This window comes from Chryseobacterium lactis (assembly GCF_003815875.1).
GTDB lineage: Bacteria > Bacteroidota > Bacteroidia > Flavobacteriales > Weeksellaceae > Chryseobacterium > Chryseobacterium lactis.
Genome location: NZ_CP033924.1, coordinates 1902927 through 2018269, shown reverse-complemented (window position 1 = coordinate 2018269; position 115343 = coordinate 1902927). Strand labels below are relative to the sequence as shown.

The window sequence follows — 115343 nt, the reverse complement described above, 5'->3', positions numbered from 1 at the left end:
TACTCCACCTGCAATATAAATTTCACCTTCACCTGCAGCAATCGAACGAAAAGCATTAGCTACAGCAGACATTCCCGATGCACAAAGTCTGTTTACGGTCTCACCTCCTATTTTATAAGGAAGCCCAGCTAATAAAAGACCCATTCTCGCTACATTTCTGTTATCTTCACCTGCCTGGTTCGCACATCCAAAAATAACGTCCTCAATTTCTTCAACAGGAACATTTGGATTTCTTGCCACCACTTCTTTGATAACAATAGCAGCCAGGTCATCTGCTCTTACTTCTGATAATCCTCCCTGTAGTTTTGAGATGGGAGTTCTGACATAGTCTATGATGTATACGTTGTTCATAATTTTAATTTGAAAATTGGAGAATGAGATAATTTGCAAGCTATCTCACTCGCTTTTCTATTTATTTTTATTCTTTAATTCTAAGACTTGTTTTAAAGTATAGGGTTTATATATGAAGTCTTTTCCAAACATTCTTTTGGCAATTTCTTCAATGGTAGAGTCAAATCCTGCTTCTTTTCTTCTTTTGTTAACATTTTCAGGATCTTTTATAGGCCATACGAAATTAACGAAGACCTGTTTCCCATCTTTATCCTTTGTCATTTCGCCCTTTCCCTGTGTTCCATAGATCTGCTCTCTGTTGTCATTCATCAGATATCGGTCTTCCATCATGGCAACCCACGTAAAAGGAATTTCCTTCTTTTCTCCGGCTTCTTTGATGAGCGGAAAATATTTTGCAATTTTGGTTGAATGCTGAATTACGTACCAGGCGGCATGATTGGTAGGCTCACCCACCAGTGTTTTTCCTGGATAACCGTATTGAGAAATAATACTTTCTATTCTCTTTATATTCAGAGTATCATGCTCAGCTACCAAGTCCCATCCTTTCCTTTCAAACTCATCACTGTCAATATTCAGATCTTTCAGAATCTGGCTTTTTTTCTCCGGGGTTATTTCGGAGTCAAAAAGCATTCTGTACCCTTGATCCACCTTCATGATCTCGTCCAGTTCCTTCTTCAGGTTTTCATTGAATTTCTGCTGTTGGGCATTGATAAGCCCTAATGATAATCCTGAAAGCAGTAACAATATTTTTTGCATAATTGGTTATTAGTATAATGTATATTTGAGCCCTACTCTATTTTTAAAACAATTTATTATCAGTGATTCGGATGCTTCCCTTCCTTTATTTCTATCTTGTTATTTTTCACATCATCTAATGTATACACCTTATATACAAAATCTTTCCCATAAATTTCTTTTCCGTATTCTTCTATTGTATTGGTAAAACCAGCTTCTTTTCTTTTTTTATTTACATTTTCCGGATCTTTGATGGGCCAGATATATTCTGTTCTATAATCTTTCCCCTCTTCACTCCAAAAACTTCCATATCCCTGGCTTCCATAAATCTGTTCTTTTCCCTGATCCATTAAATATCGGTCTTCCATCGTTGCCACTTGCCTGAATGGGATTTCTTTCTTTTTTCCGGCTTCTTTAATTAAAGGAAGGTATTTCCCTATTTTCTTGGAATGTTGTATTACCAACCATACCGCTTTATTTTCCGGTTTTCCGACCATGCTTTTCCCAGGATACCCATATTCAGCAATGATTTTTTCTACTTTAATAATATTTGCACTGTCTTTTTCTACAACTAATTTCCAGTTTATTTTGGCAGTATCAACACCTTTTTTAAAAAGTTCATTTTTAATCTCTGATTTTCTTTTAGCAGAAGTGGAATCATCAAAATATTCGCGATAGATCTGATCCCAATAATAAATATCTTTCAATTCATTCTTCAAATTTCTATTTGAAATACATGCATTCAGTATTGTTAACACCAAAACAAGAAAGGATATTTTTTTAATCATCTTTTAAAATTTTATTAAAGATCAGTCACTTTTTTTCCAATTTTATAGACAGTTCCAACAAATTTTGCAACCAGTTCATTATTCTGATTGGTAATTTTTATATCATAAACTGCTGTTTTTCTGGTATCGTTAACCAGTATACTTTCAGCTCTGAAAACATCGCCTTCTTTTCCAGCTTTGGTAAAATTGATAACACAGTTCAAAGCTACGGCGGCATCTCCTGTATTATTAGAAGAAAATGCCAGTGCAGAATCTGCAAAAGCAAAGGTAACCCCACCATGAACAGTTTTTAAACCATTCAGCATATCTTTCTTGATAGGCATTTCCAGTAAACAATAATTTTCCTTTACCTCAATCATTCTGATATTCATCCATTGGGAAAAATAATCCTGATTGAACATATAATCTGCAACTTGTCTTGGATTCATTTCTTCTATCATACGTTTGTTATTTCTTCATATAATTCATCGGATAATTTGTCGTAAACACTCATGGTTTTACCAAGAATCACCTGTTCATATGAAAGATGAGTATTGGAATTACCAGAGCTATTTTCTCCTTCATAGATTGCGTTTAAATCAATTCCACTTTCATTGGCCAGTCTTTGAATTAACGTTCTGTATTTTTCATTAAACTTCCCCAGCAATTCAAGTCTTTCTTGACTATCTTCTATGGAAGAAGCTTCCTGAGCCAAATACTGTTTCTCAATTAAAAGCCGTGTTTCCAGTTCTGCTCTGAATTCTTCTATATTCATCTTTTAATTATCAATCTATCAGTTTACTAATAAAATACTTTGATAAGTTCAGTATTGGTAAACTGATAGATTGGTATATTTTATTATAGTTTACGAAGTAAAGGGCTTTGTTTGTACCTTTCTTCCTGATATTCGTTGTAAAGGTTCTGCAAGGTTTCAGAGATTTTTGAATACCCGATTTCCTGTCCCCAGCCTAATAATCCTTTTGGATAATTTACTCCCTTCTGCATTGCCAATTCAATATCGTCATCATTGGCAATACCTAGTCTTTTGGCTTCCACCGCTTCGTTGATCAGCATGGAAATAATTCTTAAAAAGATCTGTTGATACAAGGCATCATCTTTCTGTGCTTCAGGTTTCACAGCTCCTTCATTATAATCATAGAACCCTTTTCCTGTTTTTCTTCCGTGAAGTTTGGCTTCGGACATTCTTTGCTGAAGTAAAGACGGCTTATATTTAGGATCGTAGAAATAATCTTTGTAAACAGTTGTTGTTACGGCAAAATTTACATCTATTCCAATTAAATCCATCAATTCAAAAGGTCCCATTTTAAAGTTCCCAATTGTTCTCATCGCCTCATCCACCTGTTCCGGTGTGGCAATGTTTTCTTCAACAATCCGAAGGGCTTCACCATAATATGGACGGGCAATTCTATTAACAATAAACCCCGGAATATCTTTTGCGATAACCGGTGTTTTCCCCCACTCTTTCATGAGGTTATATATTTTCTCTGCTAAAGTTTTTTCTGTTAATAAAGATGGAATTACTTCCACTAAAGGCATTAACGGAGCCGGATTGAAAAAGTGAATTCCGATGAAACGCTCCGGCTTCTTGAGTTCTGCACCAAGAGAGGTGATAGAAATGGATGATGTATTGGAACCGATAACGCAGCTTTCTGAAACATAAGTCTCCAGTTCTGTAAACACTTTGGTTTTGATTTCTTTATTTTCAATGATCGCTTCGATCACTAAATCAGAATCTTTTAAATCCTTTAATGCTTCACCTTTACTGATATTATTTCTGATTTCTGAGGCTTTTTCCTGAGAAATTTTGCCTTTTTCAGCTAATTTCTGAAGGGTTTTCTCTAACCCTGAAATCGCTTTATCAATTTGTGGAGCATTTGCATCAAATACAACAACTTTGCATCCTGCGGTGGCAGCGACCTGGGCAATTCCAATTCCCATCGTTCCTGCACCAATAATTCCAATATTCATAGTCTAAAAAGTAATGTAACAATGTATCAGCTTACCAATGTAACAATTTTGTCAAAAAATTAAATTTTGCAAAAGCATCTGTTTTTATTGGTAAACTGCTACATTGATAAATTGTTATATTAATCTTATTTTCCTTTATAATCAGGTTTTCTTTTCTGTAAAAATGCATTTACCCCTTCGATGAAATCTTCTGTTTCGGCAGCCTCCTGTTGTAAGTCACCTTCCAGTTCAAGCTGTTCTTTCAAGGTGTTGGTATAAGAATGTGCGAAAGCTTTTTTCGTAAGCTTAAGCGCTGCGGTTGGCATATTCGACATTTTCTCAAGAATTTCCATTGACTTTGGTCCGAATTCTTCTTCACTGAAAACTTCAGCAACAAGACCATAAGATTTAGATTCTTCAGCCGATAATTTCTTACCGGTGAAAGCTAAATAATTGGCCAATTGTCTACCTAAAAGTTTCGGTAAGAAATATGTCCCACCTGTATCAGGGATCAAACCGATATTTGAAAACGCCTGCGCAAAATACGCTTTGTTATTTGCCAATACGAAATCACAGATTAAAGCCAACATAGCCCCGGCACCAACTGCAGGTCCGTTCACCAAAGCAATGACAGGTTTTTTGCAACGGGTAACTTCTGTAACCAACGGATTATAATAATCCACAACAATCTTTCTGATAATATCATGATCGTGGTGTTCCTTTCCTGTCACGAATGCTTCATCCAGATTCTGACCGGAGCAAAACGCTCTTCCTCTTCCGGAAATAGCCACACATCTTACTGTTTCGTCTTCGCTACATTCTTTAATAAAGTCTTTTAAGTCTGATAAAGCAGGCTTAGTAAGGGCATTCATCGTTTCAGGCTGATTAAGGTATGCGATTTTAAGCTTCCCGTCAAAATGCGTTTCAATATCGAGTTGTGTATACATAGTTTTTTATTTTATTTAACAATGCACTAATTTAATAATATAAATCAATGTAGCAGTCTACGAATTTAACAATGTGGCAATGCCATCGTTATGTGTTACATAATCCTAAGTTTCATTAGTAGACTGTTACATGATTTCATTACTGTATGTATTATTTATATGGTAAATGATTTATAGTAAAAACCTTACTTCGATCAGTATTATATAGGATTGTTATTATAATAATTATTAAGCTTTATATTGGCTCCCGGATCTTCCACAATAGGCAATACACTACATTTAAACAAAATATTATCTTTTGCAATCGTATTTTTACATCTCAAATAAAGTCCGCTTTTAACATTACTTACTTCATTGCCAGATACGGTCACTTTTCCATCTAATGAAGTTCCATAAGGAATAGTAGCAGTTGTAATATCGACGACGACACCGAAATTACTCCCATTTCCGTAAATTAAATTATTGGAAATAACAAATCTTTTGGTAAGCTCATTTACTCTTTCAACTTCTCCTTCCGTTGGGGTATAACTTTTTATTGATATTCCCACAAAAGAATCCCCGTGAATTGCAGATTGGAAATTATTGTTACTAATCAATGCATTTCCCAATGCAGAAGTAAGCCTTTTGGTTGTCGTTGTACTCCCATCTGGATTAGTTGTAATTGTGTTTGAATAAGCTGCATACTCTATTGCTGCAGCATGTACATTGGAAGCACAGTTATTGGAAATATTTATATTATTTATATTCCCTCCAATGGTGACCGCTGTTCTCACATTGTTAAAATTATTGTTTTGTATATTGATATTATCAACTTTGATCTCATCTTCATGTGACTGAACTAAAATTCCATAAGTCCTTTCATCAGATGTTTCTATGATATTATTATTAATCGAGATATTTTTAAATTCTTTAGGAAGGTCTAATGTTACCCTGGATGAAGAATTAATAACTCCACTGTCATCTGCAATTAACTGATGAATATAATTGTCTGAAATAATACCATTTTTCTTAGTTCCATCAAACCTGATAGCTCCCCATGTTGTATTTCTAAAAATATTACTATTTATAATAAAATTGTTTACATTATCATAAAAGTCTATAGCATATAATCTATGATGTCCAGTATTATCCCTTCCACAATATTCAAAATAGTTTCCCTTAACCAGAACTGATCCATAATATCCACAATCAAATGCAAATATTCCGCAAGGAGCTTTTGATGAATCTAAATTTGGTGCATTTTTAAAAACATTATTTTCAACCATAAAGTTTGCATTATGGGATTGTGTAAGTCCTAAATGTTCCATTCTGAACATTTGTGACTGTACACCGCTTTCAAAAAAATTATTAGAAATTTTTATATTTCCCTCACAGTTATAAAACTGTACCGCTCTAGTATATAGATCAATAAAGCAACATTCATTAATTTCTATATCTGTAGAATCGATCGAGTTTAATATATATATCCCTCCATTAAAATCTCTTAATATTTCACTTTGTGCATTGTAGTCCCCAGCGGTATAAACCTGCAAATTTCTTTTATTAAGGTCAAAGGTTATTCCTTCAATAATAAAATTCTTACAATTTGTGAAATGAAAAAAATAGGAACTAAAACGTTGCTTACTATCTGACTTAATAGTTGTATGCTGCTTATCTCCCAAAAGTTTGAAGCAGGAAAGACCTGTAAAACTTAATTGCTCATTAATAATATACTCTTTTGCATCAAATCTTAAAGTCGCTCCTAAATATGCTGCAGTATTAATTGCTTTAGTTAGCATCACTTTATCTCCGGTTCCATTTGTTAAATCAGTGGGATAAGTACATCTGTACCATTCTATATTAATAGTATTCTCTGTATAAATGGCTTTATAATATTTCCCATTTTCTTGTTTCAGAACAACACCATCTAGTAAGCTGGCATTAATAGAATCTATTTCCTGATAACGGATAACTTCTCCGGTATTGTGAAATGTTTTAACAAGAGTAGATTCCTGACATGTTGAAGGAAACTTCTGACTGTTACAATTTGTCATAATTAATTTTTTGTGTTGATTATTTTAAATAAGATCATTAAGAAATGATACTGAAGCAAAACTAAGTGCTACTAACGACAAAACTCGTCGTATCTTTTTTAATGACATTTAAAATAATCAAACGGCTCCAGACAGTCTAAACATTGATAAGAAGCCTTACACAGGGTAGACCCGAATCTGCTGATCTGTTTGGTATGCTCGGAACCACATCTCGGACATTTTTTTGGTTTTCCGATATGATTCTCGTCTGCTCCTTTTTCAGGAGGTGTAATTCCGTAGACGCGAAGTTTTTCTCTTGCCTCATCTGTTAACCAATCTGTTGTCCATATAGGAAACATTTTGGTGACAACCTTGGCATCCCAACCGTTTTCCTTCATTATTTTAATAATGTCTTCTTCAATAGTAAACATTGCAGGACAAGCAGAATATGTAGGAGTAATGGTCACTTCACAAGAATTCTCACTGGTAACTTTTGCTTCTCTTACAATTCCCAGTTCCACAATATTGATTACCGGAATTTCCGGATCAGGAACCATTTCTAATATTTCTAAAGGATTTTTCATTTAAAAAATGTACCAATTAAACAATCTAACAGTCTAGCAATCATTATTACATTGGTAAACTGTCATATTGGTATATTTGAGTTTACCACGTACACCCCGGATATGCTCTCTGCATATACTGAAGTTCACAAAGAATGAATCCGAAATATTCTGTATGATATCCGGTTCTGGATTTTGGCTGCATAAATGGATTGGAGGGATATTCTAATCCAAATTCCTTAAAATCTTTCTCTGTAATGGCAACGAACTCTTTGTAAAGCTCATCAACATTCGGAACGATATTCAGAACAACAAGATCCTCTTCTCCTTCTGATTTGGCAAAAAGCCCTTTTGTATATTCCCAGATATCTTCGATCGCCTTTTCCAAACGTTGACGGCTTTCTTCTGTTCCCTGAGCGAAAATCTTCATCCAGGAAGCCGTATGAGTATAGTGATATCTTACTTCTTTTAATGATTTCTGAGCAATGGCAGAAAGCTCTTCATCTGCAGAATTTGATAGTGCTTCGTACATCAGTTTCTGATATATCGAGAAAACATATACTTTAAGGATCGTCTGTGCATAATCTTCATTAGGAAGCTCTGTCCAGTGTGCATTTAAATATTCGTGTTCGTATCTTAAAAATGCAATATCATCCTCATTTTTACCGTTATCAGCAACTCTTGAAGCATACACATAAAAATTATTGGCTTGTCCAAGTTCATCCAACGCAATGTTCGTTAATGCAATATCTTCCTCCAAATAAGGGCCTTCACCACACCACGCAGACAAACGTTGTCCCATAATGAAACTGTCGTCTGCTAGTTTTAATAAATAATTATATAATGGGTTCATTGTTTAGTAGATTTAAAGACCAATAGATAATAGATGGATAGATAATAGATAGGTAAACTTTAACGTCTTTTATCTATTCGTCTATTATCTCCTAAGTCATATTCTTAATTACATATTTTTTACATCGTTTGGAATATCGTAGAAAGTCGGGTGACGGTATAATTTATCATCAGCCGGATCGAAGAAAGCTTCTTTGTCTATTCCTTCTGAAGTCACAATATACTTACTTGGAACGACCCAAACAGAAGTTCCTTCTTTTCTTCTTGTATAAACGTCTCTTGCGTTTTGTAAAGCCATTTCTGCTGTTGGCGCCTGTACAATTCCAACGTGTTTGTGAGATAATCCCGGTTTAGTCTGAATAAACACTTCCCACACATCTAATTGACTCATTATCTTATTTTATTTTTTAATCTAATTTGATGTTGAAATTATCTTCAACATATTTTAATATTTTAATGAAACTTTCATATTCATCAATTCCTGGAGTATCTTTTAAATAACTTTCAGGATTAGAATAATGAAATTCATTCTCTCTATTATCTGATTTGTATTTTACTAAAAAATCTACTCCGTCCGTAACACTGTATTCCCTTGTAAACAGTACATATCCTTTTTCATCATTGTCATATACTGCCTTTGATCGGGACATCTTATATCTGAAAAGATCTTCGTTAGGAAGATAACCGATATTCATTGCTTCTAACGTAACAAAAGCTTTTTCAAGAATATCTTTAGATTTCAGTTGAATAACTTTGGCTGGTATAATTTCAGATTCATCTTTACTTATATGATAAGGTAAACGCCACTGTATCACTTCAGCTTTCCAATTCTCGCCCTTTTCTTGATAAATTCTGAAAACTTTTCCCCCGTTTGTAATTCCGGAACCTTGATAAATTCTTATTTCCTTCTTATTTTCTATACTAACAGGGATACTTGCAAGCTTGTCTATGTCCTGTCCTTTCAAGATTGTGATAATAAAGAAAAATAATACCTGAAATAAGATTTTCATTAATTTCTTAGTTTACTTTTTCGTTTTGTTTTTCTGCAAAAGCAATCGCTGCTTCTTTTACCCAGGAATTCTCTCTCTGAGCCTTTCTCTTCGTTTCGATACGCTTTTTATTACAAGGTCCGTTTCCTTTTAAAATTTCCATAAACTCACCCCAAGGAAGTTCTCCGAAATCGTAATGTTGTCTTTCCTCATTCCATTTCAGGTCTTTATCCGGAATTGTTAATCCTAAGAATTCAGCCTGAGAAACGGTAACATCGATAAATCTCTGACGAAGGCTGTCATTACTTTCTCTTTTCACTCTGTAATTCATAGAGATTTTCGAGTTTGGTGAACTGTCATCGTTGGGTCCGAACATCATTAAAGCTGGCCACCAAAAACGGTTTAATGAAGCCTGAGCCATTTCTTTCTGTTGTTTGGTACCACGGCAAAGCGCCATCAGAATCTCATATCCTTGTCTTTGGTGAAATGATTCTTCTTTACAGATTTTCACCATCGCTCTTGAATAAGGACCGTAAGAGTTCCCCATCAGCATTACCTGGTTCATAATGGCTGCACCATCTACCAACCAGCCGATAGCACCAATATCAGCCCAGCTTAATGTCGGATAATTGAAAATACTTGAATATTTTGCTTTCCCTTCCAACATATCATCGTAAGTTGCATCTCTGTCTGCTCTGATGCTTCCGTCGCCTAAAGTTTCTGTTGCAGAATAAAGGTATAAACCATGTCCTGCCTCATCCTGAACTTTAGCCAGAAGTGCCATTTTTCTTCTTAATGAAGGCGCTCTGGAAATCCAGTTCGCTTCCGGCAACATTCCTACAATTTCAGAATGCGCGTGCTGTGAAATCTGACGAACCAATAATTTTCTGTAATCATCGGGCATTACATCTTTTGGTTCTACTTTATTTTCTTCGTGAACGTATTGAACAAATTTTTCTAAATCCATAATTTTTGAATTTGAAAATTTGAAAATCTGAGAATGCATCAATTAATTTTCAAATTAACACATTAGCACATTTTCAAATTCTATTAAACATCATAATTAAGCATCACCACATTCGTTGTCGGGTGACATTGACAGGTAAGAACATAACCTCTGGCTACTTCGTCTTCGGTAAGTGCGTAGTTTTTCTCCATAAAAACTTCTCCTTCTAAAACTTCCGCTTTACACGTACAACAAACACCTCCTTTACATGCGAAAGGTACAGGAAGATTGTCTTTCAATGCTTTATCTAAGATACTCTCTTTTTTAGAATTAAGGTGGAACGAATATTCATCATCATCAATAATGACCGTTACCATACTTTCGATATTGGCAATCGCTTTGAATTCATCACTCATCTCCTTCGTATTCTCTTCGTCAGGAGCGGTGAAATATTCAAATAAAACCTGAATTGCCGGTACTTTTTTATCTTTCTTTAAATAATCTGCAATCCCTTTAATCATCTCTGAAGGACCACAAATGAAATATGTTGCTTCTTTTACATCGATCTCTGTATACCTTTCAAACAGCTGGTCTAATTTTTCTGCAGAAATTCTTCCTTCAAAAACCGGATCTTCATGCTTTTCACGACTTACCAGATAAATCACTTTAAGCCTTCCATTGAACTGCTCTACCAGCTTATCAATTTCTGATTTTCTTAAAACATGATTCATGCTTCTGTTACTGTAAAACAGATAAGCATTACTGTTAGGTTCCTGGTAAAGACTTTCTTTGATATTAGATAAAACCGGTGTAATTCCACTTCCGGCAGCCAAACCAACATATGTTTTTACGTTAGTCGGGTGATAAGAAGTGTTGAAACCACCCATTGGAGGCATTACTTCCAGCATTTCATCCATATGAAGATGCTCATTGAAATATCCTGATACCTTTCCGTTTTCCAGTAATTTTACCAAAACTTCCAGGGTATTGCTTTTTTCACTTGGAGCATTACAGATAGAGTAAGAACGTCTTTCTTCATTTCCGTTGATCATCATTCGGAAATTGAGGTACTGTCCTTGTTTGAACCTGAACTTGTCTTTCAGTTCTTCAGGAATCTCCACCGCTACATTCACAGCGTCTGAAGTATCCTTCTGAACCTTTACAGTTTTAAGTTTATAAAATGAATTCATTATTTTTTTAGTATTCTATTAATTTTTCCACCTTCGCACTTCGGCAAACTGTCCTGAGCATGAACTTTCACTTTTGTGGTGATTCCTACCCTCTTTTTTATTTCGTTTTCTATATTTTTCCCGAAGCTTCCGACAAAATTAAAATAATCATCGGTATTTGCTTCTATTTTTTGTGCATTGACCAGTTCATCGTCTATTTCAACATCAATATCTAAGGCGACACACATATGTTCTTTTTCAATTGGTGTTAAGTAATAATTAGGAACCACCCCTTTTACGTGAGAGAATGCCTCTTCAATCTGACTTGGATACACATTTACTCCTCTTACAATCAGCATATCATCAGCTCTTCCGACAATAGGTTTCATTTTCACCATTGTCTTTTTAGCATTTTCATCATAATAAAGACTGGTAATGTCATTGGTCCAGTAACGCAGAAGCGGCATTGCTTTTTTCGTTAATGTGGTAATCACCAATACGCCTTCTTCACCGAAAGGAACCGGTTGTTTGGTTATAGGATCTAAAATTTCGGGATAAAAATGATCTTCCCAGATGTAAGATCCCCCTTTCTCCTCAAAATCCTCCATCGAAACTCCGGGACCGATAATTTCACTTAATCCATAAATATTGGTGGCATGAACACCTAATCTTTCTTCAATATGACTTCTTATAATTTCCGTCCAGGGCTCTGAACCCAATACGGCATATTTAAGACTGATTTCATCGGCAGAAATTCCTCTGTTAGCGAATTCATCAGCAATAGTTAAAGCATATGATGGCGAACAGCAGATTACCTCCGGTTTAAAATCTATAATCAGATCCACCTGTCTGGCAGTCATTCCTCCTGAAATAGGAAGAACACTCATTCCAAGTTTTTCGGCTCCGTAGTGAAGCCCCAAGCCTCCTGTGAAAATCCCATATCCATAAGCATTATGCAACTGCATTCCCGGTCTTGCTCCTGCGGCATGTAAAGATCGTGCTACCACTTCACTGAAAAGATCTACATCTTCTTTGGTATATCCTACCACAGTCGGTTTACCGGTTGTACCGCTTGAACAGTGAATTCTCTGCAATTCGCTTTTCGGAACGGTAAATAATCCAAAAGGATAATTATCTCTTAAATCCTGTTTGTAAGTAATCGGAAGTTTCGTAATATCTTCAATTGACCTTATATCCTGTGGAGAGATCTGTAATTCATCAAACTTTCTTCTATAAAATTCCGAATTCTCGTTCAGATAACCCATCAGGCTTACTAACCGGTCGGATTGAAGCTGTCTCAATTGACCCAGCTCCAGATATTCAACTGAAAAATCCATAAAACTAACTAACATTTGTTAGGTGTAAATTTAAAAAGATTTTGCAAGCTGACAAAATTTTTATGATTTTCGTCATATTTTGAATGATTCTAAATAATTGAAAGAATTATAAAAGGCAATGAATTGTTTAAAATATGCAAGAATAAAGAATAAAAAAATCCATAATTCAATCTAACAAAACTTAATATAAGTCCAGAAATAAAATGTGGAATGATTATAAATAGTGATGTTAGCAAATAATTTGAACTTACTTCATAATTAGCAATATGCATAAAAGCAAAAAATAAAGAATAACTATAAACTATAATTCCTAACCTTTTATGATAAAAATCCTCAAAAAATTTACCATAATTTTTGACAATTAACCACATTAAAAATCCTAATAAATACGCTATCAAAACTCTAAAAAAAAAGTCATTCTTTAAATCATACTGATCTTCTAAATGAAAAAATCTGTTTACTATAAAGAATGATATAATTGTAGTTGATATCGATAAATTTATTTTAGAAAAATATAATGGTAATCTAAATGCTAATTCTTCTAGTAATGGCACCAATAAACATGTTAAAAAAACTTCAAATATACTTATTTCATAGCTTGTTAAATTATCTTTCATGGGTGCATCTATAAAATAAGGTCGAAGAAATGCAATTAAAAACCTTATTATTAAACCCAAAAAGAACAATAATAAAAGTTGCAACAAATTTTTGACAATTGGATTTGAACTTTTATTTATACTGGGGTGATGTACAAATTTTAAAAAGTGAGTAAAAATCGATAAACTCTTATCTGTTTTCATTTCCTAATAACCCGAAAAGAACTTTATCCCTAATTTCATCAGTAATATCGGAACCCGATTTAATATTTTTTTTGAACCAGAAATAGGAATTATTTAAAGTATGAAGAATAAATCTTGTGGTAAAAGCAGATGATCTTAATTCCCAATTTTCAGCCTGATAAATTTCAGAAATCAATGCTTCAACCTCTTGTTGATAATTTTTTCTTAATTCAACAAATTCGGGAAGTCTTTCCTCTAAATGTCGCCATTCATTAGAATAAATATGGGTAACATCTCGGTTTTTAAGAACAACCGATAAATGTTTATCAATAAAAAGATTCAGTTTTTCTTTCGGAGCCATATCTGTATTTTTTACTTCCTGAAGCTCATCGAAAAACTCCTGTGCAATGCCAAAACAAATCCATTCCAGAATTTCTTCCTTTGAACGGATGTGTGCATATAATGAAGCGGCTTTAATATTAAGTTTTGTAGCAAGGTCTCTCACAGAGCTTCCCATATAGCCTTTCTCTTTAAAAAGCTCTACTGCTACATCTAATATTTTTCTTTGTTTTTCTTTAAGTTCCATCTGTAAAAATGCAAAAATAGGTATTCTGAAAATAATACGTTGAAATTTAACAAGAGAATAGACAAAATTCTAAGTTGAAAAATTAGAATTCATCCCACTATGACTTTTTGTTCATGGATTTTAAAGAAAAATTTAAAGAATCGGAAATTTTGTCAAGTTAAATTTCCGTTAAAAATACTAAATTCGGAAATTTTGTCCATATTTTTTGTAAATTTAATAATTGAACAGTTTTTGCGGTACAGTCATCGAATAAATGATTAAATAATTGATGGCATTAAGAAACTGAGCCTGAAAATTTAGTTTCTTGATGTTTTTTAGAACTAAACGTTGAACAAATCTTGACCAAAAATATATAAAATATGAACTTAAACCAATATACTGTAAAATCACAGGAAGCCATCCAGGCCGCTCAGCAGGTAGCCATGGAATTGGGTAACCAAAGTATCGAACCGCAACATATCCTGGAAGGAATCTTTCAGGTAGATGAAAATATATCGCCTTTCTTACTAAAAAAATCTGAAGCAGATGCTAATCTTGTAAGAGAGCGAAACCGTGAAAATTTAGAAAAACTTCCCAAAGTACAGGGAGGCAATATTTACCTTTCACAATCGGCCAACAAAGTGTTACTGGACGCGCCCAATATTGCTAAAAAAATGGGCGACGAATATGTAACGATTGAGCATTTGTGGCTATCTCTTTTAGAAACAAGCTCTGAAGTTTCCAAAATGTTAAAAGACATGGGTGTTACCAAAAGCCTATTGGAAGGAGGGATTAAAGAATTAAGAAAAGGAAGTAAGGCAACCTCTGCAAGTTCAGAAGAAACCTACCAGTCTTTAAATAAATATGCTAAAAACTTTAATGAATTAGCAGCTGAGGGAAAACTGGATCCGGTAATAGGACGTGATGAAGAAATCAGGAGGGTTTTACAGATCCTTTCCAGAAGAACAAAAAACAACCCGATCCTTATCGGGGAACCGGGTGTAGGTAAAACAGCTATCGCAGAAGGAATTGCCCACAGAATTATCAGTGGTGATATTCCTGAAAACCTGATGGATAAAACCCTGTATTCATTGGATATGGGAGCATTGATCGCCGGAGCAAAATATAAAGGTGAATTTGAAGAGCGTTTGAAATCTGTAGTGAATGAAGTCATCAAATCCGACGGTCAGATTATTCTCTTCATTGATGAGATTCATACCCTTGTAGGTGCCGGTGGTGGTGAAGGCGCGATGGATGCGGCCAACATTTTGAAACCAGCCCTTGCAAGAGGTGAATTAAGAGCGATTGGAGCCACTACTTTGAATGAATATCAAAAATATTTCGAAAAAGACAAAGCATTAGAAAGACGTTTCCAGAAGGTAATGGTGGAAGAACCGGATACTGAATCTGCAATTTCCATTCTTCGTGGTATTAAAGATAAATATGAGGCACACCACAAAGTAAGAATCAAAGATGAAGCGATCATTGCTGCCGTGGAAATGTCACAACGATATATTTCAGACCGATTTTTACCGGATAAAGCGATTGACCTTATTGATGAAGCTTCTGCTAAATTAAGAATGGAAATCAATTCAAAACCGGAAGAACTTGATGTTCTGGACAGAAGATTAATGCAGCTGGAAATTGAGTTGGCTGCCATTTCAAGAGAAGGTAACCAAACCAAAATTGATCATTTGAAAGAAGATATTGCTAAAATTTCTGAGCAAAGAAATGATATCAATGCCAAATGGTTGAAAGAGAAACAAAAAAGTGAAGATTTAACTCAGATCAAAAAAGAGATTGAATCGTTGAAACATGAGGCAGAAAGAGCCTCCAGGTCCGGTGACTATGCAAAAGTAGCGGAGATCCAATATGGAAAACTCCGTGAAAAAGAAGAAGAGCTCTCTAAAGTAGAACTGGAAATGCAGAATCATCAGAATGAGCTTATCAAAGAGGAGGTTACTGCTGAAAATATTTCTGAAGTTATCGGTAAATGGACTGGAATTCCTGTAACGAAATTATTACAATCAGAAAGAGATAAATTATTAAGCCTGGAAACTGAACTTCACCACAGAGTTGTAGGACAGGATGAGGCAATAGAAGCTGTTGCAGATGCCATAAGAAGAAACAGAGCCGGTTTAAGTGATGATAAAAAACCAATCGGATCATTCTTATTCCTTGGTACAACGGGTGTTGGTAAAACGGAGCTGGCAAAGGCACTGGCAGAATTTTTATTCGATGATGAAAACAATATGACCAGAATTGATATGAGTGAATATCAGGAACGTCACAGTGTTTCCAGATTAGTTGGAGCGCCTCCGGGATACGTCGGCTATGACGAAGGTGGACAATTGACTGAAGCCGTAAGAAGAAGACCTTATTCGGTTGTGCTTTTGGATGAGATTGAAAAAGCTCACCCTGATGTTTTCAACACCTTACTTCAGGTTTTGGATGATGGGCGTCTTACTGATAACAAAGGACGTGTGGTCAACTTTAAAAACTCAATCATCATCATGACTTCGAACTTAGGCTCGCACCTTATTCAGGAGAATTTTGAAAATCTGACTGAGGAAAACCAGGATGAAATTGTGGACAAAACAAAAGAAGAGGTTTTCGATCTTTTGAAACAGACTTTACGTCCGGAGTTCCTGAACAGAATTGATGAGATTGTATTGTTCCAGCCTTTAAGAAAAAAAGAAATTGGAAAAATCGTTCAGTACCAACTGAGAGGATTCAACGATATGCTGGCTAAGAGAAATATCATCATGACATTTACTCAGGATGCGGTAGATTATCTGATGGATAAGGGATATGATCCTGCATTCGGAGCCAGACCTTTAAAAAGAGTGATCCAACAGGAGGTATTAAACAAGCTGTCAAAAGAAATCCTTGCAGGAAATGTCAATGATGGCGACAGAATTACGCTGGATTATTTTGTAGAAACAGGACTGGTATTCAGACCCACTGAAAAATAAAAGAATAAAGTAGTTTTTTTCATATACATTAATTTTTGTAGATAAGTGCTGTAGATAAAATCTGCGGCACTTATTTTTTAATATTTGTCCAAACTAAGTGAAATATTATTATCTTTATCATACCAACAAATTAATAACTAAAACAAAATCAGTATGAAAAAGTTAAAAAGAAACGATTTGAAGAAAATCGAAGGCGGAACTGCCGAACTTATGAGTTGTGATGTCAACATGATGTGTCCTCCGGGACTATGTTGTGCAGACGGTTATATCTGCAGAGACCCTAGAAGATATATCTGCATCTAAATGTAAAACGGAGAAAAGTCTCCGTTTTTTTATTGCCATTTTAATGATATTATTCATTTTTCGACCTTCCTGTTAATATATTAATAAACAATCCGTAAAATCACGGAAAATAAATAGTATAATTCCCTATCTATGAATTGATTTTCTACCATATTTTTTACGAAATTTGCAGATCACATATACTTATCGTAAACAACTAAGCTATGAAAACAGAATCTACGAATGATCCGTTACAACCTGGCAGAATGTCAACCAAACTGATCCAAAATCTAATAGACAATTACCGTCAGAATCACTTGAGTGCCATCAACGGAGCTTTAGGAATAGAAGATGCTCATTCCATCTGGTTTGATCTTCCTAAACTAAAGAAATTCATTGCGATGATAGAAAGTGAGGCAGCAAAAACAAATCCGGATATTACAGAAGAAGATTTAGGAATCAGGTTCTATTACGCTGCCTATCCCAATGGCAAAAACTGGGATATTATGGAAACACATCCGGTTCCTGAGGAATATGCGGAAAGGCATACGCTGGTTTTAATCCCTACTGTAAAAAAATCTAACGAAGCGGGTGAATCTGATCATTATGATTTCAACTTTTCAGGAGATCGTGATTCGGTAGCTTTGGCATTAAATGCGCGTGGTATAAAGATGGATGAAGATACAATTGGAGAAAATAACGGCCAGATTATTCCGCCATATAATTCCAGAGGCGAATTATTTTAATAAAACATTACTTATATTACATGAATGATTTCCAAGAATTTGTAAGCAAAAGCATGCTTTGGTTTGAAGGGCTTGCTGCAGTGGTAGCTCTTTTTCATTATAACACTGTAAAAAAGCAATATTGGAAATTTTTCGTGTTCTATCTTGTCTTCATTTTTCTTTGTGAAGCATTTGGAAGATGGGGAAATTTCATCTACTTTTCAAAAGCAAAATATTACAATTATTTTGTAATGCCTGCTCAGTTCATTTTTTTCTATTGGTTATATGCAGCAAAATCTTTAGGCAAGCCAAAACTTTTTCTGATTCTATCATTGCTATACCTTTTTTCATTCATCCCTAATGAGCTATTTTTTTCAGAAAGTAAAATTATATTCGCTTTTAACTATACATTTGGTTGCCTTATTTTAATGCTTCTGATCGTCATGGAATATTATAAACAAATTACCTCACAAAATATTCTTAATTTCGGAAGAAACAGAATGTTTTATATTAATTTGGGAGTAACCTTATCATATATTGGAACACTTCCTTTTTTTGCGTTCTACTCTCCCTTGAGAAAGTATCTCGAAATCTGGAATGTCTATTTTGATTATTTTCTTATATCAGGAGTGATTATGTATATCCTATTCTCAATTTCATTCATATGGGGAAAACAGAGCTCTTAATAGTTATTATTCTATTCAATATATTTTTTGTAATGTTTGTCGTTGCAGTAGTGATCTATATCAGAAACTACCGGCAACGAAAAAAAGAATATCTGAACGAATTGGAAATAAAAAATGAAATTCATCAAAAGGAACTTTTAGCAACTCAGTTGGAAATTCAACAGGGAACAATGCAGCAAATCGGGCGGGAACTTCATGATAATATCGGCCAGAAGTTGACTTTGGTAAGTTTGTATGTTCAGCAAATGCTTTACGAGAATAAAGTGCCTGAAGCCAGTGAACGAATTGATCAGGTTTCGCAGATTATTAATCAATCTTTACAGGACCTCAGGAGTCTTTCAAAAACATTAACAGACGACAATATTAACCAGAAGGAAATTGTAACTTTGATTCAGGAGGAAGTTCACAATACCAATTCTTTTAAAAAATGCAATGTCAGTTTTGAACATAATGTAGAACAGCTGGATTTAGGTTTTGTTCATAAAAATGTACTCCTCAGAATTACACAGGAATTTATCCAGAACAGTTTAAAACATGCTCATTGTAAAAATATTTTTATCAGTCTGAATGCTTCCGAAAATATCCTTTGGGAGCTTAAAATTCATGACGACGGAACCGGATTTGATACTTCACAAACCAAATCAAATGGAATAGGCCTCACAAATATGAAAAACAGAGCCGAAATAATCGGTGCCGATTACCAATTGCAAAGCGAAAGAAATACCGGAACCTCACTCAAAATTACCTTAAAAAAACAATCATGAAAAAATCTATTGTAATTGTTGACGATCACATACTTATTGCAAAAGCCCTTGAAGGAATTATTGGTAACTTTAATGAGTTTGAAGTCATCTACGTTTGTGAAAACGGAAAGGATCTGATCCAGAAATTGGAAGAAGGCAATACAATCCCGGACATCATCCTTCTGGACATCAGCATGCCTATTATGGATGGATTTGAAACAGCAGCCTGGCTTACAAAAAACCATCCCAATATTAAGATCATGGCTCTCAGCATGCAAGGTGATGATAACAGCGTCATTAAAATGATCAAAAGCGGAGCAAAAGGATATCTTCTAAAAAATACACATCCAAAAGATCTGGAAACTGCATTAACCCGATTAAATTCCGACGGGTTTTTCTACCCGGAATGGGCCTCAAAAATCATCTTCTCCAATCTCAATAAAGACATGGAAACCGAAATTACGGTGAAAATTTCCGAGCGGGAAAAAGAATTCCTGAAATACACCGTAACTGAGCTCAGCTATAAAGAAATTGCAGACAGAATGTGTTGCAGCCCAAGAACCGTAGAAAGCTACCGTGATCAGCTTTGCGAAAAACTAGATTTAAAAACCCGTGTAGGACTTGCCGTTTTTGCCATTAAAAATGGGTTTGGCGGCTAAAATAATTGTTGAAATATTTCATTAAAGCTAAATGAATGTTGATAATTTTTAAATTAAAACACACGCTAAAGTGAAATAAAATATAAATAATTATAAATTTGATTAAAATACAATACATTCACGTTTTACTTAAAACAAAATCAATAAAAACTAAAATTCGTTAAATAATTTTTAATTAATTGATAAAATTATTTGCATATTAATTTCAAATAATATAATTTCACATCCTTAATAAAAAATTACGATATGAAAAAACTATTATTTGGAGCTCTTGCTCTTGGCTTAATGTCATGTAACAATGATAATATGCCTAATCAAAACGAATCACCGGCAGATGCTGCTTCTGTCACTACAACTGCTTTAAAAAGATCTTGCCCATCAGACGAAATAAGACAGGAAATTCTTAAAAGTAATCCAGAATTAAAAAGTAAATTTAATGAGAATGAATTACAAATTGAAAATTTTTCAAGAAACATTGCAATGGGCAAAGTACTCGCGGATGGAACAGTTGAAATACCAGTTGTTTTTAATGTAATTTATAACAAAACTACTGAAAACATTTCCGACTCAAGAATTGCAGAACAAATCGAGGTACTGAATGCAGATTTTGGTGCTACTAATTCGGATGTTTCTCAAATTCCAGCAGCATTCAAACCTTCAGCGTCCGGCGATATAAAAGTTCGTTTTAAACTGGTTGCAACAAACCGCAAAAAAAGTACAAAAACAAACTGGCGTTCTGATCTAAATGAAATGAAAAAAGCCAGCACAGGAGGAATTGATCCGACAGATGCTAACAAAAATATGAATATCTGGGTTGTCAATTCGATCCTTGATCAATATGGGAGATCAGGAGTATTAGGCTACGCATACTATCCTGAAAATGCTGGGCTATGGTATGACGGTATTGTAATAGCTAACCAATACATTGGAAAAACAGGTACTCCATCTCCATTTAATTTGGGAAGAACAACTACACATGAAGTGGGACATTATTTAAATTTACCTCACCTTTGGGGATCAAGCGATGCAGGCTGTTTAACAGACTATTCTGATGACACTCCTGTTTCTCCTGGACCGAATTACGGTGCTCCAAGCTACCCACTTAGCAGAGCTTGTGGAGGAGTAAGTAGCTCTCAAATGTTTATGAACTACATGGACTATGTAGATGACAGGGCTATGTTTATGTTCTCTTTGAATCAAAAAACAAGAATGCAGGCTGTAGTTTCAGCATCCGGTCCAAGAGCAGGATTAAGATAGTAAAGAAGACAACTAATCTAATACTAAAAATCATTAAGTCCCTTCCAATTTAGGAAGGGATTTTTTTATCTATGCTCTAAAACAATATTATAAGCCGATAGAATTATAATTGCAAAAATGAACAAAGTAAATGAATAGAAATATTTTATTTAAAACTTAATCTGGAAAATTTATATAAAGAATAAATACAAAATAAATTAATAAGATAAATCTTAAGACAAAGGCACTTAACTTAACATAATCACAACAATTAAATAAAAATAATAACATAAAACCAACAAAAACATAAAATATTTGCACATCACAATTATTTGAATTAATTTCACACTCCCAACCAAAAAAAATTTGATATGAAAAAATTCCTATTAGGAGCTGGAATTATTTTTCTGGCATCATGTAACAACGACATGAATTCTGTTAATGAACAAGCAGCACCGGAATCAGAATCATCACAATTAGCAGGTAAAAGAGTTTGTCCTTCAGATATGATGAGGGAGGAAATTTTACAAAAAGATCCTGCTGCCAGAGCGAGAGTCCAAGCTATTGAAGAATTCACCTCAAAACGCCTTAATGATATCAAGGTAGGTAAAGTCCTGGCAGATGGTACTGTAGAAATTCCTGTCGTATTCAATGTGGTATACAATACAAGCAGTGAAAATGTGTCTGATGCCCGTTTACAATCCCAGATTGATGTATTAAACAAAGATTTCGGAGCTACCAATTCCGATATCAACAATACACCTGCTGAATTTGTACCTGTGAAAGCAGGAGATACAAAAATCAGATTCAAATTAGCAAAAACCGTTAGAAAACAAAGTAGCACAACAACCTGGAATCCGGATGATAACAAAATGAAATCTTCGAGCACAGGTATCGCTGCCACTTCTCCTGATAACTACTTAAACATCTGGATTGTTAATAAAATGAGCGGTGGCACCCTTGGATATGCATATTATCCGGGAACGATTACCGCATCTCTTGATGGTGTAGTAATAGCAGCACCCTATATCGGAACCGGTTCTGGAACGGCAGCACCCTATAATTTAGGAAGAACAACTACCCACGAAGTTGGACATTACTTAAATCTTCCACATCTTTGGGGATCTAGTGATGCAGGTTGTCAAACTGATTATTCTAATGACACTCCTGTTTCTCCGGGACCAAATTTCGGTGTTCCAAGCTACCCACTTAACAGAGTTTGTGGTGGTGTTAGCCGTTCACAGATCTTCATGAATTATATGGATTATGTGGATGACAAGGTAATGCATATGTTTACAGCCAACCAAAAACAAAGAATGCAGGCTGTAGTGGCATCATCAGGTCCAAGATCTGGTCTGAGACTATACTAAAGGTGTATTTCAAAATACCCATTTATTAATATTTTTCTCAAAAAATCACTTATTTCATTAAAAAGAATCTATCTCAACCTGTGAGATAGATTTTTTTTATATTTTTACGCCGTTTAAAATTAGGGAACCATAACGATGAAAAAAATAGTAATAGCAACCGGTATATTATTAAACTTATGTTGCTATCATGCGCAAGACACCATACAATCTCGAAACCTTCAAAAAGATCTGGCTTTAATAAGCTCCGACAGCATTACCCAAGTTAAAACACCTTTTTTTAAAAAGGAATGGGTAAAAAAATCTGTAGCTCCGGCTATCCTTTTTACTGCTGCGGCGGCTACATGGGGAGAAAAGGAGAATCTTCGTGAAGTTCGTAACCGCTACTTACCTACTTTTAAAGCAAAATATGATGATTATCTTCAGTATGCTCCCGCAGCGGCCGTTTATGGTCTCAAACTGGCAGGGGTAAAAGGAAGGAATAACCTGGGAAGAGCAACATTATCTTATGTAACCAGTTTAGCCATCATGGGAATTTTAGTTAACTCTATCAAATATACGGCTAAAGTTGAGCGTCCTGACGGTTCCAAAAATAATTCTTTTCCATCAGGCCATGCGGCAATGGCTTTCACCAATGCCAGCTTTCTGCATAAAGAATACGGAATGGTAAACCCCGCCTACAGTATTGCAGGCTATGGTTCAGCAGCCCTTACCGGACTGGGAAGGAATTTAAATAACAGACACTGGATTCCCGATGTTCTGGCTGGTGCAGGTATTGGGATTATATCAACAGAATTGGGTTACTTTTTTATTGATAAAATTTATAAGAACAAAGGTGATAATTTAAGTATGCTGTCAAGAATTCAAGGGAATGATTATCCTTCTTTCCTTGCTATAAAACTGGGCTCTGCCTTTGGAACAACCAATTTCCTGAAAGAATCTGATCTTGATAATAACAAACAGATAGGTTTTGAAGGAGGATTGGAAGGAGCCTATTTCTTTTCAAAAAAATGGGGTATCGGAGGAGATATTAGCTTCAGTAGTTTCCCTATTAAACCATTGAGAGAAACATTAGATGATGGTAAAGATTTTGGGGACTACAGTATCATCACGCAGTCTTTAGGATTTCTTGGTGCAGGAATTGGCCCTTATTATTCTCATGAATTTTCAGATAAATGGCAGCTTACGCTAAAAGCGACCGGAGGCTACTCTGCGACATCAAGTGGAAAAGTATTTATAAAAAGTAATGACATCGACACTCCTACTCATGAACTTCAAATTGCGAGATATAAACCAAAACCAGCCTTCCGTTGGAGTACCGGAGCATCTTTAACCTATAAATTCAACCCTGGATTAGGGATTACTTTATATTCGGATTATAATCAGATTAAATCTACCATCCGTTACTATTTCAGTGATACGTTGGAAGACAGTGAGCAGCTTAATCAAGAACTCAACAACTTACTGACAAAAGAAAGAATCAATTATTTTACTCTTGGACTAAGACTTACCGCTTACTTTTAAATAAAAAAGCCTTCATCATCTGAAGGCTTTTACTTTTATAGAGTTTTGCTGTTATCTCCCGGTGTATAATCCATGAAAATATCTCCGTCTACTTGTACTGATTTTACTTTTTTCTTGATAGGAATCACAAGATCCGTCATTTTCTGATCTTTTTCCCAGACAGAAGGAGAGAAATGAAGTTTCTCCGTAGTTCCATCCTCATAAGATAATATGGTATCAAACGGAATCGCGAATCCTCCAACATTGGTAACATTAACGGTCAACAGATCGTTCATCTGGGAAGCTCCTGCTACTTTTAAATCAATATAGTTGTTGGTATAAAACCAATTCTGGAAAAACCAGTTCAGATTTTTTCCTGAACCAGCATTCATAGAATTAAAATAATCCCACGGAACCGGATGCTTTCCGTTCCAGTTATCCATGTAATGATGCAAAGCTTTTTTAAATAACTCGTCACCCAAATAGTCCTTCAAGGCCAGGTAAGATAAGGAAGCTTTCACATAAGAATTATTTCCGTAGCCGGAACCGCTTACCTGTGTACTCATGGTAATTACCGGCTGATCTTGTTCTGTGGATGGATCATTAATCCATCTTTTAACACGGAAATTTTTATAAAAATCTTTGGCTGCTACTTCGCCGTTTTCATCAATTCCGATCAGGTATTCAAGTGTTGTTGCCCATCCTTCATCCATGAAGGCATATCTTGTTTCGTTGATGCCCATGTAGAAAGGGAAATAGGTGTGGGCAATTTCATGGTCTGCAGTAAGCCTGGCATCTTTAAGATCATCCGGAATACTACTATCATTGATCATCATTGGATATTCCATATCTGCATATCCCTGGATCGCTGTCATTACGTTATAAGGATATTCTACTCCCGGCCAGTTTTTGGAAAACCAATCAAGATTGTAGCGCATCCAGCCTACATATTGTTCAAAATCTTTTGCCCCTGCTTTATATCCGGACTGAACGCTGGCTCTTTTTGTTTTCAATTGAACGCTTGCTGCATCCCAGACATAATGATCACTCATTGCAAAGCAAAAATCTGTAATATGACTGGCTTTAAACTTCCATACATTCCATTTGTTTTGTTTTGTTACTTTCCCGGACTTCATTTCCTGTTCTGTGGCAATGTGCATTACCTGATCGCTTTTTAATGAAGCTTTATATCTTTTCAGATATTCCGGCTGAAGTACTGCTTCAGGGTTAAGAAAATCTCCGGTTGCCCAAACTACATAGTTTTTTGGGGCCGAGATTTCAAAACTATAGTCATTAAAATCATTATAAAATTCCTGTCTGTCTGAATGTGGGAGCATATCCCATCCATTATAGTCATCATAGACAGAAATTCTTGGGAATGAGTAGGCTACATAAAACGTTTCAGGATCTATCTGCCCTTCTCTTCCACTCTGTACGGAAAGCGGATACTCCCACTCTATTTTAACCTCAGCTTTTGATTTGGATTGTAAAGCTGATTTTAATTTTACTTTTTCTACCGTTCCCCAGTCATCACTGTTGATGTCATATTTTTCATTGTTTACGGTAAATGATTTAATTTTAAGTCCGGAGGATAAAAAGTCATTGGAGACAAATCCGGATCTTGGAGACTGTGGTTTATGAAGATTATTCACAAATCGTATAGCCAGTTCATTGAGATTATCCGGACTGTTATTGGTATAAACAATTGTTTCTTTTCCTGAAACAATCTTAGTTGCGGCATCTACTTTTACTTCTACATTATACACTCCTTTATTCTGCCAGTAATTCTTACCTGGTGCTCCTGTCATATCACGGGTTCCTTTTTCATAGGCTTTTTTGATATTTCTGGGCATATACAGTTCCTGAGCAGACAACTGCAGTAATGAAACCGCCACCAACATTCCGGAAAAAATTCTCTTCATAACGCTCTTTTTTAGAGATAAGTATCAAAAATAGCGAAAATGTAACACGGAGCGGGCATTTCTTTTACAATAACATTTTACGATAATCATTTTTTCATTAAAATTATTCTACAATCGATCCTGCTCTGTTGTCTTTTTTATGGTTTTGGCATTTTTTACGGACTGATTTCCAAAGTTAAATTTTAAAGAAAAAGTAAACCCTTGTGCATCACCATAATCCAGGAAATAATTATCCTGATTGGCATATTTGGTACTCACTTTCTGTCCTGTCGTTCTGAATATGTCATTCACAACCAAACTGGCTTCCAGCTTTTTATTAAAAAACTTTCTGTTCATGACGAAATAGGCAGACCAGTTACTGGAAATCCTGAAGGTGCCCTGTATTCCCGGAGAGTAATAACGATGTCCTATTTCCATTTTCCAATCATTGCTTTTATCGAGAGTAAAGCTTGTTGAGATATTAGAAACCCAGTTCCATACTTTATTTTTGTAGAGCATTCCATCAATTCCTTTGAAGTAATTTTCATTGTGTTCAAGGTTTTCAGAGAGAATTAAATTCCACCACGGCTTTATCTGGAAGCTTTTATATAAACTCAATCCGAAAGCTTCACCCTTTTCAATATTGGTAAAATAGTAGATAAGGCTATTGGTGCTGGGCTCCTGATATGAAATTTCCATCGATGGATAAATTTCTTTGCGATAATAAAGATCCAGGTTCCATTCTTTCCATGAGTAGGTAAGATTAAGATTATGAGTAATGGTAGCCTTCAGCTTTGGATCTCCCTGGTAATATGAAAAGAGATTGTAGTAAGATTTTGCCGGATTCAGCCACGAATAGGAAGGTCTGCTGATTCTTTTTCCATAAGAAAAACCGAATTCATGTTTACTTTCCGTGGTATACTGTGCATAGAAAGTGGGGAAAAACTTCCAGTAATTATTCTTATTAAGTTCATAAGGTTCAGAAACAATTCCTTCAAGATCGGTCATTTCTGCACGAAGCCCTCCTTTAAAATTCCATTTTCCAAGAGTATATGAAAGGGACGAATACAAAGCAAAATTATGCTCTTTATAATCAAAAATGCTGCTTTTATCGGGTCTGTATTGCAGCACTCCATTTTCATTGTCAGAGAAATCCAGTGTACTGTTTGTTTTCGCTAAACTATACTTCACTCCGGATTCCAGTTCCAGCTTATCATTCTTCCATTGATAGTCGAGCTGGGTAGAATACAGTTGAACATCCGCTTTATTATTGGTAAGGAAATTATCTTCTCTTGGAGACTCACCGGCAAAATTAAGGTAGGTTATCACATTCTGATATTTCTTAGCATTATTTCCTGTAAAATAATTAACCCATGACAAACTGCTTCTTTTATTCAGTTTCCTGTCTATCTGAAAGCTAACAGAATTATTAATGCTACGGCTCCGGTGATCATTAATCGTGGTATAATCAGACACGGCAACATCCTGGCTATTATAAATTATTGTAGGCACATTATATGTTCCGAACGATTTTGGAGCAAAAAATCCTGAATAATTGAGACTGAGGTTCGTGAGACTGTCCAGCTCATATTCCACATTAAAATTCAAGGTATTCTGGCTCATATTCTTATCTTTCCTGTTCATTGTGCTGATCCATTTTGTCCGGCTTTCCTCATAATTTACGTAATCTGTTCCTTCACGATAATAGGTTCCTAATCCTTTGTAATAGCTTGCCATTATAGAAAGCTTATCTTTTTTATAATATTGGGAAAGTCCGAAAACACCCTTTGCATATTGAGTCTGTATGTATTTGGATGAAAGAATACCTCTGTAGCCTTCAATTTTATTTTTTTTCATCACAATATTCAGCACGGCACTTCCTGATGCTTCATATTTCGCAGGCGGATTGGTGATAACTTCTACAGATTTCACCTCGTCTCCCTGAGTATTTTCCAGAAGATTTTTGAGCTCGTCACCCGTCAGCATCACTTTTTTATCGTTGATGGTCACCAGAATACCAGTACTTCCTTTCACACTCAAAATATTATTATTCACCGTCACATTAGGCGTGTTTTTCAGAATCTCCCAGGCATTGAGTGATGAAATATTACTGTTTTCCACATTGAATTCCAGTCGGTCTATTTTTCTTTTTACAAGCGGCTTACGCTTGGTCATCACGACACCTTCTATTTCCTGAGATTCTTTTTTAAGAATAATGTGTAGAGGTGCAGATTTTTCAAGATCCACGTTTTTTTCAAACAAAGAATAGCCTTCATTCTTTACCACCAGTTTTATATTTTGTTCAGTGATTCCTTCCAGAATAAAATTTCCATCATTATCAGTTTTTAATTCTTTAATCAACAGGTTTGAGGAATTATATACTGATATACTGACAAGTGGCAGATGTTCATTTTCAGAGTTCACAATCGTTCCCTCCAGTTTTTGCTTTTGGGCTAGCATAAATATCGGAAAGAAAAGAAAAAGAAGAATTTTATACATGTTTACATTTTTTAATAAAAACAGAACATTTTATGTCTTGTTCTGCGGTACAAAATTCAAGATTGAAAAGGAGAATTTCGGTTAACAGTTGGTTAATGATGGGTTAATGCTTTTATCCTTTAAAATCAAAAAAAACCTGAATCAGGAAATTCAGGTTTTAAGTAATATATGATATTTTACGGGTAAGGAATAGCCCGATCCAGTTCTATAGGATTGTAGTACTTTTTTATACTTCTCTGGGTCTGCTTCGTTAATCCGGCAAAATCTTCTTTATTGCGGATCTGCTTTCCTTCAATTCTCACATTCCAATCCGGTTGAAATTCTGTTCTCATTCTTGCATAAGGATCATTATAAAATTCGAGATTCAGCTTTACCCATTTTTTAAAATCAATAGTAATAGGATCCAATGAGTAATGTTTTTCAAGAAAACCCTTTGTGTCATAGGTTGTAGGAAGGTTAATATTTCTGGAAAAAGAATAGATGAAATCTTTCTTATCATCTTCTATATAAAGGATCAATCCGGGCAATCCTCTGAATTTATACGGTCCTTCCTGAATACTAATATCCGGTGTAAACCATGCTGTCCAGTTTCTTCCACCAAATGTTGTGGTTGCTTTTTGTAAATTATAATTGTTCAGTTTTTTAGTATCGGGCTCTATTTTCCATTGAATAGCATCCTGGGTTTCAAAAACATAATAATAAGGCATCATTCTGATCTGAAAATAGTTTTTATTTTTATTGGAATTTCTTTTACGAATGATGGTTTGTTCGCACAAGCTCGTGTACTGGGATGAAATATCTCCATGAACAAGATTAAGAGAATCATTCACTAAAAACTCAATTTCGTAGAACTTTACTTCTTCGGGATTAATATCCAATACCAGCTCTCCTTTATCATAACCGGTATCATTTGGATCCGGCCTGTATTGAAGTTCATAGATGAAACGATGGGTCTGGGCATTCATTATAGCTCCTATCATCAGGATAAAAAAAACAATCTGCTTTTTCATGGTAAGTCGCTTTTTTAGTATTTAAAATTAATAAAAATGTATATTTCACGAGGTTAATGAAAAGTTAACATCAAAATAATCACTTTCTGAAAATAGTTAAAGGTTTATCTTTGTTTTAATGGTTCCCAAAAGCAAATATCTCATTCCTACGTTCGCTGCTTTATTCCTACTCTTGCTGGGAATACAGGTTTATTTTATGTATAAAACCTATCAGGTTAAAGAGAGGGATATTTACCGGTCTGTTACCGATGGGCTTACTAACTATATCGATAAGGCAGACCGTGGTCATCGAACACTGGAAAAGAAGGACGATTCTCTTCAGAAAATCATCGTCAGATATTATAATAAAGAAATCAGTAAAAAAGATTTCATCCAAAGTTTTATAGAAAACAGAGCGGCAGTAAGGAACAGACTAAGCAATTATGTAGACAGCCGCCTACAGAAAGATGGGTACAAGATTTCGACAAGAATCCAGTATACTTCCATTATCCACCTCCCGGACAGCATCAAACTGATTGACCGGCCGTTTACTATTTTTGAAACAAAAGATAAGGTCAAAAATCCTAAAATAGCAAACACTAGCAGCTGGGAAACCTCATCATCCAGAAAAAGGGATACAGATCAAAAAGTAATTGAGAGGATGGATACATTTTTTGTTAAAAGTCAAATTGAATTTGAAATCACCAATATTAAAAGTATTGTTTTTAAAGAGCTTGCCCTATTAATTATCTGCTGTATTTTCCTTCTTTCATGTGTTCTCATGTTGTATATTTCCACCATTAACAATCTGATCAAACAACAAAGGCAGGTAGAAGTTCTTCATACAGTGGTAGATAATATTTCCCATGAGTTCAAAACTCCGGTTGCCACCTTAAAAATAGCTTCCAAAACATTAAAAAAGGAATGGAACCCGGATACACTACCCCTTATCGACCGGCAAATCTCAAGGCTCGAAAGCCTGATACTTCAACTTCATCAAGATCAGGTTTCTGATGAAATTACTGCAATAACACCGGAAGACTGGAGTTTCTTCGTGCAGGATCTAGCATTTACCTATCCTCAAACTGATTTCAGATTTGAAAATAAAGTCTCAAATCAACTTCCATTTGACAAAAATTCAATGGAAACTATCATTAAAAATCTGTCTGAAAACAGTGTAAAATATGGTGCCTCCAGGGTCAGCATAACTATTGCTCATTCTTTACAAAATCTGGAAATTGAAGTATCCGATAACGGTCAGGGCATGGAAAATAAAGAATTAAAGAATATTTTTGAAAAATTCTACAGGATACAGGGGAACAATATTCATAACACAAAAGGTGTTGGCCTCGGATTATATATAGTCAATAAAATCATTACAAAGTATCATGGTAAAATAAATGTTTCCAGCCAACCGGGTAAAGGAAGTACCTTTTCTTTGTCAATTCCTTATGAAATGCCTCTTTAAAAATCGCAACCAATGAAAACTAAAATCCTATTAGCAGAAGACGACCCGGATTTCGGAATGATCCTGAAACAGTACCTTGAACTGGAAGACTTTGAGGTCAGCTGGTTTCAAAATCCTGAGGATATTTCACAACTACTTCTTACTGACTTCCCTTTTCAAATGGGGATTCTGGATGTGATGATGCCGAATATTGACGGATTTTCACTGGCTAAAATGATATTAAAAGAGAAAAGTAATTTTCCATTACTATTTTTAACGGCCAAAAACCAGAAAATTGATAGGTTAACCGGTTTGAAAATTGGAGCGGATGATTATATTGCCAAACCCTGCGACCCCGAAGAACTGGTTTTAAGAATCAAAAACATCTTAAAAAGAACAGTACCGGCTGCTACAGAATCCATCATAAAAATCGGACAATATTCTTTAGATAAAAAAAAGCTTCTGCTTACGCATCCGTTGGGCAATGTACGTCTGACTATAAAAGAACAGGAACTTATCATATACTTTCTTCAACATAATCATTCCGCTATCACAAGAGACAACATTCTGGATAATCTCTGGGAAACCAATGATTATTTTACCGGCAGAAGCCTGGATGTCTTTATCAGCAGGCTTCGTAAGTATTTCAGCAATGACCCGGAAATCAAAATCCAATCCCTCAGAGGAATTGGATTTGAAATAGATTTTCCAACGCAGTAATCTTTTAAAAAGACAAATTGGTAATGACCGGAAAGTGATCCGACGGATACAAAAGACTTTCTCTTCTGTCATTGATATGCCTGTGTGATTTTATTTTGAAACCGTTTGTAAAGATATAATCAATCCTTTCTTTGGGTATTTCATTAACGTTAAATCCTGTAAATGTTCCTACCGGTCCGTAATGTTTCGTTTCCGAATGATAGAAAGTATCCTTCATATTTTGGGATAGAATTTTGATGGGCTCTGTATCATCTGTCAGATTAAAATCTCCACTTAATGTTACAGGTAAATTCTTAGGATTAAGTTCTTTTATTTTTTTCAAAATCAACTCCGAAGATTTAACTCTTGCGACATTTCCCACATGATCAAAATGAAGGTTCATGGCCAGAAATTCTTTTTTTGATTTTTTATCTTTAAATATGGCATAGGTACAAATTCTGTTTAAGGCTGCATCCCATCCTTTTGAGGGTTTTTCCGGAGTTTCAGATAACCAGAACGTTCCTGACTTTACAACATCCAGCCTGTTGGTATCATAAAAAATAGCTGAAAATTCTCCTTTTTCTTTACCATCATCTCTTCCAACACCAACATAATTATAATTCTTCAATCCGCTTTTGATATCCTTCATCTGCTCGGGAAGAGCTTCCTGAACCCCAAAATAATCAGGATGATAATAGGTTAATAAATCTGCAACATCCTGTTTTCTCTGTGGCCAGGCATTCTCTTTATCCGATTCAACATTAAGACGGATATTAAAACTCATTACGGTAAGATCCTGTGAAAATCCCAATGCATAAAGCATGAGGAATATAATTGAAAATCTGAAACTCATAGTTTATTTTATCTGTAAAAGACAAAAATAAGACTTCTCTGTGACAGAGAAGTCTTAAGAATATGATAATAATGTTAATTTATCTATAGTAAATGATTACTCCTTATTGAACTTGAATTCTCTTTCGCCTTCGGTAAGGGTAATGGTCTTCTTATCTTTACTAAAGACGATTGTCAGGTTGGCATTTTCAAAAACAAACGTATTATTTCCCGTATATTCTAAAGGAAAATCCTGCTGTCCTCCTGCTTTTCCATATAGCACACCGCTTTTCTCAGCAAAGATTACTTTAAGCTTAGACTCCTTATTTCCGTAGGTTCCTGCAAAATCTTTCACATTGATTTTATCCAGCGGTTTTGCATCAGAAGAAGCCCATCTGTTATTTTTCATATTAATGTCCGGAACCATAGAATCCGGATCAAGCTTCACTTCATCGATTTCCTTGTTTGAATCTACTTTAAATGTCCATTCAGTATTTCTCTTCCAAACCTCAATAGGTATTTTCACCGTATTGGTTGTTCCATCCTTAAATTTCAGCTGAACAGTAGTAGGCATAGGCAATTGCCCCAAATTTTCAACCGTAATCTGAGCACCGTTTTTAAAGTCTCCGTTCACATATTTTACATTCTTAACAGACTGGTCGATTTTCCATTTATTGATAAACCATCCTCTCCAGAACCAATTCAGCTCCTCACCGGCAACATTCTCCATTGTATGAAAGAAATCCCATGGTGTAGGATGCTTAAAAGCCCAACGGTCAATATAAATCCTGAATGCCTTATCAAATTTTTCAGGACCAAGAATTGTTTCTCTTAAAATAGATAATCCTGCACCGGGTTTATAATAGGCCAAAGCTCCGATACTTCTTTCTTTCATATTATCTGGACCTACCATTATCGGCTCCAGATTATCCGTCATCAGATAACTTCCTGTCTGGGCCATGTTTTGTTTTTTATAATATTCTCCTTTATTAAAAGCTTCGGTTGAAAGCCCATTGATAAATGTATTAAAACCTTCATCCATCCAAGCAAATAATCGCTCGTTGGATCCAACAATCATAGGAAACCAGTTATGCCCGAATTCATGATCAGTTACTCCCCAAAGCTCTTCCCCTTTTGAGTCCATATGACAAAAAACGATTCCCGGATATTCCATCCCGCCTTCATTTCCTGCAACATTTGTAGCTGCCGGATACGTATATCCATACCATTTATTTGAATAATGTTCGATAGCGGCTTTTGTATATTCCGTAGACCTTCCCCACGCTTTACCACCGGAGCTTTCCACAGGATATGCAGAAATAGCCAATGACTTTTTACCATTCGGAAGATTGATTCTCGCAGCATCTAAAATAAATCCTGAAGAAGATGCCCATGCAAAATCTCTGGCTTGAGTTATTTTAAACTTCCAGGTTTTTGTTCCTGAAGATTTGTTTTTACCGATTTCAGATTCAGGACGGATCATGACTGTTTTATCACTGTTTCGCGCCTGATTCCATCGGTTGATTTCATCTTTATTGTAGACTTCTTTTTCATTCAGCAGCTCTCCGGATCCCACCACGTAATGATTGGCAGGTACAGTAATATTAGCAGTAATATCACCATATTCCAAATAGAATTCAGAAGCACCCACATAAGGAAGTGTGTTCCATCCCATTACATCATCATACACACACATTCTTGGATACCACTGAGCCATCGTAAAGATTTTACCATTCTTTGTATCCTGCACCCCCATTCGGTCTGATCCGTATTCAGGAGAAACAAAGGAATAATCGATGGTTATTTTTGCTACCCCACCTCTTCCTTTAAGCTCTTTTGGCAAATCGATCTGCATTCTTGTATCTGTGATGGTATACTTCACCTCTTTACCATCCAATTTTACAGACTTTATGGTATAGCCACCTTCAAAAGTTTCACCATGGGCGCCATTTCTGCTCCCTGATAAAGGAACGACGGCATTACCACGGGAATTTTTTGCAAACAAATTCTGATCAAGCTGTAACCAAAGAAAGCTGAGTCGATCCGGGCTGTTGTTGGTATATTTAATTTCAGCGGTACCTGCGATCTCTTTTTTATCTTCATTCAGGCTGACATTCAACTGATAGTCTGCTGAATTCTGCCAATAAGCATGCCCCGGTTGTCCGCTTGCAGAACGGGTTTCCGTACCTGTCTGTGGATAAAAGAACGGCTTGAAAGCTTCTACATAATCATACTTTGGAGTTTCCTGTGCATGTACAGATCCTGATAAAAGGAAAAATGCAACGGCCGAAACAAGAGCTGGAAGTTTACAATTCATTTGAAAAAGTTTATACATAGGTAAAAAAAACTCCCGGAATTGTTACAAATCCCGGGAGCTTTTTTTATATAAATTTTATTAATTTGATTTTTTTGCTTTAATCATTGCTTCCAAAGCATCCCACATTTCCTGCGGAATTGCCTCCAGCATGTTAAATTCGCCGGCACCCTGAAGCCATTCACCTCCATCGATGGTTACCACTTCCCCATTCATATATGCTGAATAGTCTGAAACCAGATATGCTGCAAGGTTTGCCAGCTCCTGATGTTCTCCTACTCTTCTCAACGGAACTTTCTTTTTCATATCAAATTTCTCCTGAAGATCTCCTGGAAGAAGTCTGTCCCACGCTCCTTTTGTAGGGAACGGTCCCGGAGCAATTGCATTAAAACGGATTCCGTATTTTGCCCACTCTACAGCCAGTGATCTTGTCATAGCAAGCACTCCTGCTTTTGCACAAGCAGATGGTACCACATATGCTGATCCCGTCCAGGCATAGGTGGTAACAATATTCAGCACTGTTCCCGGAGTTTTGGAATCTATCCAGTGTTTTCCAATAGAAAGGGTGCAGTTCTTGGTTCCCTTTAAAACAATATCCAAAATGGAATCAAATGCAGAGTGCGTCAATTTTTCGGTTGGAGAAATAAAATTTCCCGCAGCATTATTTAAAAGGATATCTATTTTTCCAAATTCTTTTAAGGTTGCTTCTTTCATCGCTTCCACCTCATCCCAGTTTCGGACATCACATGCTACACAAAGCACTTTGCCACCTGTTTCTTCTTCCAATTCTTTGGCAGTAGTCTGTAATTTCTCCAGATTTCTTGACGTAATCACTACATGAGCTCCCAATTCAAGAAAATATTTTGTCATCGCTTTTCCAAGGCCGCTTCCGCCTCCGGTTACAATCGCTACTTTATCTTTCAGTGCGCCTTCACGCAGCATGGGTTGTGTATATAGATTCATAAAATATTTTTTCTTAAAAATAATAAATATTGAACGGATCTGGGTTAAAATAACAGTATAAATAATGCCATAAATAATATTCTCTATTTTTTAATTAATTTTATCCTTTAATAATCTAATCTGCTCATGAAAAATCCGGGAAATTCTATTTTTCTGTTACTGTTATTTTTAAGCTTATCGCTGAAAGCTCAAAAGTTTGAAAAATTATACCAATATGTAAATCCGTTGATCGGAACTGAAAAAATGGGGCATACGTATCCCGGTGCCACTGTTCCTTTCGGAGCAGTACAACTAAGTCCTGAAACAGATACTATTTCCTATGAACTGAATGGAAAATACAATGGTGAGGTGTACAAATACTGTGCGGGATACCGCTATGAAGATAAAACAATCGTAGGTTTCAGCTCTACTCACTTTAGCGGAACCGGACATTCGGATCTTGGAGATTTCCTGATCATGCCAACGGTTGGAAAGCTTCAACTGAATCCGGGAACGGCATCTCATCCTGAAAACGGCTACAGAAGTACATTTTCTCATCAGAACGAAAAAGCAGAAGTAGGATATTACCAGGTAAAGTTGAATGACCACAATATTCTGGCAGAGTTGACGGCAACCCCAAGAGTTGGAGTTCACCGTTATACATTTCCTAAATCTGACCAATCACATGTCATTCTGGATCTGATGGCCGGAATTTATAATTATGACGGGAAAAATGTCTGGACTTATGTACGCGTTGAAAATGGCAATACCATTACAGGCTATCGCCAGACTAACGGCTGGGCTAGAACAAGAACGGTTTACTTTGCCATGAAGTTCTCAAAGCCATTTAAATCTTATGGTCAGAAGAATTATGATGGGACACAAGTGTATAAAGGATTCTGGAGAAAATTCGATCAGACGCAAAATTTCCCGGAAATTGCCGGTAAGAACCTGAAGATGTATTTTGATTTTGATACTCAGGAAAATGAAGCTATCGAAATTAAACTTGCTATATCACCGGTGAGCCAGTCTAATGCATTGGAGAATCTTGAAAAGGAAACAGGAAATTTATCCTTTAACCAAATTAAAGCAAAAGCTCAGGAAGACTGGAATAAAGAATTAAACAAAATTGTCATCAAAGGTTCTGATACTGAAAAAACTAACTTTTACACTGCCATGTATCACACTTTTATTAATCCTACGGTTTACATGGATGTCAATGGAGAATATAAAGGGCTGGATCAGAATGTTCATAAAGCAGAAAATTTCACCAATTATACAACGTTCTCGTTGTGGGATACCTACCGCGCACTTCATCCGTTTTTTAATATTATTCAACCCAAACGGAATGGCGATATGGTAAAGTCGATGATGGCACATTATCATCAGTTTTCTATGAAAATGTTACCGATCTGGTCTCATTATGCCAACGATAACTGGTGCATGAGTGGTTACCATAGTGTAAGTGTGGTGGCAGATGCTATTATCAAAGGAAATTATGATGGTGACCCTAAAGAAGCCCTGAAAGCCTGTGTAGAAACAGCCAGTAAAAGAAATTATGAAGGCATCGGACAATATATTGACCTGGGTTATATTCCTGCTGAAAAAAGTGGAACTTCAGTTTCAAATACGCTTGAATACGCTTATGACGACTGGGCAATAGCTCAATTGGCAAAACATCTGGGAGAAACGGAAATCTATAATCAATTCATTAAGCGTTCTGAAAACTGGAAAAACAATTTTGACAAGACGATCGGGTTTATGCGTCCACGCTTAGCGGATGGAAGTTTCAAAAAAGATTTTGATGTATTAAGTACCCACGGACAAGGCTTTATTGAAGGGAATTCCTGGAACTACAGTTTTTTTGTGCCACAGAATCCGGATGAATTAATAAAAATGATGGGTGGAAAGAAAAAATTTGCTTCAAAACTGGACGAGTTGTTCAGTATGCATTTACCTGACGAGTTCTTTGCCGATACCGAAGATATTACGAGAGAAGGAATTATCGGTGGATATGTTCACGGAAATGAACCGGCTCATCACGTAGCTTATTTTTACAATTGGGCGGGACAACCCTGGAAAACACAATCACAAGTTCGTCACATCTTGGAAATGCAGTATAAGGCTACCCCTGATGGATTAGGAGGAAATGATGATACCGGACAAATGAGTGCGTGGTATATTTTGAGTTCTCTTGGCTTTTACCCTGTTGCTCCAGGTTCGGAGGATTATTCAATTGGAAGCCCGGCTATTGACCATGCCGTTTTGAATCTGGAAAATGGAAAGACTTTTGAAATTGAGGCGATCAACCAAAGTCCAACAAATGTATATGTTCAAAAGGTTCTTCTGAATGGGAAGGAAATTAAAAACTTCATTCTGAAACATTCTGAGATTATGAATGGTGGGAAGCTGACATTTTATATGGGAAGTAAGGCGAAAAAGTAAATAATATATTCTTGCAGATTGAGCGGATCTGGCAGATGATCGAATATAAAAATCTGCTTAATCTCGTAAATCTGCGAGAAAAAAAATAAATTTCGGCTAAAGCCAATGGAATGTTTATAATAAGAAAGCGGGCTAAAGCCTAGTGGTGGTCGGAAGATTTTTTCTTCCGATTTTCATTTTTGGTTACTTAAGTTTTATCTTTGATAAGTATACTTATTAATATGTCCATTTTCAACGAACACAAAATTTCAGTTTCCCAGTTGTTAAGCTTTATTCCTGAAGCCCTTTTATCCCATCTTTCAGCCAATACTAAAGTAGATCATTATTCTAAAGTTCTTCAAGGCAGAAAGATGTTTTATCTTCTATTATTTGCCATTACCAGCAGTGAAAAATTAAGCCAGCGAACACTGGAAGACACATTTAAAGATCCTGTATTTAAGGCTTTATTCAATATTGATGAAACTGAAACTGTCAGACGCAGTTCTATTTCTGAGAGGCTTTCGAAAATCGATTCAGGATACTTTAAAGAAATCTACGATTGTATTTATAATATGTTCTGTGATTCCTATAACCCGGCAGAAAGAGAAAAATATGATTTAATAAGAACAGATAGCACTGTTATTGGTGAAGCCGCTGGAAAATTAAAAGAAGGCATTGCTCAAAACGGAGGTAAGAAATTTATTAAGTACAGTGTCTTATTTGATGGACTACTTCCTTGCGGAGTTGAAATTTACAATACTCCCAAATACTGTGCAGAAGATAATGCTCTTTCTGAAGCTGTATTGCAACATGTGAAAAGAGAAAAAGAACATGCCAATATTTATATTATAGATAAAGGATTGGGTTCTGCCCAAAGAATGAAAGAATTTGATGATAAAGGGGTGTTTTTTGTTATAAGATCTAAAGAAAATAGAAAACATGAAGAAATAAAGTCTTTTATTGAAAAAGATCAGAATATCGACTTAGGAGAAATTGTACTGATAAAAGACAGTTTAGTAAAGCTATATTCGTCAAAACCTGTCCCAACTCAAAAAGGGAAAACTTATAATAAAGAGGAACAAATTGAAACACATTTCAGATTGGTTGTAGTAAGCAGCAAACAGCAACCTGAAAAAGAATTTTGGTTTCTGACCAATGACTTTCAAATCTCTGCAAAAGATATTGCGAATTATTATCGAAAAAGATGGGATATTGAAGTTTTTTTTAGATTTCTAAAACAGGAACTTCATGCAAGTCATCTTCTTTCACTCAATAAAAATGGTATAGAAGTAATGATTTACATGACTCTTATTACAGCTATGCTTATACTGATCTATAAAAAAGCAAATAATATAGGATATAAAACAGCCAAAAGAAGATTTGCTATGGAGATAAGAAACCTTGCCATATCCATATTAATAATAGGGGCAGGTGGAAATCCTGATAAAGTCTTTAAAACTTAAAATAAAATGGTCGGACATTCTTCCGACCACCACTAGGCTTTAGCCCGCTCCTATTGAATTATATCACATTCTGTAATGTTGTTTTATTACTCTCTTGCCTCAAAAAGCAATCTCTCCCCAAATTTCTCTTCAGTAATTTTTCCATTATCATAGACCAAATGTCCATTGACAAAGGTATGGGTCACTTTAGAATGGAAGTTCATTCCTTCCAATGGGCTCCATCCGCATTTGTATAATAAATTGTCTTTGGCAACTGTCCAGTCTGCATTCAAATCAACCAACACAAGATCTGCTTTATATCCTTCTTTAACAAAACCTCTCTTCTCTACTCTGAAAAGAATCGCAGGGTTGTGACACATTTTCTCAACGATTTTTTCCAGGGAAATTTTACCGTTTTTATAGTTTTCCAACATGACAACTAAAGAATGCTGTACCAAAGGTGCTCCGGATGGACACTTTGTGTATACATTATTTTTCTCTTCCGCCGTATGAGGTGCATGATCCGTAGCAATTACGTCAATTCTATCATCCAGCAATGCTTCCCAAAGACCGTCTTTATCCTTTTGAGTCTTTACTGCAGGGTTCCACTTGATTAAGCCACCTCTTGTTTCATAATCTTCATTTGTAAATGTTAAGTGATGAACACATACTTCAGCAGTGATCTTTTTATCTTTTAAAGGGATATCATTTCTGAAAAGTGCTGTTTCCTTAGCCGTTGAAAGGTGGAAAACATGCAGTCTTGCCCCTGTTTTTTGTGCCAGTTCAATAGCCTTGGATGACGATTTATAACATGCCTCTTCACTTCTGATCAGGTGATGAAATTTCACAGGAATATCTTCACCATATTGATCAATATATTTTTGAGTATTAGCTCTGATGGTCGCTTCATCCTCACAATGAACAGCGATAAGCATTTTGGTATTGCTGAAAATATTCTCTAACGTTTCAGGATTATCTACCAGCATATTTCCTGTAGAGGAGCCTAAAAACAATTTAATTCCAGGAACATTTCTCGGATTTGTTTTCAATACTTCTTCAAGATTATCATTGGTACCACCCATCATGAAACCGTAATTGGCGTAAGCTTTTTTTGTGGCAATTTCATATTTATCAGCCAGCAATTCCTGTGTTACCGCATTAGGTACTGTATTGGGTTGATCAATAAAACTTGTAATTCCTCCGGCTATGGCAGCTCTTGATTCGGTTTCAATATCACCTTTATGAGTCAATCCGGGTTCACGAAAATGCACCTGATCATCAATCACTCCCGGAAGAAGGTATTTTCCTGTACCATCAATAACCTGATCTGCATCTTCAGAAATACCGGCAGCTATAGTAGAGATTACATCATTTTCTATTAAAATATCACTTTCAAAGACTTTTCCTTCATTGACGATATTTACATTCTTGATTAAGGTCTTCATTTTTACTTTTTAGAAATTAGATTTGATAGATAAGAAGTTATATTTTAAAATTCTTACTTCTTGCATTTTAAGTACAACAGCAAAATTAAGATTTTATGTTTTAATTCACTCCAAAATCTCAAAACGAATACTTAAAGTTTTACATTTGTAAAAAATTTCGACTTTGTATAAGAAACTATTAGGCCAGACAATCATCTACGGAGTGGGAGCTATCGCGCCAAGAATTATTTTATTTATCCTTAATCCACTTTTGATCTATAAAATTCCTAATGAGGGGTTTGCGATCTTCACACAGCTTTATGCATGGATTTCTTTTGTAAATATTATGCTTTCTTTTGGCTTTGAAACAGCCTTTTTTCGATTTTCTGCAGAAGAAGGTAATGAAAAAAGGACCTTCAATACTTCGTTCTGGTTTTTATTTTCAACCTCTACTATTTTCCTGGCATTATGCTATTTATTCAATCAGTCTATTGCTGATTATGCGGGATACCATGATAACCCCGAGTATATCCGATGGTTTGCCCTGATTGCCTTTTTCGATAATTTATTAGTCATTCCTTTTGCATGGTTGCGTTTTCACAATAAGCCTATAAAATATTCAGCAGTAAGAGTTTTTCAGGCAATATTTCAGGCAGTTTTTACAGCAGCATTATTCTTTTGGATTCCTGAAAATGTATCCAGAAGTTTTGGATTAGATCAAAATGTAGACTTCCCCTTCTTCAGTAACCTTGCAGGAAGTGCCCTCGGTGTTTTATTATTATTTCCTATTATCCTAAAGGTAAGATTTCAGTTTGTGACGCCCTTGTTTAAGCGTATGATCAAGTATTCATTCCCGCTTATGCTGGCTGGCCTGGCTTTTATGGTGAATGAAAATTTTGATAAATCAATCCAAAGAAATCTTATTTCAGATGAAGAAGCCGGTGCTTACGGAGGCTGTTATAAATTGGCTGTATTGATGACATTATTTGTCACAGCATACCGAATGGGTATTGAGCCCTTCTTTTTTAAACAAATGGATAAGAGTGATGCTAAGAAAACCTATGCGAACGTAGCAGAATACTTTGCTTTCTTCGCATGTGCCGTGGCATTAGGAATTATCGCCAATATTTCGTGGTTGAAAAGCGTTTTCATTCCCAACAAATCCTATTGGATTGCCATAGATATCATCCCGATTATTGTTGTGGCCAATCTTTGCTTCGGAATTTATTATAACTTTTCCACCTGGTATAAAGTTACAGACAGAACCGGTGTGGGAACTGCAATATCATGGATCGGAGCAGGTATCAATATTGCCCTGAATTATCTTGCGTTGAGTTATTATCACAGTATGATCGGTTCTGCATGGGCTACTTTCGGAGCGTATCTTGTTATGATGATTGTTTCTTACGTATTAGGTCAAAAATACTACCCTATTCCTTACAGAATGAAGAAAATGTCTTTCTTTTTGATATTACTGGGAGTCTTTAGTTTTATTATTGTGAGGTATCTCAACTATAACATTATAACAAGCAACATATTATTTCTACTCTTTCTTGGAGTTTTAATTTACTCTGAAAAAAACTTAATCTTATCGAGAATCAAAAAGAATTAATTTTTGGTCTCTCTTTTGATAATTATACATCTTTGCATAATAAACAAAGACATTAAACATGATAATGCTTATGTCTCAAAAACGTTTTAATTGCTATATTTAGCAAAAAATAAACTACAGTTAAACAAAAAACATCTTTATATCATTTATGAAAATTATTGTTCCGATGGCTGGACGTGGTTCCAGATTACGCCCGCACACTCTGACAGTTCCAAAACCTCTTATTCCTATCGCCGGTAAACCTATTGTACAGCGACTGGTTGAAGATATTGCTAAAGTCGCAGGAGAAAATATTGAAGAAGTAGCATTTATCATTGGGGATTTTGGTCCGGAGATCGAAAAATCACTGATTCAGATTGCTGAAAAGCTTGGAGCAAAAGGAAGTATATATTATCAAACTGATCCTCTTGGAACGGCACATGCCATCAAATGCGCAGAACAGTCTATGCAGGGAGATATCGTAATTGCTTTTGCAGATACTCTTTTCCGTGCAGATTTCCAGCTGGATAAAAATTCGGATGGGGTAATTTGGGTAAAAAGTGTAGAAGATCCTTCCGCTTTTGGAGTTGTAAAACTAGACAACTATGGTTTTATCACTGACTTTGTTGAAAAACCAAAATCCTTCGTTTCAGATCTTGCAATCATTGGAATCTACTATTTCAACAGTGCTGAAAAACTGATGGAAGAAATCAACTATATCATGGACAATGATATTAAAAACGGTGGAGAATATCAGCTGACAACCGCTTTAGAAAACCTTAGAGCAAAAGGGGCAAAATTTACTTTAGGAAAGGTAAATGACTGGATGGACTGCGGAAACAAAAATGCCACTGTAGAAACCAACAGTAAAATCCTTGAATATGAAAGAGAAGAAATGGCACAATATCCAGCTTCCGCTGTCATTGAAAACTCATTGATTATTCAACCTTGCTTTATTGGTGAAAACGTAACAATTTCCAACTCAAAAGTAGGCCCTGGAGTTTCATTAGGTAATAATACAAAAATTGTAAATTCGAATATTGAAAACTCTCTGATTCAGGAAAATACAAGAATCAATCACGGAAATCTTTCTAATTCAATGATTGGTAACTCTGCACAGTATTTTGGAGTAGCAAGAGAAATTTCTCTGGGAGACTATTCTGTTTTAGATTTTTTGTCTAAATAGATAGAAGCAGAATTTATTTAACTTAAACAAGATATCATCAAACCACACAAAACTTTTTGTGTGGTTTGGCGTTAATATTGCAACGTACTTTTAAATTGAAAAGATAAATACATGAAAAATTGGATACCACTCCTTTTATTACTTCTTGTCTTATCATCCTGTAAGACCCGTAATGCTATACAAAACAATACAGCAACACGAGACAGTATCAAAACATCCGAAGAAAACAAAAACCCGAAGGATGCCAATGAACCGGTGAGAGACAAACTTACTTTCTTCGAACATGTATTGATTCCGCCAAAATTCGAACAAATTAAGATCGACAGCAAAGTACGGGTAGAAACAGGCAACTACATTCCACCTCTTGATGCTACCATCTATATTGAAAATGATAAAAAAGTATGGATGAATCTCAGAGCCTTATTTATTAATGTAGCCCGAGGACTAGCTACTCCGGAAGGAATAAAAGGACAGGATAAAGTAAATAAAGTTTATATAGATTCAGATTTCGATTATCTTAATAATCTACTGAATGTTAATTTCATTGACTATAAATCATTGGAAAAAATTCTGTTGGGCAGAACTTTTGTGAAAATTAGTGATTCACAATTTACGCTGACACAGAATGCCCAAGGGTATAAAATGGTTTCTAATGACAATCAGAAAATCACAACGGATGACAAATCCAGAGCGTACAAAATTGCCTTACAATATGATACCAATTACGATTTATTAAGTGTCAATTTAAAAGACGTTTTATCATCAGATGAGCTGGAAATCTCTTACAGCGACTGGGATGAATTCAATGGAATCCGTCTTCCTAAAAATGTTAAAATAATTATAAAAGGCTCAAAATCTAGTCAAATTTTACTGGAAAACACGAAATTTGACTTTTCGAGGATGGAAACAGCTTATTCTGTACCATCCAGTTATAAGAAAATTGAGATTAAATGATTAAAAAATTTAGCTTTTTAATAGGTATTCTTCTGTTCGGGTTGCACCAGGGTCAGCAGAAAAAAGAACAGTTGCAAAAACAGAATGCCGAACTTAAAAAACAAATTGCAGAAATAAATACAGATTTAGCTAAAACAAGAAGCGAATCTAAACTTTCCATAGCCTACCTTACCAGCGTAAATCAAAAGTTAGTATTAAGAGAAAAGGTGTACAATAATACTCAAAAAGAAAAGAGATTTATTGAAGATGACATCTATCTGCGCCAGCTTGAGATCAATCGCCAGAATAAGGAATTGGCTGTCCTCAGGAAAAACTATGCTGAAGTTCTGGTAAATGCTTACAAAAACAAAGGGGTACAGAACAAAGTAACCTTCATCCTTTCTTCCAAAAATATGGGTGAAGCGATACGAAGAGTTCAGTATCTAAAGCAATATTCAGATTACCAGGATAAAAAAGCTGCTGAAATTACCGATGCGGCAAACCAAATCAAAAAAACCATTTCGCAAAGACAAAACTCTATAAAAGAGAAAGATAACCTGTTGGTAACCCAGCAAAAGGATCTTGCGACAATCAATACCGAGAGAGCCCAAAAAGAACAGCTTGTGGCTGATTTCAAAAAGAACGAATCAAAACTTACGGCTGAACTGAAACAAAAGCAGACTCAATCTAAAGTGCTTGAGGGCCAGATCAGAGCCATTATTGCTGAAGAAATCAGAATTGCAAAAGCTGAAGAAGAGGCAAGAAGAAAAGCTGAAGCAGAAAAAATACGTTTAGCTAAAATTGCTGCTGAAAGAGAAAAAGCAAGAATCGAAGCAGAAGCCAAAGCAAGGGCAGAAGCCCTGGAAAGAGAAAGAAAACTCGCTGAAGCTGAAGCAAAAAGAGCCGCAGACTTAGCAGCAAAAAGAGCTGAAGAGGAAAAAAGACGTAATGAAGAAGCCGCAAGAGCTGAATCCAATGCAAAAGATGAGGCCAGAAAAATTGCCGCTAAAAAAGCATCAGACGAAGCAGCGGTAAAAGCTAGAGAAGCTGCAGATAAATTAACCGCAGCAAGAGCCGCAGAGGCAGCACTTACAAAAAGAAAAGAAGAAGATAAGAAAGCAGCAGAATCCAAAGCTATGACCAGCTATGGAGTTTCTACAGCTTCAGGAAATAACTTTGCAGATAACAGAGGAAGACTGGGGTATCCGGCAGACAGAGCGGGACAGATAACCCACCGCTTCGGAAGACAGCCTCACCCTGTGTTTAAGAATATTACTGAAGAAAATAACGGAATTAAAATTTCAGTTCCTTCAGGTACCCGTGCAAAATGTGTCTTCCCCGGTTCTGTATCTTCCGTCCTTGCAAACAATGACGGAACAAAGACTGTTATCATCAAACATGGAGGCTATTTCACTATTTATTCCAACCTGGGAAGTGTAAGTGTTTCCAAAGGACAGCAGGTTTCTTCCGGAACTCCGGTGGGTACTGTTGCTCAGGATTTCGATGGTGCTTATACGCTTGATTTCCAAGTATGGAACGGAAGTACACCAGTTGATCCATTAGGTTGGATTTCATATTAAAAAAAGTGTAACTTTGTAAAAATTTTAAGAGATGAATACACTAACTATACTTGCCTTATCTTGGCAGCACATTCTGATCGTAGCCATACTTTTGGTTTTACTTTTCGGAGGAAAGAAAATCCCGGAATTAATGAGAGGAGTTGGTTCAGGGATCAAAGAATTTAAAGATGCGGTAAAAGAAGAAGATAAACCCAATTCTGAAAACAAATCTTCTTCAACAAATAATAATTCTACCAGTAACTAAAATTCCTTAGAATTAATGAATTTCACTGAGACTGCATGGAAAGTCTTCAATCAATGTATTGAAGACTATCACGTGTCTGATGACGTTAACGCTCTAATTAATAACCCGTTCGAAAAAGATAGTTTGGAACGGATTTTGTATGCAAAGAACTGGATTGATACCGTTCAATGGCATCTGGAAGATATAATTAGAGATGAAAATATTGATCCGGCTGAAGCTCTTCAACTGAAGAGAACAATAGACGCCTCCAATCAGAAAAGAACTGATCTGGTAGAATATATTGACAGCTGGTTCCTTACTAAGTTTGAAAATATAACTCCTAAACCTGACGCAAAAATAAATACAGAAACTCCCGCTTGGGCAGTAGACAGACTATCGATTCTTGCGTTAAAGGTTTATCACATGTCGTTAGAAGCTTATAGAGAATCCGCTTCTGAGGAACACAGAAAAAACTGCCAGGCTAAACTGGATGTTCTGCTTACTCAAAAGGAAGACCTATCAACTTCTATAGATCAGTTGCTTGCTGATATTGAATACGGGAATATTAAGATGAAGGTATACAAACAAATGAAAATGTATAACGATGAAAGTCTTAACCCAATCCTTTATCAAAAAGGGCAACAAAAATGAAAAGACTAGTTTTTTTTGGAGTACTAATTATATTAACATCTTCCTGCGCAACGGAAAAGCTTAACCTTTCTCCGCTGTCAAACAACTTTTACAGTGAAACCAAAGGCTCTGATTCTGATAGAGGCTCAAAAAAGAGTTTTAATATCAATATCAAAGAAAATGTAAACGCTTCTGAAATTTCAAATCTGATCTCTACCTTTCCTAAGTTTAAGGACCCCGGAATGAATGATGAGGTAACCAGTATGAAATACAGCCTTCAGAATTATTTATATGCTATTGATGCTAATAATTCTTCAGGAAAAAGTAGAGCACTGAAAAGCTTCGAAAAATCATACAAAAAGATTCAAAAATCTAGGCAAAAGCTTAATAAAGATGACGACGAAGTGCTCAACAGATATCTGGTTCGTTTAAAAACGAATATTTCTGTAATTGAAGATGCACTACCAGGAAGTTAAAAACTAATTGAACTATATCAATGATTAAAATTCAGGCGGAAGCCAATGTTCCTACAGAACACGGCACTTTCCGAATGATCGCTTTCTCCGAAAACGAAAACGATTGGATGCCTCACATGGCCATTATCGCAGAAAATACAGATTTTTCAAAACCTGTAAATGTTCGTTTCCATTCCGAGTGTATAACCGGAGAAGTTTTCCATTCAAAAAAATGTGAGTGTGGCCAGCAATTGGACGCGGCAATGAAATACACCCATGAAAATGGCGGTATCATCATATATCTTCGTCAGGAAGGCAGGAATATCGGCATTATCAATAAATTGAAAGCATATTCTTTACAGGAAAAAGGACTGGACACCGTACAAGCTAATCTTGAACTTGGACTTCCTGCTGATGACAGAAATTTTGGAGTAGCGATTGAAATCCTAAATCTATTGGATATAAAAGACATCAACCTTCTTACCAACAATCCTGAAAAGGTAAAATATGTGGTAGAGAGTAATGTTCATCTTAATTCCAGAATTCCACTTCAGATTCCTGCTAATGAAAATAGTAAAGGATATCTGCAAACCAAAAAAGATTTCTTTGGCCATCTTCTCGATGACAATGATAATTAATAAAAACAAGAGCTTCAGAACTTTCTGAAGCTTTTTTTTGGTCTGTACTTGAATAAAAATCATTTAAGCGAAGATATCATCTTATTTGAGGATTGAAATAATATCCAAATCAAAAGCCCCGGAAGAAGATTTCTCCCGGAGCTTTTTTTAATTATAAAAAACTGAAAAGATATTTTAATTTACTCTTACTGATGGTACATTAGAATCATTAAGATTGTAATATTTCACAACAGCATTATAGTCGCTATAATCAACAGGTGCTTTAGCTGACTTATTACTTGTACCTGTTGTATTGGCAGGAACAATGACAAGTCTGAAAGTTTGATTATTCAAATAAGTATTTGCTTCAGCTGCAGTCATTGTAGTCTGGTCAAAATTTGCTTTGGTTGAAATGTCAACATTCTGACTGTTGAATAGAAAGTTATAATCTAATTCTCTATTATTTGTCAAGAAATAAGTCTTTGGTATTTGCTGCCAGATTGTAGATCCACCTGAGTTTGAATTAATGTTTCTATATACTAAAAGAACATCTGTAGACTTTAATCCAAGCCCTTGAGAGATCGTAAAATTTGCATTATTTGCTCCGGTAAATGTTCCCGTAATATCTTTCATCTGGAAATTCGCATTCTGTTGTACCACAACATCATCTTTATTGTCGCAGCTATATGATAAGAAACCAATTCCGGCTAATAGTATAAATGGAAGAATTTTTTTCATTTCTATAAAAGTTTAGTTATTATTTATATTGCGTATTCAAATCATATACCAAAAATTTCAAAAACGTTGTTTTCGTCAATTTTTTTAATTGTATTTTTGTTCTTATTCAAAAAGTCATGAAGAAATTATTATATACTTCTCTCTTTATTGTTGCATTCATAAGCCCGAAAGCTAAAGCTCAGTACCAGCCTAAAAATGCTTCTCCTGAAGATTTGAAAAAGGCTCAGCAGTGGGTTGATAAAACTTATATGAGTCTTTCGCAGGATGAAAAACTGGGGCAACTCTTTATTGTTGCACTATATACCAATAAAGGGGAAGATTTCATCAGTCAGATCAGAAACATTGTTGCTAATGATAAAATAGGTGGTCTTATTTTAATGCAGGACGATGCTGCAAGGGAAATCAATCTTGTGAATGAGTTTCAGCAGAAGTCTAAAATCCCCTTGATGATCGGAATGGATGCTGAATGGGGATTATTTCAGCGAATTGCAACCGCTCACAAATTTCCGTGGGCGATGACGCTTGGAGCGATTCAGGATAAAAATTTAATTTATCAGATGTCTGCCAAAATTGCAGAAGACTGCCACAGAATGGGCATTAATTGGGACTTTGCGCCGGTAGTGGATGTCAATACCAATCCTAATAATCCTATTATTGGCAATAGAAGTTTTGGTTCAGAAGTTCCTAATGTAATCAGTTCTGCGTTATCTTATTCTAACGGCCTTCAGGACAATAATATATTAGCTGCTATCAAGCATTTCCCGGGCCACGGTGATACCAGTACAGATTCTCACCTTGATCTTCCGGTAGTTTCTCATAATCAGGAAAGACTCAACACTGTAGAACTGGCTCCTTTCAAAGCATTGATGGATAAAGGTATCGGCGGAGTAATGGTTGCTCATTTATATGTTCCGAGCCTGGAGTCAGGAAAAGGAATCCCTGCTTCTGTTTCTAAAAATATTATTACAGGACTCTTGAAAGATAAACTGGGATATAAAGGATTAATCATCACGGATGCCTTAAACATGGGAGCTGTAGCCAATAAATACAAACCGGGAGAGCTGGATGCTTTGGCATTCAAAGCCGGAAATGATATTATGCTTTTTTCCCAAGGTGTTTCTGAAGGAAAAAAACTGATTCAAAAGGCGATAGATAATGGTGAAATTCCTCAATCCAGAGTGGAGGAAAGTGTAAAGAAAATCTTATTGACAAAATATTTCCTGGGACTTACCCAATACACTCCTAAAAATCCTGAGAATATTAATTCTGATTTAAATAATGATTCTCATAAAGCATTGGTTCAGAATCTTTATGCCAATGCATTGACTTTAATTAAGAATGATCAAGGATTGCTTCCAGTTTCCGGGAAACAGGTATTTTATATTCCTTTGGAAGAAGCACCCTATCAAACTTTTGCCAATCGACTAGGTTCAAACGTTATCATTAAAAAAGCCAGTGAAATCAGAACAATTCCAACAGGATCTACTGTAATTGTTGGTTTCCATAAGGATAATTCAACAGCTTACAAACCGTACAAAATATCAGCAGAATCTAAGAAAGTTCTTGCAGATCTTAGTAAAAACCAAAATGTCATTCTTACCGTATTCGGAAGTGCATATGCTTTAAAAGAGGTTGATATTTCAAAAGTATCTACAGTTCTTGTTGCTTATGAAAACAATGACGATTCAATGAATGCGGCAGCGGATGCTTTAAACGGAAAAACAAAAATATGGGGTAAACTTCCTGTATTGATCAACGATCAACTGAAAGCAGGGATGGGTATCGATATACCCCTTCTTCCTTCAATACATACTACAACATCAAAACAACAATAATCTAATGAAAATAGGCATACTTTGCTATCCAACATATGGGGGAAGCGGAATTGTAGCAACAGAACTAGGAATGTCTCTTGCTAATAAAGGATATGAAGTTCATTTCATAAGTTCCGCACTTCCTGCAAGATTAGACATCACGAATCCCAACATTTTCTTTCATAGGGTAAATGTTCAGACGTACCCGCTTTTCCAATATCAGCCTTATGATATTGCCTTAAGTTCTATGATCTACAGGGTCGTGAATCTCTATAAGCTTGATCTGCTTCACGCACATTATGCTATTCCTTATGCATATGCTGCATTTACAGCGAAACAGATGCTTCAGGAAGATAATAATGATATTCCTCTGGTAACGACGTTACACGGAACTGATATTACTTTGGTGGGACAACATCCAAGTTATAAGCATGCTGTAGAGTTTTCTATCAATAAATCGGATGCGATCACTTCGGTTTCTGAAAGTCTTAAAAAAGATACCCTTCAGTTTTTCAATATTAAAAAGGAAATTCAGGTGATTACCAATTTTATTGATAATTCTGAGTTTGATGACTGTTCGGAATGCCAAAGAACACAGTTTGCGAATCCTGACGAGAAAATTCTGATTCACGTATCCAACTTACGTCCTGTAAAACGCGTGGATGAAGTTTTGCAGATCTTCAAAAATGTGGAGAAAAAGGTAAAATCCAAACTTATCATTATTGGTGAAGGGCCGGATATGGAAAAAGTAAATCAGTTCCTTGAAGAAAATCCTGATCTAATTTCTAAAATTCGTTTGTTAGGAAAGGTTAATGATCTGTATAAAATTTTGCAGCTTTCGGATGTGTTCTTACTCCCTTCGGAGCAGGAAAGTTTTGGTTTGGCAGCTTTGGAAGCCATGGCAGCGTATACTCCTGTTATCAGCTCGAATGCCGGCGGAATTCCTGAAGTAAACATCCAGGGCGAAACAGGATTTTTAGCAGAGATTGGAAACGTAGAAGCGATGAGTAACTACACCATCAAGTTGTTAAGCAATGAAGAACTTTTAACCAAAATGAAGCAAAATGCGAAAGATCAGGCGATAAAGTTCGATTTGAAAAACATTCTTCCTATCTATGAGAAAATGTATAGAACAACCATAGAAAATTTTAATAAGGAGCTGACGAAAGTATAATATTTCTATTATATTTATCGTCACACTTATGACGGAAAAGCTACTTCAATATCTTTGGAACTATAAGGTTTTCAAACATTTTGACTTCAAGGATATTGAAGGAAATTCCGTTGAAATCATCCACTTTGGAAAGTGGAATAAAGATGCCGGGCCGGATTTCCTGGATGCTAAAATTAAAACCAACGGGCTTATTCTAGCCGGAAATATCGAGCTTCACATCCGTTCTTCAGACTGGATTTTCCATAATCACTCCCAGGATCCCAATTATCAAAACATTATTCTTCATGTTGTCTTTCAACATGATATGGAAGTTTGTGATCATACAGGAAAGGGAATTCCTTCATTGGAATTGAAGGATTATATCGATGAAAATATAGTCTGGAAATATGAAAAGCTCGTCAACGGCACTCAATTTATTCCCTGTGAGAATATTTTTGATCAGGAAAAAGTTCCCGTCAATTTCCACGAAGGAAATATTCTGAAAAAACTGGAAGAAAAATCGGAAGAGTTTGAAAATGACTTAACGAAATACAAAAATGATTTCGAAGCGGTTCTATTTCATAGTCTTGCCTATTCTTTCGGATTAAAGGTAAATGCCCATATTTTCAAACAGATTGCTGAAAGTATTGATTACAGTGTGATCAATAAAATACGCCAAAATCCTATTCAACTTGAAGCCTTATTTTTCGGAATTTCCGGATGGCTGGATACTCCGGCAGATGTACAAATGGGTATTTGGAAAAGAGAATTTGACTTTATTAAAAGGAAGTTTAAGATTTCTGATTTAAAGCTACATCCTAAATTTTTAAGATTGCGGCCGCCCAATTTCCCAACCATTCGTTTGTCACAATTGGCGGCTCTTTACTATGAGCACCAGAATTTATTTTCAAAAATAATAGGAGCAAGAAATGCAGGTCAGCTGTATGACCTTTTTAAACCTATAAAAGCTTCCGAATATTGGGACTGTCATTTTAATTTCGGGACCGTATCCAAAATACATCCTAAAACTTTAAGTAAAGATTTTGTAGATCTTATTATTCTCAACACTGTTCTTCCTTTAAAATATGTTTATCATCGGTACCATCATGAGGAAGCTGCGGATGAAATTATAGAATTTTACAGAAATATTGCTGCAGAGAAAAACTCAGTCATAGAAGGATGGAAAAATCTTGGAATGAATATCCATAATGCTCTGGAAAGTCAGAGTCTGATTTATCATTATAAAAATAACTGTGACCGAAAAAACTGTCTGTCATGTGGTATTGGATTTAAACTTTTAAAAGGGTAATCTTATCCTCAAAAAACCTTTATCAAAAAAATTCCTTACCTTGCAGTATTAGATTTTAACCTTTAAAAAAATCTTGAAAATGCTAGGTAATATCCGTCATAAAATGGAAAGAGAATGGTTTGGTGTTCTGACCAGAATGGGAGCTAAGCTTGGAATTCCTGTCTCTAAATTAAGGATTTTCTTCATCTACTCTACTTTTGCCACGGCAGGTTTTTTCTTTCTGATTTATTTGGGACTGGCATTTACACTCTGGATTAAAGATATTTTTATTACCAGAAGACCAAGTGTTTTTGATTTATAATTATGGAATTTTTACCGATTACGCATGCTGAGGATGATAGAGTTCAGGAAATCTATAATTCTTATATCAGCACTTTTCCTGTAGACGAGCAAAGAGACAAGGAACAATTTCTGGGATTATTTTCAAATCCGCAGGTTAGTTTTATGTCTGTGGTACATGAATCAGAACCTGTTGGATACCTCATCTTATGGAAGCTGAGCTCTTTTGTTTTTGTAGAACATTTTGAGGTCTTTGAAGCATTCCGAAGTAAAAGATTGGGATCACACATTATGAGCCATCTGTTGGAAAATTATCCAAGTATCATTTTAGAAATTGAGCCAGCCGATCTGAATGAAGATGCTCAAAGGCGCTATTCTTTTTACCAAAGAAATAATTTCAGTCTGGTTGATACCACTTATATCCAGCCAAGCTATGGTGAAGGAAAGCAATCTTTAAATTTATGGCTTCTTGCCAATTATTCTCCCGAAAATATTGAGGAGATTAAAAAAGAACTTTGTGATATTGTTTATCCTTAAAATATAAAACGCCGGAACTATTCCGGCGTTTATTTTTTGATATGGCAGCTGATCCAGGATTAACCTATAAGTTTCGGCTAAAGCCAATGGATTTTATTTTTTTATTAAAACGGGCTAAAGCCCATTCCCATTGATAAGCACCTCATCATTTATTATTTCTCAATTATCATTAATATCTTAGTTTACCTGATATTCCAGTTTGATGGTGATGCTCGCTTCTTTTTCTTTGGAAGAAGTGTTGAAAGTTCCGCCGTAGGAATAATCCTCATTTGAATTAGGGGCTGTGATCTGAATAACACCCATCGTGGCCTTTTTAAGATTACCCAGACTGCTTCCTGAATTTTCTGCAATTTTTTCAGCGCGTTCTTTAGCATCTTTTGTAGCACCGGCAATCATTTCCTGTTTTACGGTAGCCAGTTTTGTGTAAAAATATGAAGGGGAAGAAGAAGTAAACTCTATTCCACGATTGATAATTTCGGTAATATTTCTGGAAAGGTTTTCAATTTTACCAACTTCTTTGCTTTCAATAGATACTTTTTGGCTCAGATTATAGCCGGAGAATTCTCCCTGTACATTGTTTCCGTTTGAATCAGTATAGTTTCTGAATTGTTTCTGAATATCTACCGATGAAAATACGATTTCATTTTGCCTGATTCCTTTTGAAACCAGATAGTCATTAATCACTTTTCTATCCAGTGCAAGTTCATCATAAGCAGATTTAAGATCCATATTATTTTTAGAAAAACTTCCCGACCAAGTAATCAGGTCGGAGGTAAACTGTTTCGTTCCAAGGCCTGTTACAGAAATTGTATTTTCAGACTTATTTCTATTTTTAATTGCATTTCCAAGGAAGCCAAGACCGATAACAAAGCCTAAAGCACCTACCGCCACTGCAATAATATTTTTATTCATAAAATTTGTTGATTTGATTAATTTTATAACATTCATGCATCAATTTCCATTCCAATATTTTAAGATTTTTTTAACATATAAAAAAAATAAATAGAGAACGGAATTTTAAGTTCTAGCGGTTGATTAGGCAGTATTATTTTGATTTTTCTAAAAAAAGAGGAATGGTTTCTTCCAATCTCAATAGAACACCTGACAGGTTTTTTGCTTTAACATAGGTCCTTACCTGGGGTTTGACAGCAAATGAAAACTGTATAAACTCTGAAATTCTGTCAGCCGGAATTCCCGCTTTTATAAAGTACTCGTCCTCTACCCTGCTTCTGACCCAAGCAATATGTTCCTGCAAGTCGTCATATCTGTATTGTCTCTTCTGTCTTTTGGCTTTCCCACTTATCAGATCATACATTCCCTGTACATTGAGGTTTCCTAAGAGTATAGGCAAAAGAACACTTTTTACTTCTGCAGGCTTTTCCCGCATTTTTCCCACCGGCTGTGGCAGCCCTACAGCATTTCTCACCTGTTCTCCTTTATCTGTTTTTGCTACAATCCGGGAATCCTGATCTAGATCGCCGGTCAGTCTCTTAACAATTTTCACTTCTTCAATTTCTTTCGGAATCTGGAAAAGGGTAATCAACAATTGCGAATTAACACCGTCCATAAGCACTCTTCTGGATACTCTTCTGAAATCTTCTTTTACAAACCTCAGCTCATCATTGGGAGATGCTTCAATGGAAAACATTCCCTGGGAATTGGAGTATGTTTTTTTATCTGTGGCCATATTAATGATAATTACAGCGCTCAGACTTTCGCCACTGTCATCAACAATTCTTCCGGTTACCGTTTGCTGAGAAAACAAGTTGCTACAGAGGAAAATGAAGAAAATAAAAAATATTCTCCCTTTTATCATCGTTATACTTTCACTTATACCAGCCGGTCTCATTCTTTGTTTTTACCAGGGTTTACATTCATCAAAAAACACACCATACAAATATATTTTCTTCTACCAATCATCAAGTTTACTGATCTTTTTATATTCTGCAAATGCAATTTTTAATTCATATTCTACAGCATCATTTTGAAAATCTTTTCTAAATCTTTTGGCAAGGGTACGCGTTCTATTGGCGTAAAGAAGAAACCTGTCAATTTGCTCGTCATTCATTCCATATTTTCTGAGGAAATCCAGATTGAGATCTTGCTTCACCCGGTTAAGAAAATCCTGAGTCTCAAAGTAATCAGCTTTGGTAATTTTAGGTTTTGTTGCTTTTTTAAAAAGGTCCGATACTGCATTAAAGACCCCAAATACGCTGACCTGACCAGCATTAAAATCATGTCCGGTAAATGTTTTAGAGATTGTATTATTAGGAAGTGGTTCAATAAGCGGACCTCTCATATAATTTGTCATTTCTGATTTCAGAGCTTTTAATTTGCCGGACTCACTTAGGTATTTGCTGTCTTTCGCAAGATTTCCGGTAGGTTTATATTTGACCTCCACTTCAGGGATCTGAATTTCCATTCTTTGAAGAACAATATTCAAGGGTGAATTCAAATCTTCCCGCGAAATCTTTTTATCAAAACGATAATAGCCTTCTTTAACAAATCTCACCTCATCATTTTCACTGGCATCAATGGTAAAGTTCCCGGAAATATCACTCACCGTGCTTTTTTGGGTAGAAATATTGATGATGAAAACAGGGTTTATGTTCACACGTCCATTGTCTGTAATTTGTCCTTTTAATTTTTGTTGTGAGAAAAGGTTCGCTCCTAAAAACAACAATGTTCCCAGATATAATTTTATAAAAATTCTCATTACTTTCTATTTCTGGGTTTGTGGAGCACGATATGACGAAATTCTTGTCAAAACAAAACGTTGAAATCTGTACAGATCAGCATCACTGCAATATCCGTATTTCAAAATTTTCTTTCTTTCAAAGCCGCCGGCAAAGACATAATAAATGAAATGCTCGATTTGTGGTTTTTCTATCTTGAGATTGGTAAAATAGTCGTCTCCAAGACTTGATTTGATGTAGCTCATCAAATCAATATCATCCCACTTGTCTTTGACTTTTCCAATATAGAATCCCTCGCCTTTTGGCTGGACAAATTCTCCGGGTTTCGCGGCTAATATTCTAGGATCGGATTTTTGTGCGATATAGCGATCAATCTCCTTGGTAAGCTTTTCAACTTTTTTAGGCTTGTTATAACTTCTTGAATCTATTTTTAAATTTCCTGTGAGCCCTTGCTTTACTTCCACTTCAGGAATCTGAATCGTAGAACGTACTAAAGTTATGTTCATAGGAGATTCTATATTTTCCCGTGAGACTTTTTTTGCCAGACGTTCATAGCCCACTTTTATGAAGCGCAACTCATCTCCCGCTTTCCCGGAAATCATAAAATGGCCATCGCTGTTTGACAGAACTATTTCATCTGTCCTGGTATTGAGTATGTTTACATCCTGCATCTCTGTTCCACTTTCAGAAGTTATCTTCCCGAAGATGTAACTTTGAGCATGGATATGAATGCATAAAATGAAAGAAAGAAGAAAGAATAGTTTAAGTTTCACGGGCTATTTTTAATAAACAAAGCTAAAATTATTTTTAATTTGTACCATAAGTTTAACCACAGTTAACGTGTTTTAATATTTCCGACTCATTTTTTAGCCTTGAAACTGTTAAATAGCGCAATTAAATTGTTAAAATTTCTTTTAAATTTTAGCTAACTTGCAGTCTCAATTCGACCTTTAACAATGCAAAATTCTTACACAGTCATCAATGCATCCGCAGGATCAGGGAAAACATATGCCCTTGTTCAGAGACTTCTGATGATCTGTCTCCGCTATCCTAATCAACAGCAGTCGATCAGGAATATTCTCGCTCTTACTTTTACCAACAAGGCAGCGAACGAGATGAAGGAAAGGATTTTGTCTTGGCTAGGGAATTTCTCTGCTGCCAACTTTGCCGAAAATACTGATCTTAAAAATATTCAAAAAGCCTTTGAAGAGCAAGGATTGAAAATTACGATTGATGAACTTCATATCCGTTCAAAAAAGCTGCTGGATTATGTTCTTCACAATTATTCTACCCTGAATATCGGAACCATCGACCGTTTTAATTCAAGATTGGTAAGAAGTTTTTCCTATGAATTGGGATTGGCTAAAAATTTTAATCTGGAAATTGAAGCAGAACCTTTTCTGATTGAAGCAGTGGATAAAATGCTAGATCAGATTGGGGAGAACGAAAACATCTCCAATTCTTTCATGGATTATGTAGACTACAGTCTTGAAAATAATGAAAGGATCAACCTCAACAAGAACCTTTATGATTCGGCAAAAGAGTTCGTCAAGGATATTCACTATGAACATCTGAAAAACAACAGCAGTTTTGACGATGCCAATTATGAGAATATTAAAAATGCACTCCGTAAAGAGATTGTGCTGAATAAAAAGCAGGCTGCCGAACTTGCCGCAAAATCTGTTGAATTATTCAAATCCAGGAATATTGAGATTGAAGATTTCGCTCAGGGCAAAAACGGAATCGGAGGTTTCTTTACTAAAGTTATTGATTTTTATCAACAAAAAAGACCGGGTTTTCCCTTTCCTACCACTCAGGAAGAGTCTGTTATCAACAATTACAGAAAGGGAGCTTCTTCAAAATCAAAGCATAAAGAATCTGAAATTTTTGAAATTCTGGATCAGCTTCTTGAAAACAGGATGCAGCTGATTCTTTTATATATTGAAACACAAAAGAAAGAAAAGGTCTTATCAGCGCTTCTTCCTTTAAAAGTTAATAAAGATATTCAGGATGAGCTTAAAAAAATCGAGGAAGAGAATGATCTTGTTCTGCTTTCAAAATTTAATATCCTGATCAATGAAAACCTTAAAAACGAACCATCGGCTTTTATTTATGAAAAAGTAGGTTCTCAATTTCAGCATTATTTCTTTGATGAATTTCAGGATACCTCGGAACTGCAGTGGCAGAACTTCGTTCCTTTGAGAGATCACAGTGTTTCCACAGAATATACTTCATTTACTCTGGTAGGTGATCCGAAGCAAAGTATTTACAGGTTCCGTGGTGGGGAAAGTAAACTGATGCTGGATATTATCAATAAAAAAGAATTCTCACCTAAGGAGGCTGATCTTCTTGTTTTAAAAGACAACTGGAGAAGTGCCAGAAATATTGTTCAATTCAATAATGAGCTGTATCGTTTCCATTCTGAAGGATTGGAGGAAGAACATAAAAATATCTTCGGAACAGACGCTGAACAAAGTCCCAAATCAAAGATCGATGGCCGTGTAAAAGTAAATCTCATCGATAATCTTACCAACGAGGAGTTTTATGATGATACTTCTGAAAGGATGCGTAAAGATATCCAGGAGTGTCTTGACAATGGTTTTAAGTTTTCGGATATTACGATTCTATGCCGTGGAAATTTTGATATTTTCAGTTATTCTCAAAAACTGGGGAACCTGAAAGTACATTATCGTGGTGAAGAAATGAATATTAAAACGATTTCTGACAAAGGGCTTACTTTAGAACTTTCCAATACATTAAAAGCCGTCATAGAGTTTTTAAGATGGGAAATCAACCCAAAGAACAAATCATGTCTGATCATGATGATGTACTATCTGAATACCTTGGGGAAAATTGATATGCCTGATTTCACTTTAGAAATGAAAGAAATTCTAGAGATTGAAAGCCATGAGGGGATTCTTCAGTTTCTTCAGCAGAAATATTTGCTACAGCTTAAGCAGGATAACTTCCCAAGGTTTAATCTGTATAATTTTATAGAGTATTACATCAACGAATTTTCTGTAGAGAATAAAGAAACCGACTTTCTTTTAAACTTTCTGGAAATGCTTTTTAATTTTACTCAAAATGCCGGCGCCAGTACAAAAGAGTTCCTGAAGTATTGGGATGAAGAAGCATCCTCGTATACAATCCAGGCTTCTGAAAATATTGATGCTATCCAGATCATGACGATTCATAAGTCTAAAGGACTGGAATTTCCTATCGTTTTTATTCCGATGATCAATAAAAACCGGGATAGTGAATTTACGAACTGGTTTGATACGAGTGAAAGTTCTGCTTTAAAATCCGTGAATATCAATCAGTTTAGCAAAAATCTGGAGGTTTATGATGAGGAAATTCAGGTATTTAATAAGAAAAATTCTTACAAAAACTTCATCGATCGCCTATGCCTGCAATATGTTGCGACTACAAGGCCTGTTGAACAGTTGTTTTTCTATCTTCAAAAAGCGAATAAAACATCCAACAATCTTGAGATTTTAGAATTTCTTCAAGCTAAAAATACTGAAGGCGCAGATGAGTTTGACCTCTATGATATACATCCTGAAATGTTGAAAAAGCATTCCAGGGACAAAAGCTCTTCTTTTAAAACAAAGAATATTGAGAGCCTGAAGAATATTAATGAAAAAAGCACTTCCATCAGGATTGCCACTCCATCCAAAAATTATCAGGTACGAAAGGAAGAAGTAAGAATAGGACTTTTTGTTCACGAACTTCTATCTAAAATCAATACTGAAAAAGACATCTCAAAAGTTTTGGAAGGGTATGCACTGGAAGGTCAGATTACCCTGGAGGAGAAAAATGACATTCAGAATAAGCTTCAGGAAATCATCAGAAAGTACGCTGAGTTTTTTGATGAGAAATGGGAAGTTATTAACGAAAAGGATATTATGATCTCAATAAACGGGAAAAGTCGCATTTCCAGACCTGACCGTATTTTAAAAAGCGATGAAGGATATATTATTGTTGATTTTAAAACCGGAATGGAAAAGGCAAAGGATGAGGCACAGGTTGAAAGATATAAAAACATTCTTGAAAGCCTGGGAAGAAAAGTATTGAAAACCCAGATTATCTACTTATAATCCCCAAATTACACCACTCGTGGTTATGTGTCGTAAAACTACGACACAAAATCGTAGAACTACTACAAAAAGTGAAAGTTACGTCTAAAAATTTTTAAGATTAATTAAAGAAATATACATTTGTAAGACCGACAAAGCATATATTAATTAACCATAAAAATTTATAACCATGGCAGCAAACTCAAGAGGAATCTTAAAATTCAACGGAGGTGAGGGACAAAAATTATTAAAACTGAACTACGAAGTATCCAGATCTACTGATGTATCGGGACGTGTAGCTTCGGATCCTTCCAACGCACTTATAAAACTGACTGTAGAAGCTACAGAAAAATCTGACATCCTTGAAACTTTACTGAACGGGAAATACAAGCCCACTAAAGGAGAAGTTGTATTCAACAAATCTCATGAAGAAGGAACTTTAATCACGTTAAACTGGGAAAACGGATATGTAATCCAGCATGAAGTAGATTTCGACGCCGTTGACAGCAACAGTATGCTGATCAGCTTCGTGGTAAGTGCAGAAACAATTGACTACGGGACTTCCCAGTACGCGGGACTATGGCCTACTTCTTAATTTTTATCTACTAAAAAATTATACAGGTCATCCTTAATCAATAAGGATGGTCTTTTGGGCTCTATGTAAAAAATATCCCTTTATAAGGAAATATATGATTTATTTTCTATTAAAAAGAGTATAACTATTCCCATTTTATTAATTTATAGAAAACTTCACAGCCAAATGTCGTACTTCTACTACAATTTTTAAAATTTAACAGTTTATATATCCGAGTAATTCAAAACATTTCTAATTTTAGTGACATAACCACAAAAAGAAAACCGATGAAAAAAAATACGACCAATGCAGACAAGATTGCCGAGAATCATATTGCAGGCCTTCAGCGCGTGGTAAAGCTGGATGTTGTGATTGAAGGTAAAATTATCAGACATTTCAAGCATTTCCGCCTGCAGCAAAGCATCCGGAAACATCATAATTTCGAACTCACCCTTGCCCATGATACTTTAGGAGACGGGCAGGATCATAACCTGGAAGAGGCTCAACAATTTTTAGGAAAACGCTTAACCGTAGTTTTTAAATATAAAGATGCTGAAAACGAAAGCCCGGAAAGAACTTTTGTGGGTTTTATCACTCAGGTAGCCTTCAGCCAGGAGAAAGCAAGTCTCGGAAGCATCGTTCTGAAAGGAAAAAGTCCTACTATTTTAATGGATTCTGCTCCGCATACCCAAAGTTTTGGTGGTGATCAACCTGTGAATACCTCTATCATTGCGGATAGAGTAATCAAGGAAACACTGGGTTCCGGCAAGTATGACTTTAAAGTAGATACAAAAAATAAGAGCTATATCAACTATAGTGCACAGTATAAGGAAACGCATTACAATTACCTGGCACGACTGGCTGAAACATATGGTGAACAGTTTTATTATGACGGTGAAGTACTTCATTTCGGAAAACTTCCTCCTGGTGAACAACCGATAAAACTAACCTATGGAAGTAACGTGAGCGATATTTGTATAGAGCTAAAAGCGGTTCATACCAAACCTGAATTCTTCGGGTACAACAGCAGTAAAAATGAGAAATTATTAAGTTCCACGGCCAATATCAAACATCTTGGACAACTCGCTTCAAAAGCATATGATCTGAATGACGGTATTTATAAAACCAGAGCTTTAAACCCATCACCCGTCAATGCCAATATGTCGTTGAATGTAGATGATGCTCAAAAAAGTGCTGCTGGAAGCGCAGCTGTAGAAGTTTTTACAGTTTCTGCAGATACTTCGGTTCCGTTTCTATATCCGGGATGTATCGCAGATATTGAGATGAGAAAGCCCAACAGCAATCAGACATCTTATTTTACCAAACTGATGATTACTGAAATTTCTCATGAAGTGAATACAAGAGGGGTTTACACAGGATCATTTGAAGCCATCGCTGAAGGAACAGGGTACATCCCTACTCCCGATTTTGAACAGGTTCCGGCAGAACCACAGATTGCAACTGTCGTTTCAAACACTGATCCGCTGAACCAGGGACGTATACAGGTACAATTCGACTGGCAACTGCACGACACCACTCATTTTATCAGAATGATGAGCCCCGACGCAGGAGGTACTGATGCGATCACTCAAAACAGAGGTTTTGTGGCGGTGCCGGAAGTCGGTGACCAGGTCATGGTAGGTTTTGAATACCATCATCCGGATTTCCCATTTGCGATGGGAGGAATGTTCCATGGAGCTGTCGCTTTAGGAGGCGGTGTCAACAATCACATCAAATCGATACAAACCAGAAGTGGTAATAAAGTCATTTTCAACGATGCAGAAGGCAGTATTTTTATTGAAGATCCGAGTGGAAATACTTATTTCATGGACGGAAAAGGAAATATATCCGTTAATGCTCCAAAAGATATGACGTTCACCGCAGGTAATAATATCAAAATGACTGCCGGCCGTGATATTACGTCTATCGCCGGAAACAGCATGTATGATACAGCCAATGTGAATATTGTCTCTAATGCCGGAGTTAATATGATTGATACCGCAGGAAAAGATCTGATGCAGACGGCAACCGGAAATATCCATGAATCTTCCGATATGAGAACTGAGATTGCCGAAAACGAAAGAAATGTTCAGTCTAAAAAAAGTGATTCTTATGCGGAAAAGGTTACCGTGGTAAGCACCAAAGAAAATATGATTCTACAAAGTGAAAAAACGGTAAAATCTCAAAGCGGAGAACAAGGAAATTCTCATTAAAAAAAACAGATCATGAAACTCTATGTATTACCATTTTTGATAAGCATTATTGTAATGGCCATCACTACTGTAATCAGCTATAATGTTGCAGATTATGTTAATCCTCCAGTTACGGAAAATGACAACAAATATATGCCGGTTGGTAATGTAATTGAATCTATATTCTGTGGTTTTTTAGCTTTGATTATCTCTTTTTATATCTCCTTAAGAATATTAAGAGAAAGAAAAAAGAATAAATATCCGTTTAATCAGAAATTACAGAAACAGGACTTATAAAAATCAGTGTCATGGCTATTATAAAGAATGCAAAAAATATAAATATACAGGTTGCTAATAATTTCACCTCGTTAAGTAAGGTTTCCAGTGAAGAAGCCCAGCAAGTAACGATTGAGGCAACCAAACAGAATCTGGAATTATCCAGTCAGAAAAAGGCAATAATGCAAGGGTTTTCCAGAGGAGAAGCTATAACAGAAGATGAGGAATCTTCTACTGGAAAAATAACAGAAATGTATTGGGCGTATGGGGATGAAGAAACTCCTTTAATGGATTCTTCCAAGTTTTATGTGGATATGAATCTTATAGTTGAGACTGAAGGCTATAATGACGGGGAAAGTATAGAAGTGATCATTAAGGCTGAAGATGGAGAACCCATTGCAGAAGGTCTTGATGAACTTACCCTTACCGGAACGGTAAAAAAAGGACAAATCATATTCAAAGAACCTTTAAAGGCTTACACTTTAACGATAATGGATGATAAAGAAGAATCTTAAAAAATACAGACAATGAATATAGAAAAATTGATTCCCATTTTATTGGAACAGCAAAGAAAGTTTGTTGCACAGTCTGGTAGCCAGAAAACAAAAGCCGTACAAGTAAAGAGGCCGAGTTGGGCAGATATGATTAAGAATTACCCTAACACTTCTAAAAAAACGGTTCCCTTATATAATGAGATTGGAAATGGCCTCATAGATTTATTTAATAAAGCACCTGATGATTGGGAAAATACCTGTTCGTTTAGAATGAGCAAGGGCTTAAATTATAGCGGCTTTAAATTACCTTATAATAATACTAAGTATAAAGCTAAAGGGGCTAAAGGAGGTGTTCATATTGGAAAAGATAAACTTAATTACTGGTATAGAGTAAAAGAACTAGGAAAATATCTTGAAGAACACTTAGGCACTCCTGAATTTGACGAAAAATTAGAGAAAGTAGGAGTAGGCAAAACAAAAACTGGTTTACCAAAAGATAAATGGGATCGCTTACATAAAATCAAAGGCATTATTATGTTTAAAGTATCAGGATGGGGAAATGCTTCGGGCCATTTTACTTTATGGGATGGGAAAAATTTAATATATCCTGGAGAGAGTGTGCACGATGATCCTAATAGTGAATATTATTATTTTCATATGAAATATGAACAAAACGGAAAAGTTATACAAACAGATGAAATAAAATTATGGGAACTAAAATAGATATAATAAGATTATCATTGATAATGATGTTATTGTTTTCAATAAACCTATCAGCACAATATAAAGTAAGCGAAATAAAAAAGTATGCATTTAACAGGTGTTTACAATACAATTATTCAAAAATTGACTCAACATTTTATGATGTTTATAAAGATGGTTCAGGAGTAAAGTCTTCAGTCATTGGAAAATTTATAGAAGACCAAGATTTGAAAAATAAAGTCAATGACTATACTATTGCAAAAACAAATGAATATTATTCAAAAAAAAATAACCTTCACTTTGAGTCGGGTGATAAAAATACCATTACATATGATTGTTTTGATTTTTATGAATCAAAAGAGTTAGATGGTTTTATAAAAAAAATGATTGGAATAAAAAAAAGTAAAAAATAAGTCCATATAACAGGAAAGGAACGTAGTGATATTATTATAATGAAAAAAAGCAACTACATATTATTTTTAATGATATCTGTATTCTACACTAATTTTTATGGTCAGGAAAATCATTTAAAGCTAGATTCATTTATCTGGAAGAAGATATGAAAGATTACCTGATAGATGGGAACCGATTTAAATAAAAAAATGATGAATAACTATGTTTTATATTACAAACAAGTAGTTGTTCCGGACAAGATAATGTAATGATTATGCGAAGCAGAGTAACCAAATTTTTACGTTTTTCAAGTATTTTATTTTTATGTTCAAATCTTAGTAACGCACAAATAATAAAAGATACTAAGCTTGGGTATATGAAGAAGTATGCATATTGCAATTGTGTGTTTATCAACAATAGTAAATTAGATAAAAACTATTTGAACGACTCATTTCAAATAGGTGATAAATCTACCAATTTATTAATAGATTTAGGAAAGATCTCCAACTTTCAGAGTGAAAAGATCAGGCAATATATAGAAAAAACAACCGAAAAATTCACTGCATTTGAATCAGAATACTATTCAGAAAAAGGAAAAAGTAATACAATAACAGCCATGTGTCTTGATTTTTATGAATCGAAAGAGCTCGATAGTTTTATAAAGAAAATAATGAGTAAAAAGAAGTAAGGTAACCATTAGCCGATAATGAATAATTTACTACAGTTATAATAAAGCCAACCATAACATAAACTAATATTAATATGCCGGGAGTAGAATTTGACAAAAAGAAAGAGACCAAACGTAAGGGTATTGAGCCTACGAAGGTCAAAAGTATTAAGTTACTGACTTCTTTAGATAATGGCTCCGCCAATGAAGAAGCGTATCCAATAAAGACTCAGCCAGGGTTTCTGTTCGGAAAAACGTATAGATTTCAGGTTGTTACTTATACGAATCTTCCCCCTCAGGATAAGAAAAAGATTAAGTGGAAATACAAATATTATAGCCCATCAAAAAATAAATGGATAGAACATCTGTCCAGTATCACCGGGGAAAACTATAGCCTTCATCTGAATGAAAAAGATATGTGCGGCAGCTACATTTATGTAATGGCTTATATTAATGATGAAGCATCAGAAGGACGTTTAAAAGTATGGCATCACAACAGGTTCAGATGGTTCAACGAAGCCATGTTTGAAGCAGAATTAAAAGTAAGAACTGATGATAAACATCCGGAAAGAATAAACCAATCGGGAACTTCTCTCTGCGGAATGGCTTGTGTATTCTATTTGTTCGCAAAAGAGCAGCCTGCTGCCTATAAAAAATTTGCAAAGGAGCTGTTCAGAACCGGAGAAGCTACTTATAACAACTATACTGCAAAACCAAGTATTGATGTTCTGGAAAAGAAAGTTAATCCCAATGGGTTTCCTCAGAATACTTCGGATATGCCTCTAGCAGATTATGTCACAATGGCATCCACAAGAAATACTGATAATCCAAAATATAAAGGCGGAGATGAAGAATTTCAGGCAATCAATTGGACTAATGTAGTTGTTAACCTCTGTGAAAAGCTATTAGGATATAGTGACGTACATTCAAAAGGAGCCTACAATCCGATAAAACCACTGGCGACAAGCACAATGGAAATGCAGACTAAAATTGATGATATCAATAAACAGTTCAATAATGGCTACAGGTTAATGCTCATGATAGATTCGGATCTTATACAGGATATATGGGATAGAAAATCGTTTGATCTGCATTGGGTAGTATTGGAAACCCCGATAACATGGGACTATGAACCCGGCTTCTTTAAAAGTAAAAAGGATGAAGTCATGTTTAAGGTATATTCATGGGGAACCAAAGATACCTATCTTGAGGCTCCCATATCATGGCAACATTTTATGATGAATTATAATGGCTATATAAAAATGAAATAATACAATGAAAAATATCATATTAACCCTCATTGGCATATTCTCTTTGTTTACCTCATGCGTAGACGAAAAAAAACAAAAAATCCAGGACCAGGAACAATGTGCCCAAAACAAAAATATTGAATTCAAATATGATTCATTAACTCTTAAATTTATCGATAAATATAAAAATATTAACCTTGATAAGGCTCAGGTTTTCCATATTAAAAAAGGTCAGCACATCCTGCTGTCCCATAAACTTAATCAACAGGATTCACAATTAAAAATTAAAAACATTACGGGATTACAAACCACGGATACGCTGGAGATAAAGCTACCGGACAATCTGAACTTCAAATTATATAATTTTAAAAACACACCCTATTACGGAGGTAAAAATTTGCTTGGCTGCAGCCTGGGCGAATATATGATTAAGGATAAAAAAATAGCCGTTCCTTATTACGACATATTAAACATATACTGATTGTAAGTCCTCGACAAGAAATAACAAAAAAACACAATTAAGCATGACTTCCCCAGTTTCAGACATATTTCCCACTTCTACCTATGCTGTACAGGATAAATGTACCGTAAAGATTGGCAAGGAGCAGCATGAAGCACAGCTCTCGTACACGCTGTATGTAGAACCTGGCAAAAAAGGTAGTGATGAAATACTCATCAACAGAACTAACTTGAAGGTCAATAACCAGAAAATAGATACCAGGTTTCTTGAAATATCAAACGCTTATATGGAGGCTCTTTTTCCTCTGACCTGCAAGATCAATACATACAGCCTCTCCATTGAAAATATGGAGGAGATCAGAAAACGTATTCAACAAGTGGATGTTGAGATTCATGATATTTATAACGGCGATGGAATAGATCATATTCAGAATCAATTCTTTACCGCAACTCAAACCGATGAAAAGCTTTCTCAGTTCATCCAACAACTTCATTTTATGAGAATGTTAGATTATAGCTTGCAGAAATTCAACCCGAAAAGAAAATACGGCACCATGTGGAAAGTTCTTCCTTTCGGAATGAGTGAATGGAAGGGAGAAACCCAATACCAGAAAGATAAAAACACATTGTCCTTTGAACCGAAAATTGACAATGCCCAGGATATAATGAATGATATTATCAGATACATTCATAAGCATGATTATTACGTCAAATTTGACGAGGAGACTCTCCCACTCTATGCCGATTTTCAAAATAAAATCACGTATACCGGAAAAACCGGCCGGATAGAAAACGCTGAAACCAACGTTTGCATAGAAGCAGAAGATAAATTTTATTACCAACAGACTATCACCATCGAAACAAAATAAAATATGTCAGCACCCATCCCATATACAGTTCAAAGCGGAGAAACGCTGCAGGATATCGCACAAAAGCTGGGTATCAAAGACTGGACAAAATTGAAAGACTACCATAATGCCAACTCTGAAACGAAAGTCGGCAATACTCCCTATACAGGTTTTTCACTGATGACTCCACCTCCTGATGAGGTGTACGGAATCAATGGTGAAACTCCACCTCCGGATCCTGCTCAGGAGCAAAAGACCGCAGAACAAAAACAGGAAGAGGAAAAAAAAAAAGAAGAAGAAAAGAAGAAAAACGAACAAGCTTCCAAAAGTGATCACGACGGTAAATACTTTATAGTACATGGTGCTAAATGTATCTGTGACCAATCTTTTCCGCAAAACAAGGAAGCTGTTTTACAGGTCACCTCTCACTCTATTATTATCTTGAATGACCAACAGGGTAAACTGGCTGCTACAGAAGATGACAAAACATTCATTCCCCCGGCTGAAACTTTTGTAAAATGTAAATTGAAGCCTTCAGCAGGAGGTTATCTTCCCTGTGTTTTAACTCCCGCTCCAAAATGGGATAACACTTATGATAGTACTCAGGTCATGGGAAAAAATACGCTCACAGAAATTTCTCAATTAAAATGTACTGTAGGCGGAATAATCACTATCTCTCAACACGGCCAAACCGATTCTGTGAGCAATGCCCATGCAGACAATACCAACCCGGCAGAACTGGCCATGGTAAATCCTGCAATAGACCAGCCCAAGAAAAAGGAAGAATATCCTTCAGTGACTTCCATCGTACTGACTCAGGTTGAAAACAGACAGACCTTTAAAGAAATAGATTCAAAAACTAAAAGTAGTGTGATTTATCTGCGTAAAGATGAAGAAGCTTCTTTTAAAGCCAATCTGAAAAGCGGTAACAAACAATTGACCTCATGGATGGTATACAGCGATCATCAGGGCAAAAAGGAAAACAGAATCTTTTTAAGAGAACAGATCGGAACAGAATTCTCACAAAGTTTTGAAGGACTGGGTAAGTTCAGGGTTGAAGGCTATGGTAAACCCAAAAACCAGGAATTTGAAAAAGGAAAATACGACAAATGTGATCCTTCATGTTCGATTGATGTAGAGGTGGTAGAAAATACACTGCTCGACATTGAGCCAACCTCAGCTGACTTTACGGCCCGTATTGATCCATCCAAAAACAGAAAATTCAGAAAAGGGGTTCCTTCTGTTTTTAAGGCAAAATTTTTCATTCCTGATCTTACGGAAGAAGAAAAATCAAGACTTACCATGTCTGTGCTGGATGCCAGCGAAAATACCATTTCCGAAGGGGTTCAAACCAATGGTGACACAATTACTTTTACGCCCAAAAATACAAAAGCAAAATACTCCATTGTAGCACGATATGCCAATGAACAGGGTGAAGTGATAGAAAAAAAGATCTCCGGAGAAACCGAAGGCAATGCGGTTTTAGGCATCAGCCATGGTGCAGAAGTCGTAAGACCAGGAACTTCAATGTCTTTCAGTGTTTCGAAAATGAAATATAAATTCGGAGATGATAATTCGCCTTATGCTCTTACTCCAGGTGAATCTTCAGAAATCAAATGGAATCTGGACGGCGTTCTTATCGGAAACGGGAAAAGTATCTCTGTACCCGGTTCGCGATTGATGACACCCGGAAAACATGTGGTAGAAGCTTACAGCATGGTGGCCAATGCTACCGGAAAAAATGCAAAAAAAGAAGATGATGACTGGCATTTTGAGGTGAAAGAAAATGATGTGATTAGTTTTACGGTGAGTGGTACACCCAAAGTCGGCAAACCTCTTACTGCCACCGTTGATAAAATGATATTTCAGGATCTCCTTCCCAATGAAATAGTGTCTTGGCAAGGGTTTTCAAATGCCGTTACCGGAAAGGCGATCACGTTCACCCCTAAAAAACAGGGAACTTTAACGATTACCAGCAAAATAAAAGGTAAAGGCTCTACACAAACCATAACGGTAGTACAGCCTGCAATTAATGACCTTCAGTTTACGGACAGCAGCGGAAATAAATTGGAAAAAGCAGGCTGGGGACAAAAAGTCAATATCAGGCTTGACCAGAAAGGACTCGAAAATGAAAAAATAACCATCGTACTCTGGGATAGTGATACGGTACAGGACGACCCTGTAAAAACAATTACCATCAATGCTTATGACGGAGGATTAATTCCGGTAACATTGGATGCTGCCATGAAAGGTAAAGCCGGAGACAAGGGATTAATCTATGCAAAAATCTCCGCTCCGGAATTAGTAGCAACAGGTGAAGGACAGGTATTTCCCAAAACATACAAGCTCGATGTTCAGAACAAAAAAGAAATTTTTAATGCCAAATTAGGAAGTGAAGACGGCAGTGAAAAACATACGGTAGTAGATTATGATGAGGTAAGCTTTTTCTATTCTCAGTCACGGGGAATTTCTCCCACTGAAAACTTATATCTCGAAATCAGGGATTCAGTAGTAGGCAGAGATCCGTTACTATTACACCAAACCAACATCAAAGCAGACCAAAACGGAGTCATCAAACAAAGAATCGTATGGAATAATATAAAAAATAAAGTAAATTTATTGACCGTATACGGCATCGTAAAAGAAAAGAATACAGACGGAAAAGTTTTATATGATGCCGATGGAGATTTCTCTATGGCAACCGCTAAACTAAAGAAAGGGAGTACGTTGGTTAAGATTGTGGAAAATAAAGGTGCGGTGAAAGTGGGGGATCAACCACTAAATGGAAAAAATGAAAATAATTGTCCTAGATGTGAAGCCCAAATAACAGTTGCACAACTACAACAAATATATACTAATGCTAAAGACTCAAAAATTTTGGAACAACTTGCTGCAACACTAAATAAATATAAGAAAGTTTTCAAACTTGATACCTGTGCACGGAAAGCTCATTTCTTTGCACAATCTATCCAAGAAGCAGGACATTCATTAGTGCCAGGATTACAAGGTGAAACATTCAACTATTTTAAAGATGTATTACTAGATCCAAATACAGATTTGAAAGCATTTAGAACAGATGAAGGGCAAAGAATTGCAGCAAGATATGCCCGTCAAACAAAAAATGGAGCTCCTATTCCAGAGTCAAATCAAATTATATTAGCAAATTTTGCATATGGCCCACAATATAAAACGGGAAAATCGTTTAAGAATACAGGAAATGATGGTTGGAATTTTAGGGGAAGAGGCTTATTACAAATAACCGGAAGAAGTAACTATGGAGAAATCCAAGAGCAAATAAAAACTTATGCATCTGATTCAGGAGTAGATATCTTAAAGAGATATGATAGTTCTTCTAAGGCTATCAGTAGAGATGCTGGACATATGACTCCTTTAGAAGCGGCTCTAACTGGACTGGCAGACTGGCTTAAAGATAATATGTATTCAGCTGCTGATTCTACCGGTAAAATGTCTGACAATGATGTTGTCGATTTAATTGTGAATATAATTAATAGATATACAAATTCTAGAAAAGAAAGAAAAGAGCACTATCAAAAAACTAAAATAGTCTTTGAAGTTGATAAATGTCCTAAGGTAAAACCTGTACAAGAATCACCTGACGATAAAAATACTATCTGGAGAAATCCGTTGGATAATCCTCAAATTACCATTTATACGCAAGGTGGAAAAAAAAGGCCTTGGAGATCTGCATTTGGTAGAGTAAGAACTGACTTGCCTGGGAAAGATAATGGTAAAAGACCACATCATGGCCTAGATCTATTTGCAGTAATAGGGACGCCAGTATATGCATGCCTACCGGGAAAAGTAGTTAGTTTATCTCCAGGTACAGGATATGGTAATGGGTTAATTTTAAAAGTTGATCCAAAATATCTGGATACCGTTAGAAAGCAAAGGAGAAACTATACACCTTATTATATAAAATCTAAAAGAACTTACAATAAAGATGAGTATGATATTCTAGGGTTTGGTGAATTTGATGAATATGAAGGAATTAATGATAGTGAAGAAGTATATTTAATGTATGCACATTTAAGCGAGTTAGATTCAAAATTAAAATTACATGAAGAAATTACAGTTGATAATTATAAAACAAAAGTACTAGGTAAAACTGGTGATACGGGTGCTACTGGAACCAAAGGACCACATTTGCATTTTGAAATCAGAAGCAAACAAAATCCATCAGGCTACTCAGAAAGATATAACCCAGCCTATTATATTAATTATAAAAATGAGACACAGTTATCAACTGAAGAGAGAAAAATTCAAGACAAAACAGCAGGAAAATAGATTACCAAAAATGAAGAACATATTAAATTTAATTGTATTACTTTTTTTCTTTATTACAATTTCGTGTAAAGAGAATCATTCTGTTAATAGGGACCCAATTGCTTCTAAAGATAATGCTTTAGATAGTTTAGAAAAGAATATTGAGTTTAAACAAATAATATTAAAGTGCAGTGGAGATGATTATAGTGCAAAAAAATGCATTAGTGAAAAAGATAAAGTTGCAATTTCTTTTCTTGAAAAAACGATAAGTATTACTATTAAGGACATAGTTTTTAAAGCGAATATTGAAAATTCGGGAGAGTTAGGTTATCAGATGTACTTATATGGAAGCCCCCAAAATAATAAAGTAATAATATTTGATACTTTTTTAGAAAATGGGCATTTATTTTATACTTATTTTTATGACAATACTAGTATAAAATACTTAGGAAAAAAAGAAGTTATAATTAATGAAGAGTCGAGTATATTAGAGAATATAAGAATAAATAAAAATAAGAATGAACTTATAATTTCTTTTGGAAATAGTATTACGGACCTAAAATTTAATATTGATAAGAGTATTAACTCAGATAACACTTCTAATATCTCTATAAGTGAGATAATGGAGAAAAACAAGTCTAATCCGGAAGAAGTTACCAATCATTTAATTTTCACAAAAGATAGAAACAATAAACTCCAAATTAACACAGAGATCCTAAGCTATATCCAAAAAAACACAACAGCTCAACAAAATCAATATACTTTAGCATTGGAAAAATATGTAACTCACGAAATTATTAAATTCTATGATGATAAAAATAGCCCTTGGACAGAAGAAGAACTTATCAAAATAATAGCTTTTGCTTCCAATACTACAGATCCGCTACATAAGAAGTTTTGGAAAGAATCTCCAGATAATTGGCACAATGGAATGTGGGGAAATATTTTAAGTTTTTGCTATCTCGTTTACCCGGAAACATTATGGATAAAGCTCCAAAACCAATTAAAAAAAGAAAGCTATTACAATTTACCATACTTAAAGGAAATGATTTCCTATGCTTCTGAATTTGATAAGTTTGGTCCACCTTAAAAAACTAATCTTGAAAAGGCGTATATACATATTATCCTTATTGCTATCCCTATTTCTTTCATGTAAGGATACCAAAACAACCATTCCTCCTAACAATGGTGAATTCTTTGATAAAAATAGTATTACAGATTCTTCTGCTTTAACAGAAAGAACTCCGAGTATACTACAAAAAGGAATTGATAAAAAATGGTATGGTATTTATAAAGTTCGATTTGATTATGGAGAAATTGGAGGGATGAATGCAGGGTGGGATTTAGAGATCAATATCAATGGTGAAAATATTACTGCTTCAGGTAGTGGTTATCAAATTGGATTTAAAGATGAGTTAACGGCAACAGAAAAAGGAAATAGATTAATATTAAAACATAAAAAGAATCTTGATGGCTATACTCTTGGAAAAAATATGGACCCTGAGTTTGTTTTAATAGAAGACAACGGAAGTTTTTATGTTCAGTCTGAATGGATAGATTCTGACATAATCACTAAACCTGAAACTAATGGATTTAAAATTGTAAAAAAAAGTAATGAGAATTAAAATGGATGACTAAAACTTAGAAATTCCTTTTTACTAAAAACACAGATTATGCTTCAACTAAAAATTACCCTGGTTTTATTTTCATTATTTGCTATATGCTCTTCTTGCCAGAAGGATCAATCAAAAGAGCAACTAAAAATAGGTTTCGAAAAAATACAAAGCAAAAATAGCACTTTACTTTTTGAAAAGGATCCTGCTAAAATAAGTCTTCCATTCAGTTTTTACCAATATTTTAAAGATGACTATTCCGAATCAAAATACCCTTCCTATGAAGTAAGTTCAAGTTTGATAGACTTCTTAAAAAGCAAGCACTATGATGGAGAAACATATAAAAGTTTTGTCATCCTTTCTAACGATCATTTTCAATATTTAGTTGTTGATATGTCCAGAGGGGATTCAGATTATTTTATTTTAATTACAACTCAAAATAATAAAATTATTGATTATAAAGAAATAGGTTCCATTGGTGACGAAAGCCCTATTACTTTTAAAATATTTCCTGACTTCACCGTTGAAAAGTATAAAGGAAATACAGAAGATGCTACTGCATTTGAAAAGTTTAAAATTGATCAGAAGGGGAAAATTATAAAGCTTTAATTTTGAAATGAAAAAGCTAAAAAAGATAATCCTAGCCGTCCTTGCAAGTCAGATTCTTCTTATTTCATGTGGAAAACCCAAGGAAGTAAAAGATCAAACTACAACTGAAAAACAAGATAAAGTTGTTGATTCCCTAATTGTTGACATCAATAAAGATGGTAAACCAGATAAAGTAATTGTTTTTGAAAAGAAACCATTAGGTAACAGAACAATTGCTGTGGAACTTAATGATCGAAACACCTATAAAATAATAGGTTCCAATGACAAAATTATTGCCTGTTCTCAATGTGGTAATCAATCCGGGGATCCTTATATCGATTTAAAAGCTAATGATAATGGATTTAATCTTATGCTTGAAGATAAGGTCTATACATTCCTATTCAAATCGAATGAAGTTTTCTTAGAAAAAATAGATATCCTTAAAACTAAGCAAACTTCAGAAGGAATAGAAGAGCAACATCAGATTTATACTCCTAAAGATTTTGGAACTATTAGTTTAAATAATTTTGATGATGCTATTATTCTCAAACTTAACAATCATACCAAACAGGTATCTCTTCCTATCCAGCAAGAAGGTCTGGATAAATTTGAATGGGAAAACACCAATTCTCTTGCCAATTACAACAGTAGATTATCCTTGGAAAAATATGGTAGTTTCAATATCATCTTAGCTAAAAATGATAATACTGATGATGTATTTTATACATTATTTACTATGGATAGTAAGGGAAAAACAATTGACTCGTTAAAGGTAAGCTATGCAGACAATGGATATCCTGAATCTAACAAAAGAGAGATAACAACATTTTCAATCGGTAAAAATTACTCTATTGTTTTGAAAAAATTTGATAGAGTTGATAATAATAATGTATTAAAAAATACACAAGAATATAGTATTTCTAACAATGGCCTTTTCTTAAAGAAAAAATAGTTTTATCGGATCAAAAAAAAAATTCAGTGTCAAAGGTGATTGAATTATGAAAAATAAATTATCTGTAATAATTGTAACATTTTTAGTTTTAGTTTCATGCCAAAGACGGGAAACTAAAGCTTCAAGTAAGGAAAATTTAAATCAAGTTGATTCAAAAAAGACATCTCCTATTGAAAATACGCAGAGTTCCCAAAAGATCAATGAAAGTGAATGGCAAGGAACTTACCATTTTGAGACCTCAAACAGAGATGAGGCAAAAACAGCTTTTAATGTTGTAATAAAATCATTGGATAATATTTCAATCCATATTGATGATGATGGAGATCAAGAAAACTATTCTAATATTAAAGCTGAAATAATTAATAAAGATAAAATAAAGATTATTTATAATGCTTCATTTAAAGATGACATGGGTACAATTTATATTGAAAAATCTGATGATGACTTTTATATTTCTGGAAATCCCATCTACTTTATCAATCCCGGAAACAATGAAATGCCTTTGAATAAAATTAAATAATGAAACTAAACATTGTAATCGCCCTATTGTCTTTATTCTTACTCAGCTGTAAAACGCATGATGAAAATAAGAAATACACGACCAATGACTCTCCTACTGAAAGTGTCAGACCATCTGATTCTAAATTTCAGGGTGAGTTTTCAGAATGGCAAGGAAGATATAATGCAAACTTTGAGATATCAAGAATAGAAGATGATTTTACGTTCAACTATTCAATTAACATAGTGGATGAAAAAACTATTTTAATTACCGAGCAAATTAACAAAACGAAAAAAGAAGTTAAAGGATTATATGTAGATTCTTACACTAAGAATAAGCTAATCATAAAATCCAAATCGGATTCTTCACTAGAGTATATTATTAATAAAACTGGCAATGAATTTTATTTAGCAGGAAATACTATTTACTTATTAAATCCTCCGAATGATAATTATTCAATAAATAAAATTAAATAATGAAACTAAACATTCTAATCGCCTTATTGTTCTTATTTCTAGCCAGCTGTAAAACGCATGATGAAAATAAGAAATACACAAGTAATGATTCCTCTACTGAAAGTATCAAACCATCTGATTCTAAATTTCAGGGTGAGTTTTCTTCAACTGTAGAAACAGATGAAACGACTTCAGGTACCGGAAGTATCACGTACCATTTCATCATAAAAAACGATACGGCGGTACTCACCACTACAACTTATCACGAACCTATAAGATGTAACGGAAATTATAAAGCTGTTGAAAACAACGGTATTTTGGAATTGTTTTATGCAGGCAATGAAGAAAGCTGTCAATCAAAAACTGCCAAATTCAAAATCAAGCATGAAAATAATAAGTATTATATACAAGGCTTAGGTGGAGAGGCTACCTTTAATGAGTGGATTGAGCTATTAAAAGTAAAAATTGAAAAGAAGTAAGAGGATGTTTTCAATATCAATCATATTAACATTCAAAACAAACCGATCATTTTTCATATTTTGTATATCTTAGATTAAAATATAGAGATCGCAAATTACTATGGAGATGCCCACTTTTACCCGACCGAGGCAATTAAACAAACATGATATCAGAACCTTAATTCTGTCTTCTTTTGGAGGGATGCTGGAGTTTTATGATTTTGTGGTATTTATTTTCTTCGCCAAAATTATAGGAGATCATTTCTTTCCGCCCACCTTAGATTCTTTCTGGGCATCAATGAATACTTACGGGACATTTGCCGTAGGCTTTTTTGTAAGACCAATCGGAGGAATGGTAATGGCCCATTTCGGTGATCTTTTTGGCAGGAAAAGAATGTTTTTCTTGTCCATTGTTCTGATGGTATTTCCAACATTGGCTATAGGGTTTTTACCCACTTATCAACAAATCGGTTATCTGGCCCCAATCCTTCTTCTTGTTGTCCGGATTTTACAAGGATTTGCTATAGGCGGAGAAATTCCGGCGGCATGGGTTTTTGTGGCCGAACACGTCCCAAGGAATCGCGTCGGATTAGCAGATTCCATGATTACGGCCAGTCTTTCTATGGGAGTATTATTGGGTTCTGCCATCACTCTTTATATCAACACCTCCTTTTCGGCAGAAGAAATTTCTAACGGAGCCTGGAGGTATCCTTTCATTTTGGGTGGACTATTTGGTATTGTCACCATTTTTCTCCGAAGGTACCTTAAAGAAACTCCTGTTTTCATTGAAATGAAAGAGAAGAAAACCCTAAGCGAAAAAATACCATTGCAAAAGATATTTCAATCTCACCTTCCGGATATCAGTTTTTCAATCCTGCTCACCTGGATTTTTACAGGGTGTTCTATCCTTCTTACTCTGATGATTCCCAACCTAATGAGTGATTTTTTTAATATCCCAAGGAAAGAAGCCATTACCATGCAAAGTTACACATTGATCACCATTAGTCTTGGAGCTGTTTTGGGAGGAATAATGTGTGATAAAAAAGGAGCAGGCAGGATGCTTATGCTATGGAGTACCTGCTTTGGGATCTGCAGTTGGTTCTTTTTACAAAAGCTCATCCACATGGAACCCGAAGGATTATCAATACTATATGCCACAACAGGGCTGTTTGCCGGTGGGGTTCTGGGATGTATTCCTTATATCATGATCCACAGATTTCCGGCTTCTGTACGGATTTCCGGTATTTCATTCTCATACAATTTAGGTCAGGCCATTTTTGGAGGGATCACACCCATGATTATCATTCTCATGGCAAAAGATTATCCTCAGGGAATACTGTTTTATGTTTTATTTCTTGCTATACTGGGAGTATATCTGGGATTTCGCACAATGATAAAAAATAAGAAATAGAAATTTCTATCGACAAAAAAACCGCTATTCCAATGAATAGCGGTTTTATATTTTTCTGAAAGATTTTTAACCTTAAGCAGTTGTAGTGGGGGTAAACACTCTTTGTGATAATTCCTGATCAAAAAGGTACAATGCAGATGGGTTATCGCACACCATTTTAATCTTTGTCACATACTGAGAAGCACTTGCTTCCTCTTCCACCTGTTCGTTGATGAACCATTGTAGAAAAGATGTCGTTGCAAAATCTCCCTCTTCGTTAGCATTCTTTACAATATTGAAAATACTTTTAGTTACAATTTTCTCATGTGCCAATGCTTTCTCGAAAATATCCGTTGCATTTTCGAACTCATGTGGCGGCTTTGCAATTTCCCCGATGATGATTTCTCCACCTACATCATTCAAATAATCAAACATTTTATCCGCATGCATCAATTCTTCTTTGCTTTGTACTCTGAAGTAGTTGGCAATTCCATCAAGATCTTTTCCTGAAAACCAGGCAGACATTGAAAGATAATATTGAGCGGCATATTGTTCGTGAGCTATTTGTTCATTAATTAATTTTGCAATTTTTTCGCTAACCATAAGTATTAAATTTATAGTCAAAAATAAGGAATATATGCCCGAAATCAAAAGTTTTACAGAAATTTAATACAAAAAGGATGGAAAAACATCCATCCTTCTAACATTCAAAAATTGAAATTACGAACCATTATTTTGTTTCAACAGCTCCTGTATTCATCGGCTTTTTCATCATCTTTCTGTCTTTCATCGCCACCTTTCTTTCCTCCATTTTAGCCTTTCTGTCAGCCTGCCATTTATCATATTGCTGAGGAGTAAGAATTTGTTTCATATCTGTATCCATTTGTGCTCTTTTGACCTTCATTTCTTCCATCTTAGCCTGTCTGTCCATTTTATGCTTTTCAAATTCGGCTTTCATTTCAGATTTTCTTTTTTCCTGAAGCGCTTTTACCTGAGCAACCTGAGACTGGTTAAGATTAAGATCCTTTTGCATCTGTGCCAAGTGTTCCTGCTCTTTCTGTTGCATCTTTTGTTGCATTTCAGCTCTTCTTGCTTCTCTGTCCTGTGGTGTTGTCTGTTGTGCCATTGCAAAACTTCCCATACCGATAAATGCTATTGCTAAAACTAATTTTTTCATCTTTTTAAAATTTAATTAATTGTTATATACCTTTTTGATTAACAATTAAAACGTAAGTTAAATTAACACATTCATAAATAATGTTAAATTTTAACTAAAATAAATCAAAAATAAATATAAAAAAGGACAGATTATAAAAACCTGTCCTTCACACCACTTAAATATAATATATGAAAATTAATTTCTTACTAAGTTCCCTCGAAATCCTCCACTATTCCCTCGATTCTCTTGTCTTGGAGCCGAACTTTCAGACCTTTGTCTGGAGCCGCCGTCATTTCCTCTGAAGCCACCGCTATTTTCTCTTTTCGGAGCTTCCCTTCTTACTTCATTATTTCCTCGGAATCCGCCGCCACTTCGGAAACCTCCGTTGTTGTTTTCAGCATTTCCCTTAAATCCTCCATTATTCGAGTTGTCTCTGAAACCACCATTATGGTTGGAGTTTCCTTTAAAGCCTCCGTTATTTGTATTGGAATTATCTCTGAAACCTCCGGAGTTATTATTTCTGGTTCCTACATTATCATTTCTGAAACCTCCGGAATTATTACTACCATCCCGTACGGGTCCGCGAAATCCGTTATTACCTCTGTTATCTCTTCTGATAATATCAAAACTAGGATTATCCATTCTACGGAACCTTGACCGGTCTACTCTGTAAATATTAATATTAACATTTCTGTATCTTGGCATCACCGCATATCTCGGAACATAGTACGTTCTTCTGTAATTCTGGAAATAAACAACCGGGCTCATTCCACGATAATAATCATTTCGGAAAACTACAAAAACTCTTGGTCCTAAAATTCTTTCCAATGCATAGAATCTGTCATAATACCATCTGTCCGGATTATATCTGTAAAAGTTATCCCAGGTAGAAAAACTAGCATATAAGTTATTCAATCTTACAATCTGGTCAATCTGCCAAGGGCTTAATCTGTTCTGAGTAAAAAAGCCATTCCAGTTGATGTTAACAATACTGTTTCTATAATCGTTATAATAGTTCTGATAATAATCACTTGGATAATAATCCTGAGGATAATTGTAATAATAGTCATCAGGGAAATTATTACTGTCATTTTGATCGCCGTAATAGCCTCCGTCATTCTGATAATAACCATCATCTCCCCAGCCATTATTCGGATACTGCTGAGCTGACGTCAAAACGCCTAACCCAAAAGCTAATCCCAAAAATATTTTTTTCATCTCAATAGTCGTTAATTGGTTAATATATAGCAGAATATCCTAATTCTATCTTTTTGATTCAAATAAAAAAAAGAAGTTAAATCATTAGATTCAACTTCTTTTAAAATTATTATAACTATTTGATAATCAATAGCAAAATTCACATTCTCCTACTATCCTTTACCCAATAAGCAATTTTTTCATTAAAAGATTGTTTTTCCTTTAAATCTTCAAGTCTTATATGCATTCTGTAGCGCCAATAATGTGGAAAAACAGCTGGATTATTAATTCTTTCATCATCAATATTCTTATTCGTCAGTTCAGCATCTGTAGCCATGAATTCCTGAATTGGAAAAATCGCCAGCATAGCCTCATTATAAAGATGCTGCTTCATAATTATTTCTGCCAGATAAGGGGTTAATTCCTGAGGAGCTTTTCCATACTGGATGAGCTGTTGATTAAAATATCTTTGTGTAAGCGCAGGATCTTCTTTCCACCATTGTCTCAACGTAGAACTGTCATGAGAAGATGCTGTGATCACATTCATGTAAGAAGCATTCCTTGGATTATAAAACGGAATATTCTCAGACGGCATACGCTGAACTTTCAGAGCAATAATGGCCAGTTCGTCCATTGCAACAGGTACGCAAGCCGGAACCATCCCCAGATCTTCCCCACAGATCAGCATTTTGGTAGCATTAAGGATGACCGGAAGTTTCTCCATCGCTTTTTCAAGCCACAGATGATCCTGTCTTCTGAAGAAATAGTCGTGATACAGCTCATAAATGCTTTTCTGCTCCGATTCTGACAGATAGTTAAAAGATTCTGTATTGTATACATTAAATCTCGGATGATACCCCGTTTCACCCTTTCTTTCTTCCGTTAAAAATAAAACATTGGCACAAAGCGAGATCAACTGCTCTTCAATAGAACCACGTGGATTTTTCTTAAAAAAGTCTACCAGTTTTCGCTGGGTATCGAATTCTTCTTTAAATGAATAAGTCCCATCCTGATTAGTATCAATAAACTCAAGAACTTTTCCACGATCGGCACCAAACATATCCGATAAAATCTGGTTATTGATAAAAGGTTTACAATATCTTTCAAAGGTAAACGGAATCTGCAAAGCTTTAAACTCATCCAATACGATAGGAACAGCAGGATAAAAATAGCCTAATATTCCCTGTACCGCAGAAATGGGCATCCTCCAGATTCTGAAAAAACCTAATATATGATCAATTCGCATCGCATCAAAATATTGTTCCAATGCTTTGAATCTATTTTTCCACCATTTATAATCATCAGCTTTCATTGCTTCCCAATTATATGTTGGAAACTCCCAGTTTTGCCCAAGCTCGGTAAATTGATCCGGCGGTGCTCCTGCCTGAAAATCCATTCCAAATAATTCAGGCTCCGTCCAGGCTTCCACAGAATATCTGTAAATACCGATGGGTAAATCACCCTTTAAAGAAACCCCAAGACTATGAGTATAATCTACAGCTTCCTTTAATTGTTTATGAAGCTCATACTGTACCCACGCATGAACCATACAGCTATCATAATCTTTACTTTTCGTGGTAAATAACTGGGAAATTTTTCCTGCAATATATTTCTTATGCGTTTTCCAGTCGTTAAAATTAGGAGTCTTATATTTATCCCTTAATACACAAAATGCGGAGTAAGGAACCAGCCAACTTTCGTTATCTTTTATAAATTTTTTGAAGCCTCTGTCTTTGTAAATACTTTCTTTCTCTGCATTGAAAGTCGCCTTTAAATATCTCCATTTACCGGCAATCATTTTCTCATAATCAATCAAAGCAAGAGCATTTAAGTCCTCTTTTTCAACACGATACTCGTTAACTAATTCTTTCGGTAAAGAAAAATCAAGCCTTTCCAATGAAATATATTGAGGATGCAGCGCATAAACCGATACTGCAGCATACGGATATGAATCCGTCCAAGAATAATTGGCAGTCGTATCATTGATCGGTAATATTTGAATAATTCCAAGGTTTGTTTCCTTTGCCCATTCTGCCAGTTTTTTGAGATCGGCAAACTCTCCCACGCCAAATCCGTCTTCACTTCTCAAAGAAAATACGGGAACTGCGACTCCGGCATCATGATACATCTGGTACCCTTTAAATCTAAAATAATGATTCGAAACAATCTGCAAAACATCCGCTACCGGATTAGCAACCGTAAATCTGTTTTCACCGGTCTCAACATCAATAACTCTATTTTCTCTGGTATCATAAATACAATATTTAAATTGTATAATTTCATTTTCAGGAATTTCAACGGAAGCCTCCCAAATCCCAAAATCAGTCTGAAATAAATGAATGGCTTTATCATAGCTCCAACCTCCTAAAGAAGGAGTACTACCAAACAATACAATTCTCCAGTCAGGATTATAAATCGGTGCTTCTATTCTGAATAAATGAGTATGCTTTTTTAAAACCGTCGATTTTTCAGGAATGAAGCCATGTAACTTATTATAAAGAATTTTATTGTTTAAATAATTCTCAGGGAAATTTTTATTATTCCATTCATCAAAAATAATAAACTCCTTATAATTATGTGGAAAATTTAGATAATGCAGAACAAATTCCTCCCTTACAACATTTTTTTTATCATCTACTACCCTGTACAGATAGGAAATAGATTTTGAAAAATAATCAACCTCACATTTCCATAATCCATTCTCCGCACAAAACATCGTATGAACATGAACTGCAGATCCTTCCTCTCCAATAACCAGCTCCAGGTTCTCTCCAGCTTTTACAATATATTCTACATTAAAGTATAGCTTCATCTATATTTTTTTATAAAATTACATTTTAATCCCGAAAAACAAAACTTATTAAATATCAAATAATCATTAAAAAACCTTCTCAAATATTTTGAAAAGGTCTTATTTTATTTAAGTGATACGTATTTTTTACTTCGTGACAAGAATCTTTTTGTTCAACAATGCTTTTCCTGATTCATCTGCAAGGCTTATAATGTAAGCGCCACTAAGCAAACCTTTTAAATAAACCTTTTGATCCAAAGAACTATCCTTCACAGATAAGTTCTGACTTAAAACGTTCTTCCCGGACATATCAAAAACAGTCAGTTTCACATTCCCCTTCAAACTTCTATCATTACCATGAACATTGATATAATGCTCATCTACCTTCGTTGGATAAATATCAAGATTCGTCAATGCATTAACAGAGGTAGTTTTATTATTGACGAAATATTTACTTGCCAGATCATATATATGTAAATTTTGTTCTCCAGGAAGCTTCTTTGCCTGTAAAGTCAATACATCTACTTCATACATAGGAGCACCTTTTGCACTGGCTATCACAACCTTTCCCTGAGCATTTACAGCAGAACCATTCACAGAATAATTATCCGGAATTCCAGCAATTTTACCCACGAACTTTGCCTTTAATTCTTTAGTCAAAACTTTAAAAACATTTCCGGAAGCCGCGAAAACATAAAAATTATTATCCGAATCAGCAATCATGTCTCCTCCAAAGCCGGTTTCGATCGTAGTAAAAGAATTTTTACCATTAGACACATCATCCTTGACAATCCCTAAATCATTAACTGTATATTGTCCACCTTTATTATTTATTTCCACAAATTGGGTTCCGGAATTATTCATTGCATAAATACTTCCATTAGACCCGGCAGTCATCCTTGTAATATGAGAGTTGATGTCACAAGATGTCACTCTAACTACATTGTTTTCAACCAAACTCATCTCTTTGGTCTGAGGATTTAAAACATAAATATTAGAAGAAAACATCGGCATATACACAAGATTATTATTCGATGGATCATAAGCAAGTGCAGCCATAGTAACGGCTTGAGAATTATTGTATGAATTTCTGTCTTCAGTTACAACACCTTTTCTGCTCTGTGAAAATACCCGTGCCGGAGAATCAGCTGAAAAAATACTTTCCCCAGACCTGCCATTCGCAACATCCAGTGCTCTAAAATCATTGAAATTAATACTTTGTGTATCTTTTCCTGTAATCGCAAAAAAATCTTGTTGTGCCTGAGCATGAATACCAACCAACAACAAAAAGAGAGGGAATAAATGTTTTTTCATAATCAATATATTTTGGATTTGTAATCTTTTCAATATGACTAAGTTACAAATTTATATAGTAAATAAATAAAAAATAATCCATATTCAGATAAAGTTCATATCAAATTAAAATACATCTTGATATTTTGATAATAATAAAAGAAACAAAAATAAGTGATTGGGTATAAAATATCGTTAATAACTTTTCAGGAGCTTTATCCTGCTATCCACTCATACTCCTCGCGCCATCGCTGCCATCCTGAACCTGGTCCACGGATCCAACGCTTGCTGCGGGGTATCCGTTGCTATCAGGGCTATTTGATGAGTAATGGGTAATAAGTAATGAGCAATCATGGCTCAACAATCAACAGGTACGTATACAATCTTTGCCATCTCATAGAAATCTGAATAGCATTACCATAATTCTGCGGTTCTGTATAAGTTATCATCATCAATAGCGACGGGCTTTAGCCCGTTGTACAAATAATCAATCCTTCCATCGGCTTTAGCCAAAATTTAGAAACCTTTTTCATACGCATATCCGCAATCTTTGTCATCTCGTAGAGATCCAGACAGCGTTATTCTATTCTTTAATTAGAATACAATATCTATAACCTTTCAACTGTCCAGATCCTTTCAGGATGACAAAAAGAGGTGATAATTCACAAACAGCGGTGATGTTAATAAATTGAATATGCTTTTACGTCTGATTGGTAAGTAATAATGGGTTCACAATGTAGATATTCAATAGCGACGGGCTTTAGCCCGTTGTACAAATAATCAATCCTTCCATCGGCTTTAGCCAAAACCAATAAAACATTTCTACACGAATATCCGCAATCTTTGTCATCTCGCAGAGATCCAGGCAGCATTATTCAATTATTTAATTAGAATATAATGCTGCATATCTCTTTTCAACCGTCCAGATCCTTTCAGGATGACAAAACAGGTGCATATCAGGGAATAATAATGAGGATAACAAATTATTGAAGTCACCCTAATCTTATCATAACTTATATTATTGAAAATGAAGAATTGAAAGTTGAAGGGAGTAGAAAAAAGGTTGGGGATTGAAAGATTGAAAATAAAGTAACCCAGTGGTATATGGTAATTCAACATTACTTATCACTCATTACTCATTGCTCATTACCTATTCCTAGGGGTATATACCAAAAAAAAGTCTCATACATGACTGTATGAGACTTTTAAAATAAAATAAAAACTGGCGGCGGCCTACTCTCCCGCTTTCGCAGTACCATCGGCGCTGGTGGGCTTAACTTCTGTGTTCGGAATGGGAACAGGTGAGCCCCACCGCTAAAACCACCCTAAAGGTTGTATATAGCATCTGGCTTATTGCATAGGGCTCTTGGCTTGTTTGCCAATCACTTTTTGCTGTTTGCCTTTTGCGTTTTAATCGATAAAAACTTTCACAAAGAGCTAACCTTGCTGCACTTTCGCAGTACCATATCAGGCTATAAATCTACGGGTAATTAGTACTACTCGGCTATGACATTACTGTCTTTACACCTATAGCCTATCAACGTGGTCATCTCCCACGACCCTTAAAAGATGTCTCATCTTGAGGCGAGTTTCGCACTTATATGCCTTCAGTGCTTATCTCTTCCAAACGTAGCTACTCAGCAGTGCACCTGGCGGTACAACTGATACACCAGAGGTTTGTTCAATTCGGTCCTCTCGTACTAGAATCAAGCCCTCTCAAACATCTAACGCCCGCAATAGATAGAGACCGAACTGTCTCACGACGTTCTGAACCCAGCTCGCGTGCCACTTTAATGGGCGAACAGCCCAACCCTTGGGACCTTCTCCAGCCCCAGGATGTGACGAGCCGACATCGAGGTGCCGAACCTCCCCGTCGATGTGAGCTCTTGGGGGAGACTAGCCTGTTATCCCCGGAGTACCTTTTATCCTATGAGCGATGGCCCTTCCATACGGAACCACCGGATCACTATGTCCTGCTTTCGCACCTGATCGACTTGTAGGTCTCACAGTCAAGCACCCTTATGCCATTACACTCTACGCACGGTTACCAAGCGTGCTGAGGGTACCTTTGAAAGCCTCCGTTACTCTTTTGGAGGCGACCACCCCAGTCAAACTACCCACCACGCAATGTCCTTCCCAAAGGAAGTTAGGCTCCAAGTAAGTAAAGGGTGGTATTTCAACGTTGGCTCCACAAACACTAGCGTGCCCGCTTCACAGCCTCCCACCTATCCTACACATTACTTACTCAAAGTCAATACGAAGTTATAGTAAAGGTTCACAGGGTCTTTTCGTCCCATTGCGGGTACTCGGCATCTTCACCGAGACTACAATTTCACAGAGCTCATGGTTGAGACAGTGCCCAGATCGTTACACCATTCGTGCAGGTCGGAACTTACCCGACAAGGAATTTCGCTACCTTAGGACCGTTATAGTTACGGCCGCCGTTTACTGGGGCTTCAGTTAATGCCTTCGGTTTAACCCTAAGCACCTTCCTTAACCTTCCAGCACCGGGCAGGTGTCAGACCCTATACTGCATCTTTCGATTTTGCAGAGTCCTGTGTTTTTGATAAACAGTCGCCTGGGCCTCTTTACTGCGGCCACCATTGCTGATGGCGTCTCTTCTCCCGAAGTTACGAGACTATTTTGCCTAGTTCCTTAACCATGATTCACTCTAGCACCTTAGGATTCTCTCCTCGACTACCTGTGTCGGTTTTGGTACGGGTTGCTTCACTTCGGCTTTTCTTGGAAGCACTTTCCCTACAGCAGCTTCGCCCGAAGGCTAGGCCTTGACTATTCCGTCAGTCTCCAGTAAGTACGGCACTCCGTCCCCTTTTTAGTGTGAGCAAGTATGGGAATATTAACCCATTGTCCATCCACTACCCCTTTCGGGTTCGCGTTAGGTCCCGACTAACCCTCAGCTGATTAGCATGGCTGAGGAAACCTTAGTCTTTCGGTGAGGGGGTTTCTCGCCCCCTTTATCGTTACTTATGCCTACATTTTCTTTTCTATCCGCTCCACAATACCTCACAGTACTGCTTCGGCGCAAATAGAATGCTCTCCTACCAGATGTATCCCTAAGATACAAATCCATAGCTTCGGTAATATGTTTATGCCCGATTATTATCCATGCCGGACCGCTCGACTAGTGAGCTGTTACGCACTCTTTAAATGAATGGCTGCTTCCAAGCCAACATCCTAGCTGTCAATGCAGTCCAACCGCGTTGCTTCAACTTAACATATATTTGGGGACCTTAGCTGTTGGTCTGGGTTCTTTCCCTCTCGGACATGGACCTTAGCACCCATGCCCTCACTGCCGTAGAACATTTATTAGCATTCGGAGTTTGTCAGGAATTGGTAGGATTTGACTCCCCCGCATCCAATCAGTAGCTCTACCTCTAATAAACTTATATACGACGCTGCACCTAAATGCATTTCGGAGAGTACGAGCTATCTCCCAGTTTGATTGGCCTTTCACCCCTACCCACAGGTCATCCGAAGACTTTTCAACGTCAACCGGTTCGGTCCTCCACTCTGTGTTACCAGAGCTTCAACCTGCCCATGGGTAGATCACAAGGTTTCGCGTCTAATCCTACTAACTATACGCCCTATTCAGACTCGCTTTCGCTCCGGCTCCGGTACTTAATACCTTAACCTCGCTAGTAAAATTAACTCGTAGGCTCATTATGCAAAAGGCACGCCGTCACACCATATAGGTGCTCCGACCGCTTGTAGGCGTACGGTTTCAGGTTCTATTTCACCCTTCTATTCGAAGTGCTTTTCACCTTTCCTTCACAGTACTTGTTCACTATCGGTCTTTCAGGAGTATTTAGCCTTGGAGGATGGTCCCCCCATATTCAGACAGGATTTCACGTGTCCCGCCCTACTCATTTATCACTCAAATATGCCTTTCATATACGGGGCTATCACCCTCTACGGCCGTTCTTTCCAGAACATTCTATTAAACATATATCAGCTTTTGGGCTAATCCGCTTTCGCTCGCCACTACTTACGGAATCTCTTCGATTTCTTTTCCTCCGGGTACTTAGATGTTTCAGTTCTCCGGGTTTGCTCTCTAAATAAATTTAGAGTGACATGTCTTCAACATGCCGGGTTGCCCCATTCGGACATCTGCGGATCAATTCGTGTGTGCCAATCCCCGCAGCTTTTCGCAGCTTACCACGTCCTTCGTCGCCTCTGAAAGCCTAGGCATCCGCCATACGCCCTTAACGATTTCTTTCCTAATATTAAATTAGTTCAGTATTTTTTGATAAAATTTAATTTATCGATATTTTTATAAACTCGGCACTCGAAAGTGCTCGGTTATCTCTTTGTGATGTCTTTACCGTTAATGTCAATGATCTTAATGTCTTCTTGTCAGCTTAATGAACAGATATTGTTTTTGGCTCTATCCGTAACTTTTAAATTAAGCTTTCAAAACTGTGGAGAATAAGGGAGTCGAACCCTTGACCTTCCCGATGAATCGGGACGCTCTAGCCCCTATCGGCTAAAATCCTGTGTTTTATTTTATAAATATCTTCTATTCTTGTTACATTACTGTAACTATGTGGAGAATAAGGGAGTCGAACCCTTGACCTCCTGCGTGCAAGGCAGGCGCTCTAGCCAGCTGAGCTAATTCCCCTCTAGGTGCTTCTAGCTTTTGGCTTCTTGCTATTGGCTTTATGCCAGTAGCCAGTAGCTATTTGCTATTCGCCTTAATTAGTAGTCTCGGGCAGGCTCGAACTGCCGACCTCTACATTATCAGTGTAGCGCTCTAACCAGCTGAGCTACGAGACTTTGTTATGAGTAATGAATGATGAGTAATAAGTAATTCCTTCTTCCTCTGCATTGCTCAATCTCTTTCCCTAATACTAATTTCTAGTGGGTGTTGTATTTTTTTATATAATCAACCAAACAAAAAACTAAAGCTTTACTTTAAGTAAGTACTTGTATCCTAAGATACTAATTTTGTTTATCGTCTAAAAGACGCTCTAAAATGAGATGTTCCAGCCGCACCTTCCGGTACGGCTACCTTGTTACGACTTAGCCCTAGTTACCTGTTTTACCCTAGGCAGCTCCTATTACGGTCACCGACTTCAGGTACCCCAGACTTCCATGGCTTGACGGGCGGTGTGTACAAGGCCCGGGAACGTATTCACCGCGCCATGGCTGATGCGCGATTACTAGCGATTCCAGCTTCATAGAGTCGAGTTGCAGACTCCAATCCGAACTGAGACCAGCTTTCGAGATTTGCATCACATCGCTGTGTAGCTGCCCTCTGTACTGGCCATTGTATTACGTGTGTGGCCCAAGGCGTAAGGGCCGTGATGATTTGACGTCATCCCCACCTTCCTCTCTACTTGCGTAGGCAGTCTCACTAGAGTCCCCAACTTAATGATGGCAACTAGTGACAGGGGTTGCGCTCGTTGCAGGACTTAACCTAACACCTCACGGCACGAGCTGACGACAACCATGCAGCACCTTGAAAAATGTCCGAAGAAAAGTCTATTTCTAAACCTGTCATTTCCCATTTAAGCCTTGGTAAGGTTCCTCGCGTATCATCGAATTAAACCACATAATCCACCGCTTGTGCGGGCCCCCGTCAATTCCTTTGAGTTTCATTCTTGCGAACGTACTCCCCAGGTGGCTAACTTATCACTTTCGCTTAGTCTCTGAACCCGAAAGCCCAAAAACGAGTTAGCATCGTTTACGGCGTGGACTACCAGGGTATCTAATCCTGTTCGCTCCCCACGCTTTCGTCCATCAGCGTCAGTTGTTGCTTAGTAACCTGCCTTCGCAATTGGTGTTCTAAGTAATATCTATGCATTTCACCGCTACACTACTTATTCCAGCTACTTCAACAACACTCAAGACCTGCAGTATCAATGGCAGTTTCACAGTTAAGCTGTGAGATTTCACCACTGACTTACAGATCCGCCTACGGACCCTTTAAACCCAATAAATCCGGATAACGCTTGCACCCTCCGTATTACCGCGGCTGCTGGCACGGAGTTAGCCGGTGCTTATTCGTATAGTACCTTCAGCTACTCTCACGAGAGTAGGTTTATCCCTATACAAAAGAAGTTTACAACCCATAAGGCCGTCGTCCTTCACGCGGGATGGCTGGATCAGGCTCTCACCCATTGTCCAATATTCCTCACTGCTGCCTCCCGTAGGAGTCTGGTCCGTGTCTCAGTACCAGTGTGGGGGATCACCCTCTCAGGCCCCCTAAAGATCGTAGACTTGGTGAGCCGTTACCTCACCAACTATCTAATCTTGCGCGTGCCCATCTCTATCCACCGGAGTTTTCAATATCAAATGATGCCATTCAATATATTATGGGGTATTAATCTTCCTTTCGAAAGGCTATCCCCCAGATAAAGGCAGGTTGCACACGTGTTCCGCACCCGTACGCCGCTCTCAAGATTCCGAAGAATCTCTACCGCTCGGCTTGCATGTGTTAGGCCTCCCGCTAGCGTTCATCCTGAGCCAGGATCAAACTCTCCATTGTATGTTTGTCTGACTCACTCAAAGTTTTTTAACGCTTTAGTTTTTCCTTACTTGGTTGTTATATTATATTTCAATGAACTTCTTGTCTTTCGCTTTTCAACGAAGCACTCTCTTCTGTCAGTGGCACTCCGTATTTGCGAGTGCAAAAGTAAAACTTTATTTCTTAATGACCAAATGTTTTTGAAGAAAATTTTAAAGTTTATTTTGTAACCTTAATTCCTTCGCTAACCCTCAATCCCTCTACTCCTGCGCTCCCTTAATTGGGACTGCAAAGATACTAACTTTATTTTAACTCGCAACCTTTTTTATTAAAAAGTAAAAGTTTTTTTTCGCTTCGTTTCTTTCGTAGATCTTAATGTTTCTGCTTATCTAAAAGCCCTTCTGCGCTTACTGAATATCTTTCGTTTTTCAGTGGGGCAAAGATAGAAACTTCATCTATACCACGCAACTTTATTTAACATAAAATTAATCCACATAATACAATTGTGGGAAAGTTTGACATCTAGTAACCTGATAATGCATATTTTAATAACATTTCAACACTTATCAACAATGAGCAATTAGAAGATATGATTCTTTGTATATAATGAGTATTCACTTATACTCCATAAATAACAGCTATTTTTAAATAAAATTAATTGAAGTCATTTATATAAAAGTAAGCTCAGTTAAAAAATAGTCATAGATATCTATTCAAAACTAATACTAACAAACACAGCTTAGCTTTTCAACAAACGAATGTTTATTCGACTTTATTATCTCGCATAGATGAAAGGTAATGTAAGAATGATTTAGATTTTAAATAAAAAGATTGTGAATGCTATTATAGCCTTGTATAGATCCTTTCAGGATGACAAAAAGAGGTGATGCTTCGGAAGCAGCAGTGATGTTAATAAATTGAATATGCTTTTACGTTTGATTGGTAAGTAATAATGGGTTCACAATGTAGATATTCAATAGCGACGGGCTTTAGCCCGTTGTACAAATAATCAATCCTTCCATTGGCTTTAGCCAAAACTTAGAAACCTTTTCCACACGCATATCCGCAATCTTTGTCATCTCGCAGAGATCCAGACAGCGTTATACTATTATTTTAAATATAATGTACATAATCTTTCAACCGTCCAGATCCTTTCAGGATGACAAAAAGAGGTGATGCTTCGGAAGTAGCAGTGATGTTAATAAATTAAATATGTTTTTACGTTTGGTTTGCACGTAATAATGGGTTCACAATGTAGATATTCAATAGCAACGGGCTTTAGCCCGTTGTACAAATAATCAATCCTTCCATTGGCTTTAGCCAAAACTTAGAAACCTTTTCCATACGCATATCCGCAATCTTTGTCATCTCGCAGAGATCCAGACAGCGTTATTCTATTTTTTCATTAGAATATAATACTGCATATCTCCTTTCAACCGTCTGGATCCTTACAGGATGACAAAAAGAGGTGATAATTCACAAACAGCGGTGATGTTAATAAATTGAATATGTTTTTACGTTTGGTTTGTACGTAATAATGGGTTCACAATGTAGATATTCAATAGCAACGGGCTTTAGCCCGTTGTACAAATAATCAATCCTTCCATTGGCTTTAGCCAAAACCTAATTATTATTTAAAATTGAAAGTTGAAAATGGAAATTGCAAAATAGAGGATTGAAAGATTAAAAATAAAGTAACCCAGTGGTATATGGTAATTCAACATTACTTATCACTCATTACTCATTGCTCATTACCTATTCCTAGGGGTATATACCAAAAAAAAGTCTCATACATGACTGTATGAGACTTTTAAAATAAAATAAAAACTGGCGGCGGCCTACTCTCCCGCTTTCGCAGTACCATCGGCGCTGGTGGGCTTAACTTCTGTGTTCGGAATGGGAACAGGTGAGCCCCACCGCTAAAACCACCCTAAAGGTTGTATATAGCATCTGGCTTATTGCATAGGGCTCTTGGCTTGTTTGCCAATCACTTTTTGCTGTTTGCCTTTTGCGTTTTAATCGATAAAAACTTTCACAAAGAGCTAACCTTGCTGCACTTTCGTAGCACCATATCAGGCTATAAATCTACGGGTAATTAGTACTACTCGGCTATGACATTACTGTCTTTACACCTATAGCCTATCAACGTGGTCATCTCCCACGACCCTTAAAAGATGTCTCATCTTGAGGCGAGTTTCGCACTTATATGCCTTCAGTGCTTATCTCTTCCAAACGTAGCTACTCAGCAGTGCACCTGGCGGTACAACTGATACACCAGAGGTTTGTTCAATTCGGTCCTCTCGTACTAGAATCAAGCCCTCTCAAACATCTAACGCCCGCAATAGATAGAGACCGAACTGTCTCACGACGTTCTGAACCCAGCTCGCGTGCCACTTTAATGGGCGAACAGCCCAACCCTTGGGACCTTCTCCAGCCCCAGGATGTGACGAGCCGACATCGAGGTGCCGAACCTCCCCGTCGATGTGAGCTCTTGGGGGAGACTAGCCTGTTATCCCCGGAGTACCTTTTATCCTATGAGCGATGGCCCTTCCATACGGAACCACCGGATCACTATGTCCTGCTTTCGCACCTGATCGACTTGTAGGTCTCACAGTCAAGCACCCTTATGCCATTACACTCTACGCACGGTTACCAAGCGTGCTGAGGGTACCTTTGAAAGCCTCCGTTACTCTTTTGGAGGCGACCACCCCAGTCAAACTACCCACCACGCAATGTCCTTCCCAAAGGAAGTTAGGCTCCAAGTAAGTAAAGGGTGGTATTTCAACGTTGGCTCCACAAACACTAGCGTGCCCGCTTCACAGCCTCCCACCTATCCTACACATTACTTACTCAAAGTCAATACGAAGTTATAGTAAAGGTTCACAGGGTCTTTTCGTCCCATTGCGGGTACTCGGCATCTTCACCGAGACTACAATTTCACAGAGCTCATGGTTGAGACAGTGCCCAGATCGTTACACCATTCGTGCAGGTCGGAACTTACCCGACAAGGAATTTCGCTACCTTAGGACCGTTATAGTTACGGCCGCCGTTTACTGGGGCTTCAGTTAATGCCTTCGGTTTAACCCTAAGCACCTTCCTTAACCTTCCAGCACCGGGCAGGTGTCAGACCCTATACTGCATCTTTCGATTTTGCAGAGTCCTGTGTTTTTGATAAACAGTCGCCTGGGCCTCTTTACTGCGGCCACCATTGCTGATGGCGTCTCTTCTCCCGAAGTTACGAGACTATTTTGCCTAGTTCCTTAACCATGATTCACTCTAGCACCTTAGGATTCTCTCCTCGACTACCTGTGTCGGTTTTGGTACGGGTTGCTTCACTTCGGCTTTTCTTGGAAGCACTTTCCCTACAGCAGCTTCGCCCGAAGGCTAGGCCTTGACTATTCCGTCAGTCTCCAGTAAGTACGGCACTCCGTCCCCTTTTTAGTGTGAGCAAGTATGGGAATATTAACCCATTGTCCATCCACTACCCCTTTCGGGTTCGCGTTAGGTCCCGACTAACCCTCAGCTGATTAGCATGGCTGAGGAAACCTTAGTCTTTCGGTGAGGGGGTTTCTCGCCCCCTTTATCGTTACTTATGCCTACATTTTCTTTTCTATCCGCTCCACAATACCTCACAGTACTGCTTCGGCGCAAATAGAATGCTCTCCTACCAGATGTATCCCTAAGATACAAATCCATAGCTTCGGTAATATGTTTATGCCCGATTATTATCCATGCCGGACCGCTCGACTAGTGAGCTGTTACGCACTCTTTAAATGAATGGCTGCTTCCAAGCCAACATCCTAGCTGTCAATGCAGTCCAACCGCGTTGCTTCAACTTAACATATATTTGGGGACCTTAGCTGTTGGTCTGGGTTCTTTCCCTCTCGGACATGGACCTTAGCACCCATGCCCTCACTGCCGTAGAACATTTATTAGCATTCGGAGTTTGTCAGGAATTGGTAGGATTTGACTCCCCCGCATCCAATCAGTAGCTCTACCTCTAATAAACTTATATACGACGCTGCACCTAAATGCATTTCGGAGAGTACGAGCTATCTCCCAGTTTGATTGGCCTTTCACCCCTACCCACAGGTCATCCGAAGACTTTTCAACGTCAACCGGTTCGGTCCTCCACTCTGTGTTACCAGAGCTTCAACCTGCCCATGGGTAGATCACAAGGTTTCGCGTCTAATCCTACTAACTATACGCCCTATTCAGACTCGCTTTCGCTCCGGCTCCGGTACTTAATACCTTAACCTCGCTAGTAAAATTAACTCGTAGGCTCATTATGCAAAAGGCACGCCGTCACACCATATAGGTGCTCCGACCGCTTGTAGGCGTACGGTTTCAGGTTCTATTTCACCCTTCTATTCGAAGTGCTTTTCACCTTTCCTTCACAGTACTTGTTCACTATCGGTCTTTCAGGAGTATTTAGCCTTGGAGGATGGTCCCCCCATATTCAGACAGGATTTCACGTGTCCCGCCCTACTCATTTATCACTCAAATATGCCTTTCATATACGGGGCTATCACCCTCTACGGCCGTTCTTTCCAGAACATTCTATTAAACATATATCAGCTTTTGGGCTAATCCGCTTTCGCTCGCCACTACTTACGGAATCTCTTCGATTTCTTTTCCTCCGGGTACTTAGATGTTTCAGTTCTCCGGGTTTGCTCTCTAAATAAATTTAGAGTGACATGTCTTCAACATGCCGGGTTGCCCCATTCGGACATCTGCGGATCAATTCGTGTGTGCCAATCCCCGCAGCTTTTCGCAGCTTACCACGTCCTTCGTCGCCTCTGAAAGCCTAGGCATCCGCCATACGCCCTTAACGATTTCTTTCCTAATATTAAATTAGTTCAGTATTTTTTGATAAAATTTAATTTATCGATATTTTTATAAACTCGGCACTCGAAAGTGCTCGGTTATCTCTTTGTGATGTCTTTACCGTTAATGTCAATGATCTTAATGTCTTCTTGTCAGCTTAATGAACAGATATTGTTTTTGGCTCTATCCGTAACTTTTAAATTAAGCTTTCAAAACTGTGGAGAATAAGGGAGTCGAACCCTTGACCTTCCCGATGAATCGGGACGCTCTAGCCCCTATCGGCTAAAATCCTGTGTTTTATTTTATAAATATCTTCTATTCTTGTTACATTACTGTAACTATGTGGAGAATAAGGGAGTCGAACCCTTGACCTCCTGCGTGCAAGGCAGGCGCTCTAGCCAGCTGAGCTAATTCCCCTCTAGTCGAGTTGGTGAGTGAGTGTGTTGGAGCGTTTAAGTGTTAACTCTTATGCTCTTATACTCTCAAACTCCTGTACTCAAAATTAGTAGTCTCGGGCAGGCTCGAACTGCCGACCTCTACATTATCAGTGTAGCGCTCTAACCAGCTGAGCTACGAGACTTTGTTATGAGTAATGAATGATGAGTAATAAGTAATTCCTTCTTCCTCTGCATTGCTCAATCTCTTTCCCTAATACTAATTTCTAGTGGGTGTTGTATTTTTTTATATAATCAACCAAACAAAAAACTAAAGCTTTACTTTAAGTAAGTACTTGTATCCTAAGATACTAATTTTGTTTATCGTCTAAAAGACGCTCTAAAATGAGATGTTCCAGCCGCACCTTCCGGTACGGCTACCTTGTTACGACTTAGCCCTAGTTACCTGTTTTACCCTAGGCAGCTCCTATTACGGTCACCGACTTCAGGTACCCCAGACTTCCATGGCTTGACGGGCGGTGTGTACAAGGCCCGGGAACGTATTCACCGCGCCATGGCTGATGCGCGATTACTAGCGATTCCAGCTTCATAGAGTCGAGTTGCAGACTCCAATCCGAACTGAGACCAGCTTTCGAGATTTGCATCACATCGCTGTGTAGCTGCCCTCTGTACTGGCCATTGTATTACGTGTGTGGCCCAAGGCGTAAGGGCCGTGATGATTTGACGTCATCCCCACCTTCCTCTCTACTTGCGTAGGCAGTCTCACTAGAGTCCCCAACTTAATGATGGCAACTAGTGACAGGGGTTGCGCTCGTTGCAGGACTTAACCTAACACCTCACGGCACGAGCTGACGACAACCATGCAGCACCTTGAAAAATGTCCGAAGAAAAGTCTATTTCTAAACCTGTCATTTCCCATTTAAGCCTTGGTAAGGTTCCTCGCGTATCATCGAATTAAACCACATAATCCACCGCTTGTGCGGGCCCCCGTCAATTCCTTTGAGTTTCATTCTTGCGAACGTACTCCCCAGGTGGCTAACTTATCACTTTCGCTTAGTCTCTGAACCCGAAAGCCCAAAAACGAGTTAGCATCGTTTACGGCGTGGACTACCAGGGTATCTAATCCTGTTCGCTCCCCACGCTTTCGTCCATCAGCGTCAGTTGTTGCTTAGTAACCTGCCTTCGCAATTGGTGTTCTAAGTAATATCTATGCATTTCACCGCTACACTACTTATTCCAGCTACTTCAACAACACTCAAGACCTGCAGTATCAATGGCAGTTTCACAGTTAAGCTGTGAGATTTCACCACTGACTTACAGATCCGCCTACGGACCCTTTAAACCCAATAAATCCGGATAACGCTTGCACCCTCCGTATTACCGCGGCTGCTGGCACGGAGTTAGCCGGTGCTTATTCGTATAGTACCTTCAGCTACTCTCACGAGAGTAGGTTTATCCCTATACAAAAGAAGTTTACAACCCATAGGGCCGTCGTCCTTCACGCGGGATGGCTGGATCAGGCTCTCACCCATTGTCCAATATTCCTCACTGCTGCCTCCCGTAGGAGTCTGGTCCGTGTCTCAGTACCAGTGTGGGGGATCACCCTCTCAGGCCCCCTAAAGATCGTAGACTTGGTGAGCCGTTACCTCACCAACTATCTAATCTTGCGCGTGCCCATCTCTATCCACCGGAGTTTTCAATATCAAATGATGCCATTCAATATATTATGGGGTATTAATCTTCCTTTCGAAAGGCTATCCCCCAGATAAAGGCAGGTTGCACACGTGTTCCGCACCCGTACGCCGCTCTCAAGATTCCGAAGAATCTCTACCGCTCGGCTTGCATGTGTTAGGCCTCCCGCTAGCGTTCATCCTGAGCCAGGATCAAACTCTCCATTGTATGTTTGTCTGACTCACTCAAAGTTTTTTAACGCTTTAGTTTTTCCTTACTTGGTTGTTATATTATATTTCAATGAACTTCTTGTCTTTCGCTTTTCAACGAAGCACTCTCTTCTGTCAGTGGCGCTCCGTATTTGCGAGTGCAAAAGTAAAACTTTATTTCTTAATGACCAAATGTTTTTGAAGAAAATTTTAAAGTTTATTTTGTAACCTTAATTCCTCTCTAACCCTCAATCTATCTACTCCTGCGCTCCCTTAATTGGGACTGCAAAGATACTAACTTTATTTTAACTCGCAACCTTTTTTATTAAAAAGTAAAAGTTTTTTTTCGTCTCGTTTCTTTCGTAGATCTTAATGTTTATGCTTATCTAAAAGCCCTTCTGCGCTTACCGAATATCTTTCGTTTTTCAGTGGGGCAAAGATAGAAACTTCCATCATACCACGCAACTTTATTTAACATAAAATTTACTTTTCCGTAATATTTAAAGGTAAAGTACTGGTAGGCAAGAAGAAAAATTTTAAACAAATGTTTGAAGGATCAGGTGGAAGTGTCAGAGCGTTGGAGAGTGGGAGGGAAAATGAGGGTCTGGGGAGTTTTCTATTATGAGTAATGGGTAATGGGTAATGGGTAATGGGTAATGGGTAATGGGTAATGGGTAATGGAAGATATGCCATATATATAATGTGGTGCAGTTTTCAAAAATCATTTTGAAATACGTTTGGGCTAAAGCCAGGGGAATATGATTTATGATGAGAGTGGGCTAAAGCCCACTCCTATTGATGGCGGAGCGTTTTATTAATGTGAAGGAATTATCATTCTGTATTTATATGGGTATTCTATTCTTTGTTATCATCGTTGTTTTTGAGATAAACCTATAGTTGTCATCCCGGAGGGATCCAGGTTCTGGAAATAAAACATGCCCTTTTAATTTAAAATAGAATAACGCAGCCTGGATCTCTGCGAGATGACAAAGATTGGGGTGATACGTCTGGAGATGTTTTTTAGGTTTGGGCTAAAGCCGATGGAAGGACTGATTATTTGTACAACAGGCTTTAGCCCGTTGCTATTGATAATATCGCTTTAACTGAATTAACCGATTTGTGGATAACGCAGCCTGGATCTCTGCGAGATGACAAAAGAGAGTTTATATCGGAATAATAATGAGAATAACAAATTGAAGTCACCCTAATCTTATCATAACTTATATTATTGAAAATGGAGAATGGAAAGTAGAGAGTTGAAAGAAAATAAAGTAACCAAGTGGTATTACATAATACAGCATTACTTATTACTTATTACTTATTACTTATTACTCATACCCCTAGCCCCGATAGCAACGGGTACCCCGCAGCAAGCGTTGGATCCTTCGGCTACGCTCAGGATGACAGCACTGGCGCGAGGAGTATGAGTGGATAGCGGGAGAAAGCTCCTGAATGGGTTTGAAAGTAAGAGGATTCGAGAGTGAGAGAGTTGGAGAGTGATGGAGTTCGAAGGTTTGCGTGTGAAGATTTGAGTATAGAAAATGCGGGAGTTTACGTGCACAGTTTCAAAATATGAAATCCTTTTTTATAGAAGTGTATAAAAAAAACATTCCGTAAGAGTCCTGCATATTGAGGATTCCTACGGAATGATTATAAAGTGAATTTATATTTTCTAATTCAGAACATAGGATGTTCCGTCTCTTCCGTCTTTTAATTCGATACCTTCAGCAAGGAGCTTGTCTCTGATCTGGTCTGAAAGGTCAAAGTTTTTGGATTTTCTGGCCTGATTTCTCAGTTCAATCAAAACTTTTAAGGTCTGATCAAGCTTTTCATTATTGTTTTCTTCTACCGTTTGTAATCCTAAGACATCAAAGATAAAGGCATTCAATGTTGTTGTTAAATCTTGAAGATCTTCTGTTGAGATTGTTTCTTTACCATCATTTAAAGCAAAAATATATTTTACTGCTTCAAATAAGTGGGCGATAAGGATTGGAGAGTTGAAATCATCTGTTAAGGCTTCATAGGCTTTATTCTTCCATTCTTTAAGGCTGAAACCAGATTCTTTATTGTCATCAGGAGTAACTGAGTTTAATACTTTTACTGCTTCCATCAATCGGATAAATCCTTTTTCACTGGCAATCATCGCATCATTGGAAATATCTAAAACACTTCTGTAATGTGCCTGCAGGAAGCAGAAACGTACAATTGTCGGATGGAAAGGTTTTTCAAAGAAGTCATTATCCCCTGTTACCAATTGCATCGGAAGGATATAATTTCCTGTAGATTTACTCATACGCTGAGAATTCATCGTCAACATATTGGCATGCATCCAGTAATGTACCGGTGCAGCTCCATTGCAAGCTTTTCCTTGAGCTATTTCACATTCATGGTGTGGGAATTTCAAGTCCATTCCTCCTCCATGAATATCGAATGTTTCACCTAAATATTTAGTACTCATGGCAGTACATTCCAGGTGCCATCCAGGGAAACCTTCTCCCCAAGGAGAATTCCATCTCATAATGTGAGCCGGAGATGCTTTTTTCCACAGGGCAAAATCCTGAGGATTCTTCTTCTCCCCCTGCCCATCAAGGTCGCGGGTATTGGCGAAAAGTTCTTCTATATTACGTTTTGAAAGTTCGCCGTAGTTTAACCCTCTTTTATTGTACTCTAATACATCGAAGTACACTGAACCATTGCTTTCGTAGGCAAAACCTGTATCTATCAATTTTTGAGTAAGCTCGATCTGTTCTACAATATGTCCTGTAGCTGTAGGTTCAATATTGGGGGGAAGCAGATTAAACATATCAAGAACTTTGTGAAAGTCTACGGTATATTTTTGCACGATTTCCATGGGTTCCAGCTTTTCAAGTCTGGTTTGCTTCACGAATCGGTCGTTATCTACGTTACCATCATCGGTAAGGTGCCCGGCATCGGTAATATTTCTTACATATCGTACTTTATACCCTAAATGCATTAAGGTACGGTAGATAAAATCAAAGGAAAGGAAAGTTCTGACATTTCCCAGGTGAACATTACTGTATACGGTAGGTCCACAGACGTACATTCCTACGTTTCCTTCTAAAATAGGTTTGAATATTTCTTTTTCTGCTGTAAGCGAGTTATATATTTTTAATTGCATTTATTTTTTATTAAAAGATTCAATAGTTTTAAGATTCAAAAATTAGTTAAAATAATATTCTGTCACAACAAATGATCGTTGTGATGAAAATTTTATTTGAAACTTTTTTAAATTTTATCATAATTAAATCGCTTTTAAATGATGCTTCATATGATCTACATAATCGTTGATAATAAATTCCAATGTAAAAACCTGAGGTTTTGTTTTGGTGGTATCGCAAGTTCTTTGCAGCGCTTCGTCCGGAATATTTTCAACAATTTGGACAACCTGATAATTCAGCATTTTCCACAGACCAATCAGATCTGAAGTAGGAACATTCTGATAGTTCTGGGCTTTTACCCAGGCATCCTGATCATATATAATATTTTCGTTCTCTTTATACTGAGTGACTACAAATCTACGGATATTTGTAAAAGCACTGTCACAAAGATGTCCTATAATTTCTTTTTTCGACCATTTTTCAGAGCTTGCTTTATAGTTCCATTCTTCTTCAGAAATGTTTTGAAATCTCTGAAGTTCTGTATCAATAATATTTTTAAGGATCTGGTAGTTCATGATTAATCCAGCTTTGCATGGCTTCCTACATAATGTAAGAATTCCTGTCTTGTAATAGGATTCGTTCTGAATATTCCGCTTAATTCGGCAGTAATTGTAGAGCTTGCAGTATCTTTAATTCCTCTGCAGTTTACACAAAGGTGCTTAGCATCAATGATACAGGCTACATTTTTTGTGCCTAAAGCTTCTTTCAGAGCTTCTACAATCTGCATTGTTAACCTTTCCTGAACTTGTGGTCTTTTTGCGTAATAATCCACAATTCTGTTAATTTTTGAAAGTCCGATTACCTCACCATTTGAGATGTAAGCAACATGTGCTCTTCCTATAATCGGCAAAAAGTGGTGTTCACAAAAGGAATATACGGTAATATCTTTTTCCACCAACATCTGGCGGTATTTGTATTTATTGGAAAAAGTAGAGATCCCCGGTTTATTTTCAGGGAGAAGCCCACCAAAAATCTCATTGACGTACATTTTGGCAACACGTTTTGGGGAATCTTTTAGAGAATCATCCGTCATATCCAGGCCCAGTGTTTCCATAATCTCTCCGAAAAGTTCGGTGATTTTTTCAATTTTTTCCTGTGGCGATTTATCAAAAGCATCTTCTCTTATAGGCGTATGTTCTTTTCCTGTGAAAATATCATCGTCGTTATCGGTAAAATCAACCATTTTTATTTAATTTGCAGCAAAAATACGGATAATATTTATTCATCTATTTTAAAATTGAATGAAAAATATGATCTTTTATAACCTACTCTGATTAAAAAACCTATGATTATTGTTGAAGAAGTACAAAACGAAAATCAAAAGAACGAATTTCTGGAATTCCCAGCACAACTCCATCGAAACGACAAGAATTATATACGTCCTTTAAATAAGCATATTGAAGAAATTTTTGATCCTCAAAAAAATAAGTTTTTTAAGAAAGGTGAATGTAAAAGGTTTCTATTTAAAAAGGATGGTAAAACGGTAGGTAAAGTAGCTGTTTTTATTAACAATAATTATAAACAAAAGCAACCCACTGGAGGGATAGGTTTTTTTGATTGCATTCATGATCAGGACACTGCTGATTTTATTTTTGATCATTGTAAGAACTGGCTTCAGGAAAGAGGTATGGAAGCGATGGATGGGCCTATCAATTTTGGAGAAAGAGACAAATTCTGGGGTCTTTTGATTGAGGGATTTGAGGAACCTTTGTTTGGGATGAATTACAATTTACCTTACTACAAGGAGCTTTTTGAAAGTTATGGTTTTCAAATCTATTTTGAGCAGCTGTGTTTCACAAGACCCATTTTTGCTGAAGTGTCACGGGTTTTCAGGATTGCGCATGAAAAAAACAGAAGAAATCCTGCGATATCCGCCCGACCTATGAAAAAGAATAATCTGGAAAAATTTGCAAAAGATTTTACAGCAATTTACAATAAAGCGTGGGCTTCACATGGGGAAGGAAAACAGCTGGATGAAAAGAAAGTTTTAAAAATGTTTATCACCATGAAACCTATCATCAACGAGCACATTTCATGGTTTGTCTACGAAAATGAAAAACCTATTGCGATGTGGATCAACATTCCGGATCTTAATCAGTGGTTTAAATATTTAAATGGAAAATTCGGTCTTTTTGAAAAACTTAAATTTCTGTTGCTAAAACAATTTAAAAAGAACGAAAAAATGGTAGGTCTTGTGTTTGGGATAGTACCGGAATGGCAGAAGAAAGGAATTGACGGATACATGATTTGGGAAGGCACCCAGCATTTGAGAAAACATACGGATTTTACGGTTACTGAGCTTCAGTGGATTGGTGATTTTAACCCTAAGATGATCAAGATTGCCGAAGCTCTTGATACTACGGTCACAAGGAAACTGGCTACGTACCGGTATTTGTTTGATCGGGATAGGGAGTTTGAGAGACATCAACCCATATAAAATTATGATTAAGAACATTTTAATTTTATTTAAAAATAACCACACAAGCCATTAGTAATTGGCTTTTTATTTGTAAATTCGAGTAATAAATTTAAAAATAACACAAAAGATGAAAAAGATTATTATTTGTATTTTATTTACATCATCAATATTGACATATGCTCAATTTTCCTTATCTAATAATGGATCAGGACTACTACAAGGTAATGCAATTTTTAATAAAGTAAATTCTTCTAATGGTGGCAAGAGTCTTACTTATGATGAGATCGCCGGTACACCATATTATGGAAAGGGCTACAATCCTGCTAAATTTTCAGGCACTGAAGAGACAGCCCTTGTCAGATACAATGCTTTTACAGATGAAGTAGAGGTTCAGAAAGATGATAAAACTTTTGTTCTTCCTAAAAATGGCACTTTTAATAAAATTACATTTACAAATTCAAAAGAAATAATAGTAAAGTTAGATACTGGAGATGATCTATCCGGATACTTTTTTGAAATAGTAGATGGTAAATATGGCTTATATAAAAAAATTAGAACTAAATTCATAGATGCAGCTCCAGCAGCAAATTCTTATGCTACAGACAGACCAGCTTCATTTAAAAGTTTAGATCCGGTGTACTATATCAAAACACCTAATGGCTTTGTGAAAAATACCAAAGCTACGAAAGATATTATTAAAGGGCTTCCAGAAAGAAAAAATGAGCTAGAAACATATTTCAATGCAAATAAAACGAGATTGGACAAACAAGAAGATTTAATTAAACTAATTAATTTCCTAAACAGTAAGTCATAATCTAGACTATTGATTTTTGTTAAAATAAAAGCCCTACTAGTAAATAGCAGGGCTTCCTTCATTTTGGTACTTTTATTAGAATAGCTCTCCAGCTACTTTTTTAATATTATCACTCTTTCCCATCGAGTAAAAGTGCAGAACGGGAACTCCAAAATCCAGAAGTTCTTTGCACTGAGCAATTGACCATTCTACTCCGATTTGTTTTACGGCTTCGTTATTTTTAGCATTTTCTACTTCATTGATCAGATCTTCCGGCAGATCAATTTTAAATACCTGTGGTAACAATTTTAAATGTCTTTTTGTTGCAATAGGTTTAATTCCCGGAATAATAGGAACCGTTATTCCCATCTCTCTGGCTTTTTGAACGAATTCAATGTACTTTTTATTGTCAAAAAACATTTGGGTAACGATATAGTCTGCTCCGGCATCTACTTTTTCTTTCAGCCATTTCAAATCATAATTCATGGACGGCGCTTCCATATGTTTTTCAGGGTAACCGGCAACTCCGATACAGAATTTATTTAATTCATCACAAGCCTGTTCTTCGTTATGCAGGTATTTTCCTCTTCCCAGGTTATTAATCTGGTTCACCAAATCCATAGCACTGGGATGTCCGCCTTGTGTAGGTTCAAAATACTGGTGACCTTTCATTGCATCCCCTCTTAAGGCCATTACATTTTCTATTCCAAGGTACATACAGTCTACCAGAAGATATTCGGTTTCTTCTTTTGTAAAACCACCGCAAAGCAAGTGAGGTACGGTATCTACGTTATATTTATGTTGAATAGCAGCACAGATTCCCAATGTTCCGGGACGCATTCTTGTGATGCGACGTTCCATCAAGCCATTTCCCTTGTCTAAATAAATATATTCTTCTCTTGAAGTGGTAACATCAATGAATGGCGGCTTGAATTCCATCAACGGATCTATGTTTGTATATAGATCTTCAATACCTATCCCCTTTTGTGGCGGAACCACTTCTAAGGAGAATAAAGTTTTTCCGTTTGCATTTTTAATGTGTTCTGTTATCTTCATGTCTAATTTTAATCTGCTAAATTTGGTGACAGCCACTTTCTTGCTTCCTGTAAAGAAATTCCTTTTCTCTCTGAGTATTCTTTTAATTGATCTTCTGCTATCTTCCCTAAACCAAAGTATTTGGCATACGGGCTTCCGAAATAATATCCTGAAACAGCTGCTGTCGGGAACATGGCCAAACTTTCTGTCAAATAAACTCCGATATTTTCTTCAACTTTCAATAAATCCCAGATCGCATGTTTTTCCAAATGGTCAGGACAAGCCGGATATCCCGGTGCGGGACGGATTCCTTTATATTTTTCAGCAATCAATTCTTCATTGCTTAGTTCTTCCTGAACGGCATAGCCCCAATATTCTGTTCTTACTTTTTTATGTAAAAATTCGGCGTAGGCTTCTGCAAAACGGTCTGCCAGTGCTTTTACCATGATCGCATTATAGTCATCATTGGCCTTTTCATATTCTGCTGCCAACTCATCTGTTCCGAAACCTGTGGTTACACAAAATGCTCCCATATAATCAGTTTTTCCTGAACTTTTTGGTGCAATGAAATCGCTTAATGCCAGATAATCTTTTCCTTTTGATCTTTGAGCCTGCTGTCTTAGGGTTAAGAATTTAGCTTGCTCGTTATTGTTTTCATCAAAAATCAGAATATCATCCGTTTCATTGGAGTTTGCTTTAAAGATCCCGAAGATTGCTTTTGCTGTTAAAAGCTTTTCATCCAGAATTCTCTTTAAGATAACCTGTGCATCTTTAAAGAGCTCTTTTGCCTGTACACCTACAACCTCATCTTCTAAGATATTCGGGTATTTCCCATGGAGATCCCAGCTTCTGAAGAACGGAGACCAGTCGACGAAGGGTAATAATTCTCTTAAATCCTGATTTTCAATTACAGTGATTCCTAAGTTATTGGGTGTAAATATTTCTTCGTTTTCCCAATCTACTTTAAAACGATTTTCTCTTGCTTCTTGAATGGAAACATAGTCTTTATCTACCTGTCTGTTCAAAAATTTCTCTCTGAAATCTGAATAGTCGTTCTTCAAATCGGAAACATATTCTTTATTTCTGTCTCCCAATAATGAACTCACTACATTTACCGCTCTTGAGGCATCATTCACGTGAACGACCGCATTTTTATATTTTAAATCGATTTTCACTGCGGTATGTGCTTTTGAAGTTGTTGCACCTCCGATCAGTAAAGGAAAATCTAAATTTTGTCTTTCTAATTCTGAAGCGATGTAAACCATTTCATCCAGACTTGGTGTAATCAATCCACTTAATCCAATGACATCTACTTTTTCGGCAATGGCCGTCTGAATAATCTTTTCAGCAGGAACCATTACTCCCAAATCCACAATTTCATAATTGTTACAGCCTAGCACTACACTCACAATATTTTTTCCGATATCATGAACATCACCTTTTACCGTAGCCATCAGTATTTTTCCATTGGCAGGTCTTGATCCATCTTTTTCTGCTTCAATATAAGGCTGTAAATAAGCGACTGCTTTTTTCATTACTCTTGCAGACTTTACTACCTGTGGCAGGAACATCTTTCCACTTCCGAATAAATCTCCCACAACGCCCATTCCGGTCATCAGATTGATTTCAATAACATGAAGGGGTTTTGCGGCAACCTGTCTTGCTTCTTCCACATCTTCTTCAATAAAACGGTCAATACCTTTTACCAAAGCATAAGTAATTCTTTCCTGTAATGGATTTTTCCTCCATTCCAGATCTTCAGTCTTTTCTTTTTTGACTGATTTATGTTTTTCAGAATAATCAAGAAGTCGTTCTGTAGCATCTTCTCTTTTATCCAGGATTACATCTTCTACAAGCTCCAGCAGTTCTTTATTAATTTCATCATAGACTTCCAGCATCGCAGGGTTTACAATTCCGATGTTCATTCCAGCCTGTATAGCATGGTAAAGGAAAACCGAATGCATTGCTTCTCTTACGGTATCATTTCCACGGAACGAGAAAGAAACATTGCTTACTCCCCCACTCACTGAGGCATAAGGAAGATTTTGTCTTACCCAGCGTGTGGCTTCGATAAAATCGATGGCATTCTTTCTGTGCTCATCCATTCCTGTTGCAACCGGGAAAATATTTAAATCGAAAATAATATCTTCTGCCGGGAAGCCAAGTCGATTAACCAAGATATCATAAGACCGTTTTGAAATCTCAATTCTACGTTCAAGATTATCTGCCTGCCCTACCTCATCAAATGCCATGACAATGACTGCTGCACCATATCTCTTGATAGCTTTTGCATGTTTGATAAATTCTTCTTCACCTTCTTTTAAGCTGATGGAATTCACCACACATTTTCCCTGAGCTACCTGAAGACCAGCCTCCAGAATTTCCCATTTTGAAGAATCTACCATGATTGGAATTCTGGCAATATCAGGTTCAGAAGCAATTAAATTCAGGAATTTGATCATGGATGCTTTTCCATCAATCAATCCGTCATCGAAGTTAACATCTAAAATCTGAGCTCCACCTTCTACCTGATGGCGGGCGATATCTAATGCGTCAGAGAATTTTTCCTCTTTGATCAGTCTTAAAAATTTTTTGGAGCCGGCAACGTTTGTCCTTTCACCAACATTGATGAAATTACTCTCCGGGGTTATGATAAGAGGCTCAAGGCCTGATAATCTTAAATACTTCATTTTATTCTTCTAAAATATAGTAGGCATTATGGGCATTCTGCCTTAATAAATCCCTGTGCTTGCTTAAAGCTGTAATCAGTGGAAATCTTTTGTATGCCAAATCATGTTCTTTAGCAAATTCTTCTATTTCCTCTGTAATTTCACTGTAATACATATAACTGTAGTTTGGAAATAAATGATGGGCTACATGAAAATTAAAATTCCCCAATACATTTCTTACAAACCAGTTATTTTCTTTTAAATCATTGGTTACTTCCAACTGATGACGAAGCCAACTGAATGGAAGTCCGTTTTCTTTGTTTAATTTCGGAAAGGCATTATCAGGAAGCGGATGCAAAGGCAATAAAACAAACAATGCAAAAATACTTGCTGCAATTACCTGTAAAAACCAGGCTCCCAAAGCCAACCCTATTGATACTTTAAAGAACACAACAGGAATCACCATCTGATAAAAAAAATAGAATAGCTTATAACTTATCATTTTTACTTTTTCTATAACAGGTACCTTACCCTGTGTTTTTAAAATCACTCTTTCTTTATCAAAAAAGTCTCTAAAATCTCTAATAAACATCCAGTTGAACAAATACAACGGATATACTAAAAAGAAAAATTTATCCTGATACTTCTGTATTCCTTTAGCCTTAATCCAAGGTACTATTAACAGCAAACCACTCTGCTCAATGTCTGTATCCCATCCATTCACATTGGGATAAGCATGGTGGCTGGCGATATGTCTTTTTTTCCAGATATAGGAATTGGCACCTATAAAATCAAAAATGTGTAAAATAAGCCCGTTCAGTTTCTTACTTTTATAGATGTTGTTGTGGGCAGCTTCATGAATTAAGTTTAAATAAATTAAAACGAGAAAGATTCCCATCAAAACAAAACTCAGTATATATACCCAATGTTTCTCTGCATTAAAAACAGCAAAGAGGTAGAAACCAATATATATCAGTGGCAGCAGAATTGCCTTGATCCGGATATAGATGTCCCTGTTTTCAGGAATTGCTTCTATTCGTTGGTTCACTTTCTTTCTCAGCTCATTAAACAGTTTTACATCATCTGAATCTTTTAAGTAACTTGGCTTTTCCATAACATTAAATTTTATGGTTTACTTAAAGTTAATATTTATAAGCCAGCCTTCATTCTTGATTTTAATTAAAAAAATCTATCAAATCACACAAATTCCTTCAATTTTCTTGGGGTATACTTTTCCACCAAATCGGCAATTGCCTTTATATGCTCAGGAGTTGTTCCGCAACATCCTCCGATAATATTGATTAATCCTTTTTCTACATATTCTTTGATCTGTCTGGCCATGTCTTCCGGAGTTTCGTCGTATTTTCCGAAAGCATTCGGTAAACCGGCATTCGGATATGCTGACACATAGAAATCTGAATTGTGGGCCAATGTTTCCAGATAGGGAGTCAGCTGATCTGCTCCTAATGCACAGTTGAACCCAACACTTAATAAATTCAGGTGAGAAACTGAGATCAGAAAAGCTTCAGCGGTTTGTCCACTCAATGTTCTGCCTGATGCATCGGTAATAGTTCCTGAAACCATGATCGGGATTTTAATTCCTCTTTCGTCCTGCAGTTCATCAATGGCGAATAAAGCTGCCTTGGCATTTAAAGTATCAAAGATTGTTTCGACTAAAAGGATGTCTGAACCACCATCCAGCAAAGCTTCGCACTGCTGTTTGTAAGCAACTCTTAATTCTTCAAAAGTAATCGCTCTGTATCCGGGATCATTCACATCCGGACTTAAGCTTGCCGTTCTGTTGGTAGGTCCAATAGATCCCGCTACAAATCTCGGTTTATCCGGATTCTTTGCTGTATACTCGTCACAGGCTTTTCTGGCGATCTTTGCAGATTCATAGTTCAGTTCATATACCAGTTCTTCCATATGGTAATCTGCCATAGCAATGGTAGTTCCGGAAAACGTATTCGTTTCAATAATATCAGCCCCTGCTTCCAGGTATTTCTTGTGAACTTCTTCAATAGCATAAGGCTGAGTAAGAGAAAGTAAATCATTATTTCCCTTTACCGGATGTTCCCAGTCTTTGAAACGTTCCCCACGGTAATCTTCTTCCTCAAATTTATATCTCTGAAGCATTGTTCCCATGGCTCCGTCCAGCACGAGGATGCGTTCTTTGAGGGCTTTGTTGAGTGATTCTATATTTGTCATATCTCTGATGTTGATGAAAATAGGACTACATCCTATCTTGGGTTAAGTCGCCCCGTTGGGGCTCTTTGGATTAATCTAGTGCTTGTTTCAGGTCGGCGATGATGTCGTCTACATTTTCCAGGCCTACTGAGCAACGTACTAATCCTGCAGTAATTCCTACTTCGTTTCTTTCCTCATCGGTCAGTTTAGAGTGTGTAGTGGATGCAGGGTGCGTTACGATCGTTCTTGTATCACCTAAGTTGGCAGAAAGTGAGCACATTTGTATCTTGTCTAGGAAGTTTCTTCCGCCTTCTATTCCTCCTTTTATTTCAAAAGCAACGATGTTTCCACCAAGCTTCATTTGCTTTTTGGCTATTTCATAACTTGGATGAGATTTCAGGAACGGATATTTTACGAACTCTACATTGGGGTGGTTTTCTAAAAACTCAGCTACCTTCAATGCATTTTCACAGTGTTTTTCTACACGGATCGCTAATGTTTCAAGGCTTTTTGATAATACCCATGCGTTAAAAGGTGATAAAGCAGGTCCTGTATTTCTTGCGAAAAGATATATCTCCCTGATCAGGTCTGCTTTTCCTACTGCAATTCCTCCCAATACTCTTCCCTGCCCATCGATCAACTTCGTTGCTGAATGTACAACAATATCTGCACCATATTTAATAGGCTGTTGCAGATAAGGTGTTGCAAAACAATTATCTACAATAAAGATCAGATTATGCTTTTTGGCAATCTGTCCGAAAAACTCCAGATCCAGGATTTCAATAGCCGGATTGGTGGGAGTTTCAAGGTATAAAATCTTTGTATTAGGTTTGATATATTGTTCCACATTCTCTGCATCTCCAGCTTTGAAATAGGTGGTTTCAATATTCCATTTCGGGAAATATTTGGTAAATAAAGTATGGGTAGATCCGAAAACGGACTGACAGCTTACGATATGATCTCCGGCATTCAGCAATGCTGCAAATGTCGAATAGATAGCTGCCATTCCTGTTGCAAATCCGTATCCTGCTTCAGCACCTTCCATTTTTGCAATCTTTTCAGTAAACTCTGTTACGTTCGGATTTGAAAAACGGCTGTATAGATTCTTAGGCTTTTCTTCCGCAAAACTGGCTCTCATATCTTCTGCATCCTGAAAAATAAAGCTGGACGTAAGGTATAAGGGTGTAGTATGCTCATCAAACTGGGTTCTCTCGGTTTGGGTTCTTATTGCTGATGTTTCAAAATTTTCCATATAGTTTTAATTGATTTACCAATGTATCTGTATCGGGTCTATTAAATTTGATATAATTTTATTCTACCTTAATCTAAATCATCCCTTCGGGATTATCACCATTAATACATTGTACTTTTTAATTTGTTTAATTATTTGGTTTCACTTACTCTTAAAATATCTCCGAAAACTCCTCTTGCCGTTACTTTTGCTCCGGCACCTGCTCCCATGATCACGATTGGGTTTTCACCATAACTTTCTGTATAAATTTCAAAGATCGAGTCTGAACCTTTCAGTTGTCCTAATGCTGAAGTTGCAGGAACAGAGATAAGCTTTACATCCAGTTCACCTTTGTCTTTCTGTAAATCACCATGCAGGTCACCAACATACCTCAACACATGACCAGGTTCCTGGCTTTCTTTTATTTTTTGATATTCCTCGTCAAGTTCATCCAGTTTTGAAAGGAATTCTGATTTTGAAACTGCTAGTAAGCTTTCCGGAACCAGGTTTTGAATATTGATATCATCAAATTCATTGATTAAATCTAATTCTCTTGCCAGGATCAGTAATTTTCTTGCTACATCATTTCCTGATAAGTCTTCTCTTGGATCCGGTTCTGTGAAGCCTTTTTCCAATGCTTCGTTGATGATTGTTGAGAACTTATCGTCTCTTAGAGAAAAATTGTTGAAAACATAACTCAGGGTTCCTGAGAATACTCCTTTGATTCGGGTGATATTTTCTCCTGAAAGATGTAGTAATTTGATGGTATCAATCAAAGGAAGTCCTGCTCCTACATTGGTTTCGTACAGATAACGTCTGTTGTTTTTGTTCAACGTATATCTTAGTTTACGATACTCTTCGATAGGAAGTGTATTAAATATTTTGTTGGACGAAACCAGATCAAATCCGTTTTCTGCCAGAGCCTGATAGTTTTTAACAAAATCTTTACTTGCCGTATTATCCACAACGATAAGATTTTCCAATTGATTTTCTTTGGAGAAATTGATCAATTCTTCAACATTAGAAGGACTTTCGGCTGTGATCACCTCATCGCTCCAGTTAGTACCAAATCCTTTTTTATTGAAAGCAATTTTCTTAGAGTTGGCTACAGCTACTACTTTAAGATCTATTTTTTTACGTCTTTTAATTTCTTCTGAAGACTCCAGTACCTGCTGTATCAAAGTCTTTCCTACATTTCCATGGCCAATAATTGCCAGATGAACGGTTTTCGGTTTTTTGAAAATTTCAGATTCAATGATGTTTCTGGTTTTTTCATCTTGTGAGGAAGTCACTACAATGTTTACTCTGTTTTCACCTGCTACCTGATTCAGCAACAATGGGAAAACATTATTTCTGGCCAGTTCAGCAAAGACTTTATTGAAATCTTCTGCGACAAAACCAATGACAGAAACATTGTTGATACTGTATATCTGGGAAACTTTTCCTGATTTTCTTTCCGGCTCAAATTCGTCAATAAGACAAGCTACTGCCTTTTCGGCATCATTCTCTTGTACTAAAATGGATATTCCGTTTTCTATCGCTTGCTGAGAGATTACCCCAACACTGATACGCGCTAAAGTAAGCGCTTTAAAAATTCTTCCGTCAATACCGATTTCTCCTAAAAAATCTTCTCCTTCAAATTTGACGATTGATCTGTTCTTTAAAAATTTTATTTCGTTAGCATTTTTCATTTCTCTATAAAATGTTTTTTATGATATTATTTAATTGTTGATATTCCATTAGGAAGGCATCGTGCCCGTGTATAGATTGGATCTCGTGATACGAGACATTTTCCTTTTTCGCTTTTAGATTTTCAAAACACATTCGGATTTCAGAAGCTGGAAAGAACAAGTCTGTATCAACGGAGATCATGTGCATTCGTGCCTGTATTTTCTCCAACATGGATTCTTCAGCGTTAATATTCATCAACAAATGATTCATCAGTTTATACGCTTTTAAACTAAACCTTTCGTTTAGTGCATCACCATGGAATAATAACCAATCCTCCGATTCTAATCGTTGTTTGTCCTTATTGTATTTGTTTTGAAATCTGTCATTAAGCGATTGTGGAGTTCTATAGCACAACATGGCATGAATTCTGGCTTTTTGTAATGGCTCTTCTTTTTCGTTTAATAAAAATTTCTGAACCAGACATTGTGCATGAAGCCAATCGTGAGTTCTGTAATCACAAGCTATCGGAATAAAGATCTCTGCCAGTTCAGGCTGCTTCGTAAGCATTTCCCAGGCAATTCCTCCACCGAGTGAGCCTCCAATAATGGCGTATACTTGTTTTATATGTAAAGCTTGCAGCCCTTTCAGAAACAGATTTGCTATATCTGAAGGTGTAAAGTCTTCATAGTCATCAATTAAATAATTATCGTAACCGTTTCCGGGAATATTGAAACACAGAACCGTGTACTTTTTGGTATCAATCACCTGATTTTCTCCGATTAACTGCTTCCACCATCCTTTTTCTCCGGCAACATTTGAATTCCCGGTGAGCGCATGATTGATGAGTATAATAGGAGCTGTAAACAGGTCTTTCCCGAAAAGCTCATAGCTTAACGAGATATGGTATTCCTTATTGGAATTTGTTTGATACGAAAGATTAATATAGTTTAGTTCTGTTTTCAATTCTATTATTTTAATACAATTGAAAATGCCACAGGAAATGGCTGAAAAGAACTTCAGTAAGTTATCTGTCCAAAATTATTTGGTAGAACGTAGCACCTTCTTTGCTTGCGCAAAGGGTTGCTAAGGTTTCATAGGGTCTAATCCCTCAACCTTTCTTGATAACATTTTCAATATTTGAATGAACGAAT

General features: G+C 36.5%; 92 protein-coding genes, 6 tRNA genes, 6 rRNA genes and 1 riboswitch (1 of these 105 only partly in view). Of the genes, 48 read left to right on the top strand and 56 right to left on the bottom strand.

Translation table 11 applies throughout. The features are described 5' to 3' along the window. From pcaF to EG342_RS08655, 17 genes are all read right to left on the bottom strand, one after another. A protein-coding gene (gene pcaF / locus EG342_RS08735) for a 3-oxoadipyl-CoA thiolase (RefSeq protein ID WP_103294273.1) crosses the window boundary here: on the bottom strand, nt 1–351 show its start. 855 nt of this gene lie to the left of the window's left edge; only the first 351 of its 1206 coding nucleotides appear in the window; its start codon is at nt 349–351; its stop codon lies off the left edge, out of view. Nucleotides 352–408: 57 nt separating this feature from the next. Next, entirely contained in the window at nt 409–1107 is a 699-nt protein-coding gene (locus tag EG342_RS08730; RefSeq protein ID WP_103294274.1) for a DUF6624 domain-containing protein, read from the bottom strand. Between the two features lie 59 nt (nt 1108–1166). Continuing rightward, nucleotides 1167–1874, bottom strand: coding sequence for a DUF6624 domain-containing protein (locus EG342_RS08725; RefSeq protein ID WP_103294275.1), 708 nt, complete (start codon nt 1872–1874; stop codon nt 1167–1169). Nucleotides 1875–1888: 14 nt separating this feature from the next. After that, nucleotides 1889–2302 carry a PaaI family thioesterase gene (locus EG342_RS08720; RefSeq protein ID WP_103294308.1) on the bottom strand — a complete coding sequence of 138 codons (414 nt, stop codon included), beginning with the start codon at nt 2300–2302 and terminating at the stop codon, nt 1889–1891. An 8-nt stretch (nt 2303–2310) separates the two neighbouring features. Next, nucleotides 2311–2628, bottom strand: a complete 318-nt coding sequence (locus EG342_RS08715) for a hypothetical protein (RefSeq protein ID WP_103294276.1) — start codon at nt 2626–2628, stop codon at nt 2311–2313. Nucleotides 2629–2711: 83 nt separating this feature from the next. Beyond that, nucleotides 2712–3842: a 3-hydroxyacyl-CoA dehydrogenase NAD-binding domain-containing protein gene (locus EG342_RS08710; RefSeq protein WP_103294277.1), complete on the bottom strand. Its 1131-nt coding sequence runs from the start codon at nt 3840–3842 to the stop codon at nt 2712–2714. A 125-nt stretch (nt 3843–3967) separates the two neighbouring features. Then, nucleotides 3968–4768, bottom strand: a complete 801-nt coding sequence (locus EG342_RS08705) for an enoyl-CoA hydratase/isomerase family protein (protein ID WP_103294278.1) — start codon at nt 4766–4768, stop codon at nt 3968–3970. A gap of 200 nt (nt 4769–4968) precedes the next feature. After that, entirely contained in the window at nt 4969–6801 is a 1833-nt protein-coding gene (locus tag EG342_RS08700; RefSeq protein ID WP_103294279.1) for a hypothetical protein, read from the bottom strand. Nucleotides 6802–6899: 98 nt separating this feature from the next. Further along, nucleotides 6900–7364 (bottom strand): 1,2-phenylacetyl-CoA epoxidase subunit PaaD, encoded by a 465-nt coding sequence (paaD, locus tag EG342_RS08695; RefSeq protein WP_103294280.1) that lies wholly within the window; start codon nt 7362–7364, stop codon nt 6900–6902. Between the two features lie 82 nt (nt 7365–7446). Then, on the bottom strand, nt 7447–8196 hold the full coding sequence (paaC, locus tag EG342_RS08690; RefSeq protein ID WP_103294281.1) for a 1,2-phenylacetyl-CoA epoxidase subunit PaaC: 750 nt from the start codon (nt 8194–8196) through the stop codon (nt 7447–7449). A gap of 108 nt (nt 8197–8304) precedes the next feature. Next, entirely contained in the window at nt 8305–8586 is a 282-nt protein-coding gene (paaB, locus tag EG342_RS08685) for a 1,2-phenylacetyl-CoA epoxidase subunit PaaB (RefSeq protein WP_103294282.1), read from the bottom strand. Between the two features lie 16 nt (nt 8587–8602). Then, the gene (locus EG342_RS08680; RefSeq protein ID WP_103294283.1) at nt 8603–9205 is read right to left on the bottom strand and encodes a hypothetical protein; all 603 of its coding nucleotides are present in this window, start codon (nt 9203–9205) and stop codon (nt 8603–8605) included. 7 nt (nt 9206–9212) lie between these two features. Further along, complete coding sequence (paaA, locus tag EG342_RS08675; protein WP_103294309.1) at nt 9213–10151, bottom strand: 1,2-phenylacetyl-CoA epoxidase subunit PaaA; 939 nt, start codon at nt 10149–10151, stop codon at nt 9213–9215. Nucleotides 10152–10234: 83 nt separating this feature from the next. Next, nucleotides 10235–11320 (bottom strand): 2Fe-2S iron-sulfur cluster-binding protein, encoded by a 1086-nt coding sequence (locus EG342_RS08670; protein WP_103294284.1) that lies wholly within the window; start codon nt 11318–11320, stop codon nt 10235–10237. Beyond that, nucleotides 11320–12636 (bottom strand): phenylacetate--CoA ligase family protein, encoded by a 1317-nt coding sequence (locus EG342_RS08665; RefSeq protein WP_103294285.1) that lies wholly within the window; start codon nt 12634–12636, stop codon nt 11320–11322. Before EG342_RS08665 ends, EG342_RS08670 begins: the two co-directional genes overlap by 1 nt. An 89-nt stretch (nt 12637–12725) precedes the next feature. Next, nucleotides 12726–13436, bottom strand: a complete 711-nt coding sequence (locus tag EG342_RS08660; protein WP_103294286.1) for a CPBP family glutamic-type intramembrane protease — start codon at nt 13434–13436, stop codon at nt 12726–12728. Then, nucleotides 13423–14001 (bottom strand): TetR/AcrR family transcriptional regulator, encoded by a 579-nt coding sequence (locus EG342_RS08655; protein WP_103294287.1) that lies wholly within the window; start codon nt 13999–14001, stop codon nt 13423–13425. The genes EG342_RS08660 and EG342_RS08655 overlap by 14 nt, the downstream gene beginning before the upstream one ends. A 359-nt stretch (nt 14002–14360) precedes the next feature. Here EG342_RS08655 and clpB point away from each other — a divergent pair, with 359 nt between their 5' ends. The 9 genes from clpB (at nt 14361) to EG342_RS08615 (ending at nt 24177) form a co-directional block, all read left to right on the top strand. Beyond that, nucleotides 14361–16955, top strand: a complete 2595-nt coding sequence (clpB, locus tag EG342_RS08650; protein ID WP_103294288.1) for an ATP-dependent chaperone ClpB — start codon at nt 14361–14363, stop codon at nt 16953–16955. A 177-nt stretch (nt 16956–17132) separates the two neighbouring features. Beyond that, nucleotides 17133–17258 (top strand): hypothetical protein, encoded by a 126-nt coding sequence (locus EG342_RS25620; protein ID WP_260232384.1) that lies wholly within the window; start codon nt 17133–17135, stop codon nt 17256–17258. 203 nt (nt 17259–17461) lie between these two features. Then, nucleotides 17462–17983, top strand: a complete 522-nt coding sequence (locus tag EG342_RS08645; protein ID WP_103294289.1) for a hypothetical protein — start codon at nt 17462–17464, stop codon at nt 17981–17983. 20 nt (nt 17984–18003) lie between these two features. Beyond that, a complete protein-coding gene (locus EG342_RS08640) occupies nt 18004–18648 on the top strand; it encodes a hypothetical protein (protein WP_103294290.1) in 645 nt (214 codons plus the stop codon). Continuing rightward, nucleotides 18627–19412, top strand: a complete 786-nt coding sequence (locus EG342_RS08635; protein ID WP_103294291.1) for a sensor histidine kinase — start codon at nt 18627–18629, stop codon at nt 19410–19412. Before EG342_RS08640 ends, EG342_RS08635 begins: the two co-directional genes overlap by 22 nt. Continuing rightward, nucleotides 19409–20050, top strand: coding sequence for a response regulator transcription factor (locus tag EG342_RS08630; RefSeq protein WP_103294292.1), 642 nt, complete (start codon nt 19409–19411; stop codon nt 20048–20050). Before EG342_RS08635 ends, EG342_RS08630 begins: the two co-directional genes overlap by 4 nt. Before the next feature lie 246 nt (nt 20051–20296). Beyond that, a complete protein-coding gene (locus tag EG342_RS08625; RefSeq protein ID WP_103294293.1) occupies nt 20297–21307 on the top strand; it encodes a zinc metalloprotease in 1011 nt (336 codons plus the stop codon). 350 nt (nt 21308–21657) lie between these two features. Beyond that, nucleotides 21658–22656 (top strand): zinc metalloprotease, encoded by a 999-nt coding sequence (locus EG342_RS08620; RefSeq protein WP_103294294.1) that lies wholly within the window; start codon nt 21658–21660, stop codon nt 22654–22656. Between the two features lie 135 nt (nt 22657–22791). After that, on the top strand, nt 22792–24177 hold the full coding sequence (locus EG342_RS08615) for a phosphatase PAP2 family protein (RefSeq protein WP_103294295.1): 1386 nt from the start codon (nt 22792–22794) through the stop codon (nt 24175–24177). Nucleotides 24178–24212: 35 nt separating this feature from the next. Here the strand turns inward: EG342_RS08615 and EG342_RS08610 are convergent, their stop codons facing one another. The 3 genes from EG342_RS08610 to EG342_RS08600 form a co-directional block, all read right to left on the bottom strand. After that, complete coding sequence (locus EG342_RS08610; RefSeq protein ID WP_103294296.1) at nt 24213–26078, bottom strand: M1 family metallopeptidase; 1866 nt, start codon at nt 26076–26078, stop codon at nt 24213–24215. A 108-nt stretch (nt 26079–26186) separates the two neighbouring features. Continuing rightward, entirely contained in the window at nt 26187–28556 is a 2370-nt protein-coding gene (locus EG342_RS08605; RefSeq protein WP_103294297.1) for an outer membrane beta-barrel family protein, read from the bottom strand. Nucleotides 28557–28732: 176 nt separating this feature from the next. After that, nucleotides 28733–29566: a GLPGLI family protein gene (locus tag EG342_RS08600; protein WP_103294298.1), complete on the bottom strand. Its 834-nt coding sequence runs from the start codon at nt 29564–29566 to the stop codon at nt 28733–28735. A gap of 118 nt (nt 29567–29684) precedes the next feature. Here EG342_RS08600 and EG342_RS08595 point away from each other — a divergent pair, with 118 nt between their 5' ends. Both EG342_RS08595 and EG342_RS08590 read left to right on the top strand, forming a co-directional pair. Beyond that, entirely contained in the window at nt 29685–31013 is a 1329-nt protein-coding gene (locus EG342_RS08595; RefSeq protein ID WP_103294299.1) for a sensor histidine kinase, read from the top strand. Between the two features lie 12 nt (nt 31014–31025). Further along, nucleotides 31026–31712 carry a response regulator transcription factor gene (locus tag EG342_RS08590; RefSeq protein WP_103294300.1) on the top strand — a complete coding sequence of 229 codons (687 nt, stop codon included), beginning with the start codon at nt 31026–31028 and terminating at the stop codon, nt 31710–31712. Nucleotides 31713–31716: 4 nt separating this feature from the next. Here EG342_RS08590 and EG342_RS08585 read toward each other — a convergent pair whose 3' ends face one another. From EG342_RS08585 to EG342_RS08575, 3 genes are all read right to left on the bottom strand, one after another. Next, nucleotides 31717–32544 (bottom strand): endonuclease/exonuclease/phosphatase family protein, encoded by an 828-nt coding sequence (locus EG342_RS08585; protein WP_103294301.1) that lies wholly within the window; start codon nt 32542–32544, stop codon nt 31717–31719. A gap of 96 nt (nt 32545–32640) precedes the next feature. Continuing rightward, entirely contained in the window at nt 32641–34839 is a 2199-nt protein-coding gene (locus tag EG342_RS08580) for a M1 family metallopeptidase (protein WP_103294310.1), read from the bottom strand. A gap of 78 nt (nt 34840–34917) precedes the next feature. Next, on the bottom strand, nt 34918–35799 hold the full coding sequence (locus tag EG342_RS08575) for an SDR family oxidoreductase (RefSeq protein WP_103294302.1): 882 nt from the start codon (nt 35797–35799) through the stop codon (nt 34918–34920). A gap of 126 nt (nt 35800–35925) precedes the next feature. Between EG342_RS08575 and EG342_RS08570 the strand changes: the two genes are divergently transcribed. Beyond that, on the top strand, nt 35926–38223 hold the full coding sequence (locus EG342_RS08570; protein WP_103294303.1) for a GH92 family glycosyl hydrolase: 2298 nt from the start codon (nt 35926–35928) through the stop codon (nt 38221–38223). 221 nt (nt 38224–38444) lie between these two features. After that, nucleotides 38445–39665, top strand: a complete 1221-nt coding sequence (locus EG342_RS08565; protein ID WP_123868057.1) for an IS4 family transposase — start codon at nt 38445–38447, stop codon at nt 39663–39665. Between the two features lie 86 nt (nt 39666–39751). Here the strand turns inward: EG342_RS08565 and EG342_RS08560 are convergent, their stop codons facing one another. Beyond that, entirely contained in the window at nt 39752–41089 is a 1338-nt protein-coding gene (locus EG342_RS08560; protein ID WP_103294351.1) for a dihydroorotase, read from the bottom strand. A 163-nt stretch (nt 41090–41252) separates the two neighbouring features. Here EG342_RS08560 and EG342_RS08555 point away from each other — a divergent pair, with 163 nt between their 5' ends. From EG342_RS08555 to ribA, 8 genes are all read left to right on the top strand, one after another. Continuing rightward, complete coding sequence (locus EG342_RS08555) at nt 41253–42680, top strand: oligosaccharide flippase family protein (RefSeq protein ID WP_103294350.1); 1428 nt, start codon at nt 41253–41255, stop codon at nt 42678–42680. A gap of 148 nt (nt 42681–42828) precedes the next feature. Continuing rightward, the gene (locus tag EG342_RS08550) at nt 42829–43845 is read left to right on the top strand and encodes a sugar phosphate nucleotidyltransferase (RefSeq protein ID WP_103294349.1); all 1017 of its coding nucleotides are present in this window, start codon (nt 42829–42831) and stop codon (nt 43843–43845) included. A gap of 111 nt (nt 43846–43956) precedes the next feature. After that, nucleotides 43957–44799, top strand: a complete 843-nt coding sequence (locus tag EG342_RS08545; RefSeq protein WP_103294348.1) for a DUF4292 domain-containing protein — start codon at nt 43957–43959, stop codon at nt 44797–44799. After that, on the top strand, nt 44796–46358 hold the full coding sequence (locus EG342_RS08540) for a murein hydrolase activator EnvC family protein (protein ID WP_103294347.1): 1563 nt from the start codon (nt 44796–44798) through the stop codon (nt 46356–46358). Before EG342_RS08545 ends, EG342_RS08540 begins: the two co-directional genes overlap by 4 nt. Before the next feature lie 31 nt (nt 46359–46389). Next, nucleotides 46390–46602: a twin-arginine translocase TatA/TatE family subunit gene (locus EG342_RS08535; protein WP_103294346.1), complete on the top strand. Its 213-nt coding sequence runs from the start codon at nt 46390–46392 to the stop codon at nt 46600–46602. Nucleotides 46603–46617: 15 nt separating this feature from the next. Next, the gene (locus tag EG342_RS08530; protein ID WP_103294345.1) at nt 46618–47232 is read left to right on the top strand and encodes a DUF4254 domain-containing protein; all 615 of its coding nucleotides are present in this window, start codon (nt 46618–46620) and stop codon (nt 47230–47232) included. Next, nucleotides 47229–47687 (top strand): hypothetical protein, encoded by a 459-nt coding sequence (locus EG342_RS08525; protein ID WP_103294344.1) that lies wholly within the window; start codon nt 47229–47231, stop codon nt 47685–47687. The genes EG342_RS08530 and EG342_RS08525 overlap by 4 nt, the downstream gene beginning before the upstream one ends. A 20-nt stretch (nt 47688–47707) precedes the next feature. Beyond that, nucleotides 47708–48304, top strand: coding sequence for a GTP cyclohydrolase II (gene ribA / locus EG342_RS08520; protein WP_103294343.1), 597 nt, complete (start codon nt 47708–47710; stop codon nt 48302–48304). A 174-nt stretch (nt 48305–48478) separates the two neighbouring features. Here ribA and EG342_RS08515 read toward each other — a convergent pair whose 3' ends face one another. Further along, complete coding sequence (locus EG342_RS08515) at nt 48479–49021, bottom strand: hypothetical protein (RefSeq protein WP_103294342.1); 543 nt, start codon at nt 49019–49021, stop codon at nt 48479–48481. 116 nt (nt 49022–49137) lie between these two features. Here EG342_RS08515 and EG342_RS08510 point away from each other — a divergent pair, with 116 nt between their 5' ends. The 5 genes from EG342_RS08510 (at nt 49138) to EG342_RS08490 (ending at nt 54113) form a co-directional block, all read left to right on the top strand. Then, a complete protein-coding gene (locus EG342_RS08510) occupies nt 49138–50856 on the top strand; it encodes a glycoside hydrolase family 3 protein (protein WP_103294341.1) in 1719 nt (572 codons plus the stop codon). Nucleotides 50857–50860: 4 nt separating this feature from the next. Then, a complete protein-coding gene (bshA, locus tag EG342_RS08505; RefSeq protein WP_103294340.1) occupies nt 50861–52009 on the top strand; it encodes an N-acetyl-alpha-D-glucosaminyl L-malate synthase BshA in 1149 nt (382 codons plus the stop codon). 28 nt (nt 52010–52037) lie between these two features. After that, nucleotides 52038–53297 carry a DUF2851 family protein gene (locus tag EG342_RS08500; protein WP_103294339.1) on the top strand — a complete coding sequence of 420 codons (1260 nt, stop codon included), beginning with the start codon at nt 52038–52040 and terminating at the stop codon, nt 53295–53297. Between the two features lie 79 nt (nt 53298–53376). Continuing rightward, entirely contained in the window at nt 53377–53598 is a 222-nt protein-coding gene (locus EG342_RS08495; protein ID WP_103294338.1) for a PspC family transcriptional regulator, read from the top strand. A 2-nt stretch (nt 53599–53600) separates the two neighbouring features. Beyond that, nucleotides 53601–54113: a GNAT family N-acetyltransferase gene (locus EG342_RS08490; protein WP_103294337.1), complete on the top strand. Its 513-nt coding sequence runs from the start codon at nt 53601–53603 to the stop codon at nt 54111–54113. A gap of 177 nt (nt 54114–54290) precedes the next feature. On the opposite strand, the gene EG342_RS08485 is transcribed toward EG342_RS08490, so the two are convergent. From EG342_RS08485 to EG342_RS08470, 4 genes are all read right to left on the bottom strand, one after another. Beyond that, nucleotides 54291–55025 carry an SIMPL domain-containing protein gene (locus tag EG342_RS08485; protein WP_103294354.1) on the bottom strand — a complete coding sequence of 245 codons (735 nt, stop codon included), beginning with the start codon at nt 55023–55025 and terminating at the stop codon, nt 54291–54293. A gap of 133 nt (nt 55026–55158) precedes the next feature. Then, a complete protein-coding gene (locus EG342_RS08480; protein ID WP_246008759.1) occupies nt 55159–55962 on the bottom strand; it encodes a carboxypeptidase-like regulatory domain-containing protein in 804 nt (267 codons plus the stop codon). Nucleotides 55963–56022: 60 nt separating this feature from the next. After that, complete coding sequence (locus tag EG342_RS08475; RefSeq protein WP_103294336.1) at nt 56023–56829, bottom strand: peptidase associated/transthyretin-like domain-containing protein; 807 nt, start codon at nt 56827–56829, stop codon at nt 56023–56025. A 6-nt stretch (nt 56830–56835) separates the two neighbouring features. Next, complete coding sequence (locus EG342_RS08470) at nt 56836–57582, bottom strand: hypothetical protein (RefSeq protein ID WP_103294335.1); 747 nt, start codon at nt 57580–57582, stop codon at nt 56836–56838. Nucleotides 57583–57765: 183 nt separating this feature from the next. Here EG342_RS08470 and EG342_RS08465 point away from each other — a divergent pair, with 183 nt between their 5' ends. From EG342_RS08465 to EG342_RS08370, 20 genes are all read left to right on the top strand, one after another. Then, nucleotides 57766–60906, top strand: a complete 3141-nt coding sequence (locus EG342_RS08465; protein WP_103294334.1) for a UvrD-helicase domain-containing protein — start codon at nt 57766–57768, stop codon at nt 60904–60906. 169 nt (nt 60907–61075) lie between these two features. Further along, nucleotides 61076–61480: a type VI secretion system tube protein TssD gene (tssD, locus tag EG342_RS08460; RefSeq protein WP_103294333.1), complete on the top strand. Its 405-nt coding sequence runs from the start codon at nt 61076–61078 to the stop codon at nt 61478–61480. Between the two features lie 266 nt (nt 61481–61746). Beyond that, nucleotides 61747–63672 (top strand): type VI secretion system Vgr family protein, encoded by a 1926-nt coding sequence (locus EG342_RS08455; RefSeq protein WP_103294332.1) that lies wholly within the window; start codon nt 61747–61749, stop codon nt 63670–63672. A 12-nt stretch (nt 63673–63684) separates the two neighbouring features. Then, the gene (locus tag EG342_RS08450) at nt 63685–63948 is read left to right on the top strand and encodes a hypothetical protein (protein WP_123868056.1); all 264 of its coding nucleotides are present in this window, start codon (nt 63685–63687) and stop codon (nt 63946–63948) included. 11 nt (nt 63949–63959) lie between these two features. Next, entirely contained in the window at nt 63960–64442 is a 483-nt protein-coding gene (locus EG342_RS08445; RefSeq protein WP_103294330.1) for a hypothetical protein, read from the top strand. A gap of 12 nt (nt 64443–64454) precedes the next feature. Then, nucleotides 64455–65144 (top strand): T6SS effector amidase Tae4 family protein, encoded by a 690-nt coding sequence (locus tag EG342_RS08440; protein ID WP_103294329.1) that lies wholly within the window; start codon nt 64455–64457, stop codon nt 65142–65144. Further along, nucleotides 65129–65536, top strand: a complete 408-nt coding sequence (locus tag EG342_RS08435) for a hypothetical protein (protein WP_123868055.1) — start codon at nt 65129–65131, stop codon at nt 65534–65536. The genes EG342_RS08440 and EG342_RS08435 overlap by 16 nt, the downstream gene beginning before the upstream one ends. Before the next feature lie 356 nt (nt 65537–65892). Continuing rightward, nucleotides 65893–66204: a hypothetical protein gene (locus EG342_RS08430; protein WP_123868054.1), complete on the top strand. Its 312-nt coding sequence runs from the start codon at nt 65893–65895 to the stop codon at nt 66202–66204. Between the two features lie 74 nt (nt 66205–66278). Then, on the top strand, nt 66279–67454 hold the full coding sequence (locus tag EG342_RS08425) for a hypothetical protein (protein ID WP_103294326.1): 1176 nt from the start codon (nt 66279–66281) through the stop codon (nt 67452–67454). 4 nt (nt 67455–67458) lie between these two features. Then, nucleotides 67459–67914, top strand: a complete 456-nt coding sequence (locus EG342_RS08420) for a hypothetical protein (RefSeq protein WP_103294325.1) — start codon at nt 67459–67461, stop codon at nt 67912–67914. A 43-nt stretch (nt 67915–67957) separates the two neighbouring features. Continuing rightward, nucleotides 67958–68761, top strand: a complete 804-nt coding sequence (locus EG342_RS08415) for a hypothetical protein (protein ID WP_103294324.1) — start codon at nt 67958–67960, stop codon at nt 68759–68761. Between the two features lie 3 nt (nt 68762–68764). Beyond that, on the top strand, nt 68765–73045 hold the full coding sequence (locus tag EG342_RS08410; RefSeq protein ID WP_123868053.1) for a PAAR-like protein: 4281 nt from the start codon (nt 68765–68767) through the stop codon (nt 73043–73045). Between the two features lie 10 nt (nt 73046–73055). Beyond that, nucleotides 73056–74114 (top strand): hypothetical protein, encoded by a 1059-nt coding sequence (locus EG342_RS08405; RefSeq protein WP_123868052.1) that lies wholly within the window; start codon nt 73056–73058, stop codon nt 74112–74114. Between the two features lie 10 nt (nt 74115–74124). Beyond that, nucleotides 74125–74649, top strand: coding sequence for a hypothetical protein (locus EG342_RS08400; protein ID WP_123868051.1), 525 nt, complete (start codon nt 74125–74127; stop codon nt 74647–74649). Between the two features lie 48 nt (nt 74650–74697). After that, nucleotides 74698–75246 carry a hypothetical protein gene (locus EG342_RS08395; protein ID WP_103294321.1) on the top strand — a complete coding sequence of 183 codons (549 nt, stop codon included), beginning with the start codon at nt 74698–74700 and terminating at the stop codon, nt 75244–75246. Between the two features lie 7 nt (nt 75247–75253). Continuing rightward, nucleotides 75254–76177 (top strand): hypothetical protein, encoded by a 924-nt coding sequence (locus EG342_RS08390; protein WP_103294320.1) that lies wholly within the window; start codon nt 75254–75256, stop codon nt 76175–76177. Between the two features lie 46 nt (nt 76178–76223). Beyond that, nucleotides 76224–76697, top strand: a complete 474-nt coding sequence (locus EG342_RS08385) for a hypothetical protein (protein ID WP_103294319.1) — start codon at nt 76224–76226, stop codon at nt 76695–76697. Further along, nucleotides 76697–77152 (top strand): hypothetical protein, encoded by a 456-nt coding sequence (locus tag EG342_RS08380; protein ID WP_103294318.1) that lies wholly within the window; start codon nt 76697–76699, stop codon nt 77150–77152. The genes EG342_RS08385 and EG342_RS08380 overlap by 1 nt, the downstream gene beginning before the upstream one ends. Beyond that, on the top strand, nt 77152–77610 hold the full coding sequence (locus tag EG342_RS08375) for a hypothetical protein (RefSeq protein WP_103294317.1): 459 nt from the start codon (nt 77152–77154) through the stop codon (nt 77608–77610). Before EG342_RS08380 ends, EG342_RS08375 begins: the two co-directional genes overlap by 1 nt. Before the next feature lie 106 nt (nt 77611–77716). Continuing rightward, the gene (locus EG342_RS08370; protein WP_164465162.1) at nt 77717–79000 is read left to right on the top strand and encodes an MFS transporter; all 1284 of its coding nucleotides are present in this window, start codon (nt 77717–77719) and stop codon (nt 78998–79000) included. Nucleotides 79001–79072: 72 nt separating this feature from the next. Here the strand turns inward: EG342_RS08370 and EG342_RS08365 are convergent, their stop codons facing one another. From EG342_RS08365 to folE, 20 genes are all read right to left on the bottom strand, one after another. Further along, nucleotides 79073–79582 carry a ferritin gene (locus EG342_RS08365; protein ID WP_103294315.1) on the bottom strand — a complete coding sequence of 170 codons (510 nt, stop codon included), beginning with the start codon at nt 79580–79582 and terminating at the stop codon, nt 79073–79075. Between the two features lie 127 nt (nt 79583–79709). After that, nucleotides 79710–80156, bottom strand: a complete 447-nt coding sequence (locus EG342_RS08360; protein WP_103294314.1) for a hypothetical protein — start codon at nt 80154–80156, stop codon at nt 79710–79712. 177 nt (nt 80157–80333) lie between these two features. Next, the gene (locus EG342_RS08355) at nt 80334–81356 is read right to left on the bottom strand and encodes a hypothetical protein (RefSeq protein ID WP_103294313.1); all 1023 of its coding nucleotides are present in this window, start codon (nt 81354–81356) and stop codon (nt 80334–80336) included. A gap of 139 nt (nt 81357–81495) precedes the next feature. Beyond that, nucleotides 81496–84147, bottom strand: a complete 2652-nt coding sequence (locus tag EG342_RS08350; protein ID WP_103294312.1) for a 4-alpha-glucanotransferase — start codon at nt 84145–84147, stop codon at nt 81496–81498. Nucleotides 84148–84273: 126 nt separating this feature from the next. Then, on the bottom strand, nt 84274–85440 hold the full coding sequence (locus tag EG342_RS08345) for a T9SS type A sorting domain-containing protein (RefSeq protein ID WP_103294311.1): 1167 nt from the start codon (nt 85438–85440) through the stop codon (nt 84274–84276). 1199 nt (nt 85441–86639) lie between these two features. After that, nucleotides 86640–86747 (bottom strand): 5S ribosomal RNA (gene rrf, locus EG342_RS08340). A 142-nt stretch (nt 86748–86889) separates the two neighbouring features. Further along, nucleotides 86890–89656, bottom strand: a 23S ribosomal RNA gene (locus tag EG342_RS08335). A 203-nt stretch (nt 89657–89859) separates the two neighbouring features. After that, nucleotides 89860–89932, bottom strand: a tRNA-OTHER gene (locus tag EG342_RS25120). Between the two features lie 52 nt (nt 89933–89984). Beyond that, a tRNA-Ala gene (locus tag EG342_RS08330) sits at nt 89985–90058 on the bottom strand. Between the two features lie 81 nt (nt 90059–90139). Beyond that, nucleotides 90140–90213 (bottom strand) — tRNA-Ile (locus EG342_RS08325). Nucleotides 90214–90410: 197 nt separating this feature from the next. Beyond that, nucleotides 90411–91927: ribosomal RNA gene (locus EG342_RS08320) — 16S ribosomal RNA — on the bottom strand. A 1804-nt stretch (nt 91928–93731) separates the two neighbouring features. Then, a 5S ribosomal RNA gene (gene rrf, locus EG342_RS08315) occupies nt 93732–93839 on the bottom strand. Nucleotides 93840–93981: 142 nt separating this feature from the next. Then, nucleotides 93982–96748, bottom strand: a 23S ribosomal RNA gene (locus EG342_RS08310). Nucleotides 96749–96951: 203 nt separating this feature from the next. Beyond that, nucleotides 96952–97024: transfer RNA gene (locus tag EG342_RS25115), tRNA-OTHER, on the bottom strand. 52 nt (nt 97025–97076) lie between these two features. Further along, nucleotides 97077–97150, bottom strand: a tRNA-Ala gene (locus EG342_RS08305). Between the two features lie 89 nt (nt 97151–97239). Next, nucleotides 97240–97313, bottom strand: a tRNA-Ile gene (locus EG342_RS08300). Between the two features lie 197 nt (nt 97314–97510). Then, a 16S ribosomal RNA gene (locus EG342_RS08295) occupies nt 97511–99027 on the bottom strand. Together the 16S, 23S and 5S rRNA genes with 6 tRNA genes alongside form the textbook arrangement of a ribosomal RNA operon. Nucleotides 99028–100680: 1653 nt before the next feature. Next, nucleotides 100681–102147, bottom strand: coding sequence for a cysteine--tRNA ligase (cysS, locus tag EG342_RS08285; RefSeq protein WP_103289242.1), 1467 nt, complete (start codon nt 102145–102147; stop codon nt 100681–100683). A gap of 123 nt (nt 102148–102270) precedes the next feature. Then, entirely contained in the window at nt 102271–102702 is a 432-nt protein-coding gene (locus EG342_RS08280; RefSeq protein WP_103289241.1) for a DinB family protein, read from the bottom strand. A gap of 2 nt (nt 102703–102704) precedes the next feature. Beyond that, complete coding sequence (gene folE, locus EG342_RS08275; protein WP_045490962.1) at nt 102705–103370, bottom strand: GTP cyclohydrolase I FolE; 666 nt, start codon at nt 103368–103370, stop codon at nt 102705–102707. Between the two features lie 102 nt (nt 103371–103472). On the opposite strand from folE, the gene EG342_RS08270 reads away from it, so the two are divergent. Next, nucleotides 103473–104624 (top strand): hypothetical protein, encoded by a 1152-nt coding sequence (locus tag EG342_RS08270; protein WP_103289240.1) that lies wholly within the window; start codon nt 103473–103475, stop codon nt 104622–104624. A gap of 109 nt (nt 104625–104733) precedes the next feature. After that, on the top strand, nt 104734–105420 hold the full coding sequence (locus EG342_RS08265; protein ID WP_103289239.1) for a hypothetical protein: 687 nt from the start codon (nt 104734–104736) through the stop codon (nt 105418–105420). Nucleotides 105421–105495: 75 nt separating this feature from the next. On the opposite strand, the gene metF is transcribed toward EG342_RS08265, so the two are convergent. From metF to EG342_RS08230, 7 genes are all read right to left on the bottom strand, one after another. After that, on the bottom strand, nt 105496–106455 hold the full coding sequence (metF, locus tag EG342_RS08260; protein WP_103289238.1) for a methylenetetrahydrofolate reductase [NAD(P)H]: 960 nt from the start codon (nt 106453–106455) through the stop codon (nt 105496–105498). An 8-nt stretch (nt 106456–106463) separates the two neighbouring features. Then, nucleotides 106464–109124, bottom strand: coding sequence for a methionine synthase (gene metH, locus EG342_RS08255; RefSeq protein ID WP_103289237.1), 2661 nt, complete (start codon nt 109122–109124; stop codon nt 106464–106466). Between the two features lies 1 nt (nt 109125). Further along, on the bottom strand, nt 109126–110217 hold the full coding sequence (locus EG342_RS08250) for a fatty acid desaturase family protein (protein WP_103289236.1): 1092 nt from the start codon (nt 110215–110217) through the stop codon (nt 109126–109128). An 83-nt stretch (nt 110218–110300) separates the two neighbouring features. Next, nucleotides 110301–111311, bottom strand: coding sequence for a homocysteine S-methyltransferase family protein (locus tag EG342_RS08245; protein ID WP_103289235.1), 1011 nt, complete (start codon nt 111309–111311; stop codon nt 110301–110303). A gap of 70 nt (nt 111312–111381) precedes the next feature. After that, the gene (locus tag EG342_RS08240; RefSeq protein WP_103289234.1) at nt 111382–112542 is read right to left on the bottom strand and encodes an O-succinylhomoserine sulfhydrylase; all 1161 of its coding nucleotides are present in this window, start codon (nt 112540–112542) and stop codon (nt 111382–111384) included. Between the two features lie 131 nt (nt 112543–112673). Then, nucleotides 112674–114212 carry an ACT domain-containing protein gene (locus EG342_RS08235; protein ID WP_103289233.1) on the bottom strand — a complete coding sequence of 513 codons (1539 nt, stop codon included), beginning with the start codon at nt 114210–114212 and terminating at the stop codon, nt 112674–112676. A gap of 4 nt (nt 114213–114216) precedes the next feature. Further along, nucleotides 114217–115155 carry an alpha/beta fold hydrolase gene (locus tag EG342_RS08230; protein WP_103289232.1) on the bottom strand — a complete coding sequence of 313 codons (939 nt, stop codon included), beginning with the start codon at nt 115153–115155 and terminating at the stop codon, nt 114217–114219. Nucleotides 115156–115213: 58 nt separating this feature from the next. Continuing rightward, a riboswitch (SAM riboswitch) is annotated at nt 115214–115320 on the bottom strand. Nucleotides 115321–115343 lie beyond the last annotated feature (23 nt).

Bases quoted from the DNA above. Each gene is read 5' to 3' on its own strand.
- paaA (WP_103294309.1), bottom strand. From the start codon at position 10,151: ATGGATTTAGAAAAATTTGTTCAATACGTTCACGAAGAAAATAAAGTA.
- cysS (WP_103289242.1), bottom strand. From the start codon at position 102,147: ATGCAATTAAAAATATATAACTCGCTTACAGCAGAAAAAGAAATATTC.
- EG342_RS08515 (WP_103294342.1), bottom strand. From the start codon at position 49,021: ATGAAAAAAATTCTTCCATTTATACTATTAGCCGGAATTGGTTTCTTA.
- EG342_RS08425 (WP_103294326.1), top strand. From the start codon at position 66,279: ATGCCGGGAGTAGAATTTGACAAAAAGAAAGAGACCAAACGTAAGGGT.
- EG342_RS08660 (WP_103294286.1), bottom strand. From the start codon at position 13,436: ATGAAAACAGATAAGAGTTTATCGATTTTTACTCACTTTTTAAAATTT.
- EG342_RS08720 (WP_103294308.1), bottom strand. From the start codon at position 2,302: ATGAATCCAAGACAAGTTGCAGATTATATGTTCAATCAGGATTATTTT.
- paaD (WP_103294280.1), bottom strand. From the start codon at position 7,364: ATGAAAAATCCTTTAGAAATATTAGAAATGGTTCCTGATCCGGAAATT.
- tssD (WP_103294333.1), top strand. From the start codon at position 61,076: ATGGCAGCAAACTCAAGAGGAATCTTAAAATTCAACGGAGGTGAGGGA.
- EG342_RS08645 (WP_103294289.1), top strand. From the start codon at position 17,462: ATGAAAACAGAATCTACGAATGATCCGTTACAACCTGGCAGAATGTCA.
- EG342_RS08445 (WP_103294330.1), top strand. From the start codon at position 63,960: ATGGCTATTATAAAGAATGCAAAAAATATAAATATACAGGTTGCTAAT.
- EG342_RS08635 (WP_103294291.1), top strand. From the start codon at position 18,627: ATGGGGAAAACAGAGCTCTTAATAGTTATTATTCTATTCAATATATTT.
- EG342_RS08265 (WP_103289239.1), top strand. From the start codon at position 104,734: ATGAAAAAGATTATTATTTGTATTTTATTTACATCATCAATATTGACA.
- paaB (WP_103294282.1), bottom strand. From the start codon at position 8,586: ATGAGTCAATTAGATGTGTGGGAAGTGTTTATTCAGACTAAACCGGGA.
- EG342_RS08640 (WP_103294290.1), top strand. From the start codon at position 18,004: ATGAATGATTTCCAAGAATTTGTAAGCAAAAGCATGCTTTGGTTTGAA.
- bshA (WP_103294340.1), top strand. From the start codon at position 50,861: ATGAAAATAGGCATACTTTGCTATCCAACATATGGGGGAAGCGGAATT.
- EG342_RS08390 (WP_103294320.1), top strand. From the start codon at position 75,254: ATGAAAAAGCTAAAAAAGATAATCCTAGCCGTCCTTGCAAGTCAGATT.
- EG342_RS08465 (WP_103294334.1), top strand. From the start codon at position 57,766: ATGCAAAATTCTTACACAGTCATCAATGCATCCGCAGGATCAGGGAAA.
- EG342_RS08435 (WP_123868055.1), top strand. From the start codon at position 65,129: ATGGGAACTAAAATAGATATAATAAGATTATCATTGATAATGATGTTA.
- EG342_RS08620 (WP_103294294.1), top strand. From the start codon at position 21,658: ATGAAAAAATTCCTATTAGGAGCTGGAATTATTTTTCTGGCATCATGT.
- EG342_RS08580 (WP_103294310.1), bottom strand. From the start codon at position 34,839: ATGAATTGTAAACTTCCAGCTCTTGTTTCGGCCGTTGCATTTTTCCTT.
- EG342_RS08595 (WP_103294299.1), top strand. From the start codon at position 29,685: ATGGTTCCCAAAAGCAAATATCTCATTCCTACGTTCGCTGCTTTATTC.
- EG342_RS08565 (WP_123868057.1), top strand. From the start codon at position 38,445: ATGTCCATTTTCAACGAACACAAAATTTCAGTTTCCCAGTTGTTAAGC.
- EG342_RS08550 (WP_103294349.1), top strand. From the start codon at position 42,829: ATGAAAATTATTGTTCCGATGGCTGGACGTGGTTCCAGATTACGCCCG.
- EG342_RS08495 (WP_103294338.1), top strand. From the start codon at position 53,377: ATGCTAGGTAATATCCGTCATAAAATGGAAAGAGAATGGTTTGGTGTT.
- EG342_RS08365 (WP_103294315.1), bottom strand. From the start codon at position 79,582: ATGGTTAGCGAAAAAATTGCAAAATTAATTAATGAACAAATAGCTCAC.
- EG342_RS08575 (WP_103294302.1), bottom strand. From the start codon at position 35,799: ATGAATCTATATACACAACCCATGCTGCGTGAAGGCGCACTGAAAGAT.
- EG342_RS08670 (WP_103294284.1), bottom strand. From the start codon at position 11,320: ATGAATTCATTTTATAAACTTAAAACTGTAAAGGTTCAGAAGGATACT.
- EG342_RS08480 (WP_246008759.1), bottom strand. From the start codon at position 55,962: ATGAGACCGGCTGGTATAAGTGAAAGTATAACGATGATAAAAGGGAGA.
- EG342_RS08375 (WP_103294317.1), top strand. From the start codon at position 77,152: ATGAAACTAAACATTCTAATCGCCTTATTGTTCTTATTTCTAGCCAGC.
- metH (WP_103289237.1), bottom strand. From the start codon at position 109,124: ATGAAGTATTTAAGATTATCAGGCCTTGAGCCTCTTATCATAACCCCG.
- metF (WP_103289238.1), bottom strand. From the start codon at position 106,455: ATGAAGATAACAGAACACATTAAAAATGCAAACGGAAAAACTTTATTC.
- ribA (WP_103294343.1), top strand. From the start codon at position 47,708: ATGATTAAAATTCAGGCGGAAGCCAATGTTCCTACAGAACACGGCACT.
- EG342_RS08250 (WP_103289236.1), bottom strand. From the start codon at position 110,217: ATGGAAAAGCCAAGTTACTTAAAAGATTCAGATGATGTAAAACTGTTT.
- EG342_RS08715 (WP_103294276.1), bottom strand. From the start codon at position 2,628: ATGAATATAGAAGAATTCAGAGCAGAACTGGAAACACGGCTTTTAATT.
- EG342_RS08270 (WP_103289240.1), top strand. From the start codon at position 103,473: ATGATTATTGTTGAAGAAGTACAAAACGAAAATCAAAAGAACGAATTT.
- EG342_RS08380 (WP_103294318.1), top strand. From the start codon at position 76,697: ATGAAACTAAACATTGTAATCGCCCTATTGTCTTTATTCTTACTCAGC.
- EG342_RS08430 (WP_123868054.1), top strand. From the start codon at position 65,893: ATGAAGAAGTATGCATATTGCAATTGTGTGTTTATCAACAATAGTAAA.
- EG342_RS08455 (WP_103294332.1), top strand. From the start codon at position 61,747: ATGAAAAAAAATACGACCAATGCAGACAAGATTGCCGAGAATCATATT.
- EG342_RS08625 (WP_103294293.1), top strand. From the start codon at position 20,297: ATGAAAAAACTATTATTTGGAGCTCTTGCTCTTGGCTTAATGTCATGT.
- EG342_RS08395 (WP_103294321.1), top strand. From the start codon at position 74,698: ATGCTTCAACTAAAAATTACCCTGGTTTTATTTTCATTATTTGCTATA.
- EG342_RS08610 (WP_103294296.1), bottom strand. From the start codon at position 26,078: ATGAAGAGAATTTTTTCCGGAATGTTGGTGGCGGTTTCATTACTGCAG.
- clpB (WP_103294288.1), top strand. From the start codon at position 14,361: ATGAACTTAAACCAATATACTGTAAAATCACAGGAAGCCATCCAGGCC.
- EG342_RS08540 (WP_103294347.1), top strand. From the start codon at position 44,796: ATGATTAAAAAATTTAGCTTTTTAATAGGTATTCTTCTGTTCGGGTTG.
- EG342_RS08725 (WP_103294275.1), bottom strand. From the start codon at position 1,874: ATGATTAAAAAAATATCCTTTCTTGTTTTGGTGTTAACAATACTGAAT.
- EG342_RS08485 (WP_103294354.1), bottom strand. From the start codon at position 55,025: ATGAATAAAAATATTATTGCAGTGGCGGTAGGTGCTTTAGGCTTTGTT.
- EG342_RS08355 (WP_103294313.1), bottom strand. From the start codon at position 81,356: ATGAAAAAAATATTTTTGGGATTAGCTTTTGGGTTAGGCGTTTTGACG.
- EG342_RS08590 (WP_103294300.1), top strand. From the start codon at position 31,026: ATGAAAACTAAAATCCTATTAGCAGAAGACGACCCGGATTTCGGAATG.
- EG342_RS08510 (WP_103294341.1), top strand. From the start codon at position 49,138: ATGAAGAAATTATTATATACTTCTCTCTTTATTGTTGCATTCATAAGC.
- EG342_RS08700 (WP_103294279.1), bottom strand. From the start codon at position 6,801: ATGACAAATTGTAACAGTCAGAAGTTTCCTTCAACATGTCAGGAATCT.
- EG342_RS08605 (WP_103294297.1), bottom strand. From the start codon at position 28,556: ATGTATAAAATTCTTCTTTTTCTTTTCTTTCCGATATTTATGCTAGCC.
- EG342_RS08680 (WP_103294283.1), bottom strand. From the start codon at position 9,205: ATGAAAATCTTATTTCAGGTATTATTTTTCTTTATTATCACAATCTTG.
- EG342_RS08500 (WP_103294339.1), top strand. From the start codon at position 52,038: ATGACGGAAAAGCTACTTCAATATCTTTGGAACTATAAGGTTTTCAAA.
- EG342_RS08245 (WP_103289235.1), bottom strand. From the start codon at position 111,311: ATGACAAATATAGAATCACTCAACAAAGCCCTCAAAGAACGCATCCTC.
- EG342_RS08525 (WP_103294344.1), top strand. From the start codon at position 47,229: ATGAAAAGACTAGTTTTTTTTGGAGTACTAATTATATTAACATCTTCC.
- EG342_RS08415 (WP_103294324.1), top strand. From the start codon at position 67,958: ATGACTTCCCCAGTTTCAGACATATTTCCCACTTCTACCTATGCTGTA.
- EG342_RS08530 (WP_103294345.1), top strand. From the start codon at position 46,618: ATGAATTTCACTGAGACTGCATGGAAAGTCTTCAATCAATGTATTGAA.
- EG342_RS08370 (WP_164465162.1), top strand. From the start codon at position 77,717: ATGCCCACTTTTACCCGACCGAGGCAATTAAACAAACATGATATCAGA.
- EG342_RS08235 (WP_103289233.1), bottom strand. From the start codon at position 114,212: ATGAAAAATGCTAACGAAATAAAATTTTTAAAGAACAGATCAATCGTC.
- EG342_RS08410 (WP_123868053.1), top strand. From the start codon at position 68,765: ATGTCAGCACCCATCCCATATACAGTTCAAAGCGGAGAAACGCTGCAG.
- EG342_RS08585 (WP_103294301.1), bottom strand. From the start codon at position 32,544: ATGAGTTTCAGATTTTCAATTATATTCCTCATGCTTTATGCATTGGGA.
- EG342_RS08730 (WP_103294274.1), bottom strand. From the start codon at position 1,107: ATGCAAAAAATATTGTTACTGCTTTCAGGATTATCATTAGGGCTTATC.
- EG342_RS08600 (WP_103294298.1), bottom strand. From the start codon at position 29,566: ATGAAAAAGCAGATTGTTTTTTTTATCCTGATGATAGGAGCTATAATG.
- EG342_RS08350 (WP_103294312.1), bottom strand. From the start codon at position 84,147: ATGAAGCTATACTTTAATGTAGAATATATTGTAAAAGCTGGAGAGAAC.
- EG342_RS08665 (WP_103294285.1), bottom strand. From the start codon at position 12,636: ATGGATTTTTCAGTTGAATATCTGGAGCTGGGTCAATTGAGACAGCTT.
- EG342_RS08405 (WP_123868052.1), top strand. From the start codon at position 73,056: ATGAAGAACATATTAAATTTAATTGTATTACTTTTTTTCTTTATTACA.
- EG342_RS08560 (WP_103294351.1), bottom strand. From the start codon at position 41,089: ATGAAGACCTTAATCAAGAATGTAAATATCGTCAATGAAGGAAAAGTC.
- EG342_RS08385 (WP_103294319.1), top strand. From the start codon at position 76,224: ATGAAAAATAAATTATCTGTAATAATTGTAACATTTTTAGTTTTAGTT.
- EG342_RS08535 (WP_103294346.1), top strand. From the start codon at position 46,390: ATGAATACACTAACTATACTTGCCTTATCTTGGCAGCACATTCTGATC.
- EG342_RS08655 (WP_103294287.1), bottom strand. From the start codon at position 14,001: ATGGAACTTAAAGAAAAACAAAGAAAAATATTAGATGTAGCAGTAGAG.
- EG342_RS08490 (WP_103294337.1), top strand. From the start codon at position 53,601: ATGGAATTTTTACCGATTACGCATGCTGAGGATGATAGAGTTCAGGAA.
- EG342_RS08345 (WP_103294311.1), bottom strand. From the start codon at position 85,440: ATGAAAAAACATTTATTCCCTCTCTTTTTGTTGTTGGTTGGTATTCAT.
- EG342_RS08570 (WP_103294303.1), top strand. From the start codon at position 35,926: ATGAAAAATCCGGGAAATTCTATTTTTCTGTTACTGTTATTTTTAAGC.
- EG342_RS08440 (WP_103294329.1), top strand. From the start codon at position 64,455: ATGAATATAGAAAAATTGATTCCCATTTTATTGGAACAGCAAAGAAAG.
- EG342_RS08360 (WP_103294314.1), bottom strand. From the start codon at position 80,156: ATGAAAAAATTAGTTTTAGCAATAGCATTTATCGGTATGGGAAGTTTT.
- EG342_RS08545 (WP_103294348.1), top strand. From the start codon at position 43,957: ATGAAAAATTGGATACCACTCCTTTTATTACTTCTTGTCTTATCATCC.
- EG342_RS08450 (WP_123868056.1), top strand. From the start codon at position 63,685: ATGAAACTCTATGTATTACCATTTTTGATAAGCATTATTGTAATGGCC.
- EG342_RS08240 (WP_103289234.1), bottom strand. From the start codon at position 112,542: ATGGAAAATTTTGAAACATCAGCAATAAGAACCCAAACCGAGAGAACC.
- EG342_RS08420 (WP_103294325.1), top strand. From the start codon at position 67,459: ATGAAAAATATCATATTAACCCTCATTGGCATATTCTCTTTGTTTACC.
- EG342_RS08475 (WP_103294336.1), bottom strand. From the start codon at position 56,829: ATGAGAATTTTTATAAAATTATATCTGGGAACATTGTTGTTTTTAGGA.
- folE (WP_045490962.1), bottom strand. From the start codon at position 103,370: ATGGTTGATTTTACCGATAACGACGATGATATTTTCACAGGAAAAGAA.
- EG342_RS08705 (WP_103294278.1), bottom strand. From the start codon at position 4,768: ATGTATACACAACTCGATATTGAAACGCATTTTGACGGGAAGCTTAAA.
- EG342_RS08280 (WP_103289241.1), bottom strand. From the start codon at position 102,702: ATGAACTACCAGATCCTTAAAAATATTATTGATACAGAACTTCAGAGA.
- EG342_RS08630 (WP_103294292.1), top strand. From the start codon at position 19,409: ATGAAAAAATCTATTGTAATTGTTGACGATCACATACTTATTGCAAAA.
- EG342_RS08615 (WP_103294295.1), top strand. From the start codon at position 22,792: ATGAAAAAAATAGTAATAGCAACCGGTATATTATTAAACTTATGTTGC.
- paaC (WP_103294281.1), bottom strand. From the start codon at position 8,196: ATGAACCCATTATATAATTATTTATTAAAACTAGCAGACGACAGTTTC.
- EG342_RS08710 (WP_103294277.1), bottom strand. From the start codon at position 3,842: ATGAATATTGGAATTATTGGTGCAGGAACGATGGGAATTGGAATTGCC.